The sequence below is a fragment of the Edaphobacillus lindanitolerans genome, from assembly GCF_900156305.1.
Taxonomy (GTDB): domain Bacteria; phylum Bacillota; class Bacilli; order Bacillales_A; family Planococcaceae; genus Bhargavaea; species Bhargavaea lindanitolerans.
This window is the reverse complement of sequence record NZ_FTPL01000001.1, coordinates 632,397-747,739: the sequence shown is the minus strand read 5'-3', so window position 1 is coordinate 747,739 and position 115,343 is coordinate 632,397. Positions and strand designations below refer to the sequence as shown.

Sequence of the window (115,343 nt, the reverse complement as noted above, 5' to 3'; positions counted from 1 at the left end):
TTGATCGTATTGGCTGTTCTCTCGATGGTTTACGGGATTTATAATAATATTAAGAGCAAGAAAGAAAAGGGATCGTTACAAAGCTCTTAATCCCGGGAGCAATTCTTCTACAAAGGTCGGATTGATATGTATAAAGATTTACTGATTGCGTTTACCAGGTCGGGGCTGCTTGGATACGGGGGCGGCCTCTCCGCCATCCCGCTCATGCACAAAGAAGTCGTGGACCGGTACAAATGGATGAGCGATGACGAGTTTTCCGACATCCTTGCGCTCGCCAATACTTTGCCGGGGCCGATCAACACGAAAATGGCCGGGTATATCGGCTGGCGGCTGAAGGGGTTTTGGGGGATGATCGTCACCCTTCTCGGTTCGTTCCTGCCCACTGCAATTTTGATGATTCTGTTCTTAACCCTTTTGAATGCGTTCAAGGACAAGCCCTGGGTTCAGGGGATGGCGAAGGGCGTAATCCCGATTGCCGGCGTCATGATCGGTGTGATGGCGTATGACTTCATCAAGAAATCAGGCAATGGACTCGGCTGGACCGCCACCATCCTGCTGGCCATTGCGAGTGTTTTATTGATCACCCTTCTAAATGTCCATCCGGCGATCATCATTGTGATTCTGATCCTTTCTGCGTTCGTCCCATGGGACAAAATGCGCAAGGGAGCCGGGGAGGTTAAGAAATGATTTATTGGCAGATATTCATTGCGAACCTGATCCCGAACCTGCTTGGCTATGGCGGCGGACCGGCCACGATCCCTTTGCTTGAACATGAAGTGGTGGAGAGGTACGGGTGGTTCACCACCAGCGAGTACAGTGAAATCGTCGCACTCGGAAATGGTCTGCCCGGACCGATCGCCACAAAGATGGCGGCCTATATCGGATTTGACCAGGGAGGGATACTGGGAGCCGTGGTGGCTGTGTTCGCCACAGTCGCACCTTCACTGATCCTGCTGTTGCTGCTGCTTGGAATTTTGATGAAGTATAAGGAATCTCCTCAGGTTAAAAGGCTCACAAAAGTGGTCCGGCCGACCATTGCGATTCTGCTCGGACTCATGACCTATGATTTCTTCTTCGACTCTTATGTGGGGGTCGGTGCCCTCCATACGACGATCCTCATCGTCGCCGGCTATATTCTCCTGGAAGTGAGAAAAGTCAGCCCGACCATCGTGGTGATTGCGGCACTTCTCTATGGAGCAGTCTTCATGGGAGGCTCTTGAAAAAATAAACATGTAATTTCAATCGGGAGGATGGGATAATAAATGCCAGGCCATTAATCTTCTGAAATGAGGGATTATATTGGATCGCATTGATCAAAGAATATTAAATCTGTTGGTTGAGGACGGACGCCGATCCTATGTTGAAATTGCAGCGGAATTGAATCTGTCCCGGGTTGCTGTGCGCGACAGGATACAGAACATGAAAGAGTCGGGCATCATCGAGAACTTTACGGTCGTCATCAACAGCGAACGGGTCGGTAAAGGCGTATCCGCATTTTTTGAGGTGGACTGCGACCCGTCGTCGCTCGTTGATGTTGCACATTCGCTCGTTGAAATTCCGGACGTTGCCAGTTGTTATCAGATGACGGGGCCTTCGACCTTGCACGTCCATGTGCTGGTGGAGGACTTTCCGGATCTGGAACGCTTCATCAATGAGAAACTCTATGCTTTGGACGGGATCACCCGGGTGGAAAGCCATGTCCTGCTGCGCAGGTTCAAGAGCAGGACGGGGCTGAAACTGTAAGCTTAAAAACAAGGGGGAATTACATATGGATTACTTATACCATCCATTCACATCACGCCGACACACGGTCTTTGCCAAGAACGGGATTGTTGCGACAAGCCAGCCGCTCGCAGCGCAGGTCGGGGTGGAAATCATGCGCAACGGGGGAAATGCGATTGATGCGGCCATTGCGACGGCTGCGGCACTGACGGTCGTCGAGCCGACGGGGAATGGAATCGGGGGCGATGCATTCGCGCTGATCTGGACGAAAGGTGAATTGCACGGCTTGAACGCATCCGGCCCTTCTTCAAAAACCATTACGGCAGAGCGGGTCAAGGCGCTTGGCCATGAAACGATGCCGGTGTACGGAGCCGTCCCGGTGACGGTTCCGGGTGCTCCTGCCGCGTGGGCAGAAGTGTCACGGAAGTTCGGCCGGCTGAGCCTTCGGGAAACGCTCGCGCCGGCGATCCGGTTGGCTGAGGAGGGCTTCCCCCTCACACCGATCCTCGGAAAGTTCTGGCGCGTCGCCTATGACAAGTTCAAAGCGCTGTCAGACAACAGCCCGGAGGAAGAAAAGATGTTCGCCGCGTGGTTCGAGACGTTCGCCCCCGACGGACGGCCGCCGGAAATCGGTGAAATGTGGAGGGCACCGGGACATGCCGACACACTCCGCGAGATAGCAGAAACGGAAGGGCGCTCATTCTATGAAGGTCCGCTTGCGGACAAAATTGCGGAAACGGTCCAGACCCATGGCGGGTTCCTGACGAAGGAAGACCTTGCCGAGTATCAGGTGAAGTGGGTGGATCCGGTATCGGCGAACTACCGGGGCTATGACGTCTGGGAGATTCCGCCGAACGGGCAGGGCATGGTCGCCCTCATGGCCATGAACATCCACCAGGCGGACGGATTCAAGCCGGTCTATGGGGACGTGGAGACGATGCACCGTCAGATCGAAGCGATGAAGCTCGCATTCACAGACGGCAAGGCGTACATCACGGAAGAATCGGAGATGCCGGTGACCGTGGAAGAGCTGCTTTCGAGAGAATATGCGGAAGAGCGTGCGCGGCACATCGGTGATCAGGCCATGCTGCCGGAACCGTACGACCCGGTCAAGGCCGGAACCGTCTATCTGGCCACCGCGGACAGCGAAGGCAATATGGTATCGTTCATCCAGTCCAACTACATGGGCTTCGGTTCGGGGGTTGTGGTGCCGGATACGGGGATTGCCCTGCAAAACCGCGGAGCCGACTTCTCACTGGATCCGGACCATGCGAACTACCTGAAGCCGGGCAAGCTGTGCTTCCACACGATCATCCCGGGCTTCGTCACGAAAGACGGGGTAGCGGTCGGCCCGTTCGGCGTCATGGGCGGATTCATGCAGCCGCAAGGCCACTTCCAGGTCGTCTCGAACACGGTCGACTTCGGGCTGAACCCTCAGGCGGCGCTTGACCAGCCGAGATGGCAGTGGACCGGAGGCAAGACCGTCCAAGTGGAACCGGACTTCCCGAACCACCTGGCCCAGGCCCTCCAGCGCAGAGGCCACGACATCCGGATCATGACCGACTCCGGCGGTTTCGGCCGTGGCCAGATCATCTGGCGCAACCCGGAAACCGGCGTCCTCCAATCCGGAACGGAATCGAGGACGGACGGTGCGATTGCCGTTTGGTGAGTTCCTGATCGGAATCGCTTGAGACGATTGCTTAACATATAGAATCGTTATCTAAACTTAGAGAGCGGTTTTCTTAACTTACAGGCTTGTTATCTTCACGTACAGAGTGACTTTCTTCACTTATGGACCGATTATCTTGAATGCTCTTCAAGCCGCCGATCGAAAAGAAGCATCCGGCCCGTTCCGACGGGCGCGGATGCTTCTTTCATTAATCGAAGTTCAGTTTGTAGTCGTCCGCCTTGAGCAGTTTAAGCCGGCGTGAGAAGACGTAGATGAGGCCGATGTTGAGGGTAATCGGCAAGATGAGGAAAGTGCTGAGCATGATGGCGATGTTTTCGATTGTCCATCCGCCGTCGGCCAGTTTAATATAGTTGAGAGGCCCGACAAGTCCCGATAGGCCGAAACCTGCGCTGTACGGCGTGCCCTGGATATTCAGGACTCCTGCCAGTCCCCCGAGCACCGCTGCGGTGATCATCATCGGGAAGGCGATCTTCGGTTTCATGAGGAAGTTGCGCATCTGGATCTTCGGCGAGCCGAGAACGTGGGCGAGTGCCGTGCCGAGGGAGTTTGCCTTGTAGCTCGCAATGGCAAGCCCGATCCCTGCCGCGACAATCCCGAGGTTCGCGGCGCCGGCTCCGATTCCCGACAGCATGATGACCGTCGCCACGCCGACGGTCGAGAACGGGGAGAGGATCAGGACACAGAAGACGACGGCGATGGCGGCACCCATGAAGACGGGCTGGAGCTGCATCAAGAACGCCACGCCGTTTCCGACGAGCCCCGAACCTCCACGGACGTACGGCAACAGCATGAAGCCGATCATGCCGGGAACGAGGATGGTGGCGGTCGGGATGACGAGAATGGCGTATTCGCGCATCTGGTCTCCGAGGACCTTTACGAACAGGACGGCGAGCGCCGCGGTGATGCCGATATTCAGCGTTGTGCCGATTCCGTTCAGGGTGAACAGGCCGTCTGCCGTCTTCATGACTGCCCCGCTTCCGATCATGGCCGCGATGCCGATGCTGGCGGTCTGGATCGGCGAGAGTTTGAACGCAACGCCGACCATGACGCCGATGATGACGGGCAGCAGGCTCATCACATAAACGGTGATATCCAGCAGGTTCTGAAAGAAAGGGAAATGGGGAATCAGAAGTTTCAATAGTTCTCCGAGCAGGGCATTGGGGATCAGCGCTACGACGATCCCGATGCTCATGCCGTTCAGCAGTTTCGAGAAGAAATCTTTCATGAGGTTCAGGCTCCTATCCGGGAAGATGTGTTTCATTATAGAAGCGGGAAATTGCCGGGTCAATGAATGTTTTCGAAATATTCGATGAAAACGTTTTCTTTCGTCCTTTTCCGTTTGCTTTGATTAGTCCGGACGGCAGAGGGGAAGAAAGGGATCATGAGAACTTATGCGGAAAGGAAGCGGTGGCATGCTGACATTTAAGCCAAGCCAGAACGCGCAGACGGTTGCATTCGAATTTGACGGCCGGCTGACGAAGGAAGATGTAATGAAAATGGAGGAAGTCCTGCAGCAGAAATATGAGGAGGGCGGCACGTTCAATCTGTTCGCCGAAATTGGCACGATCGATTTCCCTTCGATCCCGGAAGCACTGCGCGACGTGCAGATCGACATGGCCCACTGGATGGCGTTCGACAAACTTGCCCTGATGAGCGGGCAGAACTGGCTTGAATTCGCCGCGGCCTTCGGCATGGACGAGATCGCCCGCCAGCGCGCCCGGTACTTCGAACCCGGGCAGTATGAGGAAGCGTGGGCTTGGCTGGAAGAGTGACAACATGAATAAAAGGCTGGCACAGAGCGTCTGTGCCAGCCTTTTTGACGTGCTTTACAGTTCCTTCAAATACCAACGGTCCATCGTGCCATGCTCCGATCCTTCAAGCGGGCTCTCCAGCCTGCGGAATCCGAGGCGTTCATAAAGACGATTCGCTGCCTGCAGACTTTCCATCGTCTCCAGATAACAGTGCGTGTAGTGCTGGTCTGCAAAGCCAAGCGCAGTTTCCATCAGTTTCTTTGACATCCCGAGCCCTTGGGCTTCCGGTTTGATGTACAGTTTCTGGAGTTCGCAGATGCCCGGATGATGCGGCGAGAAGGGGGCGATGCCGACGCCGCCCAGGACTTCGCCTTCATCATTGGTAAGAGACCAGTATTTTGCATTTGGCTGATCTTGATAGAAGTTCGACAGGCAGGCGAGCTGCGGGTCGAAGTATGCCGTCCCGGGGATGTCCAGCCCGAATGATTCCAGCGATTGTTTGATGATCTTTTCCAGGGCCGGGTTGTCCCGTTCCTCGATTTCCCGGATGTTCATGATTCGATTCTCCGATCTATTATGTAGTGAATTCTGATATATCCAATGTAGCGCGGTTTGCCGTCAAAGACAACCATCGGCCATGTTGTTCCGGGACTTTGCAACTTTTCTTGCAGTCCGTCGTTCGTTTCTATAAAAGGGGAGATGTGCTGTGGAATTTATTTATCTGAGGCCGGTTTATCTTGTATTCATCGCGGCACTGCTCGTCTTAGGAGGAACCAGTCTGGCCAGGTCCCGGGCGGTGAACGGGATGACGGTGTGGGGGATTTCCGCCCTGGCTGCCGCGGTAACGGCAATCTGTCTGTGGCAGTCCGGCATCATTGTGGATGAACTGAATATGGCGGGAGACGAGGTGTCGTTTTATCTGGCGCTGTCGGTATGGGGATTGTCCGTGCTGAACGTCTGGGTATATGGAAGGATGAAAAGGGGGTAGGCGGGGAACAACACCTTTACGGCAGGCAGTGCTCCTCTTTATTCGACCCATTTCAACATTGAAACGGTCCGGAAGTTCTAAATTCCCGGCGGTTCGCCTACTGTATAGGTAAGAGTCCTTTTGAAAGGGGCGGAACCGTGCGGATTGACGGGGTGTTTTCCGGAGGCGGACTGAAGGGGCTGGCACTGGTCGGTGCGTTTGAAGAGTTGGAGCGGCAGGGGATGGTGTTTGGCCGGGTGGCAGGGACAAGTGCAGGATCCATCCTGGCCGCGTTCATCGCAGCGGGGTACACGGCAGCCGAAATCAGCGAAATTTTGTCGGATCAGGATTTCGGTGATCTTCTCGACCGGCGTCACGCGCTGCTTCCGCTGCCGTTCATGAAGTGGGTGAATCTCTACTGGCGGATGGGGCTTTATAAGGGGGAAGCGCTCGAGGACTGGTTCACGGAGCGGCTCCTGGAAAAAGGAGTGTACACGTTCGGCGATCTGGCGCCGGGCCGGCTGAAGCTCGTCGCCTCGGATCTCACGAACGGAAAGATGATCGTCCTGCCCGATGACCTGGAGAAATACGGGATCCCGGCGGATTCGTTTCCCGTCGGACGGGCGCTGCGCATGAGCTGCGGCATTCCGTATTTCTTTGAGCCCGTCCGGCTGTTCACAAAAGATGGCGATGCCATTGTGGTCGATGGGGGCGTGCTGAGCAATTTCCCGCTGTGGATCTTCGATGATCCAAACGGCAAGCGGGAGCGGCCGGTCATCGGATTGAAACTGAGCCGGCGCGAGGAAGAACGGAATCCCCGGAAGATCCACAACGCCCTCGATCTGTTTGAGGCGTTGTTTACGACAATGAAAAACGCGCATGACGAACGGTATATCCAGAAGGATCATGCCAAAGATATCGTCTTTATCCCGATGGATGATGTGAAGGCGACCGATTTTGACATGAGTGATGAACAGATGGAGATGCTCATGAAGCGGGGACGGGATCGAACTAGACATTTCCTGGAAACTTGGCGGTTCACATCGTTGCCGGGCTGGCGTCCGGTGAAGGTGGTTTAGCCCCGGAGCGGTGAACGGTATGTATGAAACGGTCATCGGTGTGAAGCGGATGGCCATGAGTGTTAAGCAACTGTCCCCGAGTGTTAAGCAACGCTGACTCCATGAATGAAGGAAGACATTCCAAGCGCAGAAAAGCAGCCGGGCTGACCGCAATGGTCGCGCCGGCTGCTTCTTTGTGAGAGACAGGTTATTGTTTCCCCTTTTTCTTCCCTTTCAATTCAATGCCGACGGCCGATCCGCTGCGGCTGGAGTCGGCGACACCGAGGAACATGCCCGTTTCAGGATTGATCTGGATGCTTTGGACGTTCCCGATCGTGGTCGGCGAAGCGCCGAACCGGTGTCCCATCGAGTTCAGCCTTGAAAGGACGTCTGACGGGATGCCGTCTTCATACCGGTAAGACGTCAGGCTGTTCGTGTAGATTCTCGGCTCCTCAACGGCATCTTTCAGATCCATCTCATACTCGATGGCATTGAGGATGGTCTGCAGGACCGACGTGATGATCGTGGCGCCGCCTGGCGAACCGACGGTGAGGACCGGCTCGCCGTCTTCATAGACGATCGTCGGGGTCATGGAGCTGAGCGGACGCTTGTAAGGCTGGACTTCATTCGCGCCGCCCGGAACGGCGTCAAAGTCGGTGAGTTCGTTGTTCAGCACAATGCCATAGCCGGGCACGACGATCCCGGAGCCGAACAGCTGCTCAATCGTCGTTGTATAGGAAACGACATTGCCGTATTTGTCGGCGACCGTAAAGTGGGTCGTCTCGCCGTACTGGGTGTTTTCCGGCTGAGCGACGACAGCGGCCGGCTCACCGTCCGATTCATATTTCCACGGATTCCCGGCAACCGGATTCCGGTTCACCTTGTCCAGGGAGATCAAATCACGCCGCTCGTCGATGTAACGGGTGTCGAGCAGGCCGTTGACAGGCACATCGATGAACTCGGGGTCGCCTGCGTATGCGGCACGGTCGGCATACGCAAGGTGCATGGTCTCCGCGAGCAGGTGGTATTTCTCCCACGATTTCGTGTCGTATTGTGACAAGTCAAACCCGTCCAGAATGCCGAGCATCTGCAGAAGGAACACGCCTCCGGAGCTTGGCGGCGGCATGCTGGCGATGTCATAGCCTTTGTACTTGCCCCAGATCGGTTCATCGACCGTGACGTCATACCGCTTCAGGTCGTCCTTCGTCATCGAGCCTCCGGCTTGCTGCACTGCCCCGGCGAGGGCATCGGCGACCGGACCTTCATAGAAGATATCGGTCCCTTTTTTGCGGATGAGCTTCATCGTCTTGGCCAGGTCCTTCTGAACGAGTACGTCGCCTTCCTTCAGCGGCTTTCCATCCCGGTCAAAGAAAATATGCCGCCCGTAGGAACGCTTGAGTTTCTCTTCATTGTCCGCGATCGCCTGGGCGAGGACCGGATCGATCGCAAACCCCTGGTCGGCAAGCTGGATGGCCGGTCCGATCAGTTTCTCCATCGGCCGGCTCCCCCAAATGTCCAGCGCTTCCTCAAGTCCCTTCAGGGTTCCCGGCACGCCCACGGAAGTACCATGCATGACGCGCTCATTGAACGGTGTCGGCTTCCCGTTTTCATCGAGGAACATGTCCGGTGATGCTCCGCCCGGTGCCCGCTCGCGGCTGTTGACGATCGTCGTCTCGCCTGTCTTGCCGTCATGGACCATCATAAATCCGCCGCCCCCGATTCCGGACATCATCGGCTCGGTGACGTTCAGTGCGAACTGGATGGCCACTGCCGCATCGATGGCATTTCCGCCCTGCTTCAGGATGTCCGCACCGATCTCGGAAGCGAGCGGATGCGCGGTCGCCACCATGCCTCCGTTTGCCTCCGCCACTTCCGGATAGCTGTCATAGTCGATCCGGTCGAACTTCTTGGCATCCGCCGCCAGCGGTGCCGAACCCATGACGAGCGACATGCTCAGTGCCGCTGCAGCCCATTTTTTCTTCATCAAATCCATTCCACCCCCGTGTAATATGGTTCCTCCTAAACATAAGAAACCGCTTGCCGTATATGCAAGCGGTCGCATCTACTATTCTGAAAATTGAATCCTTTGTAACAGTCCACCTGATCATTCAAGTGTCCTATGGACCATGGACTCAATAGGGCGGGCGGACTGCCTTTTAACAATCTCTAACATCTGCTTAACACCCCGTCAACAGTTCCTGTTTAATCTGAATAAGGGTCAGGCCCGAACCCGTTACATAGACTCAATTACCTTGCGACAGTCGTACGGCCAGATCCGGACGGTCTGTGAAGATGCCGTCCGTGCCCATGTCGATGAATCCGCGGATTTCGTCCTCATCGTTCACCGTGAACACATGGACGTCCAAACCTTGTCCGTGCAATTTATCGATGAACGCGGGATGGGCGGAGGAGGCCGGGATCCCGACTCCGGATGCATAGCCGGAAAGCTTCCGGATGGCTGCCGATGAAAGATCCGCATTCCCTTTGAAAGGATAAAGCTGGATGAGCGGAATATCCGGCCTCAATTCATGGAGCCGGAGGAGACTTCGTTCGCTGAAGGACTGAAGGATGACTTTCGGGAGTCCTTCCGCATCGGTCCCGGTGGAATCATCACCGATGATCCCGAATGAAATGAGATCGGAAACGACGGCTTCTTCCATCTGTCCCGAATTTCCCGGCGATTTCAGTTCAATGTAGTAGTTGACCGTGCTGCCGAAGCGCGATAGAACATCAGTCAGCCCGGAAAATGAAATCCCTGTGTACCCCTGATCGGCCAGTCCGGGATTCTCCTCATTGAACTGCCCCCCATACGGAATCCGCTTCAGTTCGTCGAGTGTCAGATCCTGCACACGATCCGGAATGCCGGCAAGCCGGTCAAGCCGGCTGTCATGCACGACGACAAGCTGCCGGTCTTTTGTCATCTGCAAGTCCAGCTCGATATAGTCTGCACCCATTTCATCGGCGAGCAGATAGGCCGGAATGGAATGTTCCGGACGGTAGGCCGATGCGCCGCGGTGCGCGATTGTCAGAAACCGGCCATTGGGCAGAGCAACCGGTCCGGTAGCAGCATTCGAACAGCCGGATATCAATAGAACTAAAGCGAAACATAAGAAAAGTTTTCTGTACATCCGGCCAGCCTCCGATCATGAATTGAATTCTACTTTATCGAAACAAAAAAACCAATAATAGTATTGTAAACGGTTGTCTTTCCAGGCCTGCTTCGGTACGATATTTATATCAGACTATTTGGAAATATATCATATCGTTTGATGAAACGTAACGTTTGCAAGGTGCTCGGAAACGGGGGAAGGAAGTGTTCATTTGAAAAAAGTGGAGTTGATCGGTATATCGAAGTCCTATGATCGGCAGAAGGACGTAATCTCCAACATCGATGTCAGGATTGAACCGGGAGAGTTTTTCGTTCTCGTCGGACCGTCCGGCTGCGGGAAAAGCACCATGCTCCGGATGATTGCAGGCCTCGAGGAAATCACCGGCGGGACACTGAAAATCGGGGAACAGACGGCGAACCGGCTTCCGCCGAGCCGGCGCGACTTATCGATGGTTTTCCAGAACTATGCACTCTATCCCCACCTCAGCGTCGAAGATAATATCACATTCGGCCTCGATGTGAAAAAGGTTCCCAAAGCGGAAAGGAAAAAACGTGCGCAGGATACGGCCGAAATGCTCGGACTCACGGACTACATGAAGCGCAAGCCGCGAGAACTGTCCGGCGGCCAGCGTCAGCGGGTAGCGCTGGCACGCGCCATCGTGAGCGAAGCGCCGATCTGCCTGATGGATGAACCGCTGTCCAACCTGGATGCGAAGCTGAGGGGGCATATGCGTTCTGAAATCCGGCGCATTCAGAGACAGCTCGGCATCACGATGATCTACGTGACCCACGACCAGGTCGAAGCCATGACGATGGGTGACCGGATCATGATCCTCCACGAAGGGAAGATCCAGCAGATCGGCAGCCCGATCGAAATCTACAATCATCCGGCGAATCCGTTCGTTGCGACGTTCATCGGATCACCTCCGATGAACCTGGCCCAGGCAGAAGCAGATCCCGGAACCTCCTCGGTCATCCTGCCGGGAGGAGAACCGATCCGGTTGCCGGAAGGGGCGTTTGAAGGCATCGGAAAAGGGCCGGTCACAGTCGGCATCCGGCCGGAATTCCTCATGCCGGCGCAAGGCACGTCAGAGCATCCGGTGTTTAGGGCAGAAGTGACGAATGTCGAGGTGCTCGGACATGAGACGGTCTTTTCATTCCTTGCGGGAACGGAGGAATGGACGGCCAAGTGGAACGGCCAGTGGCAGATCCAGCCCGGAGACCGGATTCCAATCGCCCTCGATGAAGAGTCGATCTGTCTGTTTGACGCCAAAAGCGGTACGCTGATGAAAAAGCCGGCCGCCCGGCAGCTGTCGGTTCCGGCGGAGGGGGCGGCGACATGAGTACGATACATAGCCGTCCGGACGAATTCATTGCCACCGAGCATAAGCCGGGTGTGTGGGAACGGAGCCGCCGTGCCAGGACAGCCATTCTGTATCTGCTGCCATCCATCATCTTATTTTCCGTATTTGTTTTTTATCCGATGTTCCGGACAATCTATCTCAGCTTTTTCCTGACCGATCAGGCGGGGGATGCTGCGGTGTTCGTCGGTTTGGACAACTACAAGTACCTTCTCGATTCGCCGGCTTTTTTGAACAGTGCAAAGGCGACGCTTTTGTTCGTGCTGTACACTGTGCCGGCCGGAATTCTCCTGTCCTTGTTCCTGGCACTCCTGGCGAATGAAAAGCTGCGGGGAATCGGATTTTTCCGTACGATTTATTCTTCGACGATGGGAGTGTCGGTTGCCGCGTCCTCGGTTGTCTGGTTGTTCATGTTCCACCCGAGCATCGGGATGTTCAACCGGTTCCTCGCACTCTTTGATTTTCCGCAGATCCAGTGGCTGCTCGATCCGCAGTGGGCGCTCGTCTCGGTGGCCATCTCAACCATCTGGATGAATACCGGGTTCAGCTTCCTCATCCTGCTCGGCGGGCTTCAGAATATCGATGAGCACCTATACGAGAGTGCACGGATCGACGGGGCGGGGTATTTTTACCGTCTCCGGCGGATCACGCTGCCGATGCTCTCGCCGACGCTGTTCTTCATCATTACGATTTCGCTGATCAATGCATTCCAGACATTCGGCCAGATCGATATCCTGACAAAGGGCGGACCGGCACAGTCCACCAATCTCATCGTCTATTCCATTTACCGCGAAGCATTCGTCAACTACCAATTCGGAACGGCAAGCGCACAGGCCGTGTTCCTGTTCCTCTGCATCCTGGTGGCGACGATTCTCCAATTCCGCTTCGGTGAAAGGCGGGTGCATTATCAATGACGATGAGCGTCCCGAAGAAAATCACCTTCTACACAATGCTGACGGTTTCGGCGGTCATTCTTTTCTTTCCGATCGTCTATGCGTTCATGATCAGCTTCATGACCGGCCCGGAGATCCTCCAGGGGAAGTTTTTCCCGGAATCATTCCATCTGGACAATTACATCCGGGTGTTTGACCGGCTGCCGCTCCTGAACTACTTGCTGAACAGCTTCATTGTCTCGGCAGGGGTCATGCTCGGCCAGCTCGTCGTCTGTTCGCTCGCGGCTTATGCATTTGTGTTCATCCCGTTCCGGGGCAGCAACTTTGTATTCTTCCTGTTCATCTCCACGATGATGATCCCGTGGGAAGCGACCATGATCCCGAATTTCTTCATCATCCAGAATCTGAACTGGCTCAATACGTACCAAGGCCTGACGCTGCCGTTCTTTGCGCTTGCATTCGGAACCTTTCTGCTCAGGCAACACTTCAAGACCATCCCGAAGGAACTGCATGAAGCGTCACAGGTGGCAGGGCTCGGACCTTTCCGCTTTTTCCTGAAAGTCGTGCTGCCCGTTTCCAAAACGAGCCTCGTGACACTTGGGGCATACGGATTCCTGACGACCTGGAATATGTATTTGTGGCCGCTTCTCGTCACGACCAACAACTCGGTCCGGACGGTCCAGATCGGCCTCAAGCAGCTGCAGTCCCAGGAAGTCGCAACCGATTGGGGGGTGGTGATGGCAGGGGTCATCGTCGTGATCATCCCGACACTGCTGCTCCTGTTCTTGGGACAAAAGCAATTGCAGAAGGGCCTGACTCAGGGCGCGCTGAAATAAAATTCGATCTGAAAAGGGGAGAAACCAGTTGAAGAAGAGAATGCGTATCGGATTTATCATGGTGGCCTTGCTCGCACTCATCCTCGCAGCATGCACGAACAGCGATCCGGGAGCGGCTCCGGAAAAGTCCGGCTCCGGAACGGATGACGGTGATAAGAAAAGTGAAGCGGCGGTCAATGATGAAGGCAAGGTGGAAATTGAATTCTGGCATGCGATGTCCGGTTCGGGGCAGGAATCCCTTGACAGCATCGTGGAAGGGTTCAATGAATCCCAGGGCGATTACACGGTCAAGGCCGAGTTCCAGGGAAGCTATGAAGAACTTTTGACGAAGCTCCGGAGCATCGGCGGCACCAAAGATGCCCCTGCGATCATGCAGGTGTTTGAGATCGGAACAAAATATATGATCGACAGCGGCTATATCGAGCCGATGCAGAAATTCATCGATGAGGATGGATACGACCTTGAGCAGCTCGAGGAGAACATCCTGAACTACTACCGGGTTGACGGGGAGCTTTATTCGATGCCGTTCAACTCGTCCACTCCTGTCATGCTCTACAATAAGGACGCCTTCAAGGAAGCCGGGCTCGACCCGGAGAAAGCGCCGGAAACGTTTGCTGACGTGATTGACACGGCGGCCAAGCTGAAGACGGACGATATGTACGGATTCTCCATGCTCACATACGGCTGGTTCTTCGAAGAACTCGTCGCCACGCAGGGCGGACTGTATGTGAATGAAGAGAACGGCCGCAGCGGCGATGCGACCGAGGCAGTCTTCAACGGTGCGGAAGGACTGAACGTGTTCCGCTTCCTCAACGAAATGAACAAGGCCGGCACGTTCGGCAACTTCGGAACGAACTGGGATGATATCCGTGCCGCCTTCTCCTCCGGCAAGGTCGCCATGTATATGGATTCCTCAGCTGGCGTGGCCAACGCGATCAACAGCTCGCCGTTTGAAGTAGGTGTCGCCTATATCCCGCATGCGGATGAGGTGGAGCGCCAGGGAGTCATCATCGGCGGTGCCTCCCTCTGGATGTCCAAGGGAATTGCCGATGAAGAACAAAAGGCGGCATGGGAATTCATGAAGTACTTGACGACTCCTGAAGTCCAGGCACAGTGGCATCTCGATACCGGATACTTTGCGATCAACCCGGATGCCTATGAGGAAGACATCGTCAAAGAGAAGTGGGATGAATACCCGCAGTTCCAGGTGACGGTCGACCAGCTCCAGGACACGAAGCCGTCGATCGCGACGCAGGGCGCACTCATCTCCGTCTTCCCGGAATCCAGGCAGCAGATCGTCACCGCGCTTGAAAACCTGTATCAGGGCGCAGATCCGCAGAAGGTGCTGGACGAAGCGGCGGAGGGAACGAACCGGGCGATCGAAATCGCCAATAAGACGAAACAATAACGGATGGGCCGGCTCTCTTCAGGGAGCCGGTTTTTTTCATATGCAGCGACATTTGCAATCTGGCGTTCATGACTGTATATTGGGAACAATATTCAGAATAAATATAAGCTTAAGAGGCAGGGGATGTAGGGAATGGGTGAAGGGAAAAAGAGAAAGTGGGAAATGCCGGATACATACGTCATTTTGTTTGCGGTGCTACTGGCGGCAGTTTTGGCTACATATATCGTCCCGTCCGGTGCATTTGAGCGGGAAGAAGTCGGGGGTGTCGAAAGGGTCATTCCGGGCACATACACCCAGACGGATGGCTCACCGGCCGGATTCATGGACATCTTCCTTGCTTTGCAGGAGGGGATGGTCCAATCGGGGGAACTGATATTCTTGATCTTGTTTGCCGGAGGCGCCTTTGAGGTGATCGAACGTTCCGGTGCCATCCGTGGCGGGATCCTGCGGGCCGTCGCACTGACCGAAGGGAAGGAGTTCTGGCTGATCGCCATCGTTTCTGGGTTGTTTGCGCTGGGCGGAGCGATCGGCGCGGTCGCCAATTCAGTGATCCCGTTCGTGGCGATCGGCCTGATCATTTGCAGGGCGCTGAAACTGGATGCCCTCGTGGCCGTCGCCATCACGTTTGGAGCGACATTTGCAGGATTTAACGTCGGCTTCCTGAACCCGTACACAGTCGGGATTGCCCAGACGATCGCGGACGTTCCGCTGTTCTCGGGCATGGGACTGCGGATTGCAGCGTTTGTGGTGATCGTGGGGACGACCATCTGGTATACATGGAGGTACTCCAGGCAGGTGCTCAAAGACCCTGCTAGAAGTCTGGTCGGCATACTTGATGAAGACGGCGGGGATGAGGATGCATTGTCGGCGCCGTTCACCGTCCGTCACCGGATCATCCTGCTGTTCACGGGGGTTGCGCTGGCGTTCTTCATCTTTGCGACCATCCGCTTTCAATGGTCGATCAACCATATGGCGGCTTTCTTTATCATCATCGGCCTCGGTGCGGGAATCATCGCGGGGATGAATTATAACAAGCTGACTCTCGCATTCATGGAAGGATGCAAGAATCTGGTGTACGGCGCACTCATTGTCGGACTTGCCCGCGCGATCTTGATCATCATGGAAAACGCCCAGATTCTGGACACCTTCGTTCAGGCGTTGTCCGTCCCGCTTGAATCCCTTCCTCCGGTTCTTGCGGCACTGGGGATGTTCGTCTCGAACGGGATCCTGAACTTCTTCGTGCCTTCCGGAAGCGGGCAGGCGATGATCGCCATGCCGATCCTGACACCGCTGGCGGACATGCTCGGCATCACCCGGCAAGTGGCCGTCCAGGCATTCCAGTTCGGTGACGGCTTCACAAACAGCATTTTCCCGACATCGGGTCCGCTCATGGCCAGCCTGGCTGTCGCCGGGGTCGCCTGGACAAAGTGGTTCCGCTGGATGTTGCCGCTTTTCTTCATCTGGGTTGTCATTGCGGTCATCATGCTCAGTGCTGCCGTCCTGATCAATTGGGGTCCGATTTGAAGGCAGGCATCGCCGTGGGGGAGCGAGTGTTAAGCAAAGGGCTTCGAGTGTTAAGCAAGTGGGTCTGAGTGTTAAGCAAAGCGATCCGAGTGTTAAGCAAGTCACCCTTAAACAAAAAAAGACGCAGCCTTCAAGGCTGTGTCTTTTGCATTTGATTTTTATTTCCTGTCCCAGAAGCGGTGCTGCGCAACGGCTTCTACGAATTCTTCGCCGAATGCCGGATTGTTTGCCGCAAAGACGACGCCTGCCAGGTTATTGTTTTCTCCAAACTGGATAAAGGAACCGCCCGTCTTGCCGATGCCGATCGGCTTGTAGTGCTTGTAGGCGACCTGGATATATTCAGCGATGTCAAACCGGGCTTTCTCCGGATTATTGAAGTTTCCTCCGACCACGTACAAGGCATCGACCAAATACGGGCTGTAGGTGAGGAACGTCTGATCGACTTTCAGTGTCGAGCCATCGGATGCCGTTACAGGGCTGAGCGTTTCGCCGATGCCGACGATGAACACTCCGTTCTGGCTCAGCGTGTTCATTACATTCGCGACTTCCTGTGCGTCAAAGCCATTGCCGATCAGGATGCCCACTTTCTGGGTGGCAGCGTATCTCGGAGTGTTGAATTGGCTGAGGGACGGATAGCTCGTCGACACATCCACATGGGTGCCTTCCGGCTGTTCGACGCCGATGTTTTTGGCAACGGTGTAGGCTAATCCCTGATCGATGTTCACGAGCAGATCGGCGTTTTGCTGCCGGACGGATTCGCTTTTCACGCGCCCGAGCTGATAGCTGAATGCTTCGATCGTATGCTGCTTCTCGATCGGCGTGAGGCTGTTCCAGAAAATCCTCGGCTGAGAGTAGATGTCATTGAAGGAAGGGCTGCGTCCCCGGATCACATGGCCTTCGACTTTCTTCGGATAATGGACGTACCCGCCTTCCTCCGGAGGGGTGGTATGCGGCGTGTTGCCCGCCAGCGAGTTGTTGTGGTAGTTGACCTGGTCCACATCGATCCGCATCCTCATGTACCCGCGGCGCTGGTTATTGTGGAACGGGCAGATCGACCTGTTGATCGGAAGTTCGTCATAGTTTCCGCTTCCGAGCCGGTGATGCTGAGTATCCCGGTAGGCCAGGAGCCGGCCCTGAAGGACCGGGTCATTGGAAAATCCGATTCCCGGCACGACGTTGGCCGGGTTGAACGCGACCTGTTCGGATTCCGTGAAGTAGTTGTCGATGTTGCGGTTGAGCGTCAGCTTGCCGACAAGCTGGACGGGTACGACTTCCTCCGGCCAGAACTTGGCCGGATCCAGCACATCGAAGTCAAACTTGAACTCATCCTCCATCGGGATCAGCTGGATGCCGAGCTCATACTCCGGAAATGCTCCTTTGTCGATCGCTTCCCTCAAGTCCCGCCGGTGATAGTCGGGATCGATCCCGCCGATTTTCTGGGCTTCATCCTGCAGGAGGGAATGGACGCCGAGGACCGGCTTCCAGACAAAACGGACGAAGGTCGCGACGCCTTCTTCGTTGACGAACAGATACGTGTTGATCGACCAGGCTTCCATGACCCGGTAATTTTTGAGGATGCCCCGGTCGGACATGATCCACATCACCATGTGGATGGACTCCGGATTGTTCGCCACATAGTCCCAGAACCGGTCGTGCGCGCCGGTTGCAGTCGGGATTCCGTCGTCCTGCTTCTGCTGGTAGGCATGCATCACATCCGGGAACTTCATCGGGTCCTGGTTGATCAGCACCGGCATATCGATCATTGTCAGGTCGTAGTTCCCTTCCTCCGTGTAGAACTTCGTTCCCCAGCAACGAAGATCCCTTGCCGTATCCATCGAGCCTTTCGGTCCCTGGACGGTGGAGAAACGAACGGTCACCGGTGTCTTCATCCCGGCTTCCTGCAGGAAACAGGCTTTCGTGACGTCTCTCAACGACTCATAGCATTCAAATTCTCCATATGCGCTGTAACCCCGCGCGTGGACGACCCGTTCCGGAATCTCCTCCCGGTTGAAATGGGTCATCTTCTCGAGGAAGTGGTAATCCTCATGCAGGGAAGGGCCCCGGACGCCGGCTTTTAAGGTTTCCGAGTCATTGGAAATCTTCCGTCCCTGGTTGGTCGTCATCGGTTTTCCGATGTTGGAAATCCGGTATTGGTCGAGCTGCTGCTGCTTTTTGTCGCCCCCGCCGGATTGGTTCCCGCGGTTTGATGATGAGCCATTGCTCATTTCAGTCACCATCCATTCCCGATTTTGCTGAGCCTTTATATACATATGCCAAAAGCCCGCCGGAGTGTGCATCCGCCCGGTCACTTTCGCTCCCGGCCTTCTCAAGGCTATCCGTACAGGTTCAGGTCCATTCATAAAATGAATTCGTGCTGAAATGGATCAGCCGGAAAAGAAGGAATATTGGGAACAAACATTTAACTATATGAGAGGATCATGATTAAAAAGAAAAGGGAGGACACCGGCCATGTTTATGCCTGAGCTCGTCATTGACTACGGGAAGTCGCAGCCGGAGAAGGTATATACGATTTTTGAGGACAGGGAGTGGACATACGGCGAATTCAGGGAAAAAGCGGAGCGGATCGCCGCTTATTTCCAAAGAGAGGGATACCGGCCGGGGGATGTGGTTGCGCTCTATGCAGGGAATTCGGATGCCTTCATTGCCGCATATTTCGGCATCCAGCTCGGCGGCTTCGTCTGTGCGCCGGTGAACACGAAACTGACGGCGAGCGAAATCGGATACATTTTCGATCATTCGGAAGCAAAGGGGCTCATCACGGACGCAGAACTGAGGGAGACGTCGGACCGAACGGGACATCGGTTCGGGGAAGTGCTTGAAATTGGGGGAGCGGACGAATTTGGCCACATCCTGGCAGATGAATCCCTTGTATTTCAACCGGTTCCGCTCAACGCGGAAGACACGGCGGTAATCATGTACACGTCGGGGACAACCGGAAAGCCGAAGGGCGTCATGCTGTCTCATGCGAATATCCTCGCAACGGCGGAAATCTGGGCTGAGGCGATGGACATCACCGATCAAGACCGGATGCAGATTTCGACACCGCTGTTCCATTGTGCCGCGAGCCATGTGTTCATGAATCCGGTCACTTACAAAGGGGGATCGCTCGTGGTCGAGCGGTCGTTCTCACCGGAGAAGACGCTTGCGACACTCGAAAAGAAGGATGCGACGATGTTCTTCGGAGTGCCTGCCATGTTTGCGATTCTGCTCAACCGGCCGGACATCAGGGACTTGGACGTTCCAAAACTGCGGCTGTTCTGCTACGGGGCGGCACCGATGCCGTACGAGCTTGTGAAAAAGCTGAAGGAGACATTCCCGGACGTGAAAGTACAGAACCTGTACGGCCAGACCGAGAATACACCGGCCGCAACGACGCTGAAGGACCATTACGCGCTTGAAAAGATCGGCTCTGTCGGCGAGGCCCTTCCCCGCACTGAAGTGAAGGTCGTGGATGAGAACGGGTATCCGGTCCCGCCGGGTCAAGTGGGGGAAATCGTTGTACGGGGTCCGCAAGTCATGAAGGGCTACCTGAAAAATGATGAAGAGACAGCCCGTGCGATCCGGGGCGGCTGGATGTTTTCCGGAGATCTGGGGCGGACGGATAATGACGGCCTCCTGTACATCGTCGACCGGAAAAAGGACATGATCATCCGTGGAGGGGAGAATGTCTATCCGCTGGAAGTCGAGGAGGTGCTGTTCCAGATTCCGGAGGTCCTCGAAGCAGCTGTTGTCGGCATGCCACACCCGGTTTACGGGGAGGTGCCAAAGGCGTTCATTGTACTGAAAGAGGGGAAGGAAGCATCCGATGAAGCGATTCTCGCCTACTGTACCCGGCATTTGGCGAAGTTCAAGCTCCCGGAGGAAGTGGAGTTCCTGGATGAACTTCCGCGCAACGCATCAGGGAAAGTGCTGAAGCATGCGCTGCGTCCTGTGAAGCAGGCATAAAAGCGCAAACGGGCGCAGGGGTTAGTCTGAAAACGAAAACAGGAGGAGGAAAACGGTTTTGTTTTCCTTCTCCTGTTTACCATTTCTCGACGTCTTTCCGTTCGCCCTTGAAATTGTTTTTCCTGGAATGCCGCTCATGGAGCACTTGCTCCACTTCCGCGATCCCGAGACCCTGTTCGTGAAGAAGGACGAACAGGTGATAGAGCAGATCGGCCGTTTCATCCCTGAGTTCATCCCTGTCGCCCTTCATTGCGGCGATCACGACCTCGTAGCTTTCCTCGCCGAATTTTTTGGCGACCTTGTCCAGCCCTTCATTGAGGAGATAATTCGTATACGAACCGCTGTCATGATCTTCTGCCCGGCGGCGGATCATTTCTTCGAGCGCCTGCACCGGTGCAGGACTTTCATCACCAAAGCAGCTTCTGGAACCGGTGTGGCATGTCGGGCCGGCAGGATCCACCTGGATCAGGAGCGCGTCGCAGTCACAGTCCAGGGAGATGTCCAGCACCCGCTGGACATGGCCGCTGGACTCTCCTTTTTTCCAGAGCCTTCCCTTGCTCCGTGAATAAAACCAGACGACGCCTTCCTCAAGCGTCCGTTCATAGGCTTCTTCGTTCATATAGCCGAGCATGAGGACGGTCCGTTCGCGCCCGTGCTGCAAAATGGCGGGGAGGAGTCCTTTGGAGAAATCCGGCTTCATTTCAGGACACCCCCGGCAAGCTCCCGGACCGGGACTCCGCTCTCTTTGAGCAGGGCCTTCACTTCACCGACCGACGTCTCCCGGCTATGGAAGATCGAGGCGGCAAGGCCGGCCGACACGCCGGTCTCCCTGAAGAGTTCCACGAAGTCCCGCGCAGCCCCGGCACCTCCGGATGCTATCACCGGAACGGATACCGCCGATTCCACCGCCTTCAAAAGCGGAAGGTCGAAGCCGTTTTTCGTCCCGTCCGCCTGCATGCTCGTCAGCAGGATCTCACCGGCTCCTTGCTGTTCGCCTTCCCGGACCCAGTCGAGCACCCGGACATCGGTTTGTTTTTTGCCTCCGTGCGTGAAACAGAACCAGTCGCCGGCTTCCTCGTCCCAGCCGGCGTCGACCGACAGGCAGACACACTGGCTGCCGAACCGTCCCGCCGCTTCGGCGATCAGGGCGGGACGGGCGAGTGCCGCAGAATTGATGCTCACTTTATCGGCGCCTGCCCCGAGAAGCCGTCCGATGTCATCCGCCGTCCGGATGCCGCCGCCGACCGCCAACGGGATGAACAGCGTCTCCGCCGTCTGCCGGATCACATCAAGCATGAGTCCGTGCCCCTCGTCCGTTGCAGACACATCAAGGAATACAAGTTCATCCGCCCCTTCCGCGTTGTAGCGGGCGGCAAGTTCCACCGGGTCGCCGATGTCGCGCAGCCCCCTGAAGTTAATCCCTTTCACCACCCGCCCGTCTTTCACATCCAGGCAGGGGATGATGCGTTTTTTGATCATCGTTGTCACCTCCATTGATTGTCATGAGGAATGAATCCGCTCGGCTCCGCTATGCGCTCACTCAGCCCTATGAAACCACTCGATCCTTCTGTGCGCTCACTCGCGCCGTAATTGATTTCACTCAGTCTCAAAGGCTCTCCCAGAATGCCTCCGAGTTCGCCGCCTTCCCGACGATGGCCGCAGCCACGCCTTCAGACTCCAGCGCTTTCAGGTCGGCACCGTTCCGGACGCCGCCGGATGCAGTCACTGGCCACTTTGATACACCCGCCAGTTTTCCGGTCATCGCGACATTCGGTCCTTCCATGCGTCCGTCCCGTGCGATATCGGTGTAGATGACGCCTGCCAGCTCGGCGCCGTCCAGCCGGTCCAGCATTTCGGTGACGGTCGTCTCCGCCGTTTCCAGCCAGCCGTTCAATGCGACCCGGTCTCCCCGCGCATCCAGTCCGAGCATGAGCCTGCCCGGATACTTCCGGCTCATCCCGATGAGCCAGTCGGGTTCCGAGAGACCTTTCGTCCCGATGATGAGGTAGCTTGCCTCCATGTCGAGATATCTGCGGATTGTTTCCTCGCTGCGGATGCCGCCCCCGATCTCTACCGGACGGTCGGCCGCATCGATCATTTGCCGGAACAGGTCCATTTCTGCGGGCCGCTGTTTCTTGGCGCCGATGAGATCGACGAGGTGGATCCGGGTGACCTGCGGCTGGCGGCAGTAGAACTTCACGGCTTCCAGCGGAGATCTGCCCATGGCCGTTTTCGTATCGTAATCGCCTTCGGTGAGGCGGACGTTCTCAGAATCAATAATGTCAATCGCCGGCCAAATCTCAATCATCGTTCCGCCTCCTTCACATTGATCACCGGGTCCTTGAATCCTTCCGTCAAGGCGCGCTGCAGAAGAAGCAGTCCGGCGTCCCCGCTTTTCTCGGGGTGGAACTGGATGCCGGTCAGGTTGCCGTGCTGCACAATCGCGCTGACTTCCTCTCCGCCGTATTCTGCGGTCGCCACCGTATAAGGCCCGGGTTCCGCCTTATAGGAATGAATGAAATACATGTCCTGCCCTTCCAACCGCGGATCGGTGCTGATCAGCCGGTTCCAGCCGAGGTGGGGAACGGGGAGCCGGGTCTCAATCCGGGTGATCGCTCCCGGTATGAAGCCGAGTCCGTCCGCTCCGCCTTCCTCGCTCTGTTCAAACAACAGCTGCATGCCGAGGCAGATGCCGACGAGCGGCTTTTCGTCTTTCAGTTTCCTGAGGAGGGGGATCAGCCCGTCCTTCTCCAGCTTCCGCATCGCATCGCCAAAGTGGCCGACACCCGGAAGGATCAGGACATCCGCTGCACGGAGTTCGTCCGGTTCCTTCGTCAGCCCGACCCGGTGACCGAGAAACTCCAGTGCCCGGCGGACATTCGCGACGTTGCCGAGTCCATAGTCCACGATGGCGATCCGGCGGCCTGCCGTCAGAAGTCCAGGAAGTCCGTTCGTCATCCCGGCGGAAGTCATGCGAGAACACCTTTCGTGGAGGCGAGCCGCCCGTCACCGGTTTGCATCGCTTCCCGGAGTGCGCGGGCGAACGATTTGAACAGTGATTCGATTTCATGATGGGCATTGCCGCCGCGGATCAGGTCCATATGGACGGTGAGCCCTGCATTCATCACGACCGCCCGAAAGAATTCCTGTGCCAGTTCCGTATCAAATGTCCCGACTTTTTCTCGGCAGATTTCCGCATTGAACGAGAGATAAGGTCGGCCGCTCACGTCAATGACAGTCCGGGTGAGTGTTTCATCCATCGGTACATAGGCAGTGCCGTAGCGCCGGATGTCGCCTTTGTCCCCGAGGATGTCCTTTAAGAGAAGCCCGAGCACGATGCCCGTGTCTTCCGTCGTATGGTGGTCATCGACCCGGACATCCCCCTGGACCCGGACATCGATCTCCAGTCCTGCATGGAACGAGAGCAGCGTCAGCATATGATCGAGGAACCCGACGCCTGTCGAGATCGCCGATTCACCGGTCCCCTTTCGGAGCTCCATCCGGATTTCGGTTTCTTTCGTTATCCGCTCAAGCTTTGCCATCACTCATCCCGCCCTTCGTTTAAGCGCGCCTGCATGGAAGCCGCATGCGCATACAGTTCCTCCGCTTCCGCAATCGGAATGCCGGCTCCGGCGAGTCGGCCGTATTCGTCCGGGCTCACCCGGATGACCGCGTTCGCCGTGAGGAAATCATTCACCGATAATCCGGACTGGAAGCGGGCATTGCCGCCGGTCGGCAGCACATGGCTCGGCCCGGCCGAGTAATCGCCGACCGCCTCCGGTGAGTAAGCACCGATGAACAGAGCACCCGCATTCGTGACAACCGAGGCATACTCTTCAGCGTCCGCCGTCTGGATCGCAGCATGCTCGGGCGCAATCCGATTCAGCAGACCGACCGCCTCCGCGCGGCTCTGCGCCAGGACCGCCCAGTGGTTATTCCGGAGGCTTTCGAGAATGATCGCCTTCCGGGGGGCAGTTTCGGACAGCTCTTTGACGAACTGCTCCACTTCGGCAAGCTTGGAACGATCAAGCGATATGAGATAGGTTCGCGCATTCTCGTCATGCTCGGCCTGCGCAAGCAGATCGAGTGCGGCCCATTCCGCATTCGATTGTGCGTCGACGACGATGGCCAGTTCACTCGGCCCGGCGACGGAATCTATCCCGACATCGCCGTATACGAGTTTCTTTGCAAGCGCGACGTACGCATTGCCCGGGCCGGCAATCTTGTCGACGGCAGGGATGGTTTCCGTCCCGTAGGCGAGTGCCGCGATCGCCTGCACGCCGCCTACTGTGAATACACGGTCGACCCCGCACAGGTGGCAGGCGGCAAGCGTCACCGGGCTCCCCGGGGGAGGGGTGACGACGGTGATCGATTCAACCCCGGCCACTTTCGCCGGCACCGCCGTCATAAGGACGGTGGACGGGTAGTTCGCCTTGCCGCCCGGAACGTAGATGCCCGCGCGCCGGATTGGATGGTACACGGGGTAAACGCCGTCCGGCAGTGCCGCCTTCCATTTTATTTTCCGTTGGTAGGATTCGATGTTTTCCCTGGCGGTGACGAGGGCTTTCCGCAGTTCATCGGGCAGGGCATCAAACGCCGTCTTCAGCTCTTCGGCGGGAATTTCCCGGACGGCAGTTCCATCGCCGTCAAACTGCCTCGTATACCGGACGAGCGCCTCGTCGCCGTTTTTCCGCACGTCCTCCATGATTCCGATGACAGCCGAAGCACGGTCCCAGCCGGCAGTGCCGGCCGGCTTGTATGTTTGCATGAATTCACTGGCGCTCAGCATTTCAGTTCACCCTCAATTCATTGATGAATGCGCGGATTTCCGCGGATCTCGTGAAGAACGCGTGCTTGTTTGCGATGAGCCGGGCATTGATCGGATCGAGCACAACCCGTTCCTGAAGCCCGTTCATCCGGAGCGTCTCGCCGGACTGGACGATGTCAACGATCGCGTCCGCCATCCCGATCACCGCCGCGAGTTCCACGGAGCCGTTCAGCTTGATGATCTTCACAGGCTTCTCCGAGCGGTCAAAGACCGACTTGGCATAGTTCACGTATTTCGTTGCGATTGTCCGGTATTCCGGAAGCTCTTCCTTGGAGGCGAGCGCAAAATGGCAGCGGCCGAACGGCAGCTCGAGCAGTTCATTCACATCGGTGCCGTTCTCGGCGAGGATGTCGCTGCCCGTGATTCCGAGTTCGGCAATGCCCTCCTCGACGTAAGTCGGCACATCGTCACCCTTCACGAGCAGAAAGCGGATCCCCTCCGTTTCGACGAGCAGCTCACGCTGGGCAGACTTCAGTGCACCGTGCCAGCGGGGATGCCCGTTCTGTTCAAGGTAATTCAAAAAGCTCTTCAGGAGCCGTCCTTTGGACAGTGCAATCGTAATCATCCAAATCATCCTTTACACCGTGAATAAAAGCGGAACTGTTCAATAAAAGATTCCCATGCCGAACGCCTTTTTCCGGGCGGTGTACTGTCCGCCGGAGGCGGCAGGCGCCGTGTGACCTTCCCCGTAGAGCCGGATGAAGACGCCATCATAGTAAGACTGGGCCGGCAGTGCGGTGATGTCCGGATAGACCGCTTCAATCCCGGACCGGCGGAGAGTCTCCTCCCAGCCGGTCAGCTCTTCCAAAATCGGACTGATTTCCGGAAAGATGGAGCGGAGCTTATGAATCTGCGCTTCGGGGCGGTCGCCGAGGAGTGCGGGAAGCGGATGGTTACCGAGCAGTCCTTTCAGTGCGGACTCGCTCCGCTGGGACAGGGCCCGCCGGATCGCCGGTTCCGCCATTCTGTCTTCGCCGAGGATCATCGGGAGAAGGGCATAGTGGCTGATGACTGCCATACGGGGCAGTCCGCCGAGCCGGCCATCCATGAATTCAATCAGCAGGCCGAGTGCATCCTGCTGTTCCGCACTGCTGTCGGAGAACACCTCCATCCCGAGCTGGGAATGCTCGCTTCCCGTGTGAAAGACAGGTCCGGAGTAGACAGCCCGCTCGGCATCGATCTTGTATTTGTTCAAATAGCGGACAATCGAGTTTGTCCAGTCATGGCGGAGCGCATGGACGGTTCCGTTCTGGACCCATGTCTCCCGCTGGGGCATGAGCAGCAGGTCGTCTTCTGTCATGCCCCCCCAGTCGAACGCTTCAACGACAGGAAGGTCGATGATGCCAAACCCGTGGCCGTGGAAAAATGAGAGAAACTCGATTTCCAGCTGTTTCTGTTGGATCAGCTTCGGATTGTAGATGAACGACGTCATTCGGATGTCACCTCTTCACTTCATTGCTTTACCATGTTAAAGTAGTAGATGGGTGAAATACTAACATAGCATTTGAAACATTGCAACAGGAGGGGATGGGAATATGGCAACAATAGACGGACATGTCCACTCGCCGTTCTGCCCGCACGGGACAGATGCACCGATGGAGGACTATGTGATAGAAGCGGAGCGTCAGGGGATTGAAGTGCTTGTCTTCACAGAACATGCGCCGCTCCCGGAAGGATTCACGGACCCGGTACCTGAACAGGACAGCGCCATGCAGGCGGAGGATGTCGGAAAGTACGTGGCCGAAGCGGCACGGCTGCGGAAGAAATATGCCGGCCGGGTGGATGTCCGGTGCGGGTTCGAAATCGATTATATAGAAGGGTTTGAGAGGGAAACGCTCCACTTTCTCAGGAAGTACCCGGAAGAGGTCCGGAACTCGCTCTTGAGCGTGCACTTTGTCCGGCTGCCGGACGGCTGGTTCTGCGTGGACTATGGAGCGGATGAACTGGCAAGGAAAGCGGAAGAGCCCGGGTTGGAGATGATCTACCTTGCATACGGTGAGGCGATCCGGAAAGCGGCTTCCAAGCCGTTCGGCGAGCTGAATCCGCCTGTACTCGGACATGTCAACCTGATCCATAAATTCAGGAAGCGGATTGCGCCGGCCCGGGATCCGATCGACTGGCGGGAGGTATTGGCCACCGCCGCAGAGAACGGATACCGGCTCGACTTTAATCATGCCGGTCTTCGGAAGCCGGACTACGGGATGACGTATCCGGAAGAATGGATGGCCGATGAGGCACGGAGACTCGGCCTCGGATTGCAGACCGGCTCGGATGCGCATTCACCTGAGGATGTCGGGCGGGGATTTGCCCCTCTGCCGGAAGCGTGAGAGGAGAAGGGATTTACCGCCCGCTGTGGAACATAGTGAAGAATGGACTGCAGGGAGGGATCGGAGAATGAATGGGACGGTTGCTGAAAACCAGAAGACCCGATTGGTGGCCGGGGACATTTTAAGACGTGCGGCAGAACGTTTCCCGGACCGTCACGCATTCACGTTTCTGGATGCAACGGGCAAGGAAGAACAGATTTCATACCGTGATCTGAATGAACAAGTGAACCGGGCTGCCAATGCCCTGTCGGAAAAAGGGATACAAAAAGGAGACCGGGTCGTCGCGGTGGGAAGAAACAGCCCGGAGTTCGTCATCATGGCTTTTGCGGCAATGAAACTAGGGGCTTGGATCACCCCGCTGAATTTCATGCTGAACTCAGCTGAACTGGCGAGATTGATCGAGGCGGCCCGCCCGGCCGCAATCTTTGCCGCCGGGGACAGCATAGAGACCGTGCGGGCAGGAGACTGGCCAGCGGAAGAAGTAAATGTCCTCATCTGAGGAAGAGTCGGGGAACTGCCCGAAAAGTGGACGGCATTCGAGGATTTGATGAGCGGAGATGCTTCGGAGCCCGCGGCAGTCATCGATGATCGGGACATTGCGGTGATGTTCTTTACCAGCGGCACGGAGTCCATGCCGAAGGGCGTCATGTCAAGCCACCGGAATCTGTACATGGCCTCGCAGACATACGTTTCAGAAGGCACGTTTCTGCGTGACGAGACATTCGTCCTCGCACTTCCGATGATCCACGTTGCCGGTTTTGTCTGTGCTGTCACCTGTTTCACGACGGGTGCGGGGCTGGTCCTGCTTGAATTACCGGTTCCGGGACAGATCGCGGCTGCCATGGAGTCTTACAACGCAACGACCACGGGACTGCCGCCAACCTTGTATCTGGCCGTTTTGAACGATCCGGGGACATCTTCCCGTGATTTGACGGGGATGAAGAAGTTGGTGACCTGGTCAAGCACGATCCCGAAAAGCATGATTGACGGCTGGAATGAACTAGCGCCCGGGGCGAGGTTCCTGACCGTCCAGGCCTCGACGGCATCCACAGCATGTCCGATCACAGCAGGTTGGTTCAAGGAGTGGGATGAAGTGCCCGGCCAGGACGGCCGCTATATCGGGGAAATCACGTATCCGGCTGTGGATATCCGGATCGTTGATGAATACGGAGAAGAGGTTCCGGCAGGCATTGCGGGCGAACAGCTGATCCGCGGCCCCGTCGTGACCGCCGGCTATTTCGAGAACAGGGAAGCCGATTTGAAGGCGTTCAGAGACGGCTGGTTCCATACGGGCGATATCGTTGCCAGAGATGAAGACGGCCATTTATTCTTTGTGGACCGAAAAAAGGATATGGTGAAAAGCGGCGGCGAGAACGTTTCGAGCCAGGAAGTGGAAAGCATCCTCGGCCGTCATCCCGACGTTTTGCAGTGTGCGGTGATTGGACTGCCCGATGCTCACTGGGGGGAGGCGGTAGCGGCCGTCATCGTAAAAAGAGAAGGATCCACACTGAACGAAGATGAGGTGAAGACGTTCTGCCGGGAATATCTGGCGGGCTTCAAAACACCGAAGCATGTCTACTTCCGCCGTTCGCTTCCGGTCACGTCTGCAGGCAAACTCCTGAAGCGGGCACTGAAAGATGAATTTGTGGCAGAGCCGACATAAACACGAAGCAGGCCATCCGGGATCTTCCGGATGGCCTGCTTTCTGCTGTTACTCAGCCAAGACTTCATGTAAGACGCCGATCAGCTGATCCATCTGCCCGTCTGTTCCGACGGTGATCCGCAGATAGTCCGAAATGCGGGGTCTGCTGAAGTGGCGGACGAGGATGCCCCGCTCCTTCAGTTCCGAATAAAGTTGTTCAGCAGCCATCCCGGGATGCCTGCAGAACAGGAAGTTGGCAGAAGAGGGGAGGATGCGGAATCCGAGTTTTCCGAGCCGATCCGCTGAACGGCTGCGGGTCAGAAGGACCTTGTCCGTCATCTCCCTGAAATAGGCCGCGTCCCGGAATGCCGCTTCAGCGCCGCTCTGCGACAGCCGGTCGAGCGTGTAAGAGTTGAAGGAATCCTTGATCCGCACAAGCCCCTCGATGAGCTCGGGCCGGCCCAGTGCATAGCCGACACGGAGACCGGCGAGCGAGCGGGATTTTGACGTTGTGCGGGTGACGAGCAGGTGATCATACTCAGAAATCAGTCCGGCAGCCGAAGGTCCTGCAAAGTCGATGTAGGCTTCGTCGATGATGACCACCCTGCCGGGGTTGGCCTCCAGGATTTTCCGGATGCCGTCAAGCGGCTCGTATATGCCGGTCGGTGCATTCGGGTTCGGAAGGATGATCCCTCCTTCGGACTGTTCGAACCCTGCGATGTCCAACGTGAAATCATCCCGGAGGGGCACCTCTTTGTACGGAATGCCGAACAGTTTGGCGTATACCGGATAGAAACTGTAGGTGATGTCCGGGAAGCGGATCAAACGACCGGGGTCGAAGAAGGCCATGAATGAGAACGCCAGCACTTCGTCCGAACCGTTGGCGACAAAAACATGGTCTTCCGTTAGATCTTCGGTCTCTGCGATCGCCCGGCGCAGTCCGTCCGCAGTCGGGGAAGGATACAGATGCAGCCTGGAGACCTCCTCCTGAATCGCTTCGGTCACCTTCGGACTCGGGGGGTACGGATTCTCGTTCGTATTCAGCTTGATGATCCCGGTATGTCCGGACTGTTCTCCCGGGACATACGGTTCTGTACGGCGCGTCATCTCGCTCCATAGTCTGCTCATCTATGAAAGCCTCCTTCCGCTTTAATGATTTAATACACTAAAGTTAACGGATCCGTTACGTGTTGTCAACGGAAGGAGCGGGTATAGTAGATTGTGTGAAAGGGGGGAGGATGACCATGAAAAAATATCTGGCCATCATGGCAACGGCGGCACTGCTGCTCGGTGCCTGCGGCGACAAACAGGAGAATCCGGAACAAGCCCCTGTGGATCCGGACACTGAACAGAACGGCGGCGGGGCCGGGGATCAGACCGACAAGGGAACTGTGACCGGAGACGCGGGCGGAGGAAGCAGCGAAGACACCATCCATGACGGTGAGGCACAGAACGCGGAACCGGCGAAAGACACTTCCGGTTATGAGGAACTCGAATACGTAGGCGATTCCTTCAATCCGGACGACTATGAGATCCGGGTCGCCAGCGACAATCCGGGCAACCGGGTGCTCCTGTTCATGGAAGGAGAAAAACCGGCTTACAAAACAGTCTATATCAAGCATGAGGACTTGCTGAAAATCATTTCGACCGATGAAGGCCTGTTGGAACAGGTCAACCTAAAATAAGGAATGCTTACCGAAAAACCTTTCCCGCAGCGGGAAAGGTTTTTTATTGGCCCGGATGTTCGTCAAGGATGGACGTGATGAGAAAGATGGAATCCCATTCGCCGGATGAAAATCGGGTGATCGGGTAAGAATTCGGAAACAGTACTTGTTGGATTTCCGTTGCAGGCCTGCCTTCACCGTGCAGCCGGAGGACATTTTCTCTCAGTGACGTCAGAAATTCAAGCTTACCGGTGAGCGCTTTCCTGCCGTCCTTCACATGCCCCGCATGACAGCAGAACATCTCGCCAAAGTCATGCTCCAGTACTGCCCGGATCGACCGGATCGTCTCGGGGATGTTCTCTTCCCGGAGGGCGACTTTCTGTTTCACGCTCACGAACAGATCGCCCGAAAACAACTGGCCGGTCGTTTCATCGAGCAGAGCGACATGGTCCGCCGCGTGGCCGGGGGTCCGGATGGCACGCCAATCGTGGGTGCGGGACGAAAAGGATCCGGGCATTCTCTCCGAGGCAAATGCAGGCCGGCTGCCCCAGAACAGCTTTCGGTACAGCGGATAGTTCGCTCTCCGGGCACAGTCTCCCGCATTCATTGGATTCATATAAACGGGAATTCCTTTTTCCGCACAAAACGCTGCGTTCCCTGAATGGTCCTCATGGCTGTGGGTGATCGCTGCCAGGTCCGGACTGACTTTCTGGATGAACGGACGGAAAAATTTCCGCAGGGAGTGGGCGCCCGTATCGAGCAGGACGCCGTCCGATTCATAGGCATAACAGGACAATGTGACACCGAGGCCCCGGTTGAGCCCCATGCAATATTGGACTCCGGACTGTTCGCCGGAAGTGCCGCTCCGCTTGAAGAGCATTTCCTCACCCCATGATTCAATCGTTGTTCTTTCACTCTACCACAGACAGCCGGCCATTCACCGGCAAATCAGCATATTCCCGGAATTCCTACGGAAACAGTCCGGTTTTTGGTATACTGGACTCAAGCAAACCAACACGAAGGAGTCCTGCATCATGATTGCAACGCAGCTTGACCGCGTCCGCGGGGAATTTGAAGACAGCGAATTTTTCCGTTTCCTCGGACTTGAGATTACGACACTTGAGGAAGGGGATGTCGAACTGCGCCTCCCGTACAAGCCGGAGCTCGACAATGTGCGGAGCACCGTGCACGGCGGGGTATACATGAGCGTACTCGACACGGTGATGGGGCTATTCATCCGGTCGCTCGGGTATGACGATACGATGACCATCCAAATGCAGACCCAGTTCCTGAAGCCGCTTGTCGGAGGGGCGATGACGGCACGGGCAGAGCTCATCAACAAAACGAGGAGCACGGTGCTGCTTGAGGGACGGCTTTATAATGAATCCGGTGAATTGATCGGTCATGCAACGGGTACGTTCAAAGTAATGAAATTTGATTGAGGGGATGTTTTGGGGATGAAAACAATTCTGCTGACAGGTTTTGAACCGTTTTTGGACTTTCCGGTGAATCCGACCATGCGGGTGGCGGAGGAATTGGACGGCACCGTGGTCGGAGATTACGAAATCACCAGCCGTATTCTGCCGGTTGACTTCAACAGGGCGGAAGCCCGGCTGATGGGCCTGATCCGGGAAGTGGAACCCGATGTGACCGTGTCGCTCGGGCTTGCCGGCGGCCGCAGTAAAATGACGCCGGAGCGGATTGCGATCAATGTCCAGGACGGAGCGCCCGACAATGAGGGAAACCAGCCTGTGGACAAGCCCATCAATGAAGATGCGCCCGACGCCTATTTCTCGACACTTCCTGTCCGGGAAATGGTCAACGCCCTGGTCGATGCCGGCCTTCCTGCCGAGATCTCTAACACGGCCGGCACTTACCTGTGCAACAACGTCATGTTCGGCGGACTCCACTATGCGGCGACGGAGCGGCCCGGCATGCGGGCCGGGTTCATCCACATCCCGGCTTCCCATGAACTGGCGATCCAGCACGGCAGGATTCCGAGCTGGAGCCACGAGGACCTGCTCCGGGGTGTCCGGATTTGCCTCGAAACAATCGCCGACGGCCGATAAAATGGACGACAAGTGCGCACAAGTATTCCGGCAGATCGAATTCATGCACGGATCGGTGCTCGGCATGGCCAATGTCCTGACAGAAGCTGATCTCGCTTATCGGCCATGGGCGGGGAAGCGGTCCCTCGGAGAACTGCTCGGCCATATGGCCCTGCTCTGCAGTGCAGACCTTCGCCTTTCGGACGGGGACACCGAAGATCAGATGAAGGTTTACTACAGAGAGAACCGGCCGGATGGCCTGAAAGAAAGCCTGTTGACGCTCAGCCGTTCCGTCGAAGAACTGCGCGGCCGGTATGACCTGTATACGGCTGCTTCCCTGGAAGAAAAGACGACGTCCTGGTGGGGCGCTACATACACCCGGTTCGGATGGCTGGTCCAGATCGCCGTCCACCTCGCCCATCACCGCGGGCAGCTTCACAGCATGCTTCTGACTATCGGGAAGGATCCTGAACGCCCGCTGTTCGAATAATAAAGGAAGTGCGCCGGCCGACAAGGGCTGGCGCACTTCTTTGATCTATGCAGGCATTCAGCTGTGCTGAAAATGTTCAGGCCCGGCCGTTCAGGTCGAGTGCGGCACGGAACAGGACATCCACTGCGGAGAACATCGTTTCCTCATTGATGTCGAATCGTTCGTTGTGGTGACCGGCTGCAAGGTCGGTGCCGGCGATGCAGTAGGTGGCCTGCCCGCCGTGGCGGATGACCCGGTCCATGAAGTAGGTGGCGTCTTCGGAACCGGCCGATGCATGGTCTGCAAGCATCACTTCGTCCACGTAGTCGGATTTTCCTGCAGAATCCGCCAGTCTGCGGGCAAGTTCTTCCGAGCATTTGCAGTCGATCGCTTCGCCGACTGTCCGGAAGTCATACCGGACACCGTACATGTCGGCTGCCCCGCGGATGATCCGTTCTGCCTGCTCTTTTACATACGCGTTCACTTCTGAATTCTCGCCCCGCGTCTCGATTTTCATGGAAGCATGGGCCGCGATGACGTTCCGGCCGCTTCCTGCATGAAGTTCACCGACATTTACACGGGTCGATCCGCCGGAGTGCCTGGAAATGGCATGAAGGTTGATTGCGGCGTTCGCAGCGGCAAGCAGGGCATTGCGGCCTTCTTCAGGTTTCGCGCCGGCATGGGAAGCGATCCCTTTGAATGTGACGTCAATTTTTGACGTCGCGAGGAAGCCGTTCGACGCGGCAAGGAATGTCCGGTGCGGGACGCCGGTGCCGACATGAGTGGCGATGAAGAAGTCGGCGTCGTCCACCACGCCGGCTTCCGCCATCGAGCGGGCACCTCGCGTGCCTTCTTCTGCAGGCTGGAAGAGGATCCGGACGGTCCCGGCAAGCTGATCCGCCTTTTCTGCAATCAGGCGGGCAAGGCCGAGCCCGATCGATGTGTGGGCATCATGCCCGCATGCGTGCATCGATCCGTCATTGACCGAGCGGAAACCTTCCGACTGCGGGACATGCCCCGCGTCTTCGGATTCGAGGATCGGGAGGGCGTCCATATCGACCCTGAATACGGTGACGGGACCAGGGCGTCCCGTTTTCCAGTCAGCCGCGATGCCGGTGTACCCGTCCTTGAACCAATCCACCGTTTCGGGAACGGCGCCATTCTCCTTGGCCCATTTGAAATGGGCGGCTGTCTCTGCATCAGTGGGCTTGCCCATAACGGCATCCGGTTCCATGACGTCCAGTCCTGTCCTGACCCCGAAGCCGAGGCGGAGGAGCTCGGCAGTGACGAGGGAGGCTGTACGCATTTCAAGGAAGCCTTGTTCGGGGTGGCGATGGAGATCCCGGCGGATTTCAATGAGATCTCGTTTCATTTGTTCATTCAGCATGGCATTTCCGTCCCTTCATCATGTCATTCATCAAATCAGTACAATAAACGCCCCCGATCGGCTGCCGGGGGCGTTGTTCCTTACAGGTAAGGCGTGATGCCGGGCCCGAACGGGATTCCTGCATAGAAGAATAGGAGGATCAGGATGATCCAGGCGACAAGGAACGAAATCGAGTATGGGAGCATCAGGGAGATGAGCGTCCCGATCCCGGCTTTCTTGTCGTATTTTTGCATGAATGTGAGCACGACCACCATGTATGGCATCAGAGGTGTGACAATGTTTGTCGATGAATCGGCTATCCGGTAGGCGGCCTGTGTGAATGCCGGATGATAACCGAGCTGCATGAACATCGGCACGAAGATCGGTGCTTCCAGCGCCCATTTGGCCGATCCGGAAGTGATCAGGAAGTTCATGCAGGCGGTAAAGATGATGTAGCCGATGATGAGGCCGATTCCGGTGAAGTTCACGCTTTCCAGGAATTCTGCACCGTTGACGGCAACCCAGATCCCGATGTTCGACCAGTTGAAATAGGCAATGAACTGGGAAATGGCGAAAATGAGGACGATGTAGCTGCTCATGTCTTTCATCGCTTCGGCCATGTAGGCGGCAATGTCTTTTCCGCTTTTGATCTTGCCGACGGTGACCCCGTAGGTGACCCCGACGGTCAGGAACAGGAAGAGCAGAATAGGCACGATCCCGGTGAGGAACGGAGACGGGATGACTTTTCCTTCCTCGCTCCGGAGCGGACTCCAGGAGAAGCCGACCGACAGATAGACGAGGACGAGGAAGATGAGTGCGGCAATCATCGAATTCCGGAACCCTTTGCCGGCATTCGGCGGGTCTTCCTCGACATCCACTTCCACGGCTTCACCCGAATACTTGCCAAGACGCGGCTCGATGAATTTCGATGTGATGAATCCGGCCAGGAAGGTGATGACGAAGACGGAAACGATATTGAAGTACCAGTTGTCGGCAGGGGTCACGACGATGGATTCGTCGATGATTTTTGCAGCTTCCGTGGAAATCCCGGCCAGCAGGGCATCGGTGCCGACGATGAGCAGGTTGGCCGTGAATCCGGCGCCGGATGAGGCATAGCCGACGGCCAGCCCGGCGAGCGGGTGGCGTCCGACTTTGTAAAAGACCATGGCCGCAAGCGGCGGGATGAGAAGCATCGCTGCATCGGACGCCAGGTTGCCCATGACTCCGACGAACGCGACCGAATAAGTGAGAAGCCATGGCGGAGACTTCATGATCGTCTTCCGGATGGCATAATCGAGCATGCCGACCTTTTCGGTGAGGCCGATCCCGAGCATCATCGCGAGGACAATGCCGAGCGGGGCAAAGCCGGTGAAGTTTTCGATCATCGAGGTGACGATATACCGGAGACCTTCACCGGATGCCAGGTTTTTGATCGTGAGCGTCTCGCCTGTTCCCGGGTGTGTGACCTGTGCGTTGAACAGGCTGAAGATCCAGGACAGGATGATGACGCCGAGCGCCATGTACACAAACAAGATGAACGGATCCGGCAGTTTGTTGCCGACCCTTTCAACCCCGTTCAGGAACTTGTTGAAGAACCCCTTTTTTGCTGTTTCCATCATTTCCCCTCGATTCGTTCATATGTTGGAGGCCCGGTGCCGATGTTCGTCAGGCGTTTAGTTTGGACGGCTTGACATGGTCGGGGATCGGGTTGGTGTACGGATTATCCTTCTGGAATGCGGTGAATTCTTCCTTGACCGACTCCAGCAGGCCAGGGTTCTGGAGAACCTTCATCCCGGTGAGACCCATGGATGCGGCGGCCCGGAGCATCGCCTTGTGAGCGTTCGTCGAGAGGCCCTGGCTCGTCATCTGCCAAGTGTGGAGAGGCGTCCCGATGGCAGAAGTGGACGTGGTGAGCTGCGCGGTCGGAACAACCCAGCTGACATCGCCGACATCGGTCGAGCCGGCAAGAACTTCATCGGTCTCGACATACGGGCCTACGGTATCGGCGATATATTTTCCTTCATACTCACGGCCGTCCCCAAAGTATCCGAAGCCCCGCATGCCGTTGAATGCGTCTTGCTGCTCGCTTGCCGAGAGGGAGTCGAAAATGGCTTTGGCAAACTCCTTTTCCTCCTCGGTCGGCTCTCCGGGGCCGATTTCCTGCAGGCTCTCATAGAGGAGCCGCTCGGCGGCGCGGTTCGGTATGTAATTCGAACAGGCTTTGTTGAAGTCGATCTCCAGCCCGGTTTCCGTCATGAGCGCGGCGCCTTCCGCAATTTTGATGACCCGCTTGTAAATCTCATCGACCTGCCCGATTTTCGGTGCCCGGATCAGGTAGAGCACTTCCGCTTCTGCCTGGACCACGTTCGGCGAGATGCCGCCTGTGTTCGTGACGGCGTAGTGGATGCGGGCTGCGTCAATGATGTGTTCCCGCAGATACTGGACGCCGACATTCATGAGCTCCACCGCATCCAGCGCACTGCGTCCGAGGTGAGGGGAGTTTGCCGCATGCGTCGGAATCCCCTTGAATCGGAAGAAAACCTGGTAGTTTGCAAGGGAGCTGAGTGACATGATGGCATTGCCCGGCGATGGATGCCAGGTAAGGGCAAGATCCAAACCGTCGAATAAGCCTTCGCGGACCATGAATGTCTTTCCGGAACCGCCTTCTTCACCCGGGCAGCCGAAAAATTTGACGGTGCCGGGCAGGTTGTTCTTCTCGAGGAAAGCCTTGGCGGCACAGGCAGCGGCGAAGGCGCCGGTGCCGAGCAGATTATGCCCGCAGCCGTGGCCGACATGGCGTTCCCATTGGACAGGCTCTGCGATATTCGGCTCCTGGCTGAGACCGGAAAGGGCGTCGAACTCGCCGAGGAATCCGATCACAGGGGCCCCCTCGCCGTATTCTGCGATGAAGGCGGTTTCAATTCCGCCGACATGGCGTTCCACCCGGAAGCCGGCCTGTTCACATTGGTCGGCCAGGAACCTGGATGATTCGTATTCCTCGAACCGAGTTTCCGGATGATTGAAAATGTATTCGCTTACTTTTTCGAACTCACTTTTGTTCTCGGATAAGTAGTGCTCGATGAACGATTTTAAATCTGTCATTTCCCCCGACACCCCTCGCAATATTTAGATAATGAAAAATTTCTAAATAAGCATACAGACTTCGACATCGTTCGTCAATGGCAACATAAAGGAAGAAACATTAAAAAACCGGAGAGCATCGGCTCCCCGGTTCCTTTAAAAAAATTCAGTCATTCTGTACGAGTTTGACGAGCATGTGGGCAAGATGGTGCTGTTCATCTTTGTTGCCGGCTTTCCACAGTTCCGCCAGAAGGTATTGTTCGCGGTTGCGGGGCTCCTCGTGCTTGGCCAGGTAGTTGGCGACGAGTTCGGCACCTTTGGCGAGTTGTTCCTCGCTCAGGCCCATCTTCTCGCCTTTTTCCACTTTTTCGGATAAGAATTGCTTGAAGTGGTTGAAGTTCTCGAGAATCTGTTCTTTTTCTTCCTGATCGTAGTCACCCATACGGTTTTCGATCTTCTCTTTGAAATCATCCATGAAATTCCACTCCTTTCGTTTTAAGCCTAATGTCTTTATGCCCGGGTTGAAATGAAAGTAAACAGGCCACCTGCTTTATTTGGGCGCCTGATGAAATAAGGGACAACATGATTTAGAATGGGTGAAAGGGCTTGCGTTGGATTGGAGGGAGCGGAATGCAGCAGATAGATCCAAAAGCCGTGATCCCGTTCGGCGAGTACGATAATGTGCTTGTGGTCGATGACAGGGGACGGACACTTTATTACGATATTGCCGATCTGAACATTCTGGTGAAGCTCGGTCACCGGCCGGAAGATTTTCTCGGCCGGGATGTGACGACTTTCTATACAAATTTGCCAAAGGAAGAAAGCACACTGTTCACCGTTTTGCGGACAGGGTCGGCGATGCCGAATATCGTCCAGAGGCTGGTCACAAAAACAGGCAGTGAATATACTTCGAAAAGCTCGACCTATCCGATCATTGAGGACCAAAAGATCATCGGTGCGATCGAGTTCTCGACCCACTTTTTCGGCAAGGATCAGCTGGCGCTCCTTGAAGGGTTCGCTGTACATCCGATGTATCGGAAAAACGGAACCATCTACACAGTGGATGATCTGATTTCCGAAAGTCCGGCAATGCTGGCGGTGAAGGAGCGGGTCCGCCGTGTCGCCGTCCGGGATACGACCGTCCTGCTTTCCGGCCCGACGGGGACCGGAAAGGAAGTGGTCGCCCAGGCACTCCATAACTTGAGCCGGCGCTTTGCCGGACCGTTCGTTTCAGTGGATTGCGGAGCCATCACGGAAGACACGATGGAACCGCTCCTGTTCGGATCGGCGAACGTTACGATGGAGGGATCTTCGGAACTCGCGGGTCTTTTTGAACAGGCACAGGGCGGCACCTTATTCCTGGATGAACTGAACGCGCTTCCGGTGACACTGCAGCCCCGTCTTTTGAAGGCAATCGAGGAAAAGCGAATTCGGCGTGCCGGAGGAATGTCCGATTTGATCTTGGACTGCCGGATCATTGCGTCAGTGAATGAAAATCCGGAGGAGCTGCTCGAGGCGGGGCGGCTCCGGGAAGACCTGTATTATCGGCTGGCAGTGGTGCAGATCGACCTGCCCCCGCTCAAGGAAAGGCCGGAAGACATCGGGCCATATATCCGGCATTTTATTCATTATTACAATCGTCGGATGGACATGGCCATCCTGGGGCTTGATGATGAGTCGATGGATGCGTTCCGGCGATATGACTGGCCGGGGAATGTACGGGAGTTGAGAAACGCGGTGGAGGCGGCATTCAACAATACGGACGGATCGGAAATCAGACTTGCCGATCTGCCGGGCCGTCTCCTGAAACGGACGGGCAAGGACGAATTGAGAAATCCTGCACTGGAACAGGGGAACCTGAAGGATGCGATCGATGGATATGAGCGGCGGTTGATCGAGTCGGAATATCTGAAAGCCGGGGGTGTGCTTGCGGAAACGGCCCGGAGACTTGGCATTTCAAAGCAGTCACTCAAGTACAAGCTCGATAAATACGGGTTAAGGGAATAGCTTTTTTGACGGAAGAGGAGAAAATTTTCTCCTCTTCCTTTTCTCTGTTTTCAGGGACTATAGTGAAGAGAATCAGTATTGAAAACATTGTCGGATGAGAATGGTGCTTGAAAGCGATTGCACCGTCTTGGTCCAGAAAGAAGTGATAAGCATGAGCAAAACGCTCCAGCACAGTATCATCCTCGGTTTTGCCTTGTTCGCCCTCTACTTCGGTGCGGGGAACCTCATTTTCCCGCCGACCATCGGCTTGTCGAGCGGGGACGGATGGATCTCTGCGATGATCGGATTCTCGGTCACGGGGATCGTCCTTCCGCTGCTGGCGGTACTGGCGATCCTGAATGCCGGGGGCAAGTTTGAAAACCTGACCCGTCCGATTGCGCCCTGGTTCCACACGGCCTTCAATCTTTTGCTCATGGTCGGCATCGGCGTGTTCGTCACGATTCCGCGGATGGCCGCCACGACCCATGAACTAGGGGCCGGCGTCCTGCTGCCGTCCCTGCCGCCGTGGATTACAGTCCTTCTGTTCTTTGCCGTCACTTTTTTCTTTGCGATGGATCAGTCCAATGTCATCGACCGGATCGGAAAATACCTGACCCCGGTGCTGGTCATCATCCTGCTCGTCATCGTCGGCAAAGGCCTCCTGTTTCCGATCGGCACACCGGTGGAAACCGGTACGGAAAATCCGTTCTCGATGGCATTCCTGAGCGCATACCAGACCGGAGACGTAGTGACCGGCGTGCTGTGCGCGCCGATTTTCCTCGCGGCCATCGCCGGTTACGGCTATACGGGCAGGAAAGCGCGGAAGATGGCGATCGGCGGCATCCTGATCGCGGGTGCCGGCCTGCTCGTCGTCTACGGCGGCCTGCTCGTCATCGGAGCCGGGGCAAGCGGGACACTCGGCGCAGGCATGTCTGATACGGCACTCGTGAAGGAACTCGTCGATCTCCTTCTTGGCGGTTCGGGTGCACTCGCCCTTGCGGTTGCCATTGCGCTCGCCTGCCTCACCTCGACGATCGGTGTCGTGGCGGTCATCGCCCAGTTTCTCGGGCATCTGTTCAAGGACCGTCTGACCTACCGGGTGTGGGTGTTGATCATCTGTGTGGTATCGGCATCGGTCGCGATGCTGGGAGTCGGGCGGATCATCGACTACACGATGTGGATCTTCACCCTGCTTTATCCGGTGGCGATCGTCCTCGTCTTTCTCGGTGTGTTCAATAGATTCATCCCGAATGCGGGCGTTTATCAGGGGGCGATCCTTCTGACCATCGCGGTGAGCGCGATGGAGACGCTGAAAGGATTCGGAATCGGGCTTTCGGTGATCGCGCCGGTTCTCGGTTCGCTGCCATTCGGGACAAGCGGATTTGCCTGGTTCATCCCGGCGCTCGCCGGGGCTGTCGGCGGTTATGTAATCCACCGGTTCCTGATCGGCGGCCGCATATCCGGAGGTGACACATTGAAAGGACAGGCCGGCGACTGATTCCGCCGCAGGACCTCCCATATCCGATTTCCATGAAAAGACAGCCGGCTTGGGATGTGCGGGCGGCTTCCGATTTTATTCAAAGAAAGGTGAGAATCAACATGGTACAAAACAGAACCCTGTATACGAACGGGCATATATTCACGGCAGATCCTGAACAGCCGTTTGCGGAGGCGATCCTCGCCGAAGAGGGGAAAATCAGCTGGATCGGCCGGACTGTTGAAGCTCCAAGCGGTGAATTTGAGACAATGGATCTCGGCGGCCGCACCGTCATTCCGGGGATGATCGATGCCCACCTTCACCCGGTATACCTGGCTGATTTCGTAAAGCAGATTCCGGTCATTCCGCCTGCGACCCGCTCGATCCGCGAACTGCAGGAACATATCCGCATCCGCCGCAGCGAGCAGGAGGCGGGGGAATGGATCGAGGCATGGGGGTACGATGAAGGCAAGCTGGAGGAAGGCCGCGCCCCGTCCCGCCAAGAGCTGGATGAGGCCTGCAGCGATTCGCCCGTTGTTGTGACCCGCACATGTGCCCATATCATCTCGGTGAACTCCAAAGCACTGGAAGTTGCAGGCATCGGCCGGAACACGCCGGATCCTGAAGGGGGCAAGATCGACCGGGATAGAGACGGCAATCCGACAGGGATTTTCTGTGAGCAGCCGGCTGTCACGCTCATCAAGCAGCATCTGCCTGTGCCTTCTATAGAAGAAACAGCGGACGATCTTGTCCGGTTGAGCAGCCGGCTCCTGTCGGACGGCATCACCGGGGTGACGGAGATGATGGCCATCCATGACGGCGGCTACGATTATCTGGAAGCGTATCAGGAAGCACGGCGCCGGGGATACGTCCAGCCGACTGCCCTGTATTATACCTTCGATGAGTTCAAGAAGCTCAAGCGGGAAGCAATCGGCGGGAATGAACCGATCCGTGTTGCGGGCATCAAGCTGTTCTCCGACGGCAGCGTCTCCGGACGGACGGCATGGATCGAGGAACCGTACGAGGGAAGCGCCGATGAGTACGGAATTGTGACGACTACCGCCGACGAACTGAACGCAGCGGCCGACGCGGCAGAGGAGCACGGTATCCAGCTGGCCATCCACGCGATGGGCGGCCGCGCAATCGACCTCATCACCCAAACGTTCGAAAGCCGGAGACCGTGGCTGACAGACCGCCCTTCGATCCGGATTGAACATGCCGCCATGCCATCACGTGAATCACTTAAGCGGGCGAAGAAAGCGGAGATCGCTTTTGTGCCACAATCGGTATTCATCTTCGCCGAGATCGAAAGCTACCTGAATAACCTTGGACCGGAGAGGACGGAAGCATCTTACCCGATCAAGACGTTTCTGGACATGGGCATCCAGACGGCCCTATCCTCCGATGCGCCGGCCACGTCCTGGGTGGATCCGGTGAACCCGTTCATCGGAATCTATTCCGCCGCCGGCCGGAAAGCGTATGAAGGCACCGAAACCGGCCGGGACCAACGGATATCCGTCGAGGAGGCTGTCGCCCTGTATACGAGGGAAGCGGCCCAAGTGTGCGGTTTCCTTGAGCAGGGCATGCTGAAGCCCGGCTTTGCTGCGGATTTCGCCGTACTCGACAGGGACATTTTCAACTCACCGATTGAAGACATCCAGGGGACGAAGGTCGTGCAGACGTACGTTTCAGGTGAAAAGCGGTATGAAATGGAGAAAAAAGAGGAATCTGCAGGTTGAGGCAGGACTGATATGGAGTCCGGTTGGCCGATCGGCTTGCGGTCCGCCCTCTGTTCCCGTCCGATATTCGGGATTCGATAGGACAAACCATTTGATGAAACGGCTGTCGGAAACGAGTAGCAAACAAGAAGATACATGAGACGAAGGACCCGGAGGAGATGCTTCCGGGTTCTTTGTTTATGAAGAGAAGCGCATGACATTTGGGTCTTGAATGAGACATGGGACTTACTTACTATTTCTGCTTTTGTTGAAAAAACCTTTTGAATATTTACTCTACTGGATGTAGAATGAATCTATTCTTTGAACGAATTGTGAACAAAAAGGGGAGGGATAGATTCAAATGAAGGTTGGAAGCGTTTACACTGAAAAGCGGACAGCCGGGAAGGGCCGGGAACAGGCGGTGCCTGAACGGCTTGGGGGTACAGACTTCACGGGAGTGGCCGAGGGGCCGAAGTTCAAGGCACTGATGAGCCGGAAAAAGAAATTCATCGTCCCGCTCACCGTGTTTTTCCTGGCGTTTTACTTCATGCTGCCGATTCTGACGTCCTATACGAATGTGCTGGAACAGCCGGCAATCGGGGATATTTCCTGGGCCTGGCTTTACGCGACTGCACAGTTCATCATGACATGGGTCCTTTGCATCGTGTATGTGAAGAAATTCCATAAGTTTGACAGTGAAGCGGAAGACATCGTAGAGACAGAGCTGAAGGGGGATCACCGTCCATGAGCACAACAGTCATTATCCTGTTTTTGTCCATTGTCATGCTGACCCTGTTCATCACCTGGTGGGCCGCAAAGCGCACGACGAACGCGGGTGAGTTCTATACGGCAGGCGGAGGCCTGACCGGCTGGCAGAATGGCCTTGCCATCGCAGGGGATTACCTGTCGGCAGCGTCATTCCTCGGGATTGCCGGGATGATCGCGCTGTTCGGATTTGACGGCTTCTTCTATTCAATCGGATTCCTCATTGCCTATCTCGTCGTCATGTTCCTCGTGGCGGAACCGCTTCGCAATCTCGGGAAGTACACGCTTGCAGACATGATCAATTCGCGCTTTGATGCAAAGAAAGTCCGTGCGGCTGCGGCGCTCAGCACGATCACAATCGTGATTTTCTATATGATTGCACAGCTTGTCGGCGCCGGCGCCCTCATCCAGCTTCTGTTCGGCATCGATTACTGGATCGCCGTGCTGATCGTCGGTGTCATGATGACCGTCTACGTCCTGTTCGGCGGCATGACCGCAACGAGCTGGGTCCAGATCGTCAAGGCGGTCCTCCTCATGATCGGTACGGTCGTCATCGCATTTCTCGTATTCGCGAAGTTCGATTTCAGCATCGGAAATATGTTCAGCGAAGTGAAAAATGCGACCTCGTACGGAGAATCCTTCCTGCAGCCGGGCCTGAAATACAAAGTACCGCTCGACACGATCTCGCTTATGCTGGCGCTCGTCCTCGGGACTGCGGGCCTTCCGCATATCCTGATGCGCTTCTTCACGGTCAAGGACGCCAAGACTGCACGCAGTTCGGTCGTCACGGCGACTTGGATCGTCGGGATTTTCTACATCCTGACCATTTTCCTCGGGTTCGGGGCAGCGGCATTTGTCGGTCATGACGCAGTCATCGCCGCAAACCCGGCCGGCAACATGGCCGCACCGCTGCTCGCCGAAGCGCTTGGGGGCGACTTCCTCATGTCGTTCGTCTCCGCAGTCGCCTTTGCGACAATCCTGGCCGTCGTGGCAGGGCTGGTACTGACCGGTGCCTCCGCATTCGCGCACGATATTTACGGACAGATCATCAAAAAGGGGAAAGCGACTGAAAAGCAGCAGATGAAGGCAGCCCGTCAGGCATCTCTGTGGGTATCGGTCTTCTCCATCCTGCTGGCCCTGTTTGCACAGACGATGAACGTGGCCTTCCTCGTGTCGCTCGCCTTCTGCGTCGCGGCCAGCGCCAATCTGCCCGTCATCCTTTATACGATCTACTGGAAGAAATTCAACACATCCGGCGCCATGACGGCAATGATCCTCGGCCTTGTTTCTGCACTCGTGCTTGTTGCCGTGAGCCCGAACGTCCTGTCGCCTGAAGCGGGTGCAGCCATCTTCGTCGGTGAGCCCCTCTTCCCGCTCACGAACCCGGCGATCATCTCGGTGCCGCTCGGATTCCTCGGCGGGTGGCTCGGCACTGTCCTGTCAAAAGAACGCGACGCCCGCCGTTTTGCCGAAGTGTCGGTCCGTGCCAACACAGGTTATCGCGGGGAATGATCCAACACCAAAAACCGCTCTGTTCCGGGTTTGCCGGAGGAGCGGTTTTTTTGCGGCCGTGAACGGTGGTGAACCGGTCCTCGTCTTTGCTCCTAAGACGGCAATTGGAACGGAGCCCCGGGAAACATCAAGCGACGGAGCACCGGAAGTGCCGTACAACTGCATAGAAAAGGGCCATCTGAGACCGCAGCGATGCCCGCCATCAGAAGTCCGGACGATATAAGAGGCAAAGTTTGGTTGCCGCTTTTTCCTACAAGGGGCGGAACTTATGTATATTGCCGGCGTCCTATAGAAATGGCTTTAATGAGGCAACGGTAACCGAGACTCGCGGGCCCCGTGCTTAAGTTGAAAAATGGCCCTCGTATGATACAATTACCGATATATATTAATGAGGTGGTCGTAATGATTTATGCAGGGATATTGGCTGGCGGACAAGGAAAACGGATGGGAAATGTTCCAATGCCCAAGCAGTTTCTGCTGCTAAATGAAAAACCGATTATCGTCCATACGGTCGAGAAGTTCGTTTTGAATAACAAGTTCTCGAAGATCATTATTGCAACCCCGAAAGAGTGGGTTAACTATACAAAAGATGTACTGAAGAAATTTGCCATCGACCTTCCGCAGATTGAAGTGACGGAAGGCGGGGCCGACCGGAACGGCTCCATCATGAACATCGTGAAGCTGATCGAGAAAGACTATGGCTTGAATGCGGATGATATTCTTGTCACCCATGATGCGGTCCGGCCTTTCCTTACACACCGGATCATTGAGCAAAACATTGAGGCGGGGCTTGAACACAGTGCAGTGGATACCGTTATTGAAGCAGTCGATACGATCGTCGAATCCCAGGACGGGGAATTCATCAACTCCATTCCGATCCGTGGACATATGTATCAGGGGCAGACGCCGCAGACATTCAACATCGAAAAGCTCAAGGAACTGTACAATACGCTGAACGATGAAGAAAAAGAAATCCTGACGGATGCATGTAAAATTTTCTCCATGAAAGGCGAAAAGGTGAAAATTCTGAGTGGGGAAATCTTCAATATCAAAGTGACGACGCCATATGATCTGAACGTAGCAAATGCAATACTAAAAGGAAGTTTGGATAAATGATTAATCAAGTATACAGACTCGTTTCACCGAGACAATTTGAAATCACATACAAGGACCGGTCGATTGTTTCCGGAGATGTCGTCGTAAGGCCGACCCACCTTTCCATTTGTGCTGCCGACCAACGGTATTTCACGGGGACCCGCGGCAAAGAGGCAATGAAGAAGAAGCTGCCGATGGCCCTGATCCATGAAGGGGTCGGGGAAGTCGTCTTTGATCCGAAGCATGAATTGAAAATCGGAACGAAGGTCGTAATGGTGCCGAATAATCCGGTTGAAGAGGATCCGTTCATCGCCGAGAATTACTTGCGCAGCAGCCAGTTCCGTTCGAGCGGCTATGATGGATTCATGCAGGACTATGTATTCCTGAACCGGGACAGAATTGTGGTCCTTCCCGACACCATTGATATGGACGTTGCCGCATTCACTGAACTTGTCACGATTACGGTGCATGCGCTGAGCCGCTTTGAGAAAAAAGCGATCAAACGAAGAGGAACATTTGGTGTCTGGGGAGATGGGAACCTCGGATATATCACTTGCCTGATCCTGAAAAAGCTTTATCCAGAATCCAAAGTCATCATATTCGGCAAGACGGACTACAAGATGAATCATTTTTCCTTTGCCGATCAAGCGATCAAGATTGACGAAATTCCAGATGATCTCCAGGTCGACCACGCCATAGAGTGTGCAGGCGGAATCGGCAGCCAGTATGCACTTGATCAGATTATCGATCACATCAAACCGGAGGGAGCAGTCTGCCTCCTGGGAGTCAGTGAACACCCGATTGAAGTCAATACCCGAATGGTGCTCGAAAAGGGCCTGACCCTGCTCGGCAGCAGCCGAAGCGGTGCAGCGGATTTCCAGCGAACTGTAGATATATACGAACAGTATCCTGACGTCGTAGATTATCTGTCAACACTGATTGGGAACGTCTATGACATCACTTCAGTCCAGGATGCGGTCAACGCATTTGAAACGGATCTTTCCAGCTCTTGGGGCAAGACCATCATGCGCTGGAAGATCTGATATGAGTGTGGTCCAATCAGCGAAATATACGCTTTTACGGTTATTCAGGCTTGTGTTCAACGGATATTATCAATTTCTGAGAGTGCTTAAGCCCATAGACCCTGACAAGGTGGTCATCGTTCAATCTAGATCTCGGCAACTCGAAGGAAATCTTAAGTATGTGCACAACGAGTTGCTCAAACAGAGGCCTGCAGCTAAGATTCATCTTATTTCACCAGTAAATAGGATGAATCTTATGTTGTTTAAAGAGTTGAAAACGATTGTCGGGGCAAAATACGTGATATTGGAGGATTATTATCTTCCGGTATATCTGATCAAACCGGACAAACAGATGAAGATCATTCAATTGTGGCATGCAGCCGGCGCATTCAAAAAAGTTGGCTACAGTACCGTCAACACTAAATTTGGTCCTGCCGAATCCTATCTGAAAGTCATCCCGGTCCATTCAAACTACACACATGTGTATGTTTCATCCGGCAACATCGTCCCGAACTATGCAGAGGCGTTTAACATGCCTCCGGAAAGAATACACCCGCTCGGCATTCCGAGAACGGATTTCTTTTTTGAGGAACAAGCGCATGAAAAAGTGATAAAAAGCATCAAAGAAGACCATCCGATCATCACTTCGGACCGGGTCATCATTCTCTTTGCGCCAACATACAGAGCGGCTGATTCACAAAAAGAATCCTCTGTTGACTTTATTGAAACACTCAAGGCGTTATCGAATGCCATCAGGGACGATCAACTCATCGTTTATCGGCCGCACCCATACTTGGTGAATGAGAGCATGTCATCTCTGGGGGACCTGACGAATGTATTGGTGGCTGCAGACCGTTCCATTAACGAATGGATGCTGGTTGCGGATGCCTTCATTACGGATTACTCGTCCGCCATTTTTGAATATGCCCTTCTTGAACGTCCATTGGCTCATTATGTACCTGATCTTGGTGAATATGAAAATAGCAGAGGCCTTTACTATCCAATCGGAACTATTTCCGATGGTGCGCTTCTGAAAAACATCGATGAGCTGGTGAATTGGACCAGAAACCGGCAAAAGAATGAGAAATGGGACACTTCCCGAATGATTGCATTCACATTTTCAAACAAAAAAAACACTTCCCAAAAAATCGTTGAGCATTTCTTGGGACGAGTAGGTGGTCAATGATATGAACTTGGGTTCAGTTGATAATCGAAACGCGGAAATCAGAAGCGGCAAAAAAGTGTTGGAGGAACTCACTCACCTCGAGATAAAAGGTTCCAACCTGGAAGTCCGGGGATTTGCTTCGGTCGAGGGGATCTATACACGCCGGGAAAGCAGCATCAGAAAAATGGTGCTGATCGTCCCCAAACTTGACGTAAATGCATACAGGGAAAAGGATCCGATTCTCCTCGGGGAAAAAACCGATACGGAAATCCTGGACGAGCTTACTTTGAAGATACCTCTGGAAAACTGCATGGTTGCAGAAGTGTTCGACGAAGATTCCGACGAGGACTTCGAAGTGGAAGACCCGGAATTTCTCGAATCGCTGAGTGGATACCGAGGATATATTGACCTGTCCATCATCGCAAAAGGGAAGCCGCTGGAAGCCGGTGAGTACAATGTTTTCATCACTCTTGAACAGTTGGATAATGAAAATGAGAATATCAAATATGAAAAGGTCATCCCGCTCGCCAACAGCCGCAGGTTTCTGAACAATACGGTTTCCAGCACCCGGTTGAACTACTATTCCAAGCAATCGGTCATGAAGTATAATTTGGTGGCCTCTTTCGACAACTACACAAAAACACTTCGGCTCAAAAGTACATTGCTGCGTTCTTATGACCCCCGGATCATGGACGAGGATGATGTTGTCCAGGAGAACAGATATGTCCGGGCGATAAAGAAAAGGGTCTTCCAACTGGCGTATTCTATTTTCTCCATGTTCCCGATAAAAAAGAATAAAGTTGTATTTGCGTCGGACAGCCGGACTGAATTGACCGGAAACTTCTTCTTTATCTATGAAGAAATGGTGAAGAGGGAAATGAACCTCGATATCAAGTTCCTGCTGAAAGACAATATTAATGAGAGGAAGAGCCTCAGGGAATTGACGGCTATGGCCTATCATTTTGCAACGTCAAAAGTCATTCTTGTGGACGATTTCTACCCGATCATTTATCCGCTGGCAATCAGGAATGGGGCAGACCTGATCCAGGTCTGGCATGCTGCCGGGGCATTCAAGACGTTTGGCTTTAGCCGGCTCGGCAGGCCCGGAGGACCTTCTCCGCGGTCAAGGAACCACCGGAACTATACAAAGGCAGCCGTCAGCAGTGAAGGCGTCCGGGAAAACTATGCCGAGGGCTTCGGCATCACGGTCGACAAAGTACATGCAACGGGCATTCCGAGGGCGGATATCTTTGTTGACGAAGAGTATAAAGAATACGTGCGATCTACCCTCTATGAGAAATACCCTGAACTGAAGGAGAAAAAGGTGATTCTGTTTGCGCCAACGTTCCGTGGGAACGGTCAGGCGACAGCACACTACCCGTTTGAAAAGTTGAATTTGAAGAAACTGTATGAGAGCCTCTCCGATGAATATGTGTTTGTGCTCAAGATCCATCCGTTTGTCAAGAACAAAATCAGAATCCCTTATGAATATCACGACTTCTTCTTGGATTTCAGTGATTACCGCGAGGTCAATGACCTTTTGCTGGTCACAGACATTTTGATCACCGACTACTCATCTGTTTGTTTCGAGTTTGCGCTCCTCAACAAACCAATGCTCTTCTTTGCTTTTGATGTTGAGGAATACATCGAGTCCAGAGACTTTTACTACGATTACTTTGACTTTATTCCCGGCCCTCTTGTAAGAGATGTAAACCAAATGATTGATGTCATCCAGAACGAGGAGTTTGAGACGGAAAAGATCCAGCCGTTTGCTCAATATTTCTTTGATGACACAGTGGGGAACGCTGCAGCGAATGTAATTGATCAGCTGATTATCCCGAGCCTGAACGATGAGGGGACAGAGGAAGAAGAGGAACAGGCCATCCTTCCGCCTGCTAAGTCTAGAAAAGAATTGTTTGACCGTACATTGTCTTCAGATAAATGATCATGACTTAAAAAAGAGGAGAGAAGGATATGGTTAAAGTTAGTGTAATTATCCCAACCTTTAATAACACCAAGGAAAATCTGAACCGATTGGTTGCATCCTTTGATGAACAAACCATGGATCAAAACGAGTTTGAAGTTATTTTTGTCGACGATGGTTCTTCTGAGTTTCAATCATTAATAAGGCTGAAGCAAATAGCTGAAAGCAGATCGAACTATACAGTAAGAGGGATTAATCCGTCAGGGTGGGGAAGCAAGCCGAGAAATTATGGAACCCGGATCGCAAAAGGGAAGTATGTATTTTACAGTGATGATGACGATTCCATTTTCCCTCAAGCCTTGGAGAAAATGTTTGATTTCGCTGAGGAAAACAATCTCGATGTCGTTAATCCAAAAGTGATCAGAACTAAGGGATGGTCCTGGGGCTGGAACGAGTATATGGAAAATGTCATCAATGCCGAAGAACGTGGAATTCAATCAATGGGCCCGATGACGGTTCCAAAATTGTACCGCAAGTCTTTTCTTGAAGAAAACGGCCTTGCTTTTTCGGAGGGTGAGAAAGTTTGGTGGGAGGATGTCATGTTCTCTTGCCTGGTCTACAGCAAGAAACCACGTATTGGCATTTTGGCTGACTATCCTGTTTATCATTGGAGAGAACAAAACCGATCGGCTTCCTTCGGAAAAGACTTGGATTACAAATGGTCTCAACTAAATAATCTGGGAAGCTTTTTCGAGAAAAATCTTATTCAATCTGATAGAGATATTATGATAGGCCATTGGTATAAATCGAGGGTGCTCGGGGCAATCAGTAAGAATTTCCACAAAAAGAGCGAGAATGACCAAAAGAAAGAATTTGAGATGGCCCGTAGTTGGCAACAACGGTTTGTTAACGAAAATGTCGTATCAGAAATGAATACCAGTGAGAAAATCCTCGACTATATTTTGAGAGAGGATCGACTGGACCTGGCCCTTTCGCTTGCCAAGAGCAAAATTGATATCACTGCAAGAAGCTACCTCTCTGAATTATCGTTTGTTGAGGATAAAATTCAAGTGAAATGCAAGGCCAGCCTTACAGTCGGAGAGAAAGAAAACCTGAAATTAAAGGGCAATAGCAATGAGATCAAAGTGAACCTTCCTAAGGACGTGGCAAAAGCACTTCCGGCAGACCTATTGGTTTACAGCAAAAAAGAAGTGGATAACTCAATTTACTTGCCTGCTATAAAGGGACGGGATACACGGGCTACCTGGGATATAAAAACGGTCGTTGATTCATCCTTTAAATATTCAAAGGGGTTAACCGGATTCAATGTAAAGGGCTATCTGGATTTCCTGGTTGATCCTGCCACATATGCATTGGATGATGGTGATCGTTACCAGGCATGGGACATTGCAACCAGATTTTCTTTCTTGGACAACTTCTCACAGCGAGCAATTGCGTGCAAGGATGATTTTAGGAAAGCTGCAATCATTAATGGTGAAACCTATGTAGCTTACAAAAATAATTCGGACCTTCTCTCAATTGATATGAACTCCACCATCTTGGACTTTTTGGCAGTAGCAAAGCCAGAGATTCAGAGTGTTGAAGTGGTGGGAAATAGTATTAATATCCCAATAAGTAATGTTTATGTTTACGGAGACTCCAAGATCACTTATTTTGCCACCGTGCAAAATAAAAACTCAAAAGGGTTTGTGGATGGTACAGCGACTATCTCTACCAAGGGCAACACTGCGCTGCTCACGGTTTCCGTCCCTGATTTACAAAGGGGAGAGAACAAGATCAATATAGCGCTGAATAATAGAGCACATGAAATGACTATCCAAATTTAATTTACTTGCAAAGGTGAAGAGAAATTCTTCACCTTTTGCTTTATGGGACAACTCATGAGGGAAATTCAAAGGGATTTAGTGTATAATATTGTGGGTAATTAATTTCAAGAAGGTGAGCAATTACTTGTTAAAAAAAACATACTTATTATTGATCTCACTGATATCGAATATCTATTATAGAAAAAAATTATCCAAGAAGAAGATCGTCATCTTAGTGGATTTTGAAGAAGACATTAATGAATTGTTAGGTTATCTGGAAACCCATAACTTGGTTGGTGATTTTCAGATTACAGTCTACTTTAACCCTAGGATTAGAGATAAATTAATGAGCCATAAAGATATCAGATATAGAGAAAAAAAGCTCTGGAACACTCTGGGGATGGTAAAAGAAATACAAAGTTGCTTGTTTGTTATTTTGGATAATTATGTTGCGGAAATAGGAGCCATGAAGTGGAATGCTTCCAAAACGTGTATCCAAATCTGGCATGCAAATGGCGCACTCAAAAAGTTTGGACTCTTTAATGAAGACAACTATCGGTATTCTGACCTGAAAAGATACAGGAACGTTTATCGCCGTTATGATAAAATCTTAGTTGGTTCGAGTGAAATGAAGGGAGTCTTTAAGAAAGCCTTTCAAGTTGAAGATGGTGCATTCTTGGAGACAGGAACACTCCGCACCGATAAATACTTCAGAATCCCCGAATCAGACGGTAAGCTAAGTGAGTTGCTTGCATCCAAAAAAGACAAACAGGTGGTTCTTTACACGCCAACCTACCGTGAAGGCGAAAATCACTTTGCTTTTACTTCTGAAGAGTTGGAGAAGTGGCGGGAGAGAGGATATATTTTTATAGTGCGTGCTCATCCGACAGTCAATTTTAAGGTTCCGGATGGCCTTTCGGACTTTCTGATCAACGGCCAAGAATTCCTATTGCATGAGTTATTGTTTGCTGCTGATATTCTTATCACAGATTACTCTTCGATAGCGATGGAGTTTTCTTTGTTGAATAAGCCGATTTACTTTTATTGCTATGATATCGAACAGTACCGACAATCACCGGGGCTGATTGACGGGTTTGAAGAACAGATCTGTTCACCAATCTTTAAAGATGCTAAAGCTTTGCTGGAAGCTGTTAGCGGAGAACTCGTCAAGCCGGCAGATGTCGAAGCGTTTAACAGGAGATGGAACACCTATACGGACGGTTCCGCCTGCGCTTCTTTATTAAGCTTTTTGGAATTGAGGGAAAAAGAGCATGAACTCTCTAGTTAAGTTACTTAAAGAGCAATATCAATCGATTTATTTGATACAACGGCTGGCTTTATTTCAATTGAAAATCGATAATCGCAACAACTATCTGGGACTCGTGTGGGAAGTCATGAACCCCGCCATCCAGATGGCGATGTACTGGTTTGTCTTTGGGCTCGGACTTCGGGGCAATCAAGACGTTGATGGCGTTCCGTTTGTATTTTGGATGCTTGCCGGCATCAGCATGTGGTTCTTCATGAACCAGGGGATCTTGGATGGCACAAAGTCGATTCATCAGAAGTTTAACATGGTTGCCAAGATGAACTTCCCGCTCTCCACTTTGCCGAGCTATGTCATCACCGGTAAGCTCTATGGTCATCTGGCCCTGTTGGGGATCGTCATGGTCGCTTTTTGGATCAGCGGGTATCATCCCACCATTTATTATATCCAGCTCATTTATTTCATTGGCCTTTCATACAGCTTCGCTTTTGCGATCACCTTGCTTACCTCCACCCTTGCGGTCGTTGTAAGGGATGTGCAAATGATCATTCAGTCATTGCTCAGGATCATGTTCTTCCTGTCACCCATTCTATGGCTTCCTGACCGGTTGCCGGAAACCATGCAGAAGTTCATGAAGTTTAATCCGTTCTATTACTTATCCAACGGTTATCGTGCAGCACTTCTCTACAATGATTGGTATATCATCGATCACTGGAAGATGACCCTGTATAATCTGGGGCTGCTCACGTTCATCCTCATGCTGGGTGCTTCTGCCCATTATAAATTCAGGGATCGATTCTCGGACTTTATTTAAGAAGGCGGTGCGGTTTTGAAAAAAGTATTAACCTATGGAACATATGACCTGCTCCATTACGGACATATGGAGTTGCTCAGGCGTGCGAAGGAGCTTGGCGATACCCTCTATGTCGGACTTTCAACCGATGAATTCAACTCTTCGAAAAACAAGGTCTCGTACTTTAACTTTGAGCAGAGAAAACAAATGCTTAAGGGCGTCAAATATGTAGATTTCATTTTCGAGGAGAATGATTGGGAGCAAAAGGCCAGAGATATCGAGCAGTACGATATCGACATCTTGGTGATGGGTTCCGACTGGGAAGGAAAGTTTGATTATTTATCCGGACTGTGTGAAGTGATTTACCTGCCAAGGACTGAAGGTGTCTCGTCGACCAAGATCAAAGAGATTCTCCAGGCAGACCAAAACGATTAACTTTAGAAAAAAGGTGTTCACATGAAGGAAGCAGTCGTAATTAAAAATGTAACGAAAAAGTATCGGATGTACCGCTCAAAGAAAGAGCAGATTACCGACTTACTGATACCCGGCAAAGCGGGAAAAAATTTCAACGCCATTGAAGACATCTCCTTGACAGCGTATCAAGGGGATGTCATTGGATTTGTAGGTATTAACGGCTCCGGCAAATCAACCTTGAGTAATATCATAGGCGGGATTGTCCCCCCGACAACCGGTGAAATTGAAAAGAATGGCGAGGTCCACGTCATTGCAATCAATGCCGGTTTAAACAATGAACTTACAGGAATCGAAAATATCGAGTTCAAGGGACTCCTTATGGGGTTCAGCAGGGAGAAGATCAAAGAAGTCACTCCTGAAATCATCAAGTTCTCGGAGTTGGGCGATTTCATTTACCAGCCTGTCAAAAAGTACTCGAGCGGGATGAAATCCAAATTGGGATTTGCCATCAGTGTGACTGCAGATCCTGATATCCTGGTCATTGATGAAGCACTTTCGGTAGGAGATCAAACGTTCACGAATAAAAGTTTGGACAAAATGAATGAATTCAAAGAAGAAGGAAAAACGATATTCTTTGTCAGCCATAACCTTGGACAGGTTAAAAGCTTTTGTAAAAAGGTTGCCTGGATCGAAGGGGGACGTCTGAAAAAGTTTGGGCCTACAGAAGAAGTGATGAGCGAGTACGAAGACTTCATCTCACACTATAAAAGCCTATCGAAAGAAAAACAGGAAGCATTCAGAAATGAACTTGCAGAGAGAAGACAAAAAAGCGAATGAATCATTCTGGATGGAAAAATCCCAAAAGTGTAAATTGATATATTTTTGGGTGTAAATGATAGTATACTTTAGTGAAGTGATTGATAGAAAGGGGAACTGATAGTTGAGAATCATGAAGGTGGGAGCGTTGGTTTTATTGATGATGTCCACTGTGCTGCCCTCTACAGCATTGGCAAGCACGGAGACCGATCAGCAGGATGTTTACGAGAAGGCCGATGCCGACGGGCTGACAGAGAAGATTCCTTCTATTCAGGAAAGTGAGCCGACAGACGGGCCCGACGTTGATCGGTCCTCTGATACTTCCGGATCCGGTGAAGAAGTAAAGGATCCGGAGGAGTCTCCGGACTATGCGGGACCAGAAGAGGCTATAGATAACCTGCCGAGCGGGGATAAAACAAAGGAAGTACCCTTATCAGGCTCTGATGAAGAGGCAGTAACGGAGGAAAAGGAGATTCCTGAAGCCACAAATGAGGCTCCGCCGGTAAAGAATGCCCGCTCCCTCACTTCAACGACTCTTGCAAGTGATTCCGGAGTTGAAGCCAATACAAGCAGGCTTGGCCACTTAAATAGTGCAAGTGTAAGGATACACAGGAATTACACCAACCCGGATCAATTTATCACGGCCGGAACAGATTACACAAACGAAGTTTACTACATCAAACGGCAGGCCACATATAAAAGCACGCTCTACTATTTAATCAGCCGGAACCCGAGCAGCACTACCGGCGTTGTCGGGTGGGTGAAAGCGTCCGATATGTCCACCCAAACTCATGTCGGCGTGGATAAGAATGCGAAGACTTTCTACATACTAGGAAGCGGCCACGCATATTCGAAGGCATGGGGAGGGAAGAGAAACATCTCGTTCAATAACCTTTCCGGAATTGCAGGACAAGAATTCAAGGTGAACCTGACTGAAAAGGTCGGCAACAATATCTGGTATCGGGGAGTGATAGAAGGAAAGACCGCTTGGATCATTGCTTCCGGGCTTTCCGCTGCTCCTGTTCCGGTAAAAACAAGCCGGTTGGGCCATCTGAATAGCGTGGATGTTCGAATTTACAAGGATTACTTGAAACCTTCAAGCTATATAACAGCGGGAACTGCCTATACACATGAAGTGTATTACATTAAACAGCAAATCGTTTCCGGCAGCACCCTGTACTACTTGATCAGCCGCAATCCGAGCAGCACTACGGGTGTGGTTGGATGGGTTAGGGCATCAGACATGTCGACCCAGCCTCATTTTGGAATCGATAAGGAAGCCAAACGCTTTTATATCAAGGGAACAGGCAATGCATATGACAAAGCATGGGGCGGCCGAAGAAATATTAGTTACGAAGACCTTTCCCGAATTAAAGGAAATGCGTTTGACGTTAATTTGACGGAACAGGTCGGTAATGTTATTTGGTACCGCGGGGTAATTGAAGGTCGGACCGCATGGATCCGGGAATCGGACCTTACCACTGCGCATGAGGAAAAGACCAGTCTGCTCGGTCATCTGAGAAGTGCAAACGTGCAAATTCTCTCTGACTATGAAAATCCGAAAGAAGTGATCACAGCCGGCACCGCCTATACAAATGAGGTATATTACATCAAGAAACAGGCGGTCTATAAAAATGTGACCTATTACCTCATCAGCAGAAACCCAAGCAGCACGACGGGAGTTGTCGGATGGGTGAAAGCAGCCGACATGTCGACCCACCCTCATGCCGGCGTGGACAAGAATGCCAAAACGTTCTATATAAAGGGAACCGGACATGCATATGACAAAGCATGGGGCGGAAAGAAAAACATCAGTTACGAGAATTTATCACGTATTCAGGGCCAGCAGTTCAAAGTCAACCTCACAGAAAAGGTGGGGGAGACGATCTGGTACCGCGGGGTAATTGACGGCAAAACAGCCTGGATCAGCCAGGCCGGCTTAAGTTCTGGTATAGAAGAGAAAACAAGCAGGCTCGGGCATTTAAGGACTGCGAATGTGTTGATCTATCCTGATTATGCTGTCCCCGGCAAGTCTTTCCCGGCGGGAACGGCGTATACCCACGAAGTTTATTATATTAAATTGCAGACCACCTATAATAACGTCCTTTATTACTTGATCAGCAGAAGCCCGAGCAGTACAAAAGATGTGGTTGGATGGGTGAAAGCCTCGGATCTCTCCTCTCATCCACATAAAGGCGTCGATAAACTTGCCAAAACTCTGTATATCAACGGGACAGGAATGAGTTACACCAAAGCATGGGGAGGCAAGCGGAATCTGGTTCTGGATAGTATGGCTTCGCATAAAGGTAAACCCTTTAATGTCAATCTGACCGAGAAGGTCGGAGAGAACCTTTGGTATCGGGGCGTATTCGAAGGCAATACAATGTGGTTGCAGCAATCTCAGCTGTCCGAGGCTCCTGTCTCAGGGGAACAGTTTAAGTACACAAACTACAATAAGACGCTTGCAGAAGCACTGGACATACAAATGAAGCAGCTGCAGCAGACGGACAAATACCGAAATCAGAATGCCTATGTTTCAGCCAAATCCGTAGAGGTGACCGGTGAAATCATCAGTACGGGCAATGTGAATCTGCGAAGTGCGCCGAACCTGAGCTCCGGAAGCATCAAGTACAGCGTTCCGAACCGGACCTCCTTCGTCATTGTGGAAGAGGTGACCGGGGATGTGACCAGCGGTTCGAACAAGTGGTACAAGATCATTTATAATAATGAGACCTTGTATGTCCATTCCTCCCTTTCGAATCCGGTCAGGGTAAGGGTAACCGCAAGCAACACGAAGGTCATGGCCGCTCCGGACTCATCCAGCCATCTGTTTGGAACGCTCACCTTGAATTCCACGCGGAATATTGTAACGATGGGGAAAGACTGGCATGAGATCAAATATGATACATGGAGAAACCCGACAAGGGAAGACGTTGCTATCTATCTTGATCCCGATCAGAACAGCCATTGGCAGCATCTGGATCTGTCTGCGGTAGTCGATATTTCCGATAGTCAACTTAATCAGTTCCTGACCGGGAAAGGAATCCTTGCCGGTAAAGGAAAGGCGTTCAATGACGGTGCCCGGTCAAGCTCCATCAACGTGTTTTACTTGATGTCGCACGCATTCCTGGAAACGGGCAACGGCACCTCGAAGCTGGCAACGGGCAGCATCAAGGTGGGCGTGCTTGGAACGAACAAGTGGGCTGTCTTCATGCCGGATGGTGCTTACACAGCACAATGGACGCCGACGGGAAGCAAATGGACAATAACCAAAACACCAAGCCTGACCGAGAAAGATGTCACGAATCTGAAGCCGATATACAATATGTTCGGGATCGAGGCAGTAGACAGTAACCCGGATATCCGTGGTGCACTCCGGGCATACCAGGAGAATTGGTATACTCCGGAAGCAGCCTTGCAGGGCGGAGCCAAGTTCGTAGGTGAGCGGTACATCCATAACAGCTACAAGCAGAACACCCTGTATAAAATGCGCTGGAATCCGGCCAATCCGGGTTATCCGCAATATGCGACCGACATCGAATGGGCGATCAAGCAAGTTGCGCAAATCAAAAGGTTCTACGATCAGCTTGAAAATCCATTAATCATCTTTGACATCCCGAAGTATAAGTAAGTCGGGACATCACTGTGCAACACAATACTCTTCCAATTGAATATGATCTAAAGTGAACTGAGCCCCGAACTCCGGATATTTTAAAAAGTCCCGGTTCGGGGTTTTTACGTTTAAACACTTCGCTGGAAAAGCCAATCGGCAGTACAGCCAGATTAATAACGATTGTATGGCTTTATTTTGTGTGTTGAGATAATGTGAATTTATAAGTAATCAATCTTCTATTTTCTCATAAGTATGAGCGGGTAGAACCTTCCATGTGGAAGGGGTGTGATGTCTTTCAAAATAGTTTTGAAAAAAGGGTCTGATAGAGAGGAGATTGGCGAATCTTGCGGGATCAGGGGAAAAGAGGGGACGCTCAAGCAACTTTGTTGCAGAGCTATGTGGAGTCTGAGGAGAAGCAACAGCAATTATACAAGAGAACGTTGATTGTCGTCATGATGTCTCAAATCTTTGGTGGAGCGGGACTTGCTGCAGGAATCACGGTGGGGGCGTTGCTTGCCCGGGACATGCTGGGCGCCGAAAGCATCACCGGCATTCCCACTGCTTTGTTTACGCTGGGCTCTGCGGGGGCCGCTTTGCTCGTGGGACGGCTTTCACAGAGGTACGGACGCAGGTACGGGCTGGCGGCCGGATTTTTGGCCGGAGGATTGGGAGCCGTGGGCGTCGTCATTTCAGCAGTGATGAACAGCCCACTGCTATTATTCGTTTCCCTGTTCATCTACGGGGCGGGATCGGCAACCAACCTTCAGGCCCGATATGCAGGTTCTGACCTGGCCGGTCCGGCCCGGAGGGCAAGAGCCGTCAGCATGGCCCTCGTGTCCACCACGTTCGGCGCCGTGGCAGGCCCGAATCTGGTGGCGGTGATGGGCAACCTTGCTTCAGCCATCGGGATTCCTTCGCTGGCGGGTCCGTTTATATTGGCGGCGGCGGCTTATCTGCTTGCCGGATCGGTCCTTCTGATCCTGCTTCGCCCCGATCCGCTGATTGTGGCAAAGGCGATCCTGATTGCAAAAGAGAAAAATGGTGGTTTGCCTCGGAATGCCAAAGGCCCCTTGCCGGTCAACAAGCGGGGAATCGCCGCCGGGGCATTCGTCATGATCATGACTCAGTTCGTCATGACGTCCATCATGACGATGACCCCCATCCATATGGGCCACTACGGCCATGGTCTGAAGCAGGTGGGACTGGTGATCGGGTTCCATGTCGGAGCAATGTATCTGCCTTCGTTGGTGACCGGGGTTCTTGTCGATAAAATCGGACGTGCTGCGATGGCCATGGCTTCTGCTGTGACTCTGCTGGCCTCCGGTATATTGGCCGCAGCGGGTCCTGCGGATTCAATGCCCGTTTTGGTCGGGGCACTCGTTTTGCTCGGCCTCGGATGGAATTTTGGACTGATCAGCGGAACGGCAATACTGGTTGATTCGACTTCACCGTCCACCCGGGCCAAGACCCAGGGATCCGTCGATGTGGGAATTGCATTGTCAGGCGCTTTGGGGGGAGGCTTGTCCGGAGTGATTGTAGCGGGTACCAGCTATCCGGTGCTTTCAATTTCAGGCGGACTGCTTTCGCTGTTGTTGATTCCGATCGTGATTTGGGCGGGCGTGGACAGCCGGAAAACCCCGCGCCGAATAACGGGCATGAAGAAAAAGTCAGCATGAACATCCATCTTCACACCATTTTCGAAGCTTACCCGGGTGATCAATCAGGTTCTGCCGGGATTGCAAACGGCCCGCTCAATGAGGGGGCCGTTTTGTTGTTGGGCATGTGCTGAATTCCCTGTTTATCCCTTTGTTTGGCCGGTTCATGTTTGTTATACTTGATTAGTTGCGGATTGTGAAGTGTATCACAAAGATTAAAAGGAGCGTGAACGACTGTCATCTATAAGGAGAGGATACAATGACTTCTGTTACTGCCGAAAAACGGCCGGTACAGCAAACTGAAACAAATGCAGATGAATATTCTCTGGACCGCGTCCCGCGTTCCGAACGGAAGATGGGATGGCTGAGCATCACAAATATCACTTTCGGAATCGCCACAGCCATATTCTACTTCCAGATGGGAAGCGTGATGGCTCTGAAATTCGGTGCCATCAATGCCTTGATCTCTTCAGCGTACGCCATCGTCGTCGCCGGCATCCTCGGCTCGTTCATCGCCTTTTTCTCCGCAAAATCTGGAATGAACGTCAACCTGATGTCACGGGGCGGCGGATTCGGCTATATCGGCGCCTCTCTCACATCCTTCATCTATGCGACCAATTTCATCATGTATTGTGCATTTGAAGGTCTGATTCTCGTGGCTGCCGTCCACACGTTTTTCCCCTCCATCCCCGAATGGTCATTCATCGTCCTATTCGGCACTCTCGTAATTCCACTCAACTGGTTCGGCATTTCTCAGCTTGATAAGCTTCAGAAATGGTCCCTGCCGGTATTCTTCGTATTCCTGATCGCAGCCATCGTCTTTTCCTTCTACACACCGACGGTGAACGGCGGCCGTTTCTGGGCATACATGCCTGAAGGAACGGAAATCGGGGGGACGGCGCTCCTCATGTGCATCGGCATGCACCATGGCATGATGGGGCTGACGGCCCTCCTCGCTTCCGACTACACACGGTTCATGAAACCGAAAGACACGAAGGTCGGTGCAATCGCCGTCGGGTTCATCCCGCAGTTCTTCTGCTTCGGGGTGATGGGCGTTCTCGGCATCTGGTTTGGCGTTCGCCTGGACGAAGCCAATCCGGGTGTCTACATCGTCACGCTTCTTGGAATTGGCGGTGCCCTGTTCACGATGCTGACCCAACTGCGAATCAATGTCACGAACATCTACAGCGCCTCGCTGTCACTCTCCAGCTTTTTCGAGAATATATTCCGGTTCACGCCGGGCCGGAGATTCTGGGTCGTTGTTGCCGGTATTTCGGCAATCGTGCTCATGCTCGGCGGCATCGTCGACCACCTGGACAAGGCCATGACGTTCCAAGGTGTCTTCCTGCTCGCCTGGGCGGCTGTACTCGTCACGGATGCACTCGTGGTCAAGAAACTGCTCAAGATCGGACCACGTTTTTATGAGGCGCGCCAGCAATATTTGTATAAATGGAACCCGGTCGGGACCCTGTCGCTCATCGTCTCGAGCTTGATCGGGACGATTGCAGCCCTTGGCTATATGGGGGTCTTTCTGGAAAGCACCGCAGCGTTCTTTGCTGCGCTTCTCGCATCCATCCTGACTGTGGCCATCGCCGTTGCAACGAAAGGACGGTACTATTTGAAGGAAGAACCGGATGATGTTCCGGCAGAAGATTACATTGCCTGAACCTTCCGCTGTTTCCGGCTTGTCACGCTCGGGCCGGAGGCCACTCGCAACGCAGCAAAAAACCGCCCCCGGTTCCGGAGAGGGCGGTTTTTGACTTGGCAGCAGGGATTTCTAGATTGGCCTGTAAACAGCTCTGTCAGAGTGCCTTCAGCATTCCGCCGTCAATGACGAGGGACTGGCCGGTCAGATAGGTGTTTGCGCCGGACGCCAGGAAGACGACGGCACAGGCAAATTCGGCCGGCTGGCCATAGCGGCCCATCGGGATCCGGGACTGCTGTTCTTCGGTGATGTCCCCGATCGGCATCCCCCGTTTTTTTGCCGTGACGGAATCCAGCTCGATGATCCGGTCTGTTTCAATCCGTCCGGGCCCGACCGTGTTGACGAGGATGTTGCTGCCCGCCGTTTCACGGGCGAGTGTCTTGGACAGACCGACCATGCCGGCACGCATCGTATTCGACAGGATCAGGTTGTCGATCACTTCCTTCGTCGAAGACGAGGAGATGTTGACGATCCGCCCCCAGTTGTTTTTCCTCATCGATGGCAAGGCCTCACGGATGGTGCGGGTATAGCTGAGGAGGTTCTGTCCGAATGCATGCACCCAGTCCTCATCAGTCACGTCATCAAATCCTCCGGCTCTCGGTCCGCCTGTATTGTTGATGAGAATATCGGGGTCGCCCATCGTCCGGCGGACTTCAGAAAACAGGCGGATGATGTCATCCCCGGATGACATGTCGCACGGGGCGTAATGGATCGCGTCATTGCCGGTTTCGGCCTTGATGTCCGCGGCCCCTTTTGAGAGCGACTCTTCGCTCCGGCTGGTCAGGAAGACGGCCGCGCCTTCGCGTGCAAATTCAGTGGCAATCGCCTTGCCGAGTCCCTTGCTTGAAGCCATGACCAGGACACGCTTTCCGTTCAGTTTCAGGTCCATGGAATATTCCTCCCGGGTTATGGTGTTGACTCGATTGTACCGGAAGGGGGCTGTCTGATGCACCGGATCCGCTTTTTCATCCACGGTGCCTTGACCTTTCCGGCAAGAGGCGTAAGATGTATAGAAGTGTTAGACGCAAGCCCGGGAGATGAACGATGCATGAAGAAATTATTGCAACTTGCCTTGATTTTCCTCTTTTACTGTCTCGGAATGCGGTTGAAGGAATGGCTCGGACTGCCGATTCCCGGCAGTATCGTCGGCCTGCTCCTCCTTCTCGCATTCATTCTTTTGTTCAAGGATCTGCCGGTCAACCGCCATGTCGAAGGGGCCCAGGTGCTGATCCGGAACTTCACGCTGTTTTTCATACCGACCACAGTGGCCATCATCCTGTACCTCGGCCTGTTCGTCACCTGGAATGCCGTGTCGGTGCCCGCCGTCCTTTTTAGTACGCTGGCGACCATTGCACTTGTCGGCTGGCTGCTGCAGCGCTTCACGGAAAGGAAGGATGCCCGGTGAAGGAGATGCTCCTCTGGCTGTTCGGATTCCTGCTGACTCTCGCTGCATACCGGTTCGGCATTTATCTGTACGGTAAATACAGAAAAACATACTTTCAGCCGCTCATTGTGGCGACTGTCATTCTTTGCGCCATCCTGCTTATCTGCAACATTCCCTACGATACTTACATGAAGGGTGCGGACCTGTGGAATTGGCTCCTCGGGCCGGCTGTCGTTGCGCTCGCCTATCCGCTTTACTTCAATTTACCGATGGTGAAGAAGTATTTTGTTCCGATCTTGCTCGGCGTCATCGGAGGTGGACTGTTCGGCCTGTTCAGCGGCTACTGGCTGACGATGGCCCTCGGAGCGGACCCTGACGTCGTGCGGTCGGTCATCCCGAAAAATGCGACGACTCCGATTGCAATTGAACTGTCGGCAATGGCGGGGGGCATCCCGTCCCTAACCGTTGTCTACGTCATGATCGCCGGAATCGGCGGTGCGACACTCGGCATCCCGATCCTCGACCGGTTGCGCATCACACATCCGGTCGCCCGCGGACTTTCCATCGGCATCGCTTCCCACGGCTTCGGAACCGCCAAATTGTTCGAAGAAAACGACAAAGAAGGTTCCATTGCCACGGTTGCCTATATTCTGACGGCCATTTTGTTGACCATTGTCTGCACGATTTTCTTCAGTTGAATCGATTGAACCCCCGCCGGTGCACCGGCGGGGGTTTTACTTGCTGCATAGGAATCATCATCAACAGATACCTCTCTCGGTTTGGGGGGCGATGGCTGTGCATTTGAAGGGGGTGTCGCCCTGGAATGGGCGGACAGACAGGGGGGACGGTTCCGGTCGCTTGCCGATGTGTTCATCGATGACACTTGGGGTACCCGGAAATTCGGCGGCCCGATGATGACCGTCGAGAAATTCGAAGAGTTGATGAGCTGAAAAGATGAAGCAAGGCCCCTCCGGAGGCATTTTACCGGAGGGGCTGTTTTATCCAACTATTGAGGACCTTGATTGAATGGCATCGCCGGAAGAAGTTCAGAACGCCCCGGATCCGCCCCCGCCGCCTCCGGTGCCACCTCCGCTTGAACTGCTTCCGGAAGAAACGCTTGAAGCGTGCTGGGCTGCATTGGAATTGGCGCCGTAGAAGGTGTTGTTCATGAAATACGGATTGATGTAGAGGGCCGGTGTGGACGATGAACGGTGTTCGACCGAGCCGAATTCTTCAAATTCTCCGCTGAGATGTTTATCCTTCGCTCCCACTGCGTAAATGTAGCCCCGCAGCCGGTCATCTTTCGGCAGGTCACGCCAATGTCCGGGATCCAGTTTTCCGAATTGCTCCGTGAATGCCTCCCAGCCGGCCCGGATCCGGTGGCCTTCCGGAGTGAGGGGCCGCAGAAGGAGAGCGGAAGTGAACAGTCCGATGATCAGCGGAACGGCGAACAGCACATGGGCGATCGATCCCGCAATGCCGATATAGATCGCCAGTCCGGTCAGGACCAAACCGGAAAGGGACAGGATGATTGCCGAACCGGTCCGTTTTTCTCTGAGCGCGGAAGACTTTGTTTCATCGTTCACGGCGCCGAGCCACTTGGCCAGCTCCGCTTGATAAAGGTCGGCCTGCTTCTCCGATTTGGTGAGATCGGGGAGAAGGGACAGATCAAAGTGTCCGTCGGGGCCGGCAAAATCCCTGAACAGAAGGTCCAGAAGGATCTGCTCATGCGGGTGGTCCGGCGTTTGGTCTGTCCGTTCAAATACATGATCGGACAACTGGACGACGAGCCCTTTCCGGATCAGGTCAAGAAGCGCAGCGGACAGCCATTCGGGACGCGCCGTGCCGGACGGGGCAGTGAACTGAAGTATGGCAGGCATGCTGAGTGTGCCATCCGGAACCACGAAATGTCCGCTCGTGGCTTCCCGCCTGGCCTCTTCTTTTTTCCGTCGTGCGATCAGCCCTTCTTTCAACAGGATGACCAGCAATAGGGCACCGGCCGCCGGCAGTGCGATGTTGCCGGCGGTTGCCGCATGCTCCCGCCGGGCCTCCGCCGCGGCGGCTTCCTCGGTAATCCGGCCCCGTTCCGCTTCAAGGTGGTCCCTGATCGTCCCGCCTGATGCCGATAGGGCAGGGAACAGGGGCGCATCGAAGACCACCCGGATGTCCCCGTTCGTTCCGGCCTTCACGGGAACCGGCCCGAATCGCGCGGTTCCGTCGGGTTCCACCTGTTCGGTCCCCATCATGGCATCGTAGCCCAAGGCATCCGTCCTCGATGAAGGAGCGGGGGGGTGGACGCGAATCGTCATTTCCCCGTAGTCGGACTCGTTCCGGTCATCGAAAAACGGCCAATAAAACTCGGTACCGTCTTCATATTTGTCCAATGCGTCCATGATCGTATAGTTCATGTCGACGGTGACGGTTTCGTTTTTGCCGTCCCTGTAAACCTTATACAGGTTTCCGTCCTTTTCCGACTTCAGTTTGTCCCCGTTTTCGGTGGCAATGAAATCGATGAGGGCCGTTCCGGATTTCGGGACGAGCAGGCGGGTGATGCCATTGAACTTGCCGCTGAAGCGGTATGTATGCGATTCGGTCACATCCACCCGTCCGTTTTCATGGACCTGTGCATCAATCACGGTTTTTTCGATGTCGTAGTCGGCTGCCAGCACTTTTACCGGCAGCATGAGCACCAGGCCAACCGCCAGGCCGGCGATCAGAATGCTGAACCAGCATTTCATTCAAACACCTCCGCTCAAAGGGGAACAGCGACATCCAGTTCCCTATGATCGGTAATACGGGATGGCCTTCAGAAAAGTTTCAATACTTCACCGAGAGAGGTAACGGCGGCTGCAGGCTTGAGCTTCTGCCGGCAGGCGGAACGTCAAAGGCCGTCGAAGAATTCATAGGCCCCGTCGCCGAGCGGATCATAGGTGATGGCGCCATCAAAGTAGCGGGCATGGAGAGCGGCATCTGCAACGGGGTCCTTGCTGTTTCGGGTGATGGCAATCCCGCTGATCGACTGGAAGACGGCTCCCCGGGTGAAGTAGACGACATCATGGTCTGCAGCTATGATGCGGTAGATGCCTGCGCGCCTGTGGAGTTTGTTCAGCATCAAGAGCGTTTCATCGGACAAGACCGGATTGACTGTTTCCGGGATTTCGCCGGGAGACGCCGGAAATTCATCGCCGATCGAAATGTTGCCGGCATCGATCGAATCAAATATGAACGAGGCCACCTCCTGGAACTCCTTTTCCTGGTGTACATATTTTTCCGTCTCGTCCAGTCCCGGCAGGAGAAAAGAGAACAGGGCGATTGCAAGGATCAACATGACGGAGGAGGGCGGAGCCTTGCGCCTGACTCCCAGGATGAGCATCCATATCCCTCCTGACAGCAGCAGGAAAAGGGACGGAAGGCGTACGGCCCAAGACAGGAACTGATCACCGATCACGAATTTGGCGTACAACAGAATGAAGGCTCCGGCCAGGGTGAAACCGGCCGCCAATCCGGCCCCCCATCCTCTCTTTGCCATGCCCCGCAGGAGGACCGCAGCTGAGGCCACAACCATAGGCAGGATAAAACCACTCATCGGATTGCCCCCTTTTTCAATGGGACGGCCAGGCATGGGACGGGTTCCGCCATAAAAGAAAGCCCCCATGCGACTGGTCATGGAGACAGGTTTGACATCTTAAAATGCACCTGAGCCGCCGCCACTGCCGCCGACTCCGGATCCGCCGCCGCTTCCGGAACTCCCTGAGCTGGAGGATGAGGCATTCCGGTCGGCGACTGCCATGCCGCTGCCCAGAGAAGCCGCGGAGTGGGCTGATATGAGCGGCCTCAGCCCGCGGGTTTCAAATGGTTCAATCTCGGGGATATCCGGGCCGGGTACCGCCGGATCATTGCACCCGACGGCATAGATGAGCCCGCGGATCCGGTCCGTCCTGGAAAATGCTGCCCAGTCAACGGGCCGAAGCCGGGGAAGGACCTCCCTGAATAAGTGCCATCGCACCTGTATATCACGCCCGTACCCCGTATAGGGACGGATCAGCACCAGCATGGCGACGGCCGAGAGCAGCATGAGGAACGCGGTCATATAGGGCCAGTCTTGGTCGAGCATCACGGTGAAGTCACAGGCGGCTACGAGCAGCCCGATGACTAACAGAAGGAGAAGGATCGTCGAGAGCCGCCGCTTTTTCAGGGGGGCTGTCTTCAACTCTTTTTTTACTGCTCTTTCCCAAGACTTCACTCCGGCCAAGTACTCATCCGCACCGTCCCCGGAGCGTGTCTTCAGCTCCAGCTGCTCCAGGTTGAACCGGCGGTCCAGATCTCCGAAACGATCGAAAAGCAGATGCATCAGCCGGCGCTCGTGAAGAAGTTCCGGCTCCTTGCCGGTCGGTGCGTACAGAATGTCAGACTGTTGTTCGGCATACCCGTTCCGGATCAGATCCAGAAGACCGGCCGAGAGCCTCGAAGAACGGGAAGGGCCCGCGGTGAACCGGATCAGCGCCGGCATGCTGAGCGACTCGGGCGGGACCGAAAACTTGTCTGCCTCCGCTTCCCGGAGGGCCTTGCGCCAAAGCCGGCCTGAACGGCGCCACTCATCGACCAGAATGAACAGCATCAGCAGACCGGCCGCCGGGATGAGCACGGTGACGGCGATTTTCGCCCGGCCTTCCCTGTTCTCCAGCTCTTTCCGGTCCTGTTCGACTTCATCACGGATGGTCCCTTTTTTCGTTACCCCTCCATGGAACAGGCTGCGATCAAAGACCGTCCGGATATCCGCTTCGGTTCCTGCAGGAACCGGTCCCAGGTCAAAACGCGCTGAGCCGTCGCCGGAAATGGTCCCGGTCTCCTCGGCCGCACCGTATCCGAGCGCGTCCGTCCGGCGGGAAGCGGCCGGAGGATGGACGATGATCGTCATATTGCCGTAGCCGGCCCCGTTCCCGGAGTCAAAGAACGACCGGTAAAACTCTGCACCATCTTCATACAGACTGACCGCACCATGAAGCGTGTACTCCAGCTTGATCCGGACAGTCGAATCACTGCCCTGGCGATGGACCCTGTATGTCTCGCCAGATTGTTCAACAGACAGCGGACGTCCGTCTTCATATGCTTTAAACCCGTCCACCGAGGTCCCTTTCCCGGGGTGGATGGTCCTGGTGATTCCGTTGAATCCCCCGTTGAACGTATAGACGAATTCTTCTTTGACATGGACAAGACCGCCTTCAGTCAGACTGGCCTCGATCAGTGCGTCCTCAATACGGAAATCCACTGCCGACACGACTGCCGGGAACAGCAGGATCAGCAGGAACAGAACCGCAAACAGCCTCCGGAGATGCCGCATGCCCATCCCTCCATTATCCAATCATCGTAACTACCATACGAAATAAAGAAAGAACAGTTTCATTAAAAATGGGAAAGCGTCAGTCCGCTTTCCCGTTTTCTGCAGTGTTTCCTATTTTTTTTTCGGAATGATTCCCGTCTGCATCAGCCGACAAGTCGATAAATCCGGACATCGGGCCGTCTTCTTCACCGGCCGGCCTGCAGATGCCGGTTTCGATATCGCAGATCAATTCAGGTTTGTTTTCCTTCACAGAAAGTCCTCCTTCATGCAGGCAAGAGAAAATCTTGCTGTTATTTTATATGGGCGGTCATAGACCGGATGAAGTGATGAAATGAGGACAGCCTGCCTTGCAGAAATGGGGATTTCCACTCTGCATGTCGGCAAGACGAAAGCCTGATCCCAGCTCATTTCAGTCCTCAACAAAAGAAGCTATACATCCATTATGGTAACAGATTCACACTGGCTTTTCATTTTTGGGCCGTGGTCTTTTCCCCCTCAGCGGGCACACCGTCTTTCTTAGTAAAGCAACGGCGTATGCCAAACTGAACGATAATGTTACGCACAAAGGCGCAAAGAGGATGGCATATTTTTGTGCAGTAAATAAGTGGTCAGCGATATATTCATAAATGAACTTATCTGTAATGGCAGAAGCAAGATAAATATCCAATGTTAGTACGGAAATAGAGGAGACGGGTACTGCCAGGTTTCTGAACACCCGGGATTTCGGCAGTTCCAGTCTGTAAAGTGCCGAAAACAAGAAGTATGACTGGATGACGATCAATAAGGAGTCGTATGAACCCACGCCGTTGACAAAGGTACCATTGCCGGTTTTCAAGCAAATGACCAACGTTTGGACCAGGGTGGCCGCCAAGAATCCAAAAAGAGAAGCAAGCGGGGGGATTCTGGAGCCGTATCTGCGGATATACACTCCGATAAAATAATAGGTGACCGGATATAAACTGGTCCAAAAGCCCGGGAATCTGATGACTGAAATATAGGGGACGTCTTCGCTGAACGCATTCCAGAAGCCGGGCATTGCGGTGATGAACAATAGAATGACGATGAATATTTGGAAATCCCTCTTGGTTTTAAAGCTCTTCCAAATATAATTTAAAAACGGAATAAGAAGGGCGAGGCCGATGTACATCTCCACATACCAGGCATATCTTACCGCCTCAAAAGTAAACACACTCTTGATCCAAAAGGAAATCGGGTGAATTTCTTTGAACAATAAAATCCGTGCGAGTATGGCAAACAGAGAGAGAATCAAATATATATATACGACGCTCATCGTACTTTTTAAGTATTTTTTATTCCATTCTTTTTCTAATTGCAAGTAACCCGTCGCCAAGAGGAAAAGGGGGACACACACAATAAAGAGCTGCCGGTAAAATACTTGGACATTGAGAGAAGTACCAATAATAGGAACACCATAAAAGTCTGTGTTAAGCAAAAAGTGGACACTGACTACACTGAAAATCGCGATAACCTTGATGACATCAATACCAAAAAAGAGTTTCTTTCCCATGTGACCTCCTGAAAATGACTCAAAGGATGACAAATGGCAATCGAATTGCCATGGACTGTTTTCGAAAATATCGCTCGGAGAGAAGGAGTCATTGATTTGCGATGTTAAGGTTATCATGTATTCCGAATAAGTTGAACCATTGAGACCTTGATGTATGATATTGGCATGTTTACAGAAGAAGGAATGATCGGCGCGGATGATGGGGCAAGGCCCGGTTTCCTTCCTCATCCTCCGCCTATTCGGCGTTTCCGGCCGCTACAGGCAACAGACCCTCAGATGCTTTACGATCACAAACCATCACGGAACAGCATTTTCCATAAGATTGTTTCCCTGCGGTAAACTGTAAAGGTTAGAGAATATCGGCATCATCAGGTTCCAGCGCTCCAGTCCAATTTAGCCCGCTGATGCACCACCACGGTGATCATTTCCTGAGAACGGCTGAACCTTGTCAGAATTCATTGTACAATGGGGGAAAGGGAAGGGGGATGTGAAATGGAAGCGGATACAAATGTACAATCGATTGCAGCAGAGAAAGTGAAGGCCTATACGGGGACCGGACTGCATACGAAGGGGTGGCTGCAGGAGGCGGCACTCCGGATGCTGATGAACAATCTTCACCCGGATGTTGCAGAGCATCCCGATCAACTGGTCGTCTACGGGGGGATCGGAAAGGCAGCCCGCAACTGGGAGGCATTTGAAACGATTGTCGAATCGCTGAAGGAACTGGAGAACGACGAGACGCTGCTGATCCAGTCCGGGAAGCCGGTTGCGGTATTCCGGACGCATGCCGATGCACCGCGCGTGCTCATCGCGAACTCGAACATCGTTCCGGCCTTTGCGGACTGGGACACTTTCCATGAGCTCGATCGGCGGGGACTCATGATGTACGGCCAGATGACTGCCGGAAGCTGGATCTACATCGGCTCGCAGGGGATCGTGCAGGGAACCTATGAGACATTCGCCGAGCTGGCGAAGCAGCATTTCGGCGGATCGCTCAAAGGCACGATCACCCTCACTGCAGGGCTTGGGGGCATGGGGGGCGCCCAGCCGCTCGCAGTCACGATGGCCGGCGGCGTCTGCATTGGCGTGGAAGTGGATGAAAGCAGGATCGACCGTCGGATCGGGACACGTTATCTTGACCTGAAGACGGATTCCATCGATGAAGCCGTCCGGATGGCGGATGAGGCGAAACGGGACGGGCGTGCGCTGTCGATCGGGCTGCTCGGGAATGCGGCTGAAGTCCTGCCGGAGCTGCTGCGACGCGGTTTCATTCCGGATGTCCTGACCGACCAGACATCCGCGCACGATCCGCTGAACGGGTATGTTCCGGCGGGCATGGGCATGGCGGAGGCGGAACGGCTCCGCGGACAGGATCCGGGGAAAGTCATCCGGCTTGCCAGGAAGTCCATGGCAGAACATGTACGGACGATGGTTGCCATGATGGACCGGGGCGCCGTGACGTTCGATTACGGAAATAACATCCGACAGGTTGCAAAAGACGAGGGCGTGGAACGGGCGTTTGATTTCCCCGGGTTCGTTCCGGCTTATATCCGGCCACAGTTCTGTGAAGGCAAAGGGCCATTCCGCTGGGTTGCGTTGTCTGGTGACCCGGAAGATATCCGGAAAACCGATGAAGTGATCCTCCGTGAGTTCAGCGACAACACTCATCTGTGCAACTGGATCCGGATGGCTCAGGAGAAGATCGCCTTCCAGGGGCTGCCTTCGAGAATCTGCTGGCTGGGCTACGGGGAACGGGCGCGGTTCGGCAGGATCATCAATGATATGGTGGCATCCGGAGAACTGACGGCGCCGATCGTGATCGGCCGCGACCATCTTGACTCCGGTTCTGTCGCATCGCCGAACCGGGAGACGGAATCCATGCTGGACGGTTCTGACGCGGTGTCCGACTGGCCGATCCTGAATGCGCTCGTCAATGCGGTCGGAGGCGCCACGTGGGTATCAGTCCACCACGGAGGCGGAGTCGGCATGGGGTATTCCCAGCACGCCGGGATGGTCATCGTCGCAGACGGAACGAAAGAGGCGGAGGCGCGGCTGGAGCGCGTGCTTACATCAGACCCGGGCATGGGCATCGCCCGTCATGCTGATGCGGGTTACGGGCTGGCCATCCGGACGGCACGGGATAAAGGAGTCCGGATACCGATGCTGAAAGGAGAAGAAGATTCATGAATCAACGTCCGGTATGGATCAAACACGCCGCCCAGCTTGCGACGATTGCAGGCGGACCGGCCCCGAGGATCAGGGAGGGCATGTCCGATCTGGGAATCATCGAAGACGGCAGCGTATGGATCGAGGAAGGGGAGATCCGGGCGGCGGGTACAACGGCTGAACTGGAGAAGCGGTACGGGAGCCGGGCGGCGGAGGCCGAGATCATCGATGCGTCCGGCAGGCTCGTGACGCCGGGTCTTGTCGATCCGCATACGCACATCGTATATGGGGGGAGCAGGGAAAAGGAGTTCGAGATGCGCCTTGAGGGTGCGACGTACATGGAGATCATGGAGGCGGGCGGCGGAATCCATGCCACTGCCCGAATGACCAGGGAAGCGACGGAAGAGGAGCTGTTCGAGCAGTCGTTCCGCCGGCTGGATTCATTCCTTTCACATGGGGTGACGACCGTTGAAGGCAAGAGCGGATACGGGATGGATCTGGAGACGGAATTGAAGCAGCTGCGGGTCATGAAACAATTGAACGAGCGTCATCCGGCAGACCTGGTCCCGACGTTTATGGGCGCCCACGCAGTCCCTCTGGAATGGAAGGGGAGGGAAGATGAATTCGTCGATCTGATCATCCGGGACATGCTGCCGAAAGTGGCTGAAGAAGGGCTTGCCGCATTTAATGATGTCTTTTGTGAAGTCGGCGTCTACACGCCCGGGCAGTCCAGGAGAATTTTGGAGGCCGGCAAGGAGCACGGGCTTCTCCCGAAAATCCATGCCGATGAGATTGAACCGTATGGCGGTGCAGAACTGGCTGCCGAAGTCGGTGCCATCTCGGCGGAACACCTGCTGAAAGCGTCGGATGTTGGAATCCGGAAGATGGCGGAAGCCGGGACGATCGCATGCCTGCTGCCTGCGACAGCCCTGTATCTGCGCGAAGAAGCGGCCCGTGGACGCGACATGATCGATGCCGGCGTCCCCGTCGCCGTCTCGACTGACTGCAATCCGGGTTCTTCACCGACGACCTCGATGCCGCTCGTCATGAACCTTGCCTGCATCTCCATGCGGATGACTCCGGCGGAGGCACTCGTCGCCGCCACGCTCAATGCCGCCTGCGCGATCAATATGCAGGACAAGGTCGGCTCCATCGAACCGGGCAAGCAAGCCGATCTCGTCATGTGGGATATCCAAAATTATCAGGAACTGCAGTACCTGTTCGGTGTGAATCACGTAATGAACGTGTGGAAGAAAGGGAAACTGGTCATCAGCAAGGAAGGGGAAATCCGCACGCAGTCGATGCCGGCATACTGATGCACGGGACTGTGTGGGATAGACCTTAAATCTTGGAACATCATGAGCAGGGACGACGGGAGCCTCCTGAGGGAAAGCCGGCCGGACGTCCTTGCTTTTTGCATTAGCCGGAAGAGAAGCAGTTTTATACGGAAATGAAAAAAGCGCGCCTTTGAAGGCGCTGCCGGTCAAGAAGCTGCTGTCGCCTCAGAGAGGGATCGCCGCATCATCTCTTTTTCCAGTAGCGTGATGAAACATTGATTCAGTCCGTGAGCGATAGCAGTGATATAAGTTTCAAACAATTGATCGTCCGTCAGCATGTTCACAGCTCTCACCTCCGAAAGGGTTATTGCCGTCTTGCAGTTTCTACTTTATCAGACAAACAGGGTGAGAACAATCGTTCCATTATCCACAAAAATCAGTGGATAACCTGTGGACGGTTTGTGTAAACCAATCGAATCCTTCTGATTAACGGTGTGGACAGTGTGGGTGAAGTTATCCACAGAGTCTGGATAAGTCGAATCTTGTCGAAACATTTTTCCGCCGTTCTGTTCCTATCCATCCGCTAGTCCACATAAAATGCGGGTTGGGCACCGGATGAGGAGATGCGGATGTTATAATGAATTGCGGAAACATTTAAATCACACTGGGAGTGAACGGAATGAACGAATTTTTGGAGCAACGGCAAGAAGAGATGCTAGGCCTGCTGGAGCGGCTCGTCAATATCGACTCGGGCTCACGAAACAAGCAAGGAATCGATCGGGTCGGAGAAATTTTGAAAGAAGAATACATAGCACTCGGATTCAACGTACAGACCATCACAGAAGAAGTCCAGGGGAATCATCTGGTCATCCGGCACCCGGAGGCACAGGCACCTGAACTTCTCATTGTTGCCCATATGGATACAGTGTTCCGTGACGGCACCGCGGCTGCACGTCCGTTCTCAATCGTGGACGGCAAAGCCCACGGGCCGGGCGTCGTCGATATGAAGGCGAGCCTTGTCTCTCTTCTATTCGCGATGAAGGCCATTTCGGATTCGGGCCTCCGGGGGATTGAAAATGTGGAAATCCTTTTGACAAGCGATGAAGAGATCGGATCGATCACGGCCCGCCCGCTTATCGAGGCGCACACGGAAGGAAAGAAAGCCGCCCTCATCATGGAGCCTGCGCGCAAAGACGGCTCGCTCGTAAGCGGCCGAAAAGGCGGGGGCGACTACACTCTCCATGTCCATGGTGTGGCTGCCCACTCCGGCATCGAACCTGAAAAGGGCAGGAGTGCGGTTGAGGAACTCGCCCACAAGATCATCAAGCTGCATGCGCTGACGGATTACAATGAAGGCATCACAGTCAACGTCGGCATCATCGGAGGCGGGGATGCGACGAATGTTGTCACGCCGGAAGCCGTCGCCCATGTTGATATCCGGACGACTAAATTGTCCCAGGCCGAGCCGATTGACCGGAAAATCCGTGAAATCTGTGCCGTACCGGACGTGGAAGGGACAACCATCACCGTTGAGGGAGCGATCGACCGACCGCCGATGGAGCGCACCGAGGGCACTGCCCGTCTTGTGGAATTGATCAAGGGGATCGGCGAGGGAATCGGAATTGACGTGACCGACACGAAAACGGGCGGAGGCGGGGATGCGTCCTACACTTCCGCGGCAGGCGTTCCGACAATCGACGGTCTCGGACCGGTCGGCGGCAACGCCCATCGGGACGATGAATATATGGAGATCGACACATTTGTACCGCGCTGCCTCCTCCTGGCCAAGACGATCGTCAAGCTGTCGGAGTGAGCCGTCACTTGTGCTGGCGTACAGTGCCTCTCCATATTCCCGGCTGATTGCCCCACTTCCGTATTCCGTTACTATACGCTCATATGAACACTGAAAAGAACGCCGTCCGGGAAATCCCCGGGCGGCGTTCTTTAACTTTGTATTATTTTCGTTTCGTCAGGCGTCCAAGCAGGAAGGCACCGGCTGCAAGACCGATCACCGCATTTGTTTTCGGAGTGAACACCTGTTTCGCGACGAGGTTGAGGTTCTGCGGACGCTCGGCGAGGCGGCGCATAAAATAGCCGAACCAGTCGTTGCCGAACGGCACATACGTCGTAAAATTGTATCCCTCAGATGCAAGCTGGAGCTGCAGATCGCGGCGGAAGCCGTACAGCATCTGGAATTCAAATTTGTCACGGGAGATATTGTGCTCCTCAACGAATTGTTTTACATGATCGATGATTTTGTCATCGTGTGTCGCAATCGATGTGAACTTCCCGTTGAGAAGGTGGTACTCGATCAGTTCGATATAGTTCCGGTCAATTTCCGCTTTGTCTATGTATGCATATTCTGCAGGTTCCTTGTATGCACCTTTTACGAGCCGCAGACGGAAATCTTTATAAGCGCGGACGTCTTCCTCGGCGCGGTAGAAATAAGCCTGGATGACGGTGCCGACATTGTCGTATTCTTTGTGCAGCTCATCCAGCAAGTCGAATGACGGTTGGAGGCGCGCATGGTCTTCCATGTCAATGTTGATGAAAATGTCATGCTCGGAAGCTGCGGCAACAATTTCCCGCAGGTTTTCGTAGCAGAACTCGCGGTCGATATCAAGGCCGAGCTGGGATGGCTTCAGGGAGATATGGGCATCGACGCCATTTTCGTGGATGGCACGGACCACATCGAGGATCTGCTCCTTCGCCATGACAGCTTCGTCACGTTCGAAGACAAACTCACCGAGGTTGTCGATCGTGGCGGAAATGCCGTGTGCGTTCAGTTCGCGAATTGTCTGGATCGCTTCGGGCAGGTTCGTGCCGGCAACGACCGTCTGAGCGCCGAGTTTCAGGCCGTACTTCTTGGCAGCCGTGTTCAGAAGTTGGTTCTGGGAAAGGCCGATGAAAAGTTCTTTGAGCATTTCAAGATCTCCTTGCTGGTGGATTTGATTTTATGAATAAAGTATATCATACCAATCGCCCATAGGAGAGTTTCAGAAATCGGCTGACTATTGAATCTCTTGAACCATAACTGAGTATTGGAAAAATGATGTTGCCCTTTCTTGTTGTAAGAGATAAAATATTTTAAACTGTTTACTTATATGGTTTTCAAACATGTTTGAGTTAAAGGTGGGATAATATGTATAAATGGGAGAAGAGAATCCTGATTGTCGTATACCTGTTGTCTTTGACTGTAATCATCTGCATCAATTCAAGCTTGATCGTGGATTGGCTGAATAAAAGCTTATTTGTAGATTTCTCCTTGCTGGAAAACCTCGATGTCAGGACCTCTTTCTATAGCGGGGCCTCTTTGGTCGTATTGATCTTCTTTGCCATGTATGCGATTTTCGGAACCTTCATAGTAAGTCTTCTCGTGACCAATTTAATATTTGCGGCAATCGTGATCAGTAACCAGATCAAAGTAAAAGAGAGAAACGAATTTATCACATTCAAGGAATTGCAGGCGATCAGTTCACCAAAAGAGTTGCTGTCATTTGTTGATATTCCTGTAGGGCAGGCACTGTTGGTTCTTCTCACCATCTTGTCGGTTTTGGTTCTCTTCCATTATGTCAGCAAGAAGATAGCAAAAAAGATGAACTTCAATATTGGATTGAAGACCAGAGTGGGTATTCTTCTGATTGCACTTGTACCATTAATTGTGATCTTTGTACACCCGGATACATATAATGCGAGGATATTGAAATATGAAAAGACCAATTCCCATAATTTCAATCCTGTTGCAAGAGCCAGACAAGACGGATTCATTCCGAGTTTTGTGCATACGATTAAACCGGATTACATGCAAAAGCCCGCCAACTACAACAGGCAGAATATCGAGAGAATAAGCAGTGACTATCTCAAAAAGGCCAAGTCGATCAACTCTGGCAGGAGCAATAATTTATCCGACTCCCAGACTATCCTGTATTTGAGTGAAACACTCATGGATCCCAAAAGGATTCCGGATCTGCTCAAAAACGAAACCCCGATCCCATACATCACCGACATGCAAAAAGTGCATAGTGGAGGCACTGTGTACAGCCAATATATTGGGGGAGGAACGGCCAATATAGAATGGTCGGTCCTGACGTCGTTTAGCCTGGAACTCTTTAATGAGCCGATGGCCACAACGCCGTACTCCGATTTTTATGTGGGCGCAAAGAACCATCATTCAATTCTCAATTACATTAAAAATGATAAGGTTGCCATCCATCCATATACGGCCAGCCTGTACAGACGGAAGTCAGTCTATCGGGAAATGGGTTTTGATGACTTCCTCTATCTGGATAATGGGATTCAGCATACCGGCAAATTGGGAACTTTCCAAAGGGTGGCAGATGAAGAATTCCATAAAGACATTCTTAGAGTACTGGGTGAGGAAGAAACAGGGTTCATCCATGCACTGTCGATGCAAAACCACTCCCCGTTCAATGGGGAACTGCCCGATATGCAGTACAGCCCGGACATTAATTTTGACATCTATCCTGAAAAGGATGGCCAAGGACTCGTTAATTACCTAAAGGGAACCAGGGCGTCTGATGAGGCAATCAGGCAACTGATCGAGGAACTTTCTGCATCAGACAAGGATATCAATCTGATGCTTTATGGTGACCACTTTCCAAGCTTGTTCAGAGGGAAAGAAGAACAATTCCCGGGCAGCCTGCTCCATGAAACCCCCTGGCTGCTATATATGAACAATGGACGCAGTGAAGGCGGAATCAATCTCGAAGGGATTTCCCCGATGTTTTTGACGACAGTCATATTAAAAGAGGGCGATTATTTTGTCTCGCCATTCCACAGTCTGATGGATCAACTACTTGAGTCAGGAGTTAAACGGATTGGAAAAGACTTCATCGTTACAGACGCGGGCCGGATTGCCGATTTGATGATGGATCCAGAAACGAGACAACTGGTGGAGGACTATCGAATGGTTGTCTACGATGCACTGTTCGGGTCCAATTGGCTGCCTGACGATTTTTTCAACTCGTTTGAGTAGCGGAATCCTGACGATATTGAAAATACCCCCAAAACCCGCGCTGATCGGCCGGATTTTTGGGGGTTTTGATTGAGTTGACTTTGATGAATCTTGAACAGCGGTTGTAAGAAGGACCGGCATCAGTTCAATCCTTGTGTCACCATGCCATCCGCGACTTTGCGGAACCCGGCGATATTGGCACCGGCCATCAGGTTGCCGGTGAATCCGTACTGTTCCGCAGTTTCCACGCAGTTCCGGTGGATGTCCTGCATGACGAGGCGGAGTTTCTCGTCCACCTCTTCCTCCGTCCAGGAAAATCGCATGCTGTTCTGGGACATCTCCATGGCGGACACGGCGACCCCGCCGGCATTGGCCGCCTTGGCAGGACCATACAGGATGCCGTTCTCCAGGAACAGATCGATCGCTTCCTGGTCGCATGGCATATTGGCGCCTTCCGCAACGGCGATCACGCCGTTTTCAATGAGCCGGGCGGCGGATTCCGCGCTCAGCTCGTTCTGTGTTGCGCAGGGAAGGGCCAAGTCGCACGGCACGGACCAGATGCCCTCGCAGTTTTCCGTATACTCGGCGTCCGGATGGAAATCCAAATAATCTTTGATCCTTCGCCGCTCGACTTCCTTCAGCTGCTTCACCGTATCCAAGTTAATGCCGCCGGGATCGTGAATATAGCCGTCTGAATCACTGCAGGCCACAATCGTCGCCCCGTACCCGATCGCTTTTTCCATCGCATAGATTGATACATTTCCGGATCCCGATACGATCGTTTTCTTGCCTTCCAGGTCCAGTCCGTGGTTCGCGAACATTTCGGCAGTGAAGTAAACGAGGCCATATCCGGTCGCTTCCTTGCGCCCGAGGCTTCCGCCGTTGGACGGGTCCTTGCCCGTGAACACACCTGCTTCGTAGGCATTCCGAAGCCGTTTGTACTGGCCGAACATATAACCAATTTCCCGCTTTCCGACACCGATGTCGCCGGCCGGTACATCGGTGTCCGGCCCGATGTGCTTCCAGAGCTCTGTGATGAAGCTCTGACAGAACCTCATGATTTCGCGGTCAGACTTGCCTTTCGGGTCAAAGTCGGCACCGCCCTTGCCTCCGCCGATCGGCAAACCGGTAAGTGCATTTTTAAAGATCTGTTCAAAACCGAGAAATTTGATGATGCTGTCATTCACGGAGGGATGGAAACGGATGCCGCCTTTGTAAGGGCCGAGCGTGCTGTTGTATTGAACACGATACCCCCGGTTCACATGCACTTTCCCGCTATCGTCTTCCCACGTCACCCGGAATGAGATGACCCGCTCGGGTTCAACCAACCGTTCCAGAATGCCATCCCGGATATATTCCGGATGTTGTGCGAAAACGGGGCGGAGAGAATCGAAGATTTCCCGGACGGCCTGCAGGAATTCCTGCTGTCCGGGGTTCCGGCGCTTTACCAGCTCATAAACATGGTGGACATAGTCATTGGCAGTCCTTCGGGTATCTTCAGTGGCGCCTCGCGTGATCTGCATGGTGCATCATCCTTTCCTTTGAAAATAAAAAAGGAACCACCGGGGGATCCTTTCAGGTTTCCGTTGATCTCTTGCTACCGCAGAATACAAATGGGATTTCATAATTATACATCAATTCGCCACTTTACACAATATAGAATATTCTCATTTTGTGGGCGGAAGGATGACACCGCCTGAACGGAACTCGAATCAATCTGCGGATGGACCGGGATTTTCCAGGATCCGGAGTGTGAGGCTTTTCACATCAAGTGCTGTTTTTTCATTGATGACATCCTGGACGATCACGTCCCGGAAATAGTCCACGCTCGCTTTGAGCGGCATGGCAAGGATTTTCTCCAAAGCGATCTCATACATCTGGATGAAATCCGGCTCGGTGTTCCCGCGTTTCAGTTCGGCGTATGCCTCATAAAATTGGTCGAGCTTGTCTGCTAGCTCCAGCAGCCTTCCCTCGAGTGTGCCGTCCTTGCCTTCTTTCATCCTATGGAAGAACACCTCCCGGAATTCTTCCGGGATTTCCCGCAGGATGAATTTTTCCATCATTTTCTCCTCAACAGTTGAGAGCATTTGCTTCAACTCGGGGGAAGAGTGCTTGACCGGCGTCTTGATGTCCCCGATAAAGACTTCTGCAAAGTCGTGGTTGATCGTCTTTTCGTAAAGGGACTTCCAGTCGACTGTGGCTCCATTCATCTCCTCGAGCGTCCCGAAGAACATCGCATACTGGGAGACTTTCCAGGAGTGGGCAGCGACGTTATGTTCCTCAAATTTGAACTTGCCCGGGGCGCGGATGATCCGTTCAAGGTCGTTCATGCTGGCAAAAAACTTGTGGATACCCATCGGCAGTCTCCTTTCCCAATAAAAGTGCATAGCAAAAAACGCCGCCTGTTGCGGCGGCGTTCCGGATTCAGGCGTTGTCCTGAGCAACGAGGACGAGTTTCCCTTCATCCAGCACTTTTTCATATTGATCCGCTTCCTGCTTGGAAAGCCCGACGCCTTCGAATTCGGAACGGAGTTCGTCTCCGCGTTTTGCGACGAAGTTCTTCATCGTCTGGAAGAAGCCTGTTTCGCCGATGCCCGGGGTTTCGACGTCCAGTGCCTTCGCAAGGTCATCTTCACGCTCCTGATAGTGAGCGAACAGATAGATATCATCTTTGTCATAGCCTTGGTTCACGAGTTTTTCAATTTCGTCGCGTGCTTGTACACCATTTTCCACTGAAAGTACTTTTACCATAAAGTAAATCCCTCCTGTTTTCGTTCATGTTAATCCTTACCCCTGCCGACAGAGGGATAAACGCCGTTCCGGTCGTGGGTTGCCGGTTCTTCCTCCATCCAAGTCCTCAGTTTTAAAAGAAGCCGTTCCCGGCGTTTTTTGACCCCGGGAACAGAGATCCCTTCCGTGCGCGCGATGACCGCATGGGGAAGCCGATCCTCAAAGAGCTGCCGGAGAAACAGGACTTCCGCGCTGCTGAGCCTGGGGACGGCGTCGCGCAGCCTGTCCATCCGCGGATCGCTGTCCGTGTCCGGACCGGCAGTGGCGCCGGCCAGATATTCAAGCTTCATTCCTTCGGTTGCGGTGAACGTATCACCGTACCGACCCTCTTTTTTCAATTCATCAAGCATGGCACCGCGAATTGTCCGGTAGGCGAACGGGGCCAGATGTCCCCGCGACGGGTCATACTTGCCGATCGCGATCCAGAGGGCAAGCCTGGCCGCCTGGCGGAAGTGGTCATGATCACGGTGGATATGCAACTGACGGAGCATCGAGGAAATCATCGGTTCGTACTGCGAGATCACTTCTTCGTTTTTCAAGTTGTGGCCTTTCCGGCCGTGCACGGTGCCTTCTTATTCCCGGGTGCCCCGATCGTAACCTGCCGGCGAGCCCGCTGCGAACCGGCTTAACGGGGATTCCGGCTGAAGAAACGGTTGATTGCCGGCGCAATTCGGCACGATCGGATGGTTGAAGAGGGCTGAAGGCCAGTCGGAAAAGGCAAAACGAATCAACTTTTAAAAGCGGTGCGTGCTATACGGCCGGACGATTATGGAGTCAATTGACGGGTAAGGAGGAAGTAAAGACAATTCTGCAGGAAAGGGATGAGCGCGGTATGGACGTGCAGGTGCGGTCGTTTTATATGAAGGACGACGGGCAAGTGCCGAATAATCCGGACTTGCCGGTCATATTCTACCAGAATGCGTATGACGGGGAAACGGGGCCGGAACCGGACTCGATCAGTGGGTCTTTCGCCGGCCATGGTTGGACGAACAGTTGGACGGGTGATGTGTATGATTACCATCATTACCATACGAATACCCATGAGGTGCTCGGTGTTGTCCGCGGGAGGGCAACGATGCTGCTCGGCGGTGATGCGGGTGAGCGGCTGGAAGTGAAACCGGGGGACGTCATTCTCTTGCCTGCCGGGACTGCTCACAGGAAACTCGACTCTTCTGATGAGTTTGAAGTCGTCGGGGCGTATCCGGACGGCATGCAGCCAGATCTCAAGGAACGTGATCCAAAGGAAAAGGCAAGCGCCAAGAACACCATCTCAAACGTGCCGGTCCCCGGGCAGGACCCGGTGTTCGGCAAAGACGAACAAAGTCCGATGTTCCACAAATGGATCAAGTGACAAGGGAAGCCTGGACCGAGCCGTCCAGGCTTCATTTATTTAATTGGGCTCTCCCCGTGAAAGCTGTCGGACAATCCCGTATAATTGGAGATAGAAAGGGGGGAGCGACATGGACAATCATGAAAATAGAGAGATTGGCCCGGCCGGCGGTCCGTACCCGAACTGGCCGGAAGCGGGCGGATGGCTCGCCCGCAGAAATCGGCGTGAAGCACTGCTGGATTATTATTATCCGAAAGGCCAGTATGAGAAAGAGGCCCGTCGGGAGATGCGTGCCGTGCTTACGGAGTTCGAAGAAAGGTTCCGTCGCTGGTATCCGTCGCTCCCCGATCCGGACTTCACTTTGCTTTACCGGGACAAGCCGAACCATCATACACGGCGGGAGGACGTCCGCGACGCGGTCCGTCTGTACCGTGCAAAAAATATCGGCTGGGGGAAGCTCTCCCGCATACAGGAAGCGCTCGATCTGTATTATTTGATGGAAGCACAGTCGGCCCACTTCAAGCGGGAGGTCGACAAAGCCGCCAATGCGCAAAAATGGATCGGAGAAGATCACTTCAGCGGGTTTTTCCCGGAAGTGGCCGAATCGATGCAGGAGCGGCTCAAAGGCCTTGTCCGGAGCGGGTTTGACACGCTGCTGAAACTGCAGGAACAGCAAAAACAGGCCGAATCCACGGTGAAGCGGCTGGCGGCCGGAAAAGGCGATCTTTGGGCACGTGCTGCAGAGCTTGCCGGCGATCTCCTGGCCTATCCGTTCAAGCAGATCGGAAAGGGAAGCAACAATGGCAAACGACACTGACAGATCAAACGACCCAAAAGCCCCCGGCCGCTCCATGCGGCCGGGGGCTTTGAATTATTTCTCTTCCTGCTGTTCCTCGAACTCCCGCCGGGCGTCTTTGACGATCTGTCCGAGCTGGTCTTCCGGTACTTCCCGGAGGTAATAGGCCACGGCCGCCTTGCCGATGGCGTACGTGCCGCCGCTCGCAATGCCGGCACTGATTGCCGAACCGGCACCCGGGAAGAACAGGTTCGCAAATTTGCTCCCCTGCTGGGCGACCATCCGCAGCGTGAATCCCGTTGCGCCCACGCCGCCGAGTGAGACGAGCAGCTCCCGGGCCGTGCGGAATTCCAGCTCCCGGCCCGACAGATAGGCAATGATCATCAAGAGGATCGATTGCAGGGTCAGGAGCACGGCGATGTCCGTGGCGATGATCGGGCTGAGGGCGACCGTTGCGCTGAGGGCAGAGAAGATCTTAATGAACCGTTCAGAGATCCGGATGGCGATCCTGTTCAGCCGTACGGTGAGACCCAGGTGGATTGCCGCCCGGACGTCCAGGTTCTCCTCTAAAAAATCTAGCAGTTCTTCTATCCCGCGACGCCCGTCAAAAGCGATCGACGGGTTCCCGTCCGCGGATCCCTCCTCTTCTTCGCCGGTCCCGTTCCATTCGATATACGAGGACACCGGCAGGATGGCCTTCGTTGCCACACCGTGCTCGCCGAAGATACGGGCGAGCTGATCCGTCTTCTCCCGGATCAGGCTCAGTTTCTCGGCCGGATAGTTATCCGGCTCCTTGATCCGCGACGGATTGAGTTCGTCGATGTGCGTGAGGATGGCGACAAGGGGAAGTTCACCGCCCGTCTTGTCCATGAGGTTTTTTGCGGCCATCACATCTTTGTCAATGTGTGCCCGCTCGGTCGCCTTCTGGAGGAAAAGCAGGGCGTCCGGATGGAACTCCCGCACCACGTCTGCAAGCTCGTCCTCCGCATTCGTGTCGAAAGTCTCGGACTCGCCCGTCCCGCGGGTGTCAATTACTTCAAAGTACACCTGTCCGTCCGATTCGTAAGTGAATTTCCTGGCTTCTTTCGTTCCGATCTCAACGTCGCTGACCTCAGCGAGATACTTGCCGCTCATGGCGTTGACCAGGCTGCTTTTGCCCACGCCGGTCCTTCCGACAAGGACGAATCTCGGCGGTCTCGGATTCTTCAGCCCGTCGAGCAAGACGCTGAGGTCATCGTCGTCGGTGATTGCTTCGAGAAGCTTTTTTCGCTGCTTGTCGGAAACGAGATTCCCCGGGATCTTCTCCATCAGATCCTCTATGTAATGGTTCAGGTTCCCGATGTGGGTGAGACGCTTCTGCATCTCGTCGAATTTTGGATTCATATTGGCACCCTCCCGTACAGTCATTTCACTCTATTATCTACTTATACCCGACAATCCGGCCACCGAGACATCCGGGGAGGGGGAATATAAACGCATTTATCCAACACTGCCGCCGGTCCCGGGCTATCCGGAGGGAGGAATACCGAGAACCAGGTGATCCGCCCCATCGACAAATCAAAAACCGTCCCGGCTTCATTCATGCCGGGACGGTCTGTCTCAGGAAAAGTCGACCTCCTGAGGGGGCTGGCCTTTTTTGTTCATGACGCGCATTGAATCGGGTTCGATCTTCAGGATGACGAGGTCCGGGTCGTCCGGGCCGTCGAACCAGCCGTTCATTGCGTCGTTCCACACCTTATCGATGAGGCCCCGGTCGTCGGTCACGGTTGCCGTACCCATGATTTCCAGATAGTCATCGCCGAAACCGTCCCCGTCGTAGCCGATCAGGATGTGGGTGTGCGGGTTTGATTCCAGTTCATCCACTTTATCGGTCTTCCGTGAAGTGGCCGTGTAGAGCTTGAACCCGTCATTGAAGAATGTCATGTACCGGCTGAAGGGTTTGCCGCCCTGAACGGTCGCCATTGTTCCGATCATGCTTTCGTCCAGGATTTTTTGTGCAGATTCCTTTGCAGTCATGTCAATATTCCTCCTGTCTGATGCAGTCCTCCGTATCATTCCCCAGGGCGACTGCACCTAAACGGCAGGAAGTCACTTGTCACGGTCTTCGTAGAACAGGCGGAAATCGGGATCGACATTTCCGATGTTCAGATAACGTGCCTTGTAATCCCGCAGCAGCGCAAAGAACTTTTTGCTCAGGAACAGGAGGACGACCAGGTTGATGAATGTCGGGATGGCCGTCGTGATGTCCGCAAAGTACCAGACATACTTGCCCGGGAGCTGATAGAAGACGGCATAGATGACGAGCAGCAGACCCGGCAATGGATAAACCCATTTGAACAGGAAGACAATCTTGTTTTTCAGCGGAATGCTCCGGTCTTTCGAGAAAATATGGCGGAGCAGGATTTCGTAATAGGTGTACCAGCCGGTTGTCGTCGTGAGCCCGAACAGGAAGACCGAAATCGTGATGACATAACGTCCGGTCGTTCCGATGCCTTCCTCGAAGGCGGCCAGCGTCAGTGTGGCACCGTCCAGCCCGCTTGACCAGACGCCGGTCACGATGATGGTCAGCGCTGTGATCGAGCAGATGACAATCGTGTCGATAAACACCTCCGCCGCCCCCCACAGCCCTTGTTTGACCGGGTGGTCGGTCTTGGCGGTGGAGTGGATCATCGGGGATGTCCCCCAGCCGGCCTCGTTGCTGTAGACGGCACGGGCAACGCCCATCTGGATGACCTGGGCGATGGCCGCCCCCGCGAAGCCGCCCACAGCGGCCATGCCGTTGAATGCACTGTCAAAGATCAGACGGAACACGGGAATGATGTCGCCGGCGTTCGAGAAGATGATATAAAGGCCGGCGATCAGGTAAAACGCACACATGAACGGGATGAGTTTTGCGGCAGTTTCACCGATTCTTTTGATGCCCCCGAGGATGATCAAATAGATGCCGACCACATAGATAAGGGAAGAGGGGATCAGCCCGAAGCCGAAGGTGGAATCGATGGCTTCGGCGACCGTGTAGTTCTGCAGGGTGATGAAGAACGTTGCAAAGATGCCGAAGCCGAATAGGATGGCCGGGATCTTCCACCATTTGATGTTGCGTTCTTCGCCGAGTCCTTTCTGCATGTAGTAGGTAGGACCGCCGTACGGGTCTCCTTTTTCATCGGAGTTCCGATAATGGACGGCAAGCGTCACTTCCACCATTTTGGTCATCATCGAGAAAAGGGCGGTGATCCACATCCAGAAGACGGCCCCCGGCCCCCCGACTGCAATGGCGGTCGCGACTCCGCCGATGTTCCCGACGCCGACGCTGCCGCCGATTGCCGTGGCCACTGCCTGAAACGGCGTAAGGATTCCTTTTCCGGTATCCTGCTTCTCACGGTCTTTCTTTGAGAACACCTTGCCGAATGTCGCCTTGAAGATGTGGGGCAGATGGGTAATCTGAAACACTTTGCTGCCGATCGTGAAATAAAATGCCACAAATAAAACCGTAAATATGAGCGGCAGCCCCCATAGCCACCCGACGATCTTTTCCAACATCTGATCCATTCATCTTTCCCCCTTTGTCGTCTTCATCCCTCCGCTTGGGATTGATTGATTGCATCCTATGGCAGCAAGCGTGCTCATAGAATCATTCCGCGGAGTTAGACATTATGATAGCGTTAATTCGACAAGAAAGGTACTGTTTTTTGAATAATCAAAACGATATGGGCAATTAGTCGCGGCCCATATTGGAAAATACCCCCGGCCGAGCCGCCGGAAGTGAGGGATAATGGAATGGATGGTTCAGATGGTTCATCAATTGACAAATGAATCCTTGCCTGCCGAAAAAAGAAGGGCGACGATGATCACGATCTGATCATTCTATGAGTACTGGCAGGAAAGTAGAAAAATATAAAAATGAATCAAAAGACCTTCAGGAAAGGGGGTTACCAAGCCTTAATTCCTAAAATGGCGGAAAATAAATGACAATTAAATCGCTATATTCACAGGGTTTATCAATTCATCCTCCCTGCGGGCTGAAGGGCTCCCGGTTTTTTGAGTCTTTCGGCTTAACTTCAAATCATCTCGACTTCGACACAATTTTGACAAAATTTTTACTGGATGGTATTCATGTAGAAGGAAAGTCCCAAAGCGGTCGCTTTCGGATGCGCCATGCCGCTTTTTGCGGATCGGTATGTATGGGCCGGCGGGCGGATTCCCCGGGCCGGCCGCTGCGACTATTTCAATAAAAACAGAGGAGCTGAATGGAATGTCAGGTATCATTCGCGTCACCCCTGCTGAACTGGAAGCAATGGCAAACCGCTACAATAACGAGTCGGGAGAAGTGGAAGCACAGATCGGCCGTCTCGACGGCATGATCTCGGAACTGCAGTCCGCTTGGGAAGGGGCTTCGAGCCGTGCGTTCGCTGAGCAATACGAGCGCCTTAAGCCGCATTTCAATGATATGCGTGAACTTCTTACGGAGATCAGCGTCCAGCTGAACCGCACCGGCCATGCACTTCGCGATGCGGATGAGCAAATTGCCAGCCAGATCCGTGGCTGATTGACAGCAAGTGGATTCAGGAGCGCCTTTCACGGTTGGGAAAGGCGCTCTTCCTTGATTAATGGGAGGGAAAAGACATGTATGTCGAAGTCACGGTCGATCTGTCCAATTATGAAGGAGATGTGATGGACCTTCGATTGTCGGATTATCATACATTCAAAAAAGTGACGCACATCGCACGGCAGGTGCAAGATGTGACAAAGCATCAGCGGGAAGGCCACTGGGTAAGGGTCGTCAATAAAAATCGTACATATCCGGGCCATATGACGCTCGCGCAATGCGAGATCAAGTCGGGAGACCGGCTGGAGATTCTCTGATATACGGCTATACGGCGACTTCAAGAATCAGCAAAGGGGAAGACCGACATGGCAAAGGAAGACAGGCATTCATCGTATATGGAAGAACTGCTGGACGCAGTGATCCGGCATGAAAAAGACGGGAGTTCGTTCGTTTTCCAGACTGAACGGATCGGCTTGAAAAATGAAGCGGAAATCGCCTTTATCGCCGCCATCGATCCGGCCATCCGGAAAACGATAGAGCTGAAGGAGGATGAACTCACGGTCCATGCCGCATTCCCGGAACGGTTCCGCCGTTTCGAAGATGTGCTGCTAGAGGATGAAAAGACGAAATGGATTCTGGCCGGGAGACTTGTCGAAACGGCACAGGAAGCGGGGAATGGGCGCCTGCATCCGGTGATCTGTCCCGAAAACATCGTGTTCAGCAGCGGATTGGAACCCCATTTCCTCCACTATGGATTAACCGGAACCCTGCCGCCCTCCAAATCGGATCCGGAGCGCGTCTGGCTTGAGACAAGGGCCGCTGCAGCGTTCCTCGTTGACGGAAAATATTCATTCAGTGATTATCTCCGCCATCATGAAACCCTTGCACTCGGGACTCAAGCCGGTTCGATCATGAATGCGGAATCTCCCGAGGCATTGCTTGATTACGTAAGCAGGAACATCCGCCTGATCGACTTGCGGGCAAGAGAGCAGTTGAACGTGCCACGAAAAAAGTGGAGGATCACCAAGGGCCTTTCAATCGGACTTGGAATCCTCCTCATCCCGGCAATCATCTTTACACTTTATACATTCATCTATGAAAAACCGAAGAATGAGGCCATCACCCGTGCGCACGAGTCTTATTTATTGAAGAAATACAGCGATGCGGTTACCGAGCTGTCCGATTATAAGGTCCAGGCACTCCCCTATGTGACGCTCTATGAACTTGCGGATTCCTATGTGATCAATGAACGGCTGACCGAAACACAGAAAGAGAATATCCGGTCGAACATCACACTGAAGACGGATGAGGATTATTTGAAATACTGGATCCACATCGGGAGAGACGAGGCCGAAGAGGCGGTCGACCTGGCACGGTCCATGGAAGACCCGGTACTGCTTGCCTACGGATTGGCCATGCGCCAAGAGGAAATCCGTTCAGACCGTGAACTGTCCGGGGAGGAAAAGCAGGACATGATCGGAGAGATCGATCAAGAGCTGGGCGAGATCAAAGATGCCATGGAAGAAGTGCAGCAGGCAGAAGAAGAAGCCGGGCAGGCTTCCGATCAACCAAGAGGTCCATCAGCAGAGGAAAAGTCCGGAAAGGAAAAAACGGAGGATGGGAAGGAAGACAAAGCGGGAAAAGCGGAGGAAAACGGGGGAACGCCGGCTAAAAAAGCCGGTGATGAACCGGATGACGGCAAAGCTTCCTGAGTGTGTATCCGACCAAAGAGGATAAGAAGGTGAAAAAACATGCAACAATTATGGGTCCATTACTCGGACCATTATCAGAAAATCGAGTTCGATGAATATTCGGTGAAGCGGATGGACATCGGTCCATCGATCGAGCATGCAATGACCGTCCTCGATTTTCCTTTTGTGAAGGGTCCTCTTGAGCTGAAGGGCGGCGAGGACGGCTTCACCGTGTCGGACAGCCAGGGCAGGATCGGGTTCCTGGAAGTCGGGAAGCCGGTTTCCCTTACACAGAGAGGGAGGCAGCTAACATTGTCCCTGCGGCAGGCCCCCCGGCGTTCGTTTTCCTATTTTACCGGACATGTAAGCGAAATTTCGTTCGGTGTGACGGATCCGAACGCCTCGGTCAATGTAACAGGCGGTCGCTGGGATCCCGCGGACACGGAAAAACGGTTTTCATTGCTTAGGCAGGAAGACGGCTGGACGGCGGATGTCGAATTCGGCTGCCCGTTTTATCTGAACGGGCAGAGAGTTTCCGGAACCGTGCAGATACGTACCGGGGATGTCATGCAATGGCTGCCGATGGAAATCAGGCTCAAAGAGACGGATGTGCTGGAAGTGCGGGCCACCGCAAAATTCTCATCCGGTCTTCCTCCGTTTGCACCGCCTGTTTCGGAGGTGATGAGGACCTATCCGGAATACCGGCGGACCCCGCGTCTTGTGCATGAAGCTCCCGAAGAAAAAGTATCCTTGTCATTCCCGCTGCAGGAACAGCCTGATGACGGACGCGGTTTATGGCTCATCATTTTGCCCCCGCTCGTCATGCTTATCGTCATGTCGCTTGTCGTCATTCTGATTCCGCGCGGCCTGTTCATCATCATCTCAATTTCAATGTTCATCGTCACGATTTTCACCTCGACCGTCCAGTACTTCAGAGAGCGGAAAAGGCGGAGGCTTGCCGAGGAAAAAAGACGGCGGGTCTATGCGAAATATCTGGAAAACATCCGGGAAGAACTTTACGAACTGCGCAGGGCGCAATACCGGATGCTCCGTCACCATTATCCTCCGTTTGAGGAATTGAAGAAGATGGCCTCCGGATTGTCGGGGAGGATATGGGAAAAAACAAGGGAGAGCCGGGACTTTCTCCATTTCAGGCTTGGAACGGGCAAGGTGCCGGCAAGCTATCAGCTAACCTTGTCATCCGGAGATCTGGCCAATCGTGAGGTCGATGATCTTCTGGAGCAGTCCCAGACCATTGAGAAGGTATACAGCGAGCTGGACCATGCACCGATCACGGCAGATCTTTCAAAGGGCATCATCGGCCTGTTCGGAAAAGAGGATGTCATCCGAAAAGAGATCGGCCAGATCGTCGGTCAGCTGGCCTTTTTCCACAGTTACCATGACCTCCGCTTTGTTTACATATTTGACGGCTCCAAGTATGCCCAGGAAGAGTGGATGAAATGGCTTCCTCATTTCACCCTCCCGCATATGCATGCCAAAGGCTTCATCCATGACGAGCGCACACGGGACCAGCTCCTCGGATCGCTCTACGAGATCCTCCGGGAACGGGACAACCGTGAAGACCGGGACAAAACGGTGTTCTTGCCGCATCTCGTCTTCATCGTCTCCGATTATAAGCTCATCGGGGAGCATGTCATTCTGGAATATCTGGAAGGAAAGGACCACGAAGCGCTCGGCATTTCCGTTATTTTCACGGCTGCTGCAAAGGAACGGATCACAGAAAACGTTCATATGCTTGTCCGATATGTGAACAGCCGGGAAGGGGATATCCTGATCCGCGACCGGTTGGCGGATGATACCCGGTTCATGCTGGATGTCCATGAAGCCGAAGGGAATGAACCGTTTGCCCGCATGCTGCGGACGCTGGATCACCAGGTGGGAATGACGAATTCACTGCCGATGTCTGCAGGGTTTCTTGAGATGTACGGCACCCGGGATGCCGAGTCCCTCCCGATCCTCGATTACTGGCAAACCAATGAATCTTCCAGATCCCTTGCCGTGCCGATCGGCTACAAGGGAAGGGATGACCTGCTCGAACTGAACCTGCATGAGAGAGCGCATGGACCTCACGGCCTGCTCGCAGGAACAACAGGATCCGGTAAATCTGAATTTCTGCAGACGTATATCTTGTCGCTTGCAGTCAATTTCCATCCTCATGAAGTCGCTTTCCTGCTCATCGACTATAAAGGCGGGGGGATGGCACAGCCGTTCCGCAATATTCCGCATCTGCTCGGAACGATCACCAATATTGAAGGGAGCCGGAACTTCAGCCTGCGTGCGCTCGCTTCCATCAAGAGCGAACTGAAACGGAGGCAGCGCCTGTTTGACAGGTATACGGTGACCCATATCAATGAGTACACGGCACTGCACAAAAATGGTGTGGCGGAGGAGCCTCTTCCGCATCTGTTCCTCATCTCGGATGAGTTCGCAGAGCTGAAGAGCGAAGAACCCGAATTCATACGCGAACTCGTCAGTGCCGCAAGGATCGGGCGGAGCCTGGGGGTTCACCTCATCCTTGCCACCCAGAAACCGGGAGGAATCATCGATGACCAAATCTGGAGCAACGCGAGATTCCGTGTGGCCCTGAAGGTCCAGGATGCTTCCGACAGCAAGGAAATCCTGAAAAACGGCGATGCCGCAACGATCACCGTCACCGGACGGGGTTATCTGCAGGTCGGCAACAACGAAGTGTACGAGCTGTTCCAGTCGGCCTGGAGCGGGGCACCCTACCTTTCGGAAAGCCACGAAGGCGAGGAGGAAATCGCGCTCGTGACAGATCTGGGGCTGGAACCTCTGAGCAGCCTGTCAGTGAGTTCCGCCAGCCGCAAGAGCGGTCTCACAGAAATCGAGGCAGTCACTGCAAGGATTGCAGAGGCGGCAAAGGAAATCGGGGCCGGACGGCTGAGCAGCCCATGGCTGCCCCCGCTGCCGGACCGTCTTTCAAGGACGGGGCTCCGCACATATTCAGCACCCGGCTTTGCCATCGGTCTTGTCGACGAGCCTGAGAAACAGAGCCAGCGCCCGGTCGGATACAATCCCGCAACGGACGGCAATGTCGGCATATTCGGATCCCCCGGATACGGAAAGTCCTACACGCTTCAATCCCTCCTGCTTGGAATTGCGGAAACGATGCCGCCCGAAGAGGCCCATTTGTATTTGATGGACTACGGAAACGGTGCCCTGCTGCCCCTGAGGCAGCTGCCGCACACGGCAGATTATCTGACACTGGATGAAGAACTCAAGCGGGACAAGCTGGTCCGCTTGATCCGAAGCGAGATCAACCGCCGGAAGACGCTGTTCCAGCAAGCCGAAGTGAGCACAATCCAGATGTACAATAAGATCTCCGCAGAGCAGCTTCCGCTTCTGTTCATCGCCATCGACAACTACGACATCATCCGTGATGAGATGGAAGAGCTGGAGCTGCAGCTGAACCAGTTCGGCCGGGACGGACAATCGCTGGGCATCCACTTCCTGCTGGCAGCCACAAGGCCGCAATCTGTCCGCCAGACACTCATGAACAACCTGAAACTAAAAATTGTCCACTACTTTATGGATTCGACCGAAATGTACGGAGTGATCGGGCGGCCGCCATTTACGCCGGAACCGTTCCCGGGAAGGGCGATCATCAAACGCGAAGACGCCTTGTTCGCCCAAATTCCCCTGCCTGCTGACGGATCAGACGACTTTGAAGTACTGGAACAGGTGAAAACGAAAGTCGCCGGGCTGAAGAAACGCCATGAGTCGTCCGTCAAGCCGGAGCCGATCCCGATGTTGCCGGCAGAACTCCCGTATGAGCAGTTCAAGATTCTGATCAAGGACGGTGAGCGGACAGGGCTCATTCCGGCGGGACTTGATGAAGAGACGGTCAGGCCGGTGGAAATTGACTTTGCCAAAAATCGCCACCTGTTGCTGATCGGACTTGCGCAGCGGGGCAAGACCAATGCAATGAAATTGCTTCTCCGGTCGATCCGGGCGGGTCAATCGGGGCCGGTTGCCGTGTTTGACTCATTCGACCGCGGCTTGGCGGAATATGCCCATGACCCGGCGGTTTCCTACACCGACACGAAAGAGAAGCTGGAAAACTGGCTGTCGGAGGCGGAGGAGTATATGACGGCAATCGAATCCGAATACATCGCATCCCTGGAACTGTCCGGCGGCACTTTTGAACCGGTGCCATCCTACCTTCTGATTGACGGATATGCCCGGTTCCTGCAGACTGCCGATTCCCGTATCCAGGACCGGATTTCCAGGATGATGAAAAACTATTCGCATCTCGGATTCAATGTCATCGTCTCAGGCAGCAACGCAGAAATTTCCAAGGGATATGATGCATTCACCAATGAACTTAAACTGGTCCGCCAGGCGCTCATCTTCATGAAGAAGTCCGAACAGACGATCCTCAATGTTCCGTACGAACGAAAAGAAGAAGAGCCGCCGGCCGGCTTTGCACATTACGTACTGAACGGCAACAGCAAAAAAATCATGATTCCGTTCTGCTCAACTGAGAAGGAGACCGTACGATGAATAAGAACATTAAAAAGACTGCGGGACTGATCGCAGGAATCGTGGCCATCATCGCTCTTCCGGTACTGTTCTTCGGAATGATGTCCGGAAACTTCATGGCGCTCGCCCAGCCGTCCGAGCGGAAAATCGCCGTGGTGAACGAAGATCTCGGGAGTGTCCGAGATGATGAGAAAGTGGAGATGGGCAGGGAAGTCGTATCGATCCTTTCCGAAGATTCACCCTATAAATGGGAAGTTACAGGACGGGGCGCGGCGGAGAGCGGCCTGAAGTCGGATCGCTATGATGCAGTTCTGTATGTCCCGTCCGACTTTTCGGAGAGCATCCTTTCCTACGATGAGAAAAACCCGGAAAAGGCTGAATTCACCTTTTCGGTCCAGCAGCAAAAGAGCGGGACTTCAAAAGAGAAAGTGCTCAAAGAGATTGAACGGGCCACCGACCGGGTGAACACAAAAGTTGCGACGCTCTACTGGAGTTATGTCGCAGCGGAGATGGACCATGTCAAAAAGGAATTCAACACCATCCTTGAAAAGGAAAGTGAATTCCTCGACTCGATGGTCGGCTATTACGAACCGGGTTCATCCTCACTTGCAGATCAGCTTCAGCGACAGAGGGAGCAGATGGAGCAGATTCAGGAGACCGTCAAGTCTGCAGGCGACGACAGCCACGCCGCCCGGATCGACAGCGTAGAGTCGTTCACAAAGGAACTGTCGGACTTCACCATCCATGTCGAGCAATACAAAGCGTTCCAGCTTGCCCAGCGGGGTGTGCTCGAAGAACTCCAGGGCGGGAATATTGCGCAGATTCAGACCGCTGCTGCCAAACAGGCCGAGCAGTTCCAAGAAACGCTCAGTTCACTCAAAGCGAACAATGAACAGCTCGCAGCGGAGCTCGAGAAAGTGAACAATCAGATTGAATCAAACAAAGAAAAGTTCAATGAGCTGGAGCAGCTCCGCCTGAAGAGGGCGGAGCAGCAGGCGGATGAAATCCTTGCGGCCCAGGGTACGGCGATTGACCGCTACAATGATTCCGTGATCGGCAATCTGATGCAGCGAATCCGCAAGGGAGCCGGTTCCCAGATTCCGGATGCACCATTGCCGGAGGGCCAGCCGGACGAGGAGGAACTGCTTGCAGCGAAGGAAAAACTCGAACAGCGGGCTGAAGAATCCGAGAACATGGAGCCCCCCTCATTCGAAGAGGAACAGACAGGCATCCGCGAACTGGAGACTTCAATTGCAGGCATGAGAGAACAGCTGGCCGCCGAACAGCCGGAGTCTCCTCTTCTTGCAGAACTTGATGGGGCTGCGGAGAAGCTTGCGGGACTGGCGGCTGACCTCGAGGAAAAAACGTCCTCCCTCATGCCCGGGGACTATGCCGAAGCGGCCAAGACCGCTGCCGAATTGTACGGGGAGCTCTATGGTGCCTATTCGGACCTGAGCGATGCCTACTCTACGGCCCAGCATACGCTGGAAGAATACCCGGCTGACACGGTCGCCATTGTCCGGGAGATTGAGGAGAAAGAAGCGGGCCTTCTGCAGCATCCGGCCCTTCCTCCCAAGATGAAAAAGGAAATGCAGGAACTGTTCGACAAGGCACCGGCAGGGGAAGACCTATCCACACTTCTTGCCTACCATGCGGCACTTGAGCAGATGGCGTTCGCACTCGGCCAGCAGCACAAGGAAGAGGGCGCCCTGAAAGATGAGGTGCTCAAGGATGAAATCATCAAGACGCTTACAAAAGGAATTGCTGCGCTGAAAGAAGAAGAGCTTTCCGGCTGGAAACAGGTCAGCGGGGATATCCCGGAAACCGGCGTACGGGTTGAAGAGCTGAATTCTTCGTTTGCCGCCATCATGGCAGGATACAAAGAGTCTGTCGGCATGCAGCATGCCTCTCTTCTGGAAGACCTCTATGCGCTGGATGAACAGGCAAATACGATGCTTGCCCAGATTCAGGATCCCGCCTCGCGGATATCGGGAGGAGAACCGGTTGCCGACATGGGGGCCGGCCAGGTCGTTTCGGGTCAGGCGGAAATCGGTTCGCAGCTGATCGCGTTGAGCAACACGATGAATGCGGTAGCCGGACGGCAGGACACCATCACCGGCTATGCCCGTGACCTTCAGGACAAAGCGAACGGGTTCGAGAAGACGACCAACGTCTTCAGTGACCGCTGGCGGCGGAATCTGGAAGCGATCGACGCGTTCAACAATGACATCCAGGGCTTCCTGGACAATACGTATGTGGACGGCCAGGAAAACGGTTATGTGTTCGATCATTTCATCAACCCGCTCCAGGCCAAGGGGGAAGCGGTGGCAGGCGAAGAGTTGAAGAAAGTGCCGCCCGTTATCCTCTATGTCATCATGCTGATCTCCAGCCTGTCGATCGGTTTCTTCAGCCACAAGCTCCGGGACGGCTCTCCGCTTCTCCGGACCGGGTTCCTCGGGCTGCTGAGCCTCATCACAGGCCTCATCATCAGCCTGTACAGCGTGAATATGTATGCGCTGAATGATCAGCGCGCAGTTGAATGGACCATCTTCACTATTCTGGTCATCGTGGCGGGGGCGGCGCTGCTCAGCACCGCGCTCGACGCAAATGAGACGGCGGGCTGGATTGCCGCCATTGTGCTCATGTGCCTGTATATCGCACCGCTCCTCATCCTCGGAGTTCCGGAGGCGAATGTACCGGATATCTTGTCCCCGGTCTATACGTCGATCAAATATGATCCGGACACCCTTTTCGATACCGGAGCAGCCATCGCCGGGATTGCGGCAGTACTGATGCTCATCTCCGCTTGGCTTGTGAAGCGATGGGAAAAGAACGGTGAAACTCCTGCACAGGAAGATTCGTATGAAGTGTAAGTTCGTGCCAGCTTTGATCCTGGCTGTGTGCGCGTGTTCGGTTCCGGACTGCGTTGCAGCAGCGGAGGATAACCCGGCCGAGGATTTGGAGTCATTGAAATATGACTCGCTGAAGTTCGATCAAAACACGGAATATCTGCATGACCGGGGTCATCTCGAGATGAAAAACACGTTGTCAGAAGCCCAGGTCAAGCTCGATTTCTCCGAGCAAATCCGCTTTCCGTCTCCGATTGACCCGTCGGCGCTGTTCAACGAACCGGGCAGGGCTTCTGCCGGGACGGCTGCCGCGGTCGCTTCGGAAATGGGACTGTTCAGTGAGGACCGTCCAACCGCATCTGTGCGGCCGGAAAACAACGCCGGACCGCCGGCCGAGTCTTCCGGGGGAACCACCTTCAGGACGTGGGCGTTTGTCGGCATCATCCTGCTGTCCGTAGCCGGCCTGTTTGCACTCATGCTGCCGGCACTGCTAAGGAGCGGGCGGGGATCGAAAGCTTAATAGATCATCGGCGATAAGGAGGGGAATCTTGCATGATTGGCTACTATATGATGCTGCTGCAAGTCAAACGGCAGCAGATTGCCCGGTTGACTGCCTGCCGGGGACAGCTCGAAGGAAAGCAAGGGGAGTTCCAGGCGAATGAGCCGAAGTGTACGGAACCGGAGCTTACTGCCAAGACATGGTTTGGCAGTCTGGCCGACAAATTCGATGAGATCAGGGAGTCCGGGATAAAGGCTCCATACCAAGATATTCAAGGAACACAATTCAGTGCAGCCTATTCGGCCATTGCCGCCAAAATTGCCGAACTGCAGGCGGAAATCGCGTCGATTGAGGCGATCATCGCCCAATTGCGCGCAGCTGAAGACGCCAAGGCCCAATCCTGAGTGGGGAGTGAAGATCGATGACTGAAGTGAAAATGGTATACGGGGATGTCCGTGCCCAAATCGATGATCTGGAATCGAAAGCCTCCGCGCTGCAACCGGCAGCGCCGGAACCGATATCCGGTAATGTGCTCGACGTGGCCGATAAGCTGAACGAGCTGATGAAACATCTGGAACAGGTCCTGACCAGATATCAGACCGTTCTCCAGGAGAACATCCGGACGACGAACGGGTCCGTCGACTTCATGGAAGAGACGGACGAGAAGATCAGTACGGCCATCCATGGATCCGGTCCGCAGCCGATGCGCTGAGCCGGGTGACAGACACCTGAACTGACGAAGGAGGGATCAGTTTGAAGCAGTTGGACGTATCGCCCTTTCAGGAGGGGATCCAGAGGAACAAAGAAACATTGAACCGCCTGCAGGAGCAGATGGCTGCAATCAAGACTTCTGCCCAGACTCTTGCGGATTTGGGAGATTCACTCACCGGCGACGGCGGAGATGCGATCAAGGCATTCTACCGGGAGTGCCATCTGCCGGTACTGGAGTATTTCGATACATTCAAACAATCTTTCGAAACAGCTCTGACTAACGTTAAGTCGGCCCAGGAAGCGCTGGAGCCGGATCCGTCCGGCTACATCAAGGAAAGTTTCCTGGAGAGCGAAGTGGAAACGGGCCTTGCCACCATTTCGACCACCACTTCCAATCTGACTGCGGATGCCAACGGGATCATGGACTCCGTCGGTGACATCGTGGCGCTCCCTCATCTGAACGACAGTGAAGTGCAGGCGGGCATCAAAGATGCACGAAAGAAAAAAGACGAGACCGTCACCGATCTGAACGAGTTCGATTCCGCGCAGACGAACTCCCTGACCGCCATTGAAAATGACATCCTCCGGATGGAGTTGTGGATTCTCGACGTGGAGGGGATGATGAATGACGGGTTGACGGATGTTGATTTTCCGGCTGAGGAATGGATGGAATTCTCCGAAGCCCATCCACTGAACACAGGTGAAGATTACTGTGCCATGCCGGTCGATTCGGTTGAAGACAAAGAAGAGAGCGGTGACTCCGGGGAAGTATCCGGAACTCCAATGAACTGGGCAAGTCTTTCAAAAGCTGTCCAGTCCGCATCGGGAATTGTCGAGAACCTGGGAACAGCAGACGGGGCCGCCTCCGCGTTTGCACTTTACCTGGCAGGCCGCAACGGCGGCATTTACACGACAAGGAACCGGACCGTAAAAGCGGGTCAATATGGTTACCGGGTATATGCGACGAAGAAAGCGATGGAGACCCTCAAAGTCCCGTTTAAAAACGGAGATGTCTTTGACGGGGATGTCTTGCTGAAATATGCGACCAAAAAAACGGGACAGACCGGCTGGTCCGCTACCGGTGAAAAAGTGAAGCAGGCCCACCCTTCCATCGGTCAATTCGTGGGAACCAAAACGACCGGGGGACAGAAAGTTAAGATAGTCGGATCGGCCACACTGAGGGGAGCGGCTGATACCGTCAAAGACCTCGTTGATGTCAAGGGGATGGCCGGTGAATTCAAGCGTATCGGGGACTCAGGTGTTCTTAACAAAGCGAGCGGCCTGATCAGAGGGACAGGGAAGGCCCTCGGCCCTGTCGGTGCAGCGTTCAGCTATCATGGGAATTACCAGGATGCAGTCAAGGATGGAGTGTCCGGGGGCGATGCGGTCAAGAGAGCGGCTGCCGACACGGCAGTGGATACTGTGGTCGGTGGCACCGTCCAGGCGGCATTCACAGCCGCGGGCACTGCTCTTATCCCGATTCCGGGTGTCGGCACTGCTGTGGGGATGGCTGCCGGTTTCGGGGCAAACTGGCTTCTGAATAAGGAAATCGGAGACTCAGGAAAGTCAGCAATGGATCATATCAAGGGATGGTTCAGATGATGGGGAGATCACAGGATTTGTTAACTCCAGAATGAAGGCTGCATGCGTCGGGGACGGATGTCGTCTAAGGCATACCCCGTTTCGGGTGCATTATATTTTTATCAGCCAAACTCGTGCAGAATTAATTGGAGGGTATTGCTTTTGACCATGAAAGAAGATCAGAGGGCTCCCGGAAGCTTCATGAAGTACACAGCCCTTCGGAAACCTCTTGAATCGGGCAGACAAAGCCCGCAGAGCCTTGCCGGCAATATGATGCTGGCAACGTTTCTTCAGGCGGGCTTGTTTGCGGCAGAATACTACATAGTGGGATATCCGTCCCGCCATCCGTGGAAGGATCAAATATTGGCGGTTCACTTTTGGTTTACTGCCATTCTGATCTTCCTGTCGCTGCTCTATTCGATTCCTGCCGTGTACAGGAAAAGCGAGAAGGTTCAATACCTGGTTAGTATTCTGGTTTCTCAAAATCTTTTCGGCTTTACTTTTTATCTTTGTGCACTTTTTGTTGCAACCGAAGGGACCGGTGTTTCTGAAAGTTCAATGGTGACATTCACATTGGTCAGCCTGTTGACGGGTTTGCTCGTGTTCCTGCTGGTTTTTATAAGGCTGATGCTGAAAATTCGGCGGGGAGATTACCGGGAGAACGCCCGTCAAGATATGCTACGGGAGACGTTCGAATATAAAAGTTATATTCCTGCTGCAACTGCAGCAGGTTTGGGGATCTTTTTCATCCTTCAATACGTCATCAGACAAAACGGATGGACGGAACTTGGCAGTCTCGTCTTCCTTGTGATTGGCTTTGGTTTGTTCTATGCGATGATGTTTGTTCTGCCGGAGCAATTGGTCATTTTTTATTGCAAGTTGCGGTACCGCAATTTCAATTTCGAAGGAAGAGATTCATTGAATTGATGAAAAGATCATATTCCTCGCTTACAATGACGGATGAGTCAAAAACACTTTCAGCGGACCAAGCCAAGAGAATCTCCGTTGGAGGCAGATTGCTTTATTGCATACATTAGCTGTGACAAAGACCAACAAAAATAATAGTGAAGGAAGTGATGAGATGGCAATGGAAAGGCACCCGATCAGGTTTGATCAAGTCCTGACCTACCAGGTCGAACAGCGGAAAGAAGACTGGCAAGAGCCGTTCAGCCGTCTGGAATCGTACATACTGGAGCAGGGGGTCTATCAGAATGGCCCTGTGTTTTTCGCATTTGAACCTTCGGCGGAAAACCCTTCAACCGGTCTGTTCACTTATTACCTGCCGGTGAACGCCCCGGTGGAGCCGGATCAGGGGAGCGGCTTCGGATATGTGGAACACTTCCATTCGGGTGATGCGCTCACCATGCGGCAGGCTGAGCAGGAACCGGACTTTGACGCGGCATTCAAAAAAGTCCAGGACCATGCCGCCCGGGAAGGGATTGTGATCGGAGACCGCTATTACTGTGTATTGCTTCGTCTGTATGATGATGTCATCATCAACCTCGTCGTTCCGTTGGAAGGCGGTCGGCCGGAATGAGCATTGCTGAAAACCGGACGATCATGCACCGGAATGTCGCCTCCAAGCTCTATGGGTTTGTGCCGGAGGAAATCGGAGTGGCACTGGAAGACTTTCGCAAGATCCTGGAAAGAAGCGGAGTGGAACCCGACGGGACGCTGTTCTTTTCCATGCTGAGCGAGCCGACGGCGGACGTGATGGCCGCAGAGCTGTTCATGGGGATCAAAGAAGACGATCCGAAATTCCCGGAGGAAGAAGAAGTGAGTTTCCGGAGCTACTTCGAAGTCCGGGACCTCGTGACCATCCGGATTCTGGAGGATTTCGATGCCCGGTCGCAGACTGCGTACTGGGAGCTGGCGAATTATCTGGATGGAAACGGACTGCGCCAGAAAACGCCGGTCTTCGTGGAATACAAGAACCGCCCGGAAGGCGGGACTTTCGTGGAGATGAGCGTCGGAGCCGTAAGTTGAAGGAATAGCGTTTTCGGAAAAAAACGAGGCACCCTGCATGCGCAGGGTGCCTCGTTGACGTTCAATCGATGATTTCCCAGCCGTGTCCGGACGCAGTCTTCCGTAGGGCTTCCTCCGGCCGGACGGCAACCGGGTGGCCGGTGAGTTCCAAAACGGAAAGATCGGACAGGGTATCTCCGTATGCCGAGCTTTCGGTCCAGTCAACCTCCGCATCCCCGAGCGCCGCAAGAATCCGTTCGTTTTTCCTTTCCGCCCGGATATGGCGAATCGGATCATTGACGAAGCGGCCGTTCCTGTACGGGATTTCGGTTCCGATCACACCGTCCACCGGGAGGTTCTTCACGGCTGCTTCCAGAAGCGGGGTGAAGGCGCCCGATACGAGCATGACGCGGTCGCCTGCATCGGCATGTTCATGCACCCGGCGCTCAATCTCCGGGTTGAACCCGCACCGCATGCCGTCCGCCATGGTCCGGAAATAATCGTCGAGCTCCTTTTCCGGAAAGCCGGTGAACGCAGACAGATAAAGCTGCATGGACTTTTCGCGCATGACCGGGGAGGGGACGAGCTTCAGCTTGTATGCGGTATAGACCGGCAGGATCCGGCGGAAAAACTTGCCGTACAGCTTCCCGTAGGCAGGGTGATGCTTCAAGTGTTTCATCATAAAATCAAACGTTTCGTTTTTGTATAAAGTGCCGTCAAAATCAAAGATCGCCACGCGCATGTCGGTCACGTCCCTTTCCGGATCGGCTGTTCGGTCAGTCCGAGAAATCGTATTCTTTCAGAAGCTGTTCCAGCTTCAGGGCGAATCCGACGTTGCCTTTCACTTTCAGCTTGCCGGTCATGAAAGCGGCCATGCTGTTCAAGTCGCCGGTGAGCAGTTTCCGGAAATGCTTGCCGCCGAGTTCCAGCAGACAGGCGGCCTCTTTGGGGCTGCCCTCTGTGACCTCCGCCTTGCCATGGTCCAGATGCAGCTGCCAGCGGCCGTGTTCGTTCTTTCCATCCACAACAAATTCATAACGGACGTCCTCATCCTTGAACGGATCCGGATTGGCGTCCAGTTTTTCTTTGATGAGCGCCCAGATTTCTTCGAGCGTCAGCCCGTCAAGCGGATTCCCCATGTCAAAGCCCCCCAATAAGAAGTGAAAGATGAATCACTATTCATTCTATGGGGAACCGGGACGTTTGGCAATCCTCGGCAGGCTTGTCAGATCAGCCTGGCAAATATATTGCCGACGATGGTCCCGATATAGTTGCCGATGATGTAGCCCATCGTTCCGACGAGCATGACCGGAACGATCAGATTCTTCCAGCCTTTTGCGATGGCCATGGCGGCAGCGGTGGTCGGGCCGCCGATGTTGGCGTTGCTCGCGACGATGATCTCCTCCAGGCTGAATTTCATCGCTTTGCCTGCCGTGAATGTGACGATCATATTGAGCAGGACGATGATGAACACGAAGATGAGCAGGAGTGGTGCGTTCTGGACAAGAAGCGGAAGCGAAGCCGGGACGCCGATGACCACAAAGAAAATGTAAATCAGATACGTCCCGATTTCCTGTGCGCCGTGCAGGCTGTCAAAGAACTTCGGCATGAGCGTGACGGCAGCAACCGTAAGCGTCGTCAGCATGAGGTACTTGTCCCCGAGCAGACCGCCGAGCAACAGCCAGCCGGCGCCTTCATCCGGGATGACCGATCCAAAAAGCTCCGCAATCTTGAACGAAACGGCAACAATCACAAACGCGCTCCCGACGGACAGGGCAATGTCCTTGAGGGAAATATCCTTGCGGTGCCAGTAGGAAGCGGCAAGCGTGTCTGCCCCTTTGTCTGCCGATGCCTCCACTTCATCGATATGGGGAGTGGGGAACTTCTTGCGGAAAAACTGGATGCCCGGAATGGCGATCAGGACGAAAAAGTAAATCGCCATCATGAGATTGTCCGCGACGATGGTGGAAGAGATCATGCCTTCGCTCGTCTCGAACTTGGCGGACAGGGCCGCGAAGTTCACCCCGCCCCCTATGTATGAGCCGGTCATCATGGCGCCGATCCGGTCCAGCTCAGGGATGAACCGGTGAAGCGCAAAGAACGCGGCAAACACCCCGACGACCGTTCCGACGGATGAGATGAGGAAGAGGAGCAGCAATCGCCCGCTTTCATTCCAGACTTTCTTCAAGTTCGCCTGATAGAGAAGAAGCGGGATGGCGAGCGGGATCACATAGCCCCAGACCGCGTCGTAGGCGGGGGCCTCCACGGGAATAATTTTCAGGTTGGACAGGATGAGCGCACCGACGAGCGCAATGATGGCGCCGGATACTTTCGATGCCCAAGCATACTTCTGTTCGAGCCAGATGCTGACGGCGGCCCAGCCGGCGAGAAACGCCCAGAGGAGCCACGTGTCGTCAGGCTGAATGAGTGTGGTATCCATGTATACCCTCCTTTTTTCTACATTATATAATGAACGCGGCCGGGGCGGAGCAGGGCCTGCAGAAAATGGGTCTATCGGAGGGGAGGAAGGCAGCACAGGGTATGTATAGAGCATGCTGGAAACCGGCAGGGCCGGCAAAAAGGAGTCCTTCCGTCTCCTTGGAAGGACCCCTCTGTTGTCCGTTCACCCCTCCGGCAGCTGGGCAAGCCGCTTCAGCACGACCGATGCGGTGACGACCGGCATCGAGCCGCCTGCTTCCGGGCTCAGATTCACACAGTTCGGCTCCGACGTGTGATTCCGAAGAGTCAGGACATCGTTTTCCTGAAGGGACACGATGAGGAGCCCGACAGGCTCCGTATTTCCGGCCTGGATGCCGTAGCGGGAGGCGGGAACTTCTTCGTCGTTTACAAACAACGCCCATTGGCTCCAGTTCCTGGATGAAACCGTGTATATGATTTCATAGATCCCGCTCCGATGCACCGTGATCCGGCCGTCGCCGGCTTGATGGGAGATGCCGGTCGTCATCGGCCCATTGTTGTTGAATGATAAGGTACTGTCGCGCGGTATGCGCTGTTCGCCGATGTTGTAGATGTAGGCGAATTCCGCGATGCCTCCGGGCGGTCCGGTTTCTCCCCTCGGCCCCTGCTCGCCCGGATCTCCCTTCAGGCCGGGAAGTCCTCTTTCACCCTGTTCGCCCCTGTCGCCTTTATCTCCCTTCGGTCCCGCGGCTCCCCTAGGACCAGGTGGACCGGCCTGTCCCTGTGGTCCTGTATCGCCTTTCCTGCCTCTTGGCCCTTCGGGTCCCTGAATTCCTTGTTCTCCCGGCGGTCCAGACGGCCCTTGAGCGCCTGTGAGCCCTCTAGGGCCGCGCTCGCCTTTTTCTCCGGCGGGGCCCCTTTCTCCGGCGGGACCTGTTTTTCCGGGCTGGCCTTCTATGCCCTGAATCCCCCTCGGGCCTCGCGGACCCCGGTTGCAGGTTTTGCGGCATTCTTCGCTGCCGCCGCATTTTGCACATCTGAATCTGCTCAAATCCATTCCCTCCCTCCCGGCAGTGTATGCAGTTGCATTGCCGGGGCAAGGGCGCGTGTCCCCTCGGAATTTGTCGAAATGATCAGGAGGATGCATTGATTTTGAATAATAATACCGATAGACTATAAAAAAACAGTAGAGGGTGGACATCTATGAAAATCATCAGTGCAACAATCCATGCGGTCCGATTTCCGCTCCGGGAGCCATTCATCATTTCGTACGCGACCTATCCGGACATGCCGGCAGTCATCTTGAAGCTCGAGACGGACACGGGGCTCGTCGGATACGGGGAAGCCGTGCCGGACGAGCATGTGACCGGCGAATATTTCCTCTCGGCCTATGAGGTGCTGAAGGAAATCCTCGTCCCTTCGATCATCGGGGAGAATCCGTTCAATATCGAAGAAATCCATCACAAGATGGACGCGGCCATCTGGGGCAATCCAGCGGCGAAGGCGGCCATCGACATCGCCTGCTATGACCTGATGGGCAAGGCGACGGGGCAGCCTGTCTATAATCTGCTCGGCGGCCAGGCACACGATAAATTGGAATATCCGCGGGTCCTCAGTATCGAGGCGCCCGAAATCATGGCCGACAAGGCAGTGAAGGCTGTCCGGGACGGTTATTCTTCGCTCAAGCTGAAGGTCGGCAAAGGGGATCCGATGGACGATGTGGCCCGGATCAAGGCAGTGCGCAAGGCGGTCGGTCCGGAATTCCCGATTCGTGTGGACGTCAACCAAGGCTGGAGGACACCAGGCGTTGCTGCGGCGGCCATCCGCGAACTGGAAGGGGAAAACCTGAAGTGGATCGAGCAGCCGATCCGGATGGGAGACATCCGCGGACTTGCCGACGTGCGGAGGAAAGTGGCCGTGCCCGTGATGGCGGATGAAACGCTCCACGGCATGGAAGAGCTTCACGAGATCGTGCGGCTGGAAGCAGCGGATGTGCTCAACATCAAACTGATGAAATGCGGCGGAATCTTCCCGGCGGTCCATATCGCCAAGGCGGCGGAAGCAGCGGGACTCCAATGCCAAGTCGGCTCGATGGTCGAGTCATCGGTCGCTTCGTCAGCGGGCTACCATGTGGTCATGAGCCGGGCGAACATCCAGAGCGCGGAGCTGACCGGGCCGCTTCTCTTCAGTGAAGAGATCGGTGACCTGAAGTATGAACTTCCGGAAGTGCTCCTGTCGGGCGAACCGGGGCTGGGGATTGAAGTGGACGAAGCACAGCTGGAGAAGCTGACCGTCAAGAAGGATGAAGTTGGACTGGCAGGCCGTGCATCATGAGTGACGGCCCCGGTACGGGGGAGCGCAAACAGCGCTGGATCCCCCATACATATGCAATTCTGCTCGGAATCATGGTTCTCGCGGCGTTGATGTCCTATATCATCCCGGCAGGTGAATTCGAACGGATCGAGCAGGATGGCCAGACGATCGTCGTACAGGGAAGCTACCAGCAGATCGAACAGCATCCCGTGGGGCCGTTCGCCCTGTTCAAGGCCATCCCAAAGGGAATGAGCGCTGCTTCGCAGATTGTCTTCTATATCTTCCTGGTCGGCGGAGCATTTGGCATCATCCGGGCGACGGGCGCCATCGAAGCGGGCATCGGAAAAATCGTCCACAGGCTTGAAAACAAAGAAAAGCTCCTGATTCCGGTGACGATGTTCGTCTTCTCCGTGCTCGGCGCCACAATCGGCATGTCCGAGGAATCGATCATCTTCGTCCCGATCGGCATCGCCGTCGCGCGTGCGCTCGGCTTTGACGCCGTCACAGGGACCGCGATGGTCGCCATGGGGGCGGCAGCCGGGTTTGCGGGCGGCATGCTGAATCCGTTCACTGTCGGGATCGCGCAGTCGATCGCAGAACTGAAAGTCTTCTCCGGAATCGTTTTCCGCTCGTGTGTGTATGTCATCATCCTCGGGTTCGGGATCTGGTATGTCATGCGTTATGCGGACAAAGTGAAGAAGGATCCGGCGAAGGGTGTCATGTTCGATATCGAGGAGAAGCTGAAGCAGGAGGATTCGCGCAAAGCGGCCGATGAATTCCAGCAGTTCAGCTGGCGGCATGCGATGGTGTTCCTTTTCCTCGCAGCCGGCTTATCGGTCAATGTCTACGGCGTGTTCAAGTGGGACTGGTTCCTGACTGAACTCACCGCCTCGTTCCTCATCATCGGCTTCGCTTCCGGACTGGTCGGAAAGCTTGGCATCAACGGCACATTCGATGCGTTCATCGACGGGATGAAGGTCATTGCATTCGGGGCCATCATCGTCGGTTTTGCCCGGGCGATTCTCATCATCATGGAAGAGGGCTACATCATCGACACGGTCATCAACACGCTGGCCGGCCTGATCGGCAGCCTGCCGTCGACGTTGAATGCCGTCGGCATGTACTTTGTGCAGGTCATCATCAACTTCTTCATCCCGTCCGGTTCCGGACAGGCGGCCACGACGATGCCGATCATGACGCCGCTTGCGGACCTGCTCGGAATGGAGCGCCAGGTGGCCGTGCTCGCGTACCAGTACGGCGATGCCATCACGAATTCCATCATTCCGACATCCGCTTCGCTCATGGGCTACCTGGCCGTCGCCGGGATTCCGTATGAGCGCTGGGTGAAGTTCGTTTGGAAATTGATTGCCGGGTGGCTGATCATTGCGCTCATCGCGCTCGTGGCAGCAGTCGTTCTGGGCATTTCCTGATGATCAGGAATGTGGTGTGAAAAATAAGCAACAGGCAAGGACTCTGACCGCATTCCGCCGGTCCGGGTCCTTTTTGCTGCATTGTGGGAGGAGCGGGGAACAGGGGCAGGTCTGCCGGGGATGAAACAAGAAGAAGCTGCCCGCGGGACAGCTCCTTTGTCGATTATTGATTTTGCGTTTCAAAGAATACGGCGGCGAAGGCGGTCGCAGCCATTGCGAGTGCCGGTTCGTGGAAGTCGAACCGTTCGTGATGGTGCGGATAGGCATGTTCCTCGCCGGGTGCTTTCGCCCCGATGAAGAAATAGGCGCCCGGACGATGCTGGAGATAATAGGAAAAGTCCTCTGCCGGCATGACCGGATCGATTTCCTGGTAAACACAGGGCCCATAGGCGTCTTCGATTGCGTGCCGGAGAATATCGATGCCTTCGGTGTGGTTCTTCACCGCATCATATCCTCTCACGACCTCCACTTCGGCCGTGCAGCCGTATGCCTTTGCCGTGAACTCGGTGACTTCCTTCACGCGTTCGGACGCCATTTCGCGGAGTTCTTCGTCATAGACGCGCATCGTGCCTTCCATCTTCGCTGTTTCCGGGATGACGTTCGCGGCCTGGCCGGAGTGGAAGCTGCCGATTGAAATAACAAGCTGTTCAAGCGGCGGTGCGTTGCGGCTGACAATCGATTGGAGGGCGACCATGATCTGGCTCGCTGCCAAGATCGGGTCCCGTCCGGTATGAGGTTCCGCGCCGTGGGACCCGTGGCCGTTCACCCGGATGGATATCGTGCTTTCGGCCGCCTGCAGGTAACCGTCCCGGCTGTAGATTTTCCCGTACGGCATGAGGGACTGCAGATGTGCACCAAACACCATATCAACGCCGTCAAGGCACCCGTCCTCGATCATTGCGATGGCACCGCCGGGGTTCATCTCTTCGGCGTGCTGATGGATGAGGACGATGTTGCCGGCGAGATCTTCCTTCACTTCGTTCATCGCCTTGGCGAATAATAACAGAGATGCCGTGTGGCCGTCATGGCCGCATGCATGCATGACGCCGGGAACGGTCGATTTGTATGAAACCTCTTTGGCATCCTGTATCGGCAGGGCGTCAAAGTCCGCACGGAAGGCAATTGTCTTGCCCGGTTTGCCGCCCCGTATGGTACCCACAACTCCGCGGCCGCCGACATTCCGGCGCACTTCGATGCCGAGCTCTTCCAGATAATCTGCGATGAAGGCAGGCGTTTCTGTTTCTTCGAAGCTGAGTTCGGGATGCATATGCAGGTGACGGCGGATTCGGATCATCTCGTCGATGGAGCCGCCGATCTGTTCGTAAATGGCTTGTTTGTCCAAGAGTATTCTCCCCTTTCCGAAAATAAGTATAACATTTGCATGCGGATCGGGGAGAGACACTCTTGATGGAATGCGAAAAGACAGAAAGAGCCGCCAAATAGACGGAAAGAACACACGAGTAGACAGAAATACCGCCCGAATAGACAGAAACCGTCCGCGAAAAGATAGAACCATGCTCCATCCTCGCTTTACGCAAAAACCGGCACCTGCTTTTGCAGGTGCCGGCAGTACGGTCCATGATTCAGCTTGTGAGGAAATCTCCGCCGTCGACGTGAATCGTCTGGCCGGTCATATAGCTGCCGTCTTTTGAGGCGAGCAACACATAGGCCGGTGCGAGTTCTGCCGGCTGGCCGCGCCGTTTCATGGTCGTGTCGCTCCCGTGCTGTTCCACCGTCTGCGCATCAAACGTTGCCGGGATGAGCGGTGTCCAGATCGGGCCCGGAGCGACCGCATTCACCCGGATGCCCTTTGAGGCGATGTTCTGGGCGAACGAGCGGGTGAATGCCGTGATGGCCCCTTTGGTCGCGGAGTAGTCAAGCAGTCCGGGAGAGCCGTTGTAGGCCGTGACGGACGAGGTGTTAATGATGCTGTCACCGTCTTTCAGATACGCCATCGACTCCCGCGTCAAATAAAACAGACTGAAGAAGTTCGATTCGAATGTGTTTTTCAGCTGAGCAGCCGTGATGGCCTCGATATCCTTTTTCGGGAACTGGACACCCGCGTTGTTCACGAGGATGTTCAGGCCGCCAAATTCGTCCGCCACCTGGCGAAGCAGCGTGCGGCAGTTTTCTTCCTCGCGCAGATCGGTTTTTACTTTCATCGCCCGCACGCCGTACTTCTCGATGTCGCGCACGGTCTGATCTGCGTCGCCGTCCTCTTCATCGGCAAGGTAGGCGATCGCCACATCCGCGCCTTCTTTCGCGAAGGCGACCGCCACCGCCCGGCCGATGCCGGAATCGCCTCCGGTGATGAGCGCTTTCTTTCCTTTGAGTTTCCCGGATCCCTTGTATTCCGGATCGTCATAGATCGGTTCCGGCTTCATTTTGGATTCCACGCCCGGCTGGAACTCCTGTTCCTGGGGCGTGACTTCCTCATCGGCTTTTTCATAATTACTTTTGTTTTGTTCAGACATGAAAATACCTCCTGTCGGTTTTGGGTTGCTCACATTCCGTCCATGTCATAGCGCAGGCCGTTTTGGCTGCACCATTCGTTCAGCTGCCGCTGCCGGGCAAGTTCGCGGAAATTCTTCCAGTCGTGGATCAGCCCTTCTTCCTGGAGGAGCTGTTCAAATTCATCGACGGGCCGATTGTACGCGAAAATTTCTCCGATCCGGTCCTGAAGATCAGGCCGGTCCCGGAGCGTATGGGTGAACTCCACCCGCATCTGCTGTTCCGTCACATCATCAAAGAGGGGCAGCTCGATGTAACGGTCCTCGTCATGGCGGGCTTCATGCTGGACCACAAGCCCGGATTCCCGGTCAAACCAGGAAGGTTTTTCAAAGTGTGCGGCTTCATACAGATCTCGGTAGGCGATACGAGTGTGCTCCATTCACCGGATCCCTTCCTTTCACGATTCTCCCTTTCTTATACCCCCGGAAAGCGTATCGATAAACAGTCTGTGCATGGCGGGTACACCGAATGGGCCTGCAGTGTTAAAATAGATGGGCAGCTTTATAAGTAAAGGACTGATGGCAGTGATCGGACGCAACGACCCGTGCCCGTGTGGAAGCGGGAAAAAATATAAGAAATGCCATGGAAGAGAGGCAGGAGGCGCTCAGGCGCTGGCCGATGCGGAAATCAAACGCATCATGGCCGCCTATATCCAGCATGCACCGTCGAAGGTTGACCGGGCCGAATTGTCCCTCCATATCAAAACGTGGATGACCCGTCTCGGCGGTCTCATGGAAACTGAAGTGATCGAAGGGGCAGCTTTCGAACATTTCCTTTTTGTCGTCAATTCAAAGCTTTGGGAGAATCATCTCGATTCGGCGCTGTCGCGGACGGCCAGGGAAGAGGTAAAGACCGTCCTTCGGGCTTGGCGCAAGCCGTTCGTGCTCATGGCAGCGGTAAACGGGAAAGAGTCCGGGCATTTTGTCATGGCCGACGTGTTCGGGAAGGAAAAGCGTTCGATGCGGGCGGATGCCGGCAAGGATGCACCGGCCGGAACGGTATTCTTCGGCATCGTCCTGCCGGATCCGAGAGAGCGGGAAGACGGCGTCCAGCCGGTCACCACGCTTTATTCGATCCCGGCAGAGTCTGCGTGGGTGACGTCCAAAATCCGTGAAATGGCGGATTCCGAAGGGACGGAGCCGGATGCAGAATTTCTGGCACGGCGTCTGATGGACGTGTTCCATCTTCTGTTCAGCCCACAGGTCCCCGATGCTGCGCCGGTACAGGAGACAGGGAACCGGGAAGACGGGACGGCAGTTGCGGAAACTGCCGAGACTGCCGCGCCGGCTGAAGAAGCGGCTGCCGGACAGGAGACCGAACTGCCCGAGGGCCTGACCGCCGGACAGGAGAAGGCCGCGGTGATGCTGGCAAGCGAGCTGGCGGCCGATCAAGAACCGGAAAAGACGATCGGGCAGATCAGAAACGTCCTGGTCAGCTATTTCATCGAAGAAAATCCGATCGTCCGCAAGCCGGGCGGATGGGTCGCCGGGGCCTACCTGGCCGCACAGGAAGCCGGCCGCTTGTCAGGCGAACCCTTCAATGCGAAGGAAGCAGCCGAACGGTTCGGCGTTTCTGCGGCTACCGCACAGAAATATGCATCGGCCCTTTCCGGACAAATGGCAGAATAAAACCGAACATAGTAAACGGCCCGCCGGCATTCGTTCCGGCGGGCCGTTTTCGTGGTTGACTTGTGCCGGGCCAAGTTAAAGGAGGCCGATCCACTTCCAGTAGGTGGCGCTGAACAGGAGGAGCAGCACGTAGCCGATGAGGGTGAGCGGGACTCCGGACTTGAGGAAGTCCTTCACCGTGAAAGCGCCTGTCCCATAGGCGAGCATGTTCTGCGGTGCGCTCACCGGCAGCAGGAATCCGAATGAGATGACAAACTGCTGGATAAGCACAAATCCGACGCTCTGATCGCCGAGTGCGAGTGTCGTGGTGAGGGCGATGAAGATCGGGATCAGGGCCGATGACAGGCTCGTCGCGCTGGCGAATCCAAGGTGAATGATGATGTTGAAGACGGACACAAGGGCGATGGTTGCGAGCAGCGGCATCTTATCAAGGCCGATCGCGCCGAATACCTCGTTGGAGAGCCACTGGGCTCCGCCCGTGTTGAGCAGGATGGTCCCGAGTGCGATGCCGACGGCAAAGACGATGATGGTCCCCCATGGAATCATTTTCTCTGCGGTTTTCCATGAGTCGAAAATGCCAACCTTGGGCGTCAGCATGATCGCCACCGCGACAAGGGTGACGGTCGTCGTGTCCAGCGGATGAAGTTTTTCTTCTGTCGCCCACAGGAGGAGCAGGATGACGGACAGCAGGATGAGCCGGATCTCCACGGGCTTCAGTCGCCCGAGTTCATGGAGCTGCTCGTTGATCACTTCGCGGCCGCCTTCGATGTTGTCGGTTTCGGGCTTGATGAGGCGGATCATGACAAAATACAGGACGACCGACATGATGATCGAGAACGGGGCCGCATACAGGAACCATGAACTCCAGGCGATCGACTGACCAAGCTCTTCCTCGATGAATCCGATGGCCACCATGTTCTGGGCCGCGCCGGTTTTCAGGCCGATGTTCCAGATTGACACGGCCTGTACGGCAGTGATGACCAGTAGTGCGGCGAGCCGGCTGTTGTTCGGAAGACCGAATGCGGCCACCATTCCGAGAAGGATGGGAACCACCGCACCGGCACGTGCCGTCGCGCTTGGAACGAAAAACGCGAGAATGATGGACACGATGATGGCACCGATCACGATGGCGCTCGTTTTGGTCCCGACCTTGGACAGGATCCAGAGTGCCAGCCGCTTGTGTAAGTTCGTCGCCTGCATCGCAGCCGCGATAAAAAGGGCCCCGGCGACAAGCGCCACCGCACTGTTTGAAAACCCGCCCAGTGCCAGCTTCAATGCACCTTTTGTTCCGAGCAGCTGGTCCGGATTGTCCATATCCGGCGCAAGGCCGAGAAGCAGCGTGATCAGTCCGATGATCATGGCGGCGCTGACCGGGTAGGTGACGGCTTCAGTCATCCAGACGATGACTGCAAATGCCAGGATCGCCAGTCCCCTATGACCCATTTCGGAAAGCCCTTCCGGAGTCGGCAGCAACATCACGATGATCAGCGCGAGAAAGGAAAGCGCCAGATAAAGCGGCTTGCGGTTCCGCTTTGTTGAATCAGCAGCTGCCGGGCCGGCATTTCGCTTTTTTGTGTGTTCATCCATAAAAGAACGACCTCCCTGCCCGAGGATCCGGGCTAATATTGCTTTGTATGGACAGATTACCCTGCAAGCGAGGAGGAATAACCGGATGGCGCGGATTAAAAAAGGACGGTCCGGCAGGCCGGTCCGTCCTTCTGTTCACTCGGTCAATCAGAATTCATCGGGCTTTTCCGCGGCACCTGAGCGGTCGCGGACAACCCGCCAGACATCCCGCATGGTGCTCCTGGCCTCCGACGCATGGGGTGTCCCGTCAAACAGCTTCCGGAACGGGCCGGCCACTGTCCGGATCAGCTGGAGGCGGGGCCGTTCAGAAGCCAGCTCTTCAGACAAGAAGCCGGAGTATTCCAGCCCCTTCGAACGTTGTTCATCCGGAAGCAGGTCCGCCAGGCGGACGATCCTGTCTGCCGTCTCATCCACATCCGGAAGGGGAAGTAAGGATACGGTATTGGAGAACCGGCCGGGCGGGATGAGAAACTCATTATGTTCGGCGAGGTCCCGGAGGATTACCTCGAGCCTCCTTAGGATAAAACTAATGATGACAGGGAAATCTTCTTTTATATCAAGAATTGCGCTGAACCGGAGAAACTGGCTGAGCATCCCGAACTGGAGGATGGCTGCATCAGCGGCGAACGGGCGTGTCCATTCGCCGTACACTTCCACGATGCGGCTTTCCGACCAGGCAAGCTCGGACAGATGAATCTCCTTCATGAATCCCCGCAGCTCCTCATCCCCTGAACTCAAAATGGCATCGAAGAGGGGAAGGAGGTTCTGCTCCCGGTTCAGCCGCAGGCGGATCAGGATCTGCTCGCCCATGACTTCCGGGCCATCCGGCTTGCCTGCTGCAATCTCGTTCCTCAGGATGGCCGACTCTTCCCAGGACTGCTGGATGATCGCCATCAGGCATTCGTTTTTCGAAGAGAAGTAATTGTAGAAAGTCCCTTTGGAGATTCCGGCTTCATCCAGGATGTTCTGGATGGACGTGTGGGCAAATCCGTTTTCCAAAAAAAGCTGCCGTGCAGCTGCAAGTACATGTTGTTTCCGTTCGTTCA

At 54.3% G+C, this 115,343-nt stretch carries 105 protein-coding genes (2 of these 105 cut by a window edge); 62 read left to right on the top strand and 43 right to left on the bottom strand.

Annotated features, from left to right (window positions below):
• The 5 genes from B0B07_RS03555 to B0B07_RS03535 form a co-directional block, all read left to right on the top strand.
• Positions 1-90 carry the end of a tripartite tricarboxylate transporter permease gene (locus tag B0B07_RS03555; protein WP_076756975.1) on the top strand. It extends 1,413 nt beyond the left edge of the window, so the window shows 90 of its 1,503 coding nt (coding positions 1,414-1,503); the start codon falls outside the window, past its left edge; it ends in the stop codon at positions 88-90.
• Positions 91-126: 36 nt separating this feature from the next.
• Positions 127-687 (top strand): chromate transporter, encoded by a 561-nt coding sequence (locus B0B07_RS03550; protein WP_076756974.1) that lies wholly within the window; start codon positions 127-129, stop codon positions 685-687.
• Entirely contained in the window at positions 684-1,220 is a 537-nt protein-coding gene (locus B0B07_RS03545; protein WP_076756973.1) for a chromate transporter, read from the top strand. Before B0B07_RS03550 ends, B0B07_RS03545 begins: the two co-directional genes overlap by 4 nt.
• Before the next feature lie 73 nt (positions 1,221-1,293).
• Positions 1,294-1,743, top strand: coding sequence for an Lrp/AsnC family transcriptional regulator (locus tag B0B07_RS03540; RefSeq protein ID WP_076756972.1), 450 nt, complete (start codon positions 1,294-1,296; stop codon positions 1,741-1,743).
• A 25-nt stretch (positions 1,744-1,768) separates the two neighbouring features.
• The gene (locus tag B0B07_RS03535) at positions 1,769-3,391 is read left to right on the top strand and encodes a gamma-glutamyltransferase family protein (RefSeq protein ID WP_076756971.1); all 1,623 of its coding nucleotides are present in this window, start codon (positions 1,769-1,771) and stop codon (positions 3,389-3,391) included.
• 208 nt (positions 3,392-3,599) lie between these two features.
• Here B0B07_RS03535 and B0B07_RS03530 read toward each other — a convergent pair whose 3' ends face one another.
• Entirely contained in the window at positions 3,600-4,637 is a 1,038-nt protein-coding gene (locus tag B0B07_RS03530; RefSeq protein WP_076756970.1) for a PTS sugar transporter subunit IIC, read from the bottom strand.
• A 187-nt stretch (positions 4,638-4,824) separates the two neighbouring features.
• Here B0B07_RS03530 and B0B07_RS03525 point away from each other — a divergent pair, with 187 nt between their 5' ends.
• Complete coding sequence (locus B0B07_RS03525; protein WP_159438416.1) at positions 4,825-5,184, top strand: SpoIIAA family protein; 360 nt, start codon at positions 4,825-4,827, stop codon at positions 5,182-5,184.
• A gap of 54 nt (positions 5,185-5,238) precedes the next feature.
• Here B0B07_RS03525 and B0B07_RS03520 read toward each other — a convergent pair whose 3' ends face one another.
• Positions 5,239-5,718: a GNAT family N-acetyltransferase gene (locus B0B07_RS03520; RefSeq protein ID WP_076756968.1), complete on the bottom strand. Its 480-nt coding sequence runs from the start codon at positions 5,716-5,718 to the stop codon at positions 5,239-5,241.
• A 151-nt stretch (positions 5,719-5,869) separates the two neighbouring features.
• Here B0B07_RS03520 and B0B07_RS03515 point away from each other — a divergent pair, with 151 nt between their 5' ends.
• Both B0B07_RS03515 and B0B07_RS03510 read left to right on the top strand, forming a co-directional pair.
• Positions 5,870-6,151, top strand: coding sequence for a hypothetical protein (locus B0B07_RS03515; protein ID WP_076756967.1), 282 nt, complete (start codon positions 5,870-5,872; stop codon positions 6,149-6,151).
• Between the two features lie 137 nt (positions 6,152-6,288).
• Positions 6,289-7,209 carry a patatin-like phospholipase family protein gene (locus B0B07_RS03510; RefSeq protein WP_076756966.1) on the top strand — a complete coding sequence of 307 codons (921 nt, stop codon included), beginning with the start codon at positions 6,289-6,291 and terminating at the stop codon, positions 7,207-7,209.
• A gap of 187 nt (positions 7,210-7,396) precedes the next feature.
• Here B0B07_RS03510 and ggt read toward each other — a convergent pair whose 3' ends face one another.
• Positions 7,397-9,172: a gamma-glutamyltransferase gene (gene ggt / locus B0B07_RS03505; RefSeq protein ID WP_076757491.1), complete on the bottom strand. Its 1,776-nt coding sequence runs from the start codon at positions 9,170-9,172 to the stop codon at positions 7,397-7,399.
• Between the two features lie 259 nt (positions 9,173-9,431).
• Positions 9,432-10,316, bottom strand: coding sequence for a glycerophosphodiester phosphodiesterase family protein (locus B0B07_RS03500; protein ID WP_076756965.1), 885 nt, complete (start codon positions 10,314-10,316; stop codon positions 9,432-9,434).
• A gap of 193 nt (positions 10,317-10,509) precedes the next feature.
• Here B0B07_RS03500 and B0B07_RS03495 point away from each other — a divergent pair, with 193 nt between their 5' ends.
• From B0B07_RS03495 to B0B07_RS03475, 5 genes are all read left to right on the top strand, one after another.
• Positions 10,510-11,640 (top strand): ABC transporter ATP-binding protein, encoded by a 1,131-nt coding sequence (locus B0B07_RS03495; RefSeq protein ID WP_076756964.1) that lies wholly within the window; start codon positions 10,510-10,512, stop codon positions 11,638-11,640.
• Positions 11,637-12,572 (top strand): carbohydrate ABC transporter permease, encoded by a 936-nt coding sequence (locus tag B0B07_RS03490; protein WP_076756963.1) that lies wholly within the window; start codon positions 11,637-11,639, stop codon positions 12,570-12,572. Before B0B07_RS03495 ends, B0B07_RS03490 begins: the two co-directional genes overlap by 4 nt.
• Positions 12,573-12,574: 2 nt before the next feature.
• Positions 12,575-13,387, top strand: a complete 813-nt coding sequence (locus B0B07_RS03485) for a carbohydrate ABC transporter permease (protein ID WP_076757490.1) — start codon at positions 12,575-12,577, stop codon at positions 13,385-13,387.
• A gap of 40 nt (positions 13,388-13,427) precedes the next feature.
• On the top strand, positions 13,428-14,795 hold the full coding sequence (locus B0B07_RS03480; RefSeq protein ID WP_200805785.1) for an ABC transporter substrate-binding protein: 1,368 nt from the start codon (positions 13,428-13,430) through the stop codon (positions 14,793-14,795).
• A gap of 132 nt (positions 14,796-14,927) precedes the next feature.
• Entirely contained in the window at positions 14,928-16,319 is a 1,392-nt protein-coding gene (locus B0B07_RS03475) for a YfcC family protein (protein ID WP_076756961.1), read from the top strand.
• Between the two features lie 158 nt (positions 16,320-16,477).
• On the opposite strand, the gene B0B07_RS03470 is transcribed toward B0B07_RS03475, so the two are convergent.
• Entirely contained in the window at positions 16,478-18,544 is a 2,067-nt protein-coding gene (locus B0B07_RS03470) for a catalase (RefSeq protein WP_076756960.1), read from the bottom strand.
• Between the two features lie 244 nt (positions 18,545-18,788).
• Here B0B07_RS03470 and B0B07_RS03465 point away from each other — a divergent pair, with 244 nt between their 5' ends.
• Positions 18,789-20,285: a class I adenylate-forming enzyme family protein gene (locus B0B07_RS03465; protein WP_076756959.1), complete on the top strand. Its 1,497-nt coding sequence runs from the start codon at positions 18,789-18,791 to the stop codon at positions 20,283-20,285.
• Positions 20,286-20,361: 76 nt separating this feature from the next.
• On the opposite strand, the gene hisIE is transcribed toward B0B07_RS03465, so the two are convergent.
• From hisIE to B0B07_RS03425, 8 genes are all read right to left on the bottom strand, one after another.
• Complete coding sequence (gene hisIE / locus B0B07_RS03460) at positions 20,362-20,985, bottom strand: bifunctional phosphoribosyl-AMP cyclohydrolase/phosphoribosyl-ATP diphosphatase HisIE (RefSeq protein ID WP_076756958.1); 624 nt, start codon at positions 20,983-20,985, stop codon at positions 20,362-20,364.
• Entirely contained in the window at positions 20,982-21,764 is a 783-nt protein-coding gene (gene hisF / locus B0B07_RS03455; RefSeq protein WP_076756957.1) for an imidazole glycerol phosphate synthase subunit HisF, read from the bottom strand. Before hisF ends, hisIE begins: the two co-directional genes overlap by 4 nt.
• A 127-nt stretch (positions 21,765-21,891) precedes the next feature.
• Positions 21,892-22,593, bottom strand: a complete 702-nt coding sequence (locus B0B07_RS03450) for a HisA/HisF-related TIM barrel protein (RefSeq protein WP_076756956.1) — start codon at positions 22,591-22,593, stop codon at positions 21,892-21,894.
• Positions 22,590-23,258 carry an imidazole glycerol phosphate synthase subunit HisH gene (hisH, locus tag B0B07_RS03445; protein WP_234982236.1) on the bottom strand — a complete coding sequence of 223 codons (669 nt, stop codon included), beginning with the start codon at positions 23,256-23,258 and terminating at the stop codon, positions 22,590-22,592. The genes B0B07_RS03450 and hisH overlap by 4 nt, the downstream gene beginning before the upstream one ends.
• On the bottom strand, positions 23,255-23,827 hold the full coding sequence (hisB, locus tag B0B07_RS03440; protein WP_076756955.1) for an imidazoleglycerol-phosphate dehydratase HisB: 573 nt from the start codon (positions 23,825-23,827) through the stop codon (positions 23,255-23,257). Before hisB ends, hisH begins: the two co-directional genes overlap by 4 nt.
• The gene (hisD, locus tag B0B07_RS03435; RefSeq protein ID WP_076756954.1) at positions 23,827-25,074 is read right to left on the bottom strand and encodes a histidinol dehydrogenase; all 1,248 of its coding nucleotides are present in this window, start codon (positions 25,072-25,074) and stop codon (positions 23,827-23,829) included. Before hisD ends, hisB begins: the two co-directional genes overlap by 1 nt.
• A gap of 1 nt (position 25,075) precedes the next feature.
• A complete protein-coding gene (hisG, locus tag B0B07_RS03430; RefSeq protein WP_076756953.1) occupies positions 25,076-25,678 on the bottom strand; it encodes an ATP phosphoribosyltransferase in 603 nt (200 codons plus the stop codon).
• A 39-nt stretch (positions 25,679-25,717) separates the two neighbouring features.
• Positions 25,718-26,545 (bottom strand): ATP phosphoribosyltransferase regulatory subunit, encoded by an 828-nt coding sequence (locus B0B07_RS03425; protein ID WP_076756952.1) that lies wholly within the window; start codon positions 26,543-26,545, stop codon positions 25,718-25,720.
• Positions 26,546-26,648: 103 nt separating this feature from the next.
• Here B0B07_RS03425 and hisJ point away from each other — a divergent pair, with 103 nt between their 5' ends.
• The 3 genes from hisJ (at position 26,649) to B0B07_RS15525 (ending at position 29,103) form a co-directional block, all read left to right on the top strand.
• Positions 26,649-27,440 (top strand): histidinol-phosphatase HisJ, encoded by a 792-nt coding sequence (hisJ, locus tag B0B07_RS03420; RefSeq protein ID WP_076756951.1) that lies wholly within the window; start codon positions 26,649-26,651, stop codon positions 27,438-27,440.
• Positions 27,441-27,507: 67 nt separating this feature from the next.
• Complete coding sequence (locus B0B07_RS15530; protein WP_076756950.1) at positions 27,508-27,939, top strand: AMP-binding protein; 432 nt, start codon at positions 27,508-27,510, stop codon at positions 27,937-27,939.
• A 48-nt stretch (positions 27,940-27,987) separates the two neighbouring features.
• A complete protein-coding gene (locus B0B07_RS15525; RefSeq protein WP_076756949.1) occupies positions 27,988-29,103 on the top strand; it encodes a class I adenylate-forming enzyme family protein in 1,116 nt (371 codons plus the stop codon).
• Positions 29,104-29,151: 48 nt separating this feature from the next.
• On the opposite strand, the gene hisC is transcribed toward B0B07_RS15525, so the two are convergent.
• Positions 29,152-30,210: a histidinol-phosphate transaminase gene (gene hisC, locus B0B07_RS03405; RefSeq protein WP_076756948.1), complete on the bottom strand. Its 1,059-nt coding sequence runs from the start codon at positions 30,208-30,210 to the stop codon at positions 29,152-29,154.
• Between the two features lie 116 nt (positions 30,211-30,326).
• Here hisC and B0B07_RS03400 point away from each other — a divergent pair, with 116 nt between their 5' ends.
• The gene (locus tag B0B07_RS03400) at positions 30,327-30,767 is read left to right on the top strand and encodes a hypothetical protein (RefSeq protein WP_144264278.1); all 441 of its coding nucleotides are present in this window, start codon (positions 30,327-30,329) and stop codon (positions 30,765-30,767) included.
• Between the two features lie 43 nt (positions 30,768-30,810).
• Here B0B07_RS03400 and B0B07_RS03395 read toward each other — a convergent pair whose 3' ends face one another.
• Positions 30,811-31,626: an MBL fold metallo-hydrolase gene (locus B0B07_RS03395; RefSeq protein WP_076756946.1), complete on the bottom strand. Its 816-nt coding sequence runs from the start codon at positions 31,624-31,626 to the stop codon at positions 30,811-30,813.
• A 154-nt stretch (positions 31,627-31,780) separates the two neighbouring features.
• Here B0B07_RS03395 and B0B07_RS03390 point away from each other — a divergent pair, with 154 nt between their 5' ends.
• Genes B0B07_RS03390 through B0B07_RS03380 form a run of 3 tightly spaced genes read left to right on the top strand, consistent with a single transcriptional unit; the run spans position 31,781 to position 33,284 of the window.
• Complete coding sequence (locus tag B0B07_RS03390) at positions 31,781-32,188, top strand: PaaI family thioesterase (protein WP_076756945.1); 408 nt, start codon at positions 31,781-31,783, stop codon at positions 32,186-32,188.
• 15 nt (positions 32,189-32,203) lie between these two features.
• Positions 32,204-32,815, top strand: coding sequence for a pyroglutamyl-peptidase I (gene pcp / locus B0B07_RS03385; protein WP_076756944.1), 612 nt, complete (start codon positions 32,204-32,206; stop codon positions 32,813-32,815).
• A 1-nt stretch (position 32,816) separates the two neighbouring features.
• A complete protein-coding gene (locus B0B07_RS03380; protein ID WP_076756943.1) occupies positions 32,817-33,284 on the top strand; it encodes a DinB family protein in 468 nt (155 codons plus the stop codon).
• A gap of 76 nt (positions 33,285-33,360) precedes the next feature.
• Here B0B07_RS03380 and B0B07_RS03375 read toward each other — a convergent pair whose 3' ends face one another.
• From B0B07_RS03375 to B0B07_RS03360, 4 genes are all read right to left on the bottom strand, one after another.
• Positions 33,361-34,650: an amidohydrolase gene (locus tag B0B07_RS03375; protein ID WP_076756942.1), complete on the bottom strand. Its 1,290-nt coding sequence runs from the start codon at positions 34,648-34,650 to the stop codon at positions 33,361-33,363.
• A gap of 80 nt (positions 34,651-34,730) precedes the next feature.
• A complete protein-coding gene (locus B0B07_RS03370; RefSeq protein ID WP_407643855.1) occupies positions 34,731-36,245 on the bottom strand; it encodes an AbgT family transporter in 1,515 nt (504 codons plus the stop codon).
• Between the two features lie 49 nt (positions 36,246-36,294).
• A complete protein-coding gene (locus tag B0B07_RS03365; RefSeq protein WP_076756940.1) occupies positions 36,295-37,731 on the bottom strand; it encodes a M20 family metallopeptidase in 1,437 nt (478 codons plus the stop codon).
• A gap of 145 nt (positions 37,732-37,876) precedes the next feature.
• The gene (locus B0B07_RS03360; RefSeq protein ID WP_076756939.1) at positions 37,877-38,185 is read right to left on the bottom strand and encodes a DUF3243 domain-containing protein; all 309 of its coding nucleotides are present in this window, start codon (positions 38,183-38,185) and stop codon (positions 37,877-37,879) included.
• A 155-nt stretch (positions 38,186-38,340) separates the two neighbouring features.
• Between B0B07_RS03360 and B0B07_RS03355 the strand changes: the two genes are divergently transcribed.
• The 17 genes from B0B07_RS03355 to B0B07_RS03275 all read left to right on the top strand — a co-directional run bounded on the left by B0B07_RS03355 (position 38,341) and on the right by B0B07_RS03275 (position 62,421).
• Entirely contained in the window at positions 38,341-39,717 is a 1,377-nt protein-coding gene (locus B0B07_RS03355; RefSeq protein WP_076756938.1) for a sigma-54 interaction domain-containing protein, read from the top strand.
• A 151-nt stretch (positions 39,718-39,868) separates the two neighbouring features.
• Complete coding sequence (brnQ, locus tag B0B07_RS03350; protein ID WP_076756937.1) at positions 39,869-41,194, top strand: branched-chain amino acid transport system II carrier protein; 1,326 nt, start codon at positions 39,869-39,871, stop codon at positions 41,192-41,194.
• A gap of 101 nt (positions 41,195-41,295) precedes the next feature.
• Positions 41,296-42,912 carry an amidohydrolase gene (locus B0B07_RS03345; protein WP_076756936.1) on the top strand — a complete coding sequence of 539 codons (1,617 nt, stop codon included), beginning with the start codon at positions 41,296-41,298 and terminating at the stop codon, positions 42,910-42,912.
• Between the two features lie 340 nt (positions 42,913-43,252).
• Positions 43,253-43,639, top strand: a complete 387-nt coding sequence (locus tag B0B07_RS03340) for a DUF485 domain-containing protein (protein WP_076756935.1) — start codon at positions 43,253-43,255, stop codon at positions 43,637-43,639.
• Positions 43,636-45,168 (top strand): solute symporter family protein, encoded by a 1,533-nt coding sequence (locus B0B07_RS03335; protein ID WP_076756934.1) that lies wholly within the window; start codon positions 43,636-43,638, stop codon positions 45,166-45,168. The genes B0B07_RS03340 and B0B07_RS03335 overlap by 4 nt, the downstream gene beginning before the upstream one ends.
• A 402-nt stretch (positions 45,169-45,570) precedes the next feature.
• A complete protein-coding gene (locus B0B07_RS03330) occupies positions 45,571-46,284 on the top strand; it encodes an IspD/TarI family cytidylyltransferase (RefSeq protein WP_076756933.1) in 714 nt (237 codons plus the stop codon).
• Entirely contained in the window at positions 46,281-47,306 is a 1,026-nt protein-coding gene (locus B0B07_RS03325; RefSeq protein ID WP_076756932.1) for a ribitol-5-phosphate dehydrogenase, read from the top strand. The genes B0B07_RS03330 and B0B07_RS03325 overlap by 4 nt, the downstream gene beginning before the upstream one ends.
• A gap of 1 nt (position 47,307) precedes the next feature.
• On the top strand, positions 47,308-48,471 hold the full coding sequence (locus B0B07_RS03320) for a CDP-glycerol glycerophosphotransferase family protein (protein ID WP_076756931.1): 1,164 nt from the start codon (positions 47,308-47,310) through the stop codon (positions 48,469-48,471).
• 1 nt (position 48,472) lies between these two features.
• The gene (locus B0B07_RS03315) at positions 48,473-50,395 is read left to right on the top strand and encodes a CDP-glycerol glycerophosphotransferase family protein (protein WP_076756930.1); all 1,923 of its coding nucleotides are present in this window, start codon (positions 48,473-48,475) and stop codon (positions 50,393-50,395) included.
• Between the two features lie 29 nt (positions 50,396-50,424).
• A complete protein-coding gene (locus B0B07_RS03310; protein WP_076756929.1) occupies positions 50,425-52,221 on the top strand; it encodes a glycosyltransferase family 2 protein in 1,797 nt (598 codons plus the stop codon).
• Positions 52,222-52,435: 214 nt separating this feature from the next.
• On the top strand, positions 52,436-53,488 hold the full coding sequence (locus B0B07_RS03305; RefSeq protein WP_159438415.1) for a CDP-glycerol glycerophosphotransferase family protein: 1,053 nt from the start codon (positions 52,436-52,438) through the stop codon (positions 53,486-53,488).
• Entirely contained in the window at positions 53,472-54,278 is an 807-nt protein-coding gene (locus B0B07_RS03300) for an ABC transporter permease (protein ID WP_076756927.1), read from the top strand. The genes B0B07_RS03305 and B0B07_RS03300 overlap by 17 nt, the downstream gene beginning before the upstream one ends.
• A 15-nt stretch (positions 54,279-54,293) precedes the next feature.
• A complete protein-coding gene (gene tagD, locus B0B07_RS03295) occupies positions 54,294-54,692 on the top strand; it encodes a glycerol-3-phosphate cytidylyltransferase (protein ID WP_076756926.1) in 399 nt (132 codons plus the stop codon).
• Between the two features lie 21 nt (positions 54,693-54,713).
• Entirely contained in the window at positions 54,714-55,508 is a 795-nt protein-coding gene (gene tagH / locus B0B07_RS03290; RefSeq protein WP_076756925.1) for a teichoic acids export ABC transporter ATP-binding subunit TagH, read from the top strand.
• A 112-nt stretch (positions 55,509-55,620) separates the two neighbouring features.
• Positions 55,621-59,118, top strand: coding sequence for an N-acetylglucosaminidase (locus B0B07_RS03285; protein WP_234982262.1), 3,498 nt, complete (start codon positions 55,621-55,623; stop codon positions 59,116-59,118).
• 326 nt (positions 59,119-59,444) lie between these two features.
• Complete coding sequence (locus tag B0B07_RS03280) at positions 59,445-60,776, top strand: MFS transporter (RefSeq protein WP_407643854.1); 1,332 nt, start codon at positions 59,445-59,447, stop codon at positions 60,774-60,776.
• Between the two features lie 238 nt (positions 60,777-61,014).
• Positions 61,015-62,421 carry a purine-cytosine permease family protein gene (locus tag B0B07_RS03275; protein ID WP_076756922.1) on the top strand — a complete coding sequence of 469 codons (1,407 nt, stop codon included), beginning with the start codon at positions 61,015-61,017 and terminating at the stop codon, positions 62,419-62,421.
• A 136-nt stretch (positions 62,422-62,557) separates the two neighbouring features.
• Here B0B07_RS03275 and B0B07_RS03270 read toward each other — a convergent pair whose 3' ends face one another.
• Positions 62,558-63,349 (bottom strand): SDR family oxidoreductase, encoded by a 792-nt coding sequence (locus tag B0B07_RS03270; RefSeq protein ID WP_076756921.1) that lies wholly within the window; start codon positions 63,347-63,349, stop codon positions 62,558-62,560.
• Positions 63,350-63,508: 159 nt separating this feature from the next.
• Between B0B07_RS03270 and B0B07_RS03265 the strand changes: the two genes are divergently transcribed.
• The 3 genes from B0B07_RS03265 to B0B07_RS15215 all read left to right on the top strand — a co-directional run bounded on the left by B0B07_RS03265 (position 63,509) and on the right by B0B07_RS15215 (position 64,794).
• Positions 63,509-63,865 (top strand): CidA/LrgA family protein, encoded by a 357-nt coding sequence (locus B0B07_RS03265; protein ID WP_076756920.1) that lies wholly within the window; start codon positions 63,509-63,511, stop codon positions 63,863-63,865.
• 5 nt (positions 63,866-63,870) lie between these two features.
• Positions 63,871-64,542: an LrgB family protein gene (locus B0B07_RS03260; protein ID WP_076757488.1), complete on the top strand. Its 672-nt coding sequence runs from the start codon at positions 63,871-63,873 to the stop codon at positions 64,540-64,542.
• 81 nt (positions 64,543-64,623) lie between these two features.
• On the top strand, positions 64,624-64,794 hold the full coding sequence (locus B0B07_RS15215; RefSeq protein WP_159438414.1) for a hypothetical protein: 171 nt from the start codon (positions 64,624-64,626) through the stop codon (positions 64,792-64,794).
• Between the two features lie 96 nt (positions 64,795-64,890).
• Here the strand turns inward: B0B07_RS15215 and B0B07_RS03255 are convergent, their stop codons facing one another.
• From B0B07_RS03255 to B0B07_RS03240, 5 genes are all read right to left on the bottom strand, one after another.
• Positions 64,891-66,582, bottom strand: a complete 1,692-nt coding sequence (locus B0B07_RS03255) for a DUF2207 domain-containing protein (RefSeq protein WP_076756919.1) — start codon at positions 66,580-66,582, stop codon at positions 64,891-64,893.
• A 143-nt stretch (positions 66,583-66,725) separates the two neighbouring features.
• The gene (locus B0B07_RS03250) at positions 66,726-67,430 is read right to left on the bottom strand and encodes a hypothetical protein (RefSeq protein ID WP_144264277.1); all 705 of its coding nucleotides are present in this window, start codon (positions 67,428-67,430) and stop codon (positions 66,726-66,728) included.
• A gap of 99 nt (positions 67,431-67,529) precedes the next feature.
• On the bottom strand, positions 67,530-69,185 hold the full coding sequence (locus tag B0B07_RS03245; protein WP_076756917.1) for a DUF2207 domain-containing protein: 1,656 nt from the start codon (positions 69,183-69,185) through the stop codon (positions 67,530-67,532).
• Positions 69,186-69,264: 79 nt separating this feature from the next.
• Positions 69,265-69,435 (bottom strand): hypothetical protein, encoded by a 171-nt coding sequence (locus tag B0B07_RS15210; protein ID WP_159438413.1) that lies wholly within the window; start codon positions 69,433-69,435, stop codon positions 69,265-69,267.
• 204 nt (positions 69,436-69,639) lie between these two features.
• Positions 69,640-70,941 (bottom strand): acyltransferase, encoded by a 1,302-nt coding sequence (locus B0B07_RS03240; protein ID WP_084186519.1) that lies wholly within the window; start codon positions 70,939-70,941, stop codon positions 69,640-69,642.
• A 264-nt stretch (positions 70,942-71,205) separates the two neighbouring features.
• On the opposite strand from B0B07_RS03240, the gene hutU reads away from it, so the two are divergent.
• The gene (gene hutU, locus B0B07_RS03235) at positions 71,206-72,900 is read left to right on the top strand and encodes a urocanate hydratase (RefSeq protein ID WP_076756915.1); all 1,695 of its coding nucleotides are present in this window, start codon (positions 71,206-71,208) and stop codon (positions 72,898-72,900) included.
• Positions 72,897-74,195, top strand: a complete 1,299-nt coding sequence (hutI, locus tag B0B07_RS03230) for an imidazolonepropionase (protein ID WP_076756914.1) — start codon at positions 72,897-72,899, stop codon at positions 74,193-74,195. Before hutU ends, hutI begins: the two co-directional genes overlap by 4 nt.
• Positions 74,196-74,362: 167 nt before the next feature.
• Here hutI and B0B07_RS03225 read toward each other — a convergent pair whose 3' ends face one another.
• Entirely contained in the window at positions 74,363-74,494 is a 132-nt protein-coding gene (locus B0B07_RS03225; protein ID WP_234982260.1) for a sporulation histidine kinase inhibitor Sda, read from the bottom strand.
• A gap of 341 nt (positions 74,495-74,835) precedes the next feature.
• Here B0B07_RS03225 and B0B07_RS03220 point away from each other — a divergent pair, with 341 nt between their 5' ends.
• Positions 74,836-75,969 (top strand): M20 family metallopeptidase, encoded by a 1,134-nt coding sequence (locus tag B0B07_RS03220; RefSeq protein WP_076756913.1) that lies wholly within the window; start codon positions 74,836-74,838, stop codon positions 75,967-75,969.
• A 142-nt stretch (positions 75,970-76,111) separates the two neighbouring features.
• Here the strand turns inward: B0B07_RS03220 and B0B07_RS03215 are convergent, their stop codons facing one another.
• Positions 76,112-77,080: a proline dehydrogenase family protein gene (locus B0B07_RS03215; protein WP_076756912.1), complete on the bottom strand. Its 969-nt coding sequence runs from the start codon at positions 77,078-77,080 to the stop codon at positions 76,112-76,114.
• Between the two features lie 218 nt (positions 77,081-77,298).
• Here B0B07_RS03215 and B0B07_RS03210 point away from each other — a divergent pair, with 218 nt between their 5' ends.
• On the top strand, positions 77,299-79,152 hold the full coding sequence (locus tag B0B07_RS03210) for an LTA synthase family protein (RefSeq protein WP_076756911.1): 1,854 nt from the start codon (positions 77,299-77,301) through the stop codon (positions 79,150-79,152).
• A 119-nt stretch (positions 79,153-79,271) separates the two neighbouring features.
• Here B0B07_RS03210 and gdhA read toward each other — a convergent pair whose 3' ends face one another.
• From gdhA to B0B07_RS03190, 4 genes are all read right to left on the bottom strand, one after another.
• Positions 79,272-80,654, bottom strand: a complete 1,383-nt coding sequence (gene gdhA / locus B0B07_RS03205; RefSeq protein WP_076756910.1) for an NADP-specific glutamate dehydrogenase — start codon at positions 80,652-80,654, stop codon at positions 79,272-79,274.
• Between the two features lie 189 nt (positions 80,655-80,843).
• Positions 80,844-81,488 (bottom strand): HD domain-containing protein, encoded by a 645-nt coding sequence (locus B0B07_RS03200; protein ID WP_076756909.1) that lies wholly within the window; start codon positions 81,486-81,488, stop codon positions 80,844-80,846.
• Positions 81,489-81,555: 67 nt separating this feature from the next.
• A complete protein-coding gene (locus B0B07_RS03195; protein ID WP_076756908.1) occupies positions 81,556-81,882 on the bottom strand; it encodes a YflT domain-containing protein in 327 nt (108 codons plus the stop codon).
• 29 nt (positions 81,883-81,911) lie between these two features.
• Entirely contained in the window at positions 81,912-82,460 is a 549-nt protein-coding gene (locus B0B07_RS03190; protein ID WP_144264276.1) for a sigma-70 family RNA polymerase sigma factor, read from the bottom strand.
• 293 nt (positions 82,461-82,753) lie between these two features.
• Between B0B07_RS03190 and B0B07_RS03185 the strand changes: the two genes are divergently transcribed.
• Together B0B07_RS03185 and B0B07_RS03180 are read left to right on the top strand one after the other, a co-directional pair.
• Entirely contained in the window at positions 82,754-83,272 is a 519-nt protein-coding gene (locus B0B07_RS03185; protein ID WP_076756906.1) for a cupin domain-containing protein, read from the top strand.
• 109 nt (positions 83,273-83,381) lie between these two features.
• Positions 83,382-84,068, top strand: a complete 687-nt coding sequence (locus B0B07_RS03180; RefSeq protein ID WP_076756905.1) for a hypothetical protein — start codon at positions 83,382-83,384, stop codon at positions 84,066-84,068.
• Between the two features lie 54 nt (positions 84,069-84,122).
• Here the strand turns inward: B0B07_RS03180 and B0B07_RS03175 are convergent, their stop codons facing one another.
• The 3 genes from B0B07_RS03175 to B0B07_RS03165 form a co-directional block, all read right to left on the bottom strand.
• Positions 84,123-85,430 carry a GTPase family protein gene (locus B0B07_RS03175; RefSeq protein WP_076756904.1) on the bottom strand — a complete coding sequence of 436 codons (1,308 nt, stop codon included), beginning with the start codon at positions 85,428-85,430 and terminating at the stop codon, positions 84,123-84,125.
• A gap of 216 nt (positions 85,431-85,646) precedes the next feature.
• Entirely contained in the window at positions 85,647-86,063 is a 417-nt protein-coding gene (locus B0B07_RS03170) for a pyridoxamine 5'-phosphate oxidase family protein (protein WP_076756903.1), read from the bottom strand.
• A 72-nt stretch (positions 86,064-86,135) separates the two neighbouring features.
• Entirely contained in the window at positions 86,136-87,593 is a 1,458-nt protein-coding gene (locus B0B07_RS03165; RefSeq protein ID WP_076756902.1) for an alanine/glycine:cation symporter family protein, read from the bottom strand.
• A 703-nt stretch (positions 87,594-88,296) separates the two neighbouring features.
• On the opposite strand from B0B07_RS03165, the gene B0B07_RS03160 reads away from it, so the two are divergent.
• The 12 genes from B0B07_RS03160 (at position 88,297) to B0B07_RS03105 (ending at position 102,431) form a co-directional block, all read left to right on the top strand.
• Complete coding sequence (locus B0B07_RS03160) at positions 88,297-88,590, top strand: WXG100 family type VII secretion target (RefSeq protein ID WP_076756901.1); 294 nt, start codon at positions 88,297-88,299, stop codon at positions 88,588-88,590.
• Positions 88,591-88,667: 77 nt separating this feature from the next.
• Positions 88,668-88,907 carry an ESX secretion system protein YukD gene (locus B0B07_RS03155; protein ID WP_076756900.1) on the top strand — a complete coding sequence of 80 codons (240 nt, stop codon included), beginning with the start codon at positions 88,668-88,670 and terminating at the stop codon, positions 88,905-88,907.
• Between the two features lie 48 nt (positions 88,908-88,955).
• Positions 88,956-90,302: a type VII secretion protein EssB gene (gene essB, locus B0B07_RS03150; RefSeq protein WP_076756899.1), complete on the top strand. Its 1,347-nt coding sequence runs from the start codon at positions 88,956-88,958 to the stop codon at positions 90,300-90,302.
• 39 nt (positions 90,303-90,341) lie between these two features.
• Positions 90,342-94,826, top strand: coding sequence for a type VII secretion protein EssC (gene essC / locus B0B07_RS03145; protein WP_076756898.1), 4,485 nt, complete (start codon positions 90,342-90,344; stop codon positions 94,824-94,826).
• Positions 94,823-97,678, top strand: coding sequence for a type VII secretion protein EsaA (gene esaA, locus B0B07_RS03140; RefSeq protein ID WP_076756897.1), 2,856 nt, complete (start codon positions 94,823-94,825; stop codon positions 97,676-97,678). Before essC ends, esaA begins: the two co-directional genes overlap by 4 nt.
• Positions 97,668-98,174, top strand: coding sequence for a type VII secretion EssA family protein (locus B0B07_RS03135; RefSeq protein WP_327078157.1), 507 nt, complete (start codon positions 97,668-97,670; stop codon positions 98,172-98,174). The genes esaA and B0B07_RS03135 overlap by 11 nt, the downstream gene beginning before the upstream one ends.
• A gap of 32 nt (positions 98,175-98,206) precedes the next feature.
• Entirely contained in the window at positions 98,207-98,557 is a 351-nt protein-coding gene (locus B0B07_RS03130) for a YwqH-like family protein (protein WP_076756895.1), read from the top strand.
• A gap of 17 nt (positions 98,558-98,574) precedes the next feature.
• Positions 98,575-98,865, top strand: a complete 291-nt coding sequence (locus B0B07_RS03125; protein ID WP_076756894.1) for a YwqI/YxiC family protein — start codon at positions 98,575-98,577, stop codon at positions 98,863-98,865.
• A 41-nt stretch (positions 98,866-98,906) separates the two neighbouring features.
• Positions 98,907-100,466, top strand: a complete 1,560-nt coding sequence (locus B0B07_RS03120; protein ID WP_076756893.1) for a ribonuclease YeeF family protein — start codon at positions 98,907-98,909, stop codon at positions 100,464-100,466.
• A 147-nt stretch (positions 100,467-100,613) separates the two neighbouring features.
• Positions 100,614-101,372 (top strand): hypothetical protein, encoded by a 759-nt coding sequence (locus B0B07_RS03115; RefSeq protein ID WP_234982259.1) that lies wholly within the window; start codon positions 100,614-100,616, stop codon positions 101,370-101,372.
• Between the two features lie 154 nt (positions 101,373-101,526).
• Positions 101,527-101,982 (top strand): hypothetical protein, encoded by a 456-nt coding sequence (locus tag B0B07_RS03110; RefSeq protein ID WP_076756892.1) that lies wholly within the window; start codon positions 101,527-101,529, stop codon positions 101,980-101,982.
• Positions 101,979-102,431 carry a DUF5085 family protein gene (locus B0B07_RS03105; protein WP_076756891.1) on the top strand — a complete coding sequence of 151 codons (453 nt, stop codon included), beginning with the start codon at positions 101,979-101,981 and terminating at the stop codon, positions 102,429-102,431. The genes B0B07_RS03110 and B0B07_RS03105 overlap by 4 nt, the downstream gene beginning before the upstream one ends.
• A 61-nt stretch (positions 102,432-102,492) precedes the next feature.
• Here B0B07_RS03105 and B0B07_RS03100 read toward each other — a convergent pair whose 3' ends face one another.
• The 4 genes from B0B07_RS03100 to B0B07_RS15095 form a co-directional block, all read right to left on the bottom strand.
• Complete coding sequence (locus B0B07_RS03100; RefSeq protein ID WP_076756890.1) at positions 102,493-103,152, bottom strand: HAD family hydrolase; 660 nt, start codon at positions 103,150-103,152, stop codon at positions 102,493-102,495.
• Positions 103,153-103,186: 34 nt separating this feature from the next.
• Positions 103,187-103,549, bottom strand: a complete 363-nt coding sequence (locus B0B07_RS03095) for an SCP2 sterol-binding domain-containing protein (protein ID WP_084186516.1) — start codon at positions 103,547-103,549, stop codon at positions 103,187-103,189.
• An 86-nt stretch (positions 103,550-103,635) separates the two neighbouring features.
• Positions 103,636-104,850 (bottom strand): DUF819 family protein, encoded by a 1,215-nt coding sequence (locus B0B07_RS03090; protein WP_076756889.1) that lies wholly within the window; start codon positions 104,848-104,850, stop codon positions 103,636-103,638.
• Positions 104,851-105,033: 183 nt separating this feature from the next.
• On the bottom strand, positions 105,034-105,879 hold the full coding sequence (locus tag B0B07_RS15095; RefSeq protein WP_144264275.1) for a collagen-like domain-containing protein: 846 nt from the start codon (positions 105,877-105,879) through the stop codon (positions 105,034-105,036).
• 152 nt (positions 105,880-106,031) lie between these two features.
• Between B0B07_RS15095 and B0B07_RS03075 the strand changes: the two genes are divergently transcribed.
• Positions 106,032-107,162, top strand: a complete 1,131-nt coding sequence (locus B0B07_RS03075; RefSeq protein ID WP_076756887.1) for a mandelate racemase/muconate lactonizing enzyme family protein — start codon at positions 106,032-106,034, stop codon at positions 107,160-107,162.
• On the top strand, positions 107,159-108,571 hold the full coding sequence (locus B0B07_RS03070) for a YfcC family protein (protein ID WP_076756886.1): 1,413 nt from the start codon (positions 107,159-107,161) through the stop codon (positions 108,569-108,571). Before B0B07_RS03075 ends, B0B07_RS03070 begins: the two co-directional genes overlap by 4 nt.
• A 163-nt stretch (positions 108,572-108,734) precedes the next feature.
• Here the strand turns inward: B0B07_RS03070 and B0B07_RS03065 are convergent, their stop codons facing one another.
• The 3 genes from B0B07_RS03065 to B0B07_RS03055 form a co-directional block, all read right to left on the bottom strand.
• On the bottom strand, positions 108,735-109,913 hold the full coding sequence (locus tag B0B07_RS03065) for a M20 metallopeptidase family protein (RefSeq protein WP_234982235.1): 1,179 nt from the start codon (positions 109,911-109,913) through the stop codon (positions 108,735-108,737).
• Positions 109,914-110,154: 241 nt separating this feature from the next.
• Positions 110,155-111,045: an SDR family oxidoreductase gene (locus tag B0B07_RS03060; RefSeq protein ID WP_076756885.1), complete on the bottom strand. Its 891-nt coding sequence runs from the start codon at positions 111,043-111,045 to the stop codon at positions 110,155-110,157.
• A gap of 29 nt (positions 111,046-111,074) precedes the next feature.
• A complete protein-coding gene (locus B0B07_RS03055; RefSeq protein WP_076756884.1) occupies positions 111,075-111,461 on the bottom strand; it encodes a UPF0158 family protein in 387 nt (128 codons plus the stop codon).
• Between the two features lie 139 nt (positions 111,462-111,600).
• Here B0B07_RS03055 and B0B07_RS03050 point away from each other — a divergent pair, with 139 nt between their 5' ends.
• Entirely contained in the window at positions 111,601-112,710 is a 1,110-nt protein-coding gene (locus B0B07_RS03050; RefSeq protein ID WP_076756883.1) for an SEC-C metal-binding domain-containing protein, read from the top strand.
• Positions 112,711-112,785: 75 nt separating this feature from the next.
• Here the strand turns inward: B0B07_RS03050 and B0B07_RS03045 are convergent, their stop codons facing one another.
• Together B0B07_RS03045 and B0B07_RS03040 are read right to left on the bottom strand one after the other, a co-directional pair.
• Positions 112,786-114,297, bottom strand: coding sequence for a DASS family sodium-coupled anion symporter (locus B0B07_RS03045; protein WP_076756882.1), 1,512 nt, complete (start codon positions 114,295-114,297; stop codon positions 112,786-112,788).
• 147 nt (positions 114,298-114,444) lie between these two features.
• A protein-coding gene (locus B0B07_RS03040) for a TetR/AcrR family transcriptional regulator (RefSeq protein WP_076756881.1) crosses the window boundary here: on the bottom strand, positions 114,445-115,343 show its 3' portion. 1 nt of this gene lie beyond the right edge of the window; the window shows 899 of its 900 coding nt (coding positions 2-900); the start codon is cut by the window's right edge — 2 of its three bases fall inside, at positions 115,342-115,343; the stop codon is at positions 114,445-114,447.

Bases quoted from the DNA above. Each gene is read 5' to 3' on its own strand.
- B0B07_RS03550 (WP_076756974.1), top strand. From the start codon at position 127: ATGTATAAAGATTTACTGATTGCGTTTACCAGGTCGGGGCTGCTTGGA.
- B0B07_RS03545 (WP_076756973.1), top strand. From the start codon at position 684: ATGATTTATTGGCAGATATTCATTGCGAACCTGATCCCGAACCTGCTT.
- B0B07_RS03535 (WP_076756971.1), top strand. From the start codon at position 1,769: ATGGATTACTTATACCATCCATTCACATCACGCCGACACACGGTCTTT.
- B0B07_RS03530 (WP_076756970.1), bottom strand. From the start codon at position 4,637: ATGAAAGATTTCTTCTCGAAACTGCTGAACGGCATGAGCATCGGGATC.
- B0B07_RS03525 (WP_159438416.1), top strand. From the start codon at position 4,825: ATGCTGACATTTAAGCCAAGCCAGAACGCGCAGACGGTTGCATTCGAA.
- B0B07_RS03520 (WP_076756968.1), bottom strand. From the start codon at position 5,718: ATGAACATCCGGGAAATCGAGGAACGGGACAACCCGGCCCTGGAAAAG.
- ggt (WP_076757491.1), bottom strand. From the start codon at position 9,172: ATGAAGAAAAAATGGGCTGCAGCGGCACTGAGCATGTCGCTCGTCATG.
- B0B07_RS03500 (WP_076756965.1), bottom strand. From the start codon at position 10,316: ATGTACAGAAAACTTTTCTTATGTTTCGCTTTAGTTCTATTGATATCC.
- B0B07_RS03490 (WP_076756963.1), top strand. From the start codon at position 11,637: ATGAGTACGATACATAGCCGTCCGGACGAATTCATTGCCACCGAGCAT.
- B0B07_RS03485 (WP_076757490.1), top strand. From the start codon at position 12,575: ATGAGCGTCCCGAAGAAAATCACCTTCTACACAATGCTGACGGTTTCG.
- B0B07_RS03480 (WP_200805785.1), top strand. From the start codon at position 13,428: ATGCGTATCGGATTTATCATGGTGGCCTTGCTCGCACTCATCCTCGCA.
- B0B07_RS03475 (WP_076756961.1), top strand. From the start codon at position 14,928: ATGGGTGAAGGGAAAAAGAGAAAGTGGGAAATGCCGGATACATACGTC.
- B0B07_RS03470 (WP_076756960.1), bottom strand. From the start codon at position 18,544: ATGAGCAATGGCTCATCATCAAACCGCGGGAACCAATCCGGCGGGGGC.
- B0B07_RS03465 (WP_076756959.1), top strand. From the start codon at position 18,789: ATGTTTATGCCTGAGCTCGTCATTGACTACGGGAAGTCGCAGCCGGAG.
- hisIE (WP_076756958.1), bottom strand. From the start codon at position 20,985: ATGAAGCCGGATTTCTCCAAAGGACTCCTCCCCGCCATTTTGCAGCAC.
- hisF (WP_076756957.1), bottom strand. From the start codon at position 21,764: ATGATCAAAAAACGCATCATCCCCTGCCTGGATGTGAAAGACGGGCGG.
- B0B07_RS03450 (WP_076756956.1), bottom strand. From the start codon at position 22,593: ATGATTGAGATTTGGCCGGCGATTGACATTATTGATTCTGAGAACGTC.
- hisH (WP_234982236.1), bottom strand. From the start codon at position 23,258: ATGACTTCCGCCGGGATGACGAACGGACTTCCTGGACTTCTGACGGCA.
- hisB (WP_076756955.1), bottom strand. From the start codon at position 23,827: ATGGCAAAGCTTGAGCGGATAACGAAAGAAACCGAAATCCGGATGGAG.
- hisD (WP_076756954.1), bottom strand. From the start codon at position 25,074: ATGCTGAGCGCCAGTGAATTCATGCAAACATACAAGCCGGCCGGCACT.
- hisG (WP_076756953.1), bottom strand. From the start codon at position 25,678: ATGATTACGATTGCACTGTCCAAAGGACGGCTCCTGAAGAGCTTTTTG.
- B0B07_RS03425 (WP_076756952.1), bottom strand. From the start codon at position 26,545: ATGACGTCGTTCATCTACAATCCGAAGCTGATCCAACAGAAACAGCTG.
- hisJ (WP_076756951.1), top strand. From the start codon at position 26,649: ATGGCAACAATAGACGGACATGTCCACTCGCCGTTCTGCCCGCACGGG.
- B0B07_RS15530 (WP_076756950.1), top strand. From the start codon at position 27,508: ATGAATGGGACGGTTGCTGAAAACCAGAAGACCCGATTGGTGGCCGGG.
- B0B07_RS15525 (WP_076756949.1), top strand. From the start codon at position 27,988: ATGAGCGGAGATGCTTCGGAGCCCGCGGCAGTCATCGATGATCGGGAC.
- hisC (WP_076756948.1), bottom strand. From the start codon at position 30,210: ATGAGCAGACTATGGAGCGAGATGACGCGCCGTACAGAACCGTATGTC.
- B0B07_RS03400 (WP_144264278.1), top strand. From the start codon at position 30,327: ATGAAAAAATATCTGGCCATCATGGCAACGGCGGCACTGCTGCTCGGT.
- B0B07_RS03395 (WP_076756946.1), bottom strand. From the start codon at position 31,626: ATGCTCTTCAAGCGGAGCGGCACTTCCGGCGAACAGTCCGGAGTCCAA.
- B0B07_RS03390 (WP_076756945.1), top strand. From the start codon at position 31,781: ATGATTGCAACGCAGCTTGACCGCGTCCGCGGGGAATTTGAAGACAGC.
- pcp (WP_076756944.1), top strand. From the start codon at position 32,204: ATGAAAACAATTCTGCTGACAGGTTTTGAACCGTTTTTGGACTTTCCG.
- B0B07_RS03380 (WP_076756943.1), top strand. From the start codon at position 32,817: ATGGACGACAAGTGCGCACAAGTATTCCGGCAGATCGAATTCATGCAC.
- B0B07_RS03375 (WP_076756942.1), bottom strand. From the start codon at position 34,650: ATGCTGAATGAACAAATGAAACGAGATCTCATTGAAATCCGCCGGGAT.
- B0B07_RS03370 (WP_407643855.1), bottom strand. From the start codon at position 36,245: ATGGAAACAGCAAAAAAGGGGTTCTTCAACAAGTTCCTGAACGGGGTT.
- B0B07_RS03365 (WP_076756940.1), bottom strand. From the start codon at position 37,731: ATGACAGATTTAAAATCGTTCATCGAGCACTACTTATCCGAGAACAAA.
- B0B07_RS03360 (WP_076756939.1), bottom strand. From the start codon at position 38,185: ATGGATGATTTCAAAGAGAAGATCGAAAACCGTATGGGTGACTACGAT.
- B0B07_RS03355 (WP_076756938.1), top strand. From the start codon at position 38,341: ATGCAGCAGATAGATCCAAAAGCCGTGATCCCGTTCGGCGAGTACGAT.
- brnQ (WP_076756937.1), top strand. From the start codon at position 39,869: ATGAGCAAAACGCTCCAGCACAGTATCATCCTCGGTTTTGCCTTGTTC.
- B0B07_RS03345 (WP_076756936.1), top strand. From the start codon at position 41,296: ATGGTACAAAACAGAACCCTGTATACGAACGGGCATATATTCACGGCA.
- B0B07_RS03340 (WP_076756935.1), top strand. From the start codon at position 43,253: ATGAAGGTTGGAAGCGTTTACACTGAAAAGCGGACAGCCGGGAAGGGC.
- B0B07_RS03335 (WP_076756934.1), top strand. From the start codon at position 43,636: ATGAGCACAACAGTCATTATCCTGTTTTTGTCCATTGTCATGCTGACC.
- B0B07_RS03330 (WP_076756933.1), top strand. From the start codon at position 45,571: ATGATTTATGCAGGGATATTGGCTGGCGGACAAGGAAAACGGATGGGA.
- B0B07_RS03325 (WP_076756932.1), top strand. From the start codon at position 46,281: ATGATTAATCAAGTATACAGACTCGTTTCACCGAGACAATTTGAAATC.
- B0B07_RS03320 (WP_076756931.1), top strand. From the start codon at position 47,308: ATGAGTGTGGTCCAATCAGCGAAATATACGCTTTTACGGTTATTCAGG.
- B0B07_RS03315 (WP_076756930.1), top strand. From the start codon at position 48,473: ATGAACTTGGGTTCAGTTGATAATCGAAACGCGGAAATCAGAAGCGGC.
- B0B07_RS03310 (WP_076756929.1), top strand. From the start codon at position 50,425: ATGGTTAAAGTTAGTGTAATTATCCCAACCTTTAATAACACCAAGGAA.
- B0B07_RS03300 (WP_076756927.1), top strand. From the start codon at position 53,472: ATGAACTCTCTAGTTAAGTTACTTAAAGAGCAATATCAATCGATTTAT.
- tagH (WP_076756925.1), top strand. From the start codon at position 54,714: ATGAAGGAAGCAGTCGTAATTAAAAATGTAACGAAAAAGTATCGGATG.
- B0B07_RS03285 (WP_234982262.1), top strand. From the start codon at position 55,621: ATGAAGGTGGGAGCGTTGGTTTTATTGATGATGTCCACTGTGCTGCCC.
- B0B07_RS03275 (WP_076756922.1), top strand. From the start codon at position 61,015: ATGACTTCTGTTACTGCCGAAAAACGGCCGGTACAGCAAACTGAAACA.
- B0B07_RS03270 (WP_076756921.1), bottom strand. From the start codon at position 63,349: ATGGACCTGAAACTGAACGGAAAGCGTGTCCTGGTCATGGCTTCAAGC.
- B0B07_RS03265 (WP_076756920.1), top strand. From the start codon at position 63,509: ATGAAGAAATTATTGCAACTTGCCTTGATTTTCCTCTTTTACTGTCTC.
- B0B07_RS03260 (WP_076757488.1), top strand. From the start codon at position 63,871: ATGCTCCTCTGGCTGTTCGGATTCCTGCTGACTCTCGCTGCATACCGG.
- B0B07_RS03255 (WP_076756919.1), bottom strand. From the start codon at position 66,582: ATGAAATGCTGGTTCAGCATTCTGATCGCCGGCCTGGCGGTTGGCCTG.
- B0B07_RS03250 (WP_144264277.1), bottom strand. From the start codon at position 67,430: ATGAGTGGTTTTATCCTGCCTATGGTTGTGGCCTCAGCTGCGGTCCTC.
- B0B07_RS03245 (WP_076756917.1), bottom strand. From the start codon at position 69,185: ATGCGGCATCTCCGGAGGCTGTTTGCGGTTCTGTTCCTGCTGATCCTG.
- B0B07_RS03240 (WP_084186519.1), bottom strand. From the start codon at position 70,941: ATGAGGAAGGAAACCGGGCCTTGCCCCATCATCCGCGCCGATCATTCC.
- hutU (WP_076756915.1), top strand. From the start codon at position 71,206: ATGGAAGCGGATACAAATGTACAATCGATTGCAGCAGAGAAAGTGAAG.
- hutI (WP_076756914.1), top strand. From the start codon at position 72,897: ATGAATCAACGTCCGGTATGGATCAAACACGCCGCCCAGCTTGCGACG.
- B0B07_RS03225 (WP_234982260.1), bottom strand. From the start codon at position 74,494: ATGCTGACGGACGATCAATTGTTTGAAACTTATATCACTGCTATCGCT.
- B0B07_RS03220 (WP_076756913.1), top strand. From the start codon at position 74,836: ATGAACGAATTTTTGGAGCAACGGCAAGAAGAGATGCTAGGCCTGCTG.
- B0B07_RS03215 (WP_076756912.1), bottom strand. From the start codon at position 77,080: ATGCTCAAAGAACTTTTCATCGGCCTTTCCCAGAACCAACTTCTGAAC.
- B0B07_RS03210 (WP_076756911.1), top strand. From the start codon at position 77,299: ATGTATAAATGGGAGAAGAGAATCCTGATTGTCGTATACCTGTTGTCT.
- gdhA (WP_076756910.1), bottom strand. From the start codon at position 80,654: ATGCAGATCACGCGAGGCGCCACTGAAGATACCCGAAGGACTGCCAAT.
- B0B07_RS03200 (WP_076756909.1), bottom strand. From the start codon at position 81,488: ATGGGTATCCACAAGTTTTTTGCCAGCATGAACGACCTTGAACGGATC.
- B0B07_RS03195 (WP_076756908.1), bottom strand. From the start codon at position 81,882: ATGGTAAAAGTACTTTCAGTGGAAAATGGTGTACAAGCACGCGACGAA.
- B0B07_RS03185 (WP_076756906.1), top strand. From the start codon at position 82,754: ATGGACGTGCAGGTGCGGTCGTTTTATATGAAGGACGACGGGCAAGTG.
- B0B07_RS03180 (WP_076756905.1), top strand. From the start codon at position 83,382: ATGGACAATCATGAAAATAGAGAGATTGGCCCGGCCGGCGGTCCGTAC.
- B0B07_RS03175 (WP_076756904.1), bottom strand. From the start codon at position 85,430: ATGAATCCAAAATTCGACGAGATGCAGAAGCGTCTCACCCACATCGGG.
- B0B07_RS03170 (WP_076756903.1), bottom strand. From the start codon at position 86,063: ATGACTGCAAAGGAATCTGCACAAAAAATCCTGGACGAAAGCATGATC.
- B0B07_RS03165 (WP_076756902.1), bottom strand. From the start codon at position 87,593: ATGGATCAGATGTTGGAAAAGATCGTCGGGTGGCTATGGGGGCTGCCG.
- B0B07_RS03160 (WP_076756901.1), top strand. From the start codon at position 88,297: ATGTCAGGTATCATTCGCGTCACCCCTGCTGAACTGGAAGCAATGGCA.
- B0B07_RS03155 (WP_076756900.1), top strand. From the start codon at position 88,668: ATGTATGTCGAAGTCACGGTCGATCTGTCCAATTATGAAGGAGATGTG.
- essB (WP_076756899.1), top strand. From the start codon at position 88,956: ATGGCAAAGGAAGACAGGCATTCATCGTATATGGAAGAACTGCTGGAC.
- essC (WP_076756898.1), top strand. From the start codon at position 90,342: ATGCAACAATTATGGGTCCATTACTCGGACCATTATCAGAAAATCGAG.
- esaA (WP_076756897.1), top strand. From the start codon at position 94,823: ATGAATAAGAACATTAAAAAGACTGCGGGACTGATCGCAGGAATCGTG.
- B0B07_RS03135 (WP_327078157.1), top strand. From the start codon at position 97,668: ATGAAGTGTAAGTTCGTGCCAGCTTTGATCCTGGCTGTGTGCGCGTGT.
- B0B07_RS03130 (WP_076756895.1), top strand. From the start codon at position 98,207: ATGATTGGCTACTATATGATGCTGCTGCAAGTCAAACGGCAGCAGATT.
- B0B07_RS03125 (WP_076756894.1), top strand. From the start codon at position 98,575: ATGACTGAAGTGAAAATGGTATACGGGGATGTCCGTGCCCAAATCGAT.
- B0B07_RS03115 (WP_234982259.1), top strand. From the start codon at position 100,614: ATGAAAGAAGATCAGAGGGCTCCCGGAAGCTTCATGAAGTACACAGCC.
- B0B07_RS03110 (WP_076756892.1), top strand. From the start codon at position 101,527: ATGGCAATGGAAAGGCACCCGATCAGGTTTGATCAAGTCCTGACCTAC.
- B0B07_RS03105 (WP_076756891.1), top strand. From the start codon at position 101,979: ATGAGCATTGCTGAAAACCGGACGATCATGCACCGGAATGTCGCCTCC.
- B0B07_RS03100 (WP_076756890.1), bottom strand. From the start codon at position 103,152: ATGCGCGTGGCGATCTTTGATTTTGACGGCACTTTATACAAAAACGAA.
- B0B07_RS03095 (WP_084186516.1), bottom strand. From the start codon at position 103,549: ATGGGGAATCCGCTTGACGGGCTGACGCTCGAAGAAATCTGGGCGCTC.
- B0B07_RS03090 (WP_076756889.1), bottom strand. From the start codon at position 104,850: ATGGATACCACACTCATTCAGCCTGACGACACGTGGCTCCTCTGGGCG.
- B0B07_RS03075 (WP_076756887.1), top strand. From the start codon at position 106,032: ATGAAAATCATCAGTGCAACAATCCATGCGGTCCGATTTCCGCTCCGG.
- B0B07_RS03070 (WP_076756886.1), top strand. From the start codon at position 107,159: ATGAGTGACGGCCCCGGTACGGGGGAGCGCAAACAGCGCTGGATCCCC.
- B0B07_RS03060 (WP_076756885.1), bottom strand. From the start codon at position 111,045: ATGTCTGAACAAAACAAAAGTAATTATGAAAAAGCCGATGAGGAAGTC.
- B0B07_RS03055 (WP_076756884.1), bottom strand. From the start codon at position 111,461: ATGGAGCACACTCGTATCGCCTACCGAGATCTGTATGAAGCCGCACAC.
- B0B07_RS03050 (WP_076756883.1), top strand. From the start codon at position 111,601: ATGGCAGTGATCGGACGCAACGACCCGTGCCCGTGTGGAAGCGGGAAA.
- B0B07_RS03045 (WP_076756882.1), bottom strand. From the start codon at position 114,297: ATGGATGAACACACAAAAAAGCGAAATGCCGGCCCGGCAGCTGCTGAT.